Raw genomic sequence first — 114,809 nt, forward strand, 5'->3', positions numbered from 1 at the left:
CGAACGATGTCGTCCTCGCCGAGGTAGCTGCCGGACTGCACTTCGATCAGGTGCAGCGGCAGCTTGCCCGGATTCTCCAGGCGGTGCGTCATGCCGATCGGAATGTACGTGGACTCGTTCTCGGACAGCAGGGTGACGTTGTCGCCGCACGTGACGCGCGCCGTGCCCGACACGACGATCCAGTGCTCGGCGCGGTGGTGGTGCATCTGCAGCGACAGCTTTTCGCCCGGCTTGACGCAGATGCGCTTGACCTGGAAGCGCTCGCCCGCGTCGATGCCCTCGTAATAGCCCCACGGCCGGTATACCTTCGTGTGATACAGGTGTTCCGTGCGCTCGTTGCCCTTCAGGTGGTCGACGACGTTCTTGACGCGCTGCACCATGTCCTTGTGAGCGACGAGCACGGCGTCGTTCGTCTCCACGACGACGAGGTCCTTCACGCCCACGACGGCCACGATGCGGCTCTCGGCGCGCACGAGCGTGTTGCTCGTGCTGTCGAGGTAGACGTCGCCCCGCACCGCGTTGCCGTTGGCATCCTTGGCCTGCACGTCGGCCAGCGCCGACCACGAGCCGACGTCGCTCCAGCCGATGTCGGCCGCCACGACGACGCCGTCGCGCGTGTGTTCCATGACGGCGTAGTCGATCGAATCGGACGGGCTCGCGGCGAACGCGGCTTCGTTCAGGCGGCAGAAGTCCAGGTCGCTGTACGCCGCTTGCACGGCGGCGCCGGCGGCCTGGGCGATCGCCGGTGCGTGCTTGCCGATCTCGGCCAGGAAGCGGTCGGCGCGGAACATGAACATGCCGCTGTTCCAGTAGTAGCCGCCGTCGGCGACGAAGCCTTCGGCCGTGTTGCGGTCGGGCTTTTCGACGAAGCGCTCGAGCTTGTAGCAATCGTCGCAGGCCGGCAGCGGCTCGCCGCGGCGGATGTAGCCATAGCCCGTTTCCGGACCGCTCGGCACGATGCCGAACGTGGCCAGCGCGCCCTTCTCAACCTGGGCCGAGGCGCGCTCGACGGCGAGGCGGAACGCGTCGTTCTTTTCGATCACGTGGTCGGCCGGCAGCACGAGCATGACGGCGTCCGGATCCTGCGCGAGCAGGTATTGCGCGGCGGCCGCCACGGCCGGGGCCGTGTTGCGGCCCGCCGGCTCGAGCAGGATGCCGTGCGGCGTGACGCCGACGCCGCGCAGCTGCTCGGCCACGAGGAAGCGGTGCTCGTTGCCGCAGACGACCAGCGGCGCCATCAACCCAGGCCAGCCGCGGACCCGCAGCGCGGTTTCCTGCAGCATCGTCTTGTCCGTCACCAGCGGCAGCAACTGCTTGGGCATGACTGCCCGCGACAGCGGCCACAGGCGGGTACCGGCGCCGCCGGAGAGGATGACTGGATAGATTTTCATGCGTTGACTTTCTCGATTGTCTTGTCTGTATCTTCGGCTTGTTCTTTGCGCCGGCTGCGGCGGCGGTCGCGCGCGTTCAGCCATTCGGACGAGCCGTATTCGGACGAATGTTTCATCTCGCCGGCGCGGTCGATGCTGTAATCCTTGAACACGATCATTTCATGCAAGGCGACGTCGTTCAGCACGCGAGTGTACTCGAAAAGCACGCTGCGGACGATCTCGGCACCCTCGCAGATGTGGCTGCCGTGGCCGATCCACGTGGGGCCGATGATCGTCGCGCCGGCCTCGATCTTGACGCCGGAACCGATGTAGACGGGGCCCTTGATCGTCGTGCCCCGCCAGTCGATGCTCGTGTTCAAGCCGGTCCACAGGCCGGGCTCGATCTGGATGCCCGGCACGTCCATATGATTGACCTCACCCGTCAGCACGTTCTGCAGCACTTCCCAGTAATCGCTCACGCTGCCGATGTCCAGCCAGTTGAACGGCCGGCCCTGGGCATAGAACGGCATGCCCTTTTCGGCCAGCAGCGGGAACAGCTGGGAACCGATGTCGAACTCCACGCCCGACGGGATCAGGTCGATCACTTCCGGTTCGAAGAGGTAGATGCCCGTGCTGATGAAGTTCGACAGCGCGTCTTCCTGCTTCGGCTTTTCCTGGAACTGGGTGATGCGCCCGGTCTTGTCGGTCACGACGACGCCATAGCTCGACACCTTGTCCCACGGGACTTCCTTCGTGATGACGGACGCCATGGCCCCCTTGCGGCGATGTTCCGCCAGGGCCGCCTTGAGGTCGAGGTCGATCAGCGCGTCGCCGCACAGGACGATGGTCGTGTCGTCGAAGAAGCCGCCGAATTCCTGGATCTTCTTCATGCCGCCGGCCGAACCGATCGGCACCGCGACGACTTCGCCGTCTTCCTTCGTGTAGCCTTCGAAGGAATAGCCGATCTGGACGCCGAACTGCTCGCCCTCGCCGAAGTATTCCTCGATCTTTTCGTGCAGGTGGCTGACGTTCACCATGATTTCGGTCACGCCGTGCTTGCGCAGATGCTCGATCAGGTAGGCCATCACGGGCTTGCCCAGCACGGGGATCATCGGTTTCGGCAGGTCGTAGGTCAGCGGACGTACGCGCGTCCCTTTGCCTGCTGCAAGAATCATCGCTTTCATGGTTCGGTCCTCATACGTTTATTTTGGGGTCGTCTGGTAGCGCCAGGAGTCGGCGCACATTTGCGCGATGTCACGCTGTGCGCTCCATCCGAGTTCCTCGCGCGCCTTCGCCGGGTCGGCGTAGCACTTGGCGATGTCGCCGGGGCGGCGGTCCACGATCTGGTAAGGAATCGGCTTGCCGCAGGCTTTTTCGAAAGCGTGCACCATTTCCAGCACGCTGTTGCCGTTGCCGGTGCCGAGGTTGTACGTGTACAGGCCGGCGCCCTGCGCCAGCTTGTCCAGGGTCTTCACGTGGCCGATGGCCAGGTCGACGACGTGGATGTAGTCGCGCATGCCGGTGCCGTCCGGGGTCGGGTAGTCGCCGCCGTACACGGACAGTTTTTCGCGCTGGCCGTTGGCGACCTGGGCGATGTAGGGCACCAGGTTGTTGGGGATGCCGTTCGGCTCCTCGCCAATGAGGCCGCTTTCGTGGGCGCCGACCGGGTTGAAGTAGCGCAGCAGCGCGATGCGCCAGTCCGGCTCGGCCTTGAAGACGTCGCGCAGGATGTCTTCGATCATCAGCTTGCTGCGGCCATACGGATTGGTGGCCGACAGCGGAAAATCCTCCTTGATCGGCACCGAGGCCGGATCGCCGTACACCGTGGCCGATGACGAGAACACGACCGTCTTGCAGCCGAACTTGGCCATCGTCTCGAACAGCGCGACGCTGCCGTAGACGTTGTTGTCGTAGTAGCGCAGCGGCTGCGCCACCGATTCGCCGACCGCCTTCAGGCCGGCGAAGTGGATCACGGCATCGATCTTGTGCGCGGAAAACACGGCTTCCATGGCCGCGCGGTCGCGGATGTCGCCTTCGACGAACACGAACGGCTTGCCGGTGATCTTTTGCACGCGGTCCTGCACGGAACGCACGGCGTTGTACAGGTTGTCGTACACGACCACGTCATGGCCGGCGTTCTGCAGTTCCACGACCGTGTGCGAACCGATGTAACCCATGCCGCCAGTAACCAGAATTTTCATGAATGCTCTTCTTTCTCAAAAGATTGCTGCCGCCGTGACTCGGGTCCGGCGCGCATTATTGTTGCCGGCGCCAGCTCGATGCCGGCGCCATCCCTGTTTGGTGTTTTGGGGTACTGCTACCTCGGGGCGCTATCGAGCGCCCTTCAACTTCAACTCCTTGATGAACAGCCAGACGAAGGCCATGTCATCGATAAAATATCGCCGGAACATGCGGCGCGGCTCCTGCAGGAAACGGTAGAACCATTCCAGCCCGGACTTCTGCATCCAGAGCGGCGCGCGCTTGACGTGTCCGATCGCCACGTCGAAGGTCCCGCCCACGCCCATCGCGAACGGGACCTTCATCTCGGCCTGCCAGCGGCCGAGGAACTGCTCTTTTTTCGGCGAACTGATCGCCACGAACAACAAGTCGGGGCGCGCGGCGCGGATCTGTTCCACGACGTCCGCTTCTTCCGCCTCGCCCTTCCAGTAACCGTTGCGGTAGCCGGCCAGCACCAGGTTCGGATACCTGTGCCGGTACGTGGCCGCCACCTTGCTCACCACGTCCTCTTTGGCACCGAGCAGGAATACGCGCCAGCCTTTTTCGCCGGCGCGCCGCATCAGCGCCTCGAACAGGTCGCAGCCGGCGACCCGTTCCTTCAGCGGCCGGCCCAGCAGGCGCGACGCCCACACGACCGGCATGCCGTCCACGTTCACGAGCGCGCAGTCGTTGATGATCCGGCGCAGGTCCGGATCGCGGCTGGCCTTGACCAGCTTGTCGACGTTGACCACCACGTGTTGATGGGGCCGCCCGCTGTGGATGAAGCCCTCGACCGTCTGCAATGTCTCTTCCATCGTCAGGTTGTCGATGGAACACCCCATCAGCGTGATGCGCTCGTTCATGTGTCTACTCCATGAGTGTTACCCGCGGATTTCCTTCGTCAGGACGTCCACGATGCGTTCCGCCGCGCGGCCGTCCCACAGGTGCGGCCGGCGGCCCTGCTTGCCCTCGCCGCGCAGGATCTTGCGCGCCTCGAGCAGGATGGCGGCCGGATCCGTGCCGGCCAACACGTTCGACCCTTCGTCCACGGTGACGGGACGCTCCGTGTTCTCGCGGATCGTCACGCACGGCACGCCCAGCGCCGTCGTTTCTTCCTGCAGGCCGCCGCTGTCCGTCAGCACGACGGCCGCGTCCTTCCACAGGTTCAGGAACGCCATGTAGGCCTGCGGACCGGCCAGCGTGACGTTCGGGCCCAGGTCGATGCCGAATTTCTCGATGTTGGCGCGCGTGCGCGGATGCACGGGGAAGATCAGCGGCAGCTCCGCCGCGATCTCCTTCAGCGCGCCGGCGATGCGCGTGAACGTGGCCGCGTCGTCGACGTTGCTGGGACGGTGCAAGGTGACGACGCCGTAGCGCCGGCCGGCCGCCTGCTGCTGCGCCTTCCACGCGCTCGTCTCGAACGCGGACGTGTCGGCGTGCCCCAGCTTGTCGGCCTGGTACAGCACGTTGTCGACCATTACGTGGCCGACGTAGTGGATCGCGTCATCCTTCTTGCCTTCGCGGCGCAGGTGTTCGACGGCCGACGGTTCCGTGACGAAGAACCAGTCGGAGATGCTGTCCGTGACGAGGCGGTTGATTTCCTCGGGCATCGCCATGTCGAAGCTGCGCAGGCCGGCTTCCACGTGGGCGACGGGGATGTTCAGTTTCTTGGCGACGATCGAGCACGCGAGCGTGGAATTCACGTCGCCCACGACGAGCACGGCGTCCGGGCGCGTGGCGGTGCACAGTTCCTCGAAGCCGATCATGATCTTGGCCGTCTGCTGGGCGTGGCTGCCGCCGCCGGCGGCCATGAACACGTCCGGCTGCGGAATGCCGAGCTCTTCGAAGAACACGTCGTTCATCTCGCGGTCGTAGTGCTGGCCCGTGTGGATGATCTTGAACGCCGGCGCGTCCGGACGTGCCTGCAGCGCGCGCACGATCGGCGCGATCTTCATGAAATTGGGGCGGGCGCCTGCGACCAGATAGATGAGCATTTGAAACTATCCCTAATGTTTTATGGAAAAACGGTGTTAGAAAAACGTTATTGTAAACTTGCACTCGACCGGCACGGCGGACGATACAGTGCTGATCTTTAAAACATCGCACGGCTGCCTGCTTTCGTAGCTGCGCGAATACCAGCCGAGCGGCGGATTTTCATTGCCGCGCACCAGTTCCAGCTTGAGGTCCGCGCCGTGCGCCTGCATCTGCAGCGCGAAGCGCTTGCCGCGCACGTGCAGGCCGGCACTGTTCAGGCGGACGTCCAGGCCGGGCGCGAAATGCCAGAACAATTCGACCTGGTGGTGTTTCTTGGCCGCGATCTCGTCGCGCACGGTGAGCGTCGCGCCGGCGGCGTCGAACCGGACGCTGCGCATATGCCGCACGGGATCCGCCAGCCGCTCATAGCCGTCGTGCGAGCCGCGGAAATCGAATTCATGCGGCGACTGCGGCATGCGCTCGATGGTCGCCCGCGCCTTTTTCAGCCACATGAAGCGCCCGCCCGACACCGACTGGTCGAGCCCGTCGATGCGCACCGTGTTGTGCGCGGACGTGCCGCGGAAATAATCGCGCCACTTGTGTTCCTGCCAGTACGAATACGTGCCCGGGTCGACGAGGCATTCCTCGCCGCCGATGGACAGCGTGAGCGCCAGCGCGTCCGCGTGGCCGTGCGCGGCGATGCCGAGGTAGCCGAGCGGACCGCAATCGACCATGCCCTTGATTTCGTCGGCCTCGCCGAAATGCGAACCGAACAGCAGATAGCCGCCGTCCGGGAACGCCCAGCCCGTGTCCGACTCGTGCGGGGCCGCGTCAAGCCGCTTGCCGGGCAGCGCGTGCAGCAGCCAGCGCACGCCGGGGTGGCTCGGCTGCATGCGGCGCAGCACGGCGTCGCCCAGCGCCAGCAATTGCTCGGTGCGGTCGCTGCCGGGGGCATCGAGCCGGAACACGATGCCGTCGTCCGCGTCGCCCACCATCGGCACGTTGCCGGCCACGTCGCGCACGGAGCGGAGGAAACGCAGCGCGCGCAGCAACGCCGTCCAGTAACCGCGCGAGAACGGGTGATCGCAAGCCTGGCCCACGAGGCCCGCGACGAACAGGAATTCGCTTGAAAACACGTGGTAGGCGAACGCCTGCTCGCGGTTGACGCCGTCGCGCGAGAACTGGGCCTGCGCCTCGTGCTCCAGCTCGCGCCGCGCCTGTTCCAGCCACGCGCCCGACGTCTTCCAGCACGGCCAGATCGACGCCCCCACGTACAGCCCGGCCAGCTCGCCGATCAGGTGGTTGTTCGCGGACGAGTGGCGCGACAGGTGGCGCGCGATCGCGCTGCAATGGGCGTGGATCGCATCGAGCCAGTCGGCGCGCAGGCGCTGGCCTTCCTCGCCGGCGAACAGGCCGCTGCCCTCGCCGCCGACCAGCTGCCACACGAGGCCCCAGTTAATGAGGCGGATGCCCAGTTCCAGCGAGCTCGTCCAGTTGGGGCCGACGAGCGGCGGACACTGGTCGAGCCAGCTGCGCAACTGCGTCTGCAGCGCGTGCAGCCAGGCGACGTCGTTTGTCACGGCCCACGCCTGCGCGAGGCGCACGAGGTGCAGGTGGCGGTTCAGCTCCCACACGTGCTTGATGTCGCCGACCTGTTCGCGGTTCGTGATCGCGATGTCGCCCGCGTAGATGGCCGGCCCCATCACGCCGCTGTCCGGATCGCGGTTCCACACGGGCGGCATGCCGACGTCGAAGCGGCGGTTGGCGAACAGGACGACGTGGCCGGCGCAGATGCTGTCGGCGTCGGCCAGCAGCGCGTCCCGTTCCGCCTGCGCCAGCGTCGGGCTGCCCCGGACGTGGAACGTGCGGGCGCGCGGCAGCGGCGGCGCGGCGCGGGCGCGCAGGCGTTTCGCCACCCGCGTGACGGCCGCCTGCCGGATCCGGTAGCCGACCTCGGCCACGGACATGCAGCGCAAACGGTTGACCAGCCAGACCATCCCTGTCGCTTCGCTCATCGTCTTGTCCCCGCCAGTTCACGGTAGATCGCGGACAATTTCCCGCACACCACCTCGGTTGAGTATTGTTGTTCGATGGTTGCGCGCGCACGTTCCGCCAGCCGGTCGCGCAGGGCGGTATCGCCCAGGAGTCGTGCAAGCGCCCTGGCAAGCGCCTGTTCGTCGCGCGGCGGCACCAGGAGGCCATTGTCGCCGTCGCGCAGGGTTTCGGGAATGCCGCCGACGTGCGTCGCGACGACGGCCTTGCGCGCCGCCATCGCTTCGAGCATGGACATCGGCAGCCCTTCCGCGTGGGAAGGCAGGCAGAACACCGCCGCCTTGCGCAATTCGGCGTCGCGTTCGGCGGGACCGATCCAGCCGAGCAGCTCGATGCGCTCCGCGATGCCGAGCTCGGCCGCGCGGCGGCGCAAGTCCTGCGCATCGCCTTCGCCGCCGAACGCGAGGCGCAGCGGACTCGGCCCCCTCGTCTCGCGCACGACGCGCGCGCCCGCCTCGAGCAATTCGTGGATGCCCTTGGCCGCCTCCAGCCGGCCGAGGAACAACACCCGGCCGGGAATGGCGGCATCCTGCGCCGGCAGGTCCGGCAGCGGCACGGCATTCGGCACGACGGCCACGCGGGCGCGCGGCGCAAATGCGTGCACGAACTGGGCCCAGCCTTCGGACAGGGTGATCACGAGCGAGCTTGCCTCCAGCGTGTGGCGGATCCAGCGCCGCAGCAGGCCGCCCGCCTCCTCGGTGGCGAAGGTGCGAAACCCCCCGCCGTGCAGGTGAAAAATGGTCTTGCAGCCCGCCAGGCGGGCGATCAGGAGCACGAGCGACTTGCGCAGGAAGCTCGCGTGCGAGGCCGCGTGCACGTGGACGACGGCCGGACGCCCCCGCAAGCACGTGACGAGCGTCTGCCAGAACCCGGACAGCGCCCCGCGCGCCTTCACGAGCGGCGTGCCGTCGCGGTGGGTCGCGACATAGCGCACCGACTCGCGCTCGAACAATCCATGACGGCGCAACACGGAGACCACCGCCGCCACCCCGCCCCGGCCTTCGAGCGCGGTGCCGACCATCAGCACCCGTGGCGCCGGCGCCTTCACGCGTGTGCCCCTTCGGCGCTCGTCCCCATCTGTGCTGGTTGATCCAATGGTTGCGTCCTTATAAATAGGACAATATTTCGATAATACATCAACATGTTCCCGGCGTGCGCACGCTTCAACTGTCGATCGCGATGAATTCGAACTTGCCGTTCGGCCCGCGCGGAATCGCCGCCACCCGCTCGACGCGGACGTCCACGCCGGGCACGCGCAGCAGGAATTTGTCGATCAGCGCCCGTTCGTCCGCGTCCGAAAAGCCGTCGGCCGTCACGACGCGCAGCACGAATTCGCCGCCGCCGCGGTACAGCACCTGCCCTTCGACGAGATGCCGGTCGTGGCCCTGGAAGATGCGGTCCAGGCGCGCGATGATGCGGCCGTCCGGCAAGGTGACGATTTTTTCCTGGCGCCCGATCACGGCCTTGATCGTCGGGAACACCCGGCCGCACGGGCACGGCGTGCCGTCCGGAATCACGGTGTCGCCCGTGCGGTAGCGCACGAGCGGCATCGCGGCATTGTTCAGCGACGTGCCGACGAGCTCGCAGGCGTCGCCGTCCGCCTCGAGCAAGGCGACGCCGGAATAGTCCGTCAGCACGTGGTAACGGCCCTCCTCGCACGTGCCGATGGCGGCCACGCGCTCGGCCTGGCCGTACCAGTCGAACACGCGCACGCCGAACGCCTGCTCGACGGCCGCGCGCACGCCGGGCTCCAGCGTCTCGGACGACGTCATCACGCCGCGCAGGGCGCGTCCGCGATAGGTGCGGCCGGCCGCGTTCAGCCAGGCGGCCAGCGCCGCGATCGACGACGGGTACGCATGGATCACGACGGGATCGAAGCGCTCCAGTTCGGCTACGTAGCGGCCGATCGTGTCGTTCGACAGGTGGTACGAGGACATCATGAGCATATTGCCCACCCAGTCGCGGCACCAGTAGCGGCCGTCGGCCGGGTGGTCGGCGCAGACGATGTCGCCGCGGATCCACGCGCGCCGCTGGCCGTGGCGCCAGCCGATCCAGCGCAGCTGGCGGTAGACGAAGCCCTCCTCGCGCACGAGGTTGCCCAGCGACTGGACGATGGTCAGCGGGGAGCCCGACGTGCCGCTCGTCTTGATCGTCGTGCGGATCCACGAGCCGGGACCGCGCGGCCGCACGAGTTTTTCCGGATCGCGGCGCACGTCGGCCTTCGTGAGCATCGGACTGCCGGGAGCCAGGCGCGCAAGCGCCGTGCCGTCGCCGTCGAGCGGCACGCCGACCCGGCGGGCCCGCCGCGCGACGTAGGCGGCCAGCGCCTCGCGCGAGCGTTCGTTCGCGACCAGGCCCGGATACACGAAGCGCCGGCCCCAGACGTTGCGGACCAGGTCGCGCACGAGCGAACGCAGCGAGCACTTCAGCGAATAGGTCCACGTCGACATGCCTAGCGCGACTCCGTCAGGATTCTTTTATAAGTTTCTGCAACATTGTTGCCTAGAATATCATACGTGCGGTGGCTCGTTACGTACGGTGGCCCACGTAACGCGAACTCTGCCGCAAGCGCGCCGTCATTTAACAATTGCAGCACAGCATCGGCGAACGGCCCCGCCTCCATCGGCACGCACAGGCCGGCCCCGCTTTCCGCGATGACCAGTTTCTGGTCGGGAATATCGTTGGCGACACTGGGAATGCCGAGCGCCAGGTATTCGACGAGTTTCGTGGGCGACGACACGTCGAATAGGGTGCCGCGCGGAATCGGCGACAAGCCCACCTCGGCCCGCACCGCATAGCCGAGCGCCGTGCGCTGGGGCAGCCAGCCCGTCAGCAGCACGTGGTCGCCGAGGCCCCGTGCATCGATTTCGCGGCGCATCCACGCCATCTCGTCGTCGGACGGGGCGTCGCCGGCGATCACGAGCAAGACCTGCGGATCGCGCGCCCGCAGTTTCTCGGCCACGTCGAGCAGGAAGTCGGACCGGCGCGAGCGGGCGATGCGTCCCAGGTAGAGCACGACGCGGCGGCCGTCCAGCCGGGGGTCGGCCACGGGCTCCACGCCGGCGCGGTCGAACAGGCGGGCGTCGACGCCCATCGGCACCGCCGTCATCCGGGCGCGGTCGAAGCCTTTCGCGGCCAGCCAGTCGGCCATGGCGTCGCTCTGCACGAACACGTGGCGCGCGCCGGGCAGCACGATGCGGTAGATGGCCAGGCGCGACGCCCAGGCCCGCAGCGCGTGCCCCAGCCACTTGAGGCCGCGGCCGTGGCGCGCGATGTCGTCGCGCCGGACCTCGAAGCCTTCCACGATGGGGAACGACATCCAGTAGATGAACGGCACGCGCAGCAGCGCGGCCGCGGCGCGTCCCAGCACGCCGCTGGCGATCTTGTCGCGCACCTGGATGCAGTCGGGGCGGCCGTGGCGCAGCGCGCGCACGAGGCCCAGCAAGTCCCACAGGGGCGCGCACACGCTGGCGAAGCGGCTGCGCAGCGAGCCGACGACGTGCATGCCGCCGGCCGGCCACGGCGACGCGTCGCCGCTGCCGCCCTGCCCCACCAGTTCGGTGGCCACGCCGTGGCGCGGCATCTCGGTGCCGAACAGGGTGCGCACGTCGGCGCGGATGGGCGGCAACGGGTCGCGCACGACGAACAGGATGGAACGGGACGAGGACAGTCTGCGCATGGGTTCCTTGTCGTATGAACAACGCATGGAACCGATTCTAACTTACTCGGCAGCGCACACAATTGCGTGAATCTTAAGGCTCAGCCGGCGCGCAGGGCCTGCAGGCGCGGCACCAGGGCGGCGCTGGCCGCGCTGTCGATCTTGCGGCAGAAATGGGCGGTTGATGCGGCGATGCGCTCGAAGTCGCCCTCGTCCAGGATCTTCGGGTTGCGGGCGCCGTGCTCGGGCCACTGGACGTAGCGGAAGTTCTGGCCCAGCACCCGGCCGGAGAACGGCGAATTCATCACGAGCGTCTGGAAGAACATCTCGTCCGGACAGGCGCAGCGGCGAAAAAAACGCACGAGGCTCGGGTCGCGCGCGACGCGCGCGAGGATGTCACGCACGCACGCCTGCGACAGCGCCCACCACGACGAGCCGCCGTACGGCCGCATCCCGCCGGGCAGGCGGCGCGCGACGCCCACGGCGCGCATGGCGCGGTTGGCGACGCGGCAGGCCAGGCGCGCCAGCGGCGGACCTTCGCCGCGGTGGAAATACTGGTAGCGGAAACCGGCCGCCCACTCGCCCGGCCCGGCGCCGATGGCGACGGTGTCGAGCAGTTCGTGGCCGGCGTGCGCCGCCAGCGCTTCCTTGAGGCGCGCGTTCGACAGCAAGGGAAAATCCTGGGCGCTGAGGAAGATCACCTTGTCGAATTCCGGAACCTCGGCCACGATCTGTTCCAGCGAATTGAGCACGGCCTGCACCTGGCTGAACGTGCCCCAGTGGACGTCGACGCGGCGCTTCACCTGGCGCGCGAACGGGTGCACGGCGCGTGGCTCGAGCGCGCACTTGCGGTCGAGGTTCACGTAGACGAGAAAATCGTCGTCGCGCAGCTGTTCCACCAGCGCATTGAGCTGGTCCAGGTCCTTGTGGGCTTGGATCAGGAACACCTGTGTCGTCATCGTCGCGGGAAAAAAGAATTCCGCTGGCGCGGAAAAAAAACAAGTCCTCCGCGGGCGCGAGCCCGGGAGGACCTGGCGCCAGCGCGCCGAGTGTAGCACGGCGCGCGGCGATCTCCGGCGACGATACGCCGATCAGTTCAGGTTCACGGTTTGCGAACCGACGGTGAGGGTGCGCGTCGAGCCCGAGGTCGTGATCTTGGTGGCCGGACGCTTGCAGCCGACGTCCAGCAGGACGAGGAACTCCGCCACCGACTTGCCGTCGTTCTTGAGGTAGAACGCGCCGTGGTCTTCGGTCACGCCGGACTTGGGCGCCGGACCGGTCCACTTGGCGAACGGGGCGTTGCCGTTCAGGTCGCGCAGGCACACGGACTGGCCGCCGGCCGCGATCTTCACGCTGGACGGGCTTTCGACCGTCATGACCACCGGCGCGTGGATGTTCCACTCGTAGGTGTGCGCCACCACGGCTTGCAGCTTGTCGCGCACCACCATCGCGTTCTGGCTGTGCAGATACCAGATCTGGCGCTTGGCCATCGTCAGCTGGCCGCCATAGGACGGGGTCGCGTCGCCTTCGGCATAGTCGTAGGTCGACTGGGCCGAGAAGCCGGTGATGCGGCCGTCGTGCTGCAACTGCTCGCGGTAGCCGCTGACCACCTGGCCGATGCCGCCGTCGAACGTCACCGCGTTCTGCGACCGGGTCTGGTGATACCAGTCGGTCCACAGCGGCGAACCGTACCAGTCGTACCAGCCGGCCTTGACCAGCAGCGGCTGGCCGGCCACCGACAGCAGCAGGCCGTTCTGGTCGCCGTGGCTGTGGTTGAACGAGCCGTACGGGCTGGACTTGAAGAAGAACGACGTGCGTCCCGTCGAGCCGATGTCGCTATGGATCGCCACCCAGCCGGTGCTCGGGTAGTAGGCCGAATTCGACGGCGGGATCTTCAGCGTGGTGCCGGCCACCGGCATCGGATACGGCGCCTGCACGACGGACAGCGAATCCTCGATGCCCGGCAGGTTCGCCACGTACCAGGCGGCGCGCGGCGACACCATGCGGTTCGCGAACGCGCGGAACACGCGCGGATCCGGCTTGGTCTCGGAACCGTCGCCGAAGGCATGCACCTTGGCGCCCGGCGGCGTGAATTCGGTCGCGAAGTCGAGGAAGCCCAGGGTCCACGGCTTGGCGTACATGTTCACGCCGGTCGCCTGGACGATCGGATCCCACAGGGCCGTCATGTAGCCGGCCGCGTACTCGGCGTAGGCCGTGCCGTTGGCGTAGCCGCCTTCCGAACCCGACCACGGCGACGGCGTGTTCACGTAGGCACGGAACGTGAAGTCGAACCACGTCTGCGCTTCCGGGATGTCGCCCAGGGCCAGCGTCGAGATCAGCGCCATGTAGATCATCAGCGTGTTGCCGTGCGAGTCGAACGGGTACTGGTCCAGGCGGCCGTTGTCGCCCGAAATATAGCCGAACATCTCGGTCACGCGCGTCTTGGCGACGGCGAGCCACTTGGCCTTGCGGGTCGCATCCAGGTCGCCGGCCAGCAGGTCGGCACCCTTGAGCAGTTCCAGCGCGATCTGGCGCGTGGCCTGGTCCTGGTTGGCATAGCTGGTGGGACCGGACGGGTTCAGCGACGCCAGCTGGTCACCGCGCTTGATCGCTTCGTTCAGGAACATCGGATCCTTCTTCAGGCGCCACAGGAGAGCGGCCGCTTCCAGCTGGCGCGTCGATTCGTTGATGCGGTTGCGCACGTCGGTCTGCTGCGCCGCCATCTGCGCCGTCAGCGGCGCCGAGATCACGATGGGCCAGCGCGCGTCCGACAGGTCGGGCAGCGCGGTCATCTGCAGCTTGACTTCGTTGATCAGGCGGCTGACGTACGGATCCAGTTCGTTCTTCCTGGTCGTGCTCCAGGTCGAGTACGGGGTGAACGTCGGACCCAGCGAACGGGGACGCGCCTTGGCCAGGATGCGTGCACGCAAGGTGGCGTTGTCGGGCACTTCGAACGTGGTCGAGCGGCTCGTGATCGCGAAGGCACGCGGGCTCGACCAGTCGGTGGAACCGGCCGGACGCACGCGCCACGTGTAGTTGCCCAGAGCGAGGGCCTTGGTCGGCAGATACCAGTTGCGGTCGACCGTCGCCTTCACCGGCGTGCCGCCCACCGGGGTGATCTCGATTTCATAGCTGGCCGGGCCCGTCGAGTAACGCGCCCAGGCGAAACCCGGCGGGTTCTGCGCCTGCACGGCGCCGTTGGCTGGGCTGGGCTGGACGACGAGAGGATCGGTGGATTGGGCCCAGTCGGCGCGCGCGCTGAACGACACCAGCAGCGACGACAGTGCAGCAATGGCGACGATGCCCTTCCGATGAAATTTCATGTAATGCTCCGAGAAATATTAACTGGACGACCAGGGATTCAGTCCACGATGAAATGCCAGGCCCGATTTGCTTTGAAGCGCACGAAGAAACAAATGAGCGCTGTTCGATAGGAGAAATAGTACCGCAAATAAATTTATTTGCGGAAAAATCCCCTTAGAAATCAAAGATTTTTCGCGTGCACCCCACAAAATCCCGCGTCCCCATACCCCCTTATCAACAGTAATATTTCCAGGCAAATAAAAGCCGTTTTTTAACAGAAAAGACTATTTGAAAACTGTGCAAACAATTCGGCAAAGTTTATCGAATCGCCATCGTGATAATGGCTTCGACAACTTTGCCGATTAATTAATTCCAAACAAACATTACGATTGCATTACATGACGACGGGCCGCTCAATGCGCGGCCGCGGGCAGCCCCGCATGCGCCGCCTCGGCGCGCAGCGCGCGCATGCGCTTGAGGTAGCGCAGGCAATAGATGCCGAAGGCGAGCGGCGCCTGCTTCAGGTAGCGGCGGCGCACCTGGAACTCTTCCCGCCGCGCCTTGATCTTGTTGGCGGACGAGACGCTGCCCGCGTGGTCGCGGAACACGGTCAGCGGACGGTCGACGGTGGCCGGCCGCGCCACCCGGCCCAGCCGCAGCCACAGGTCGATGTCCATCGCGTACTTGAGCGTTTCGTCGAACATGCCCACGCGGCCGAACGCGCTCCTGCGGATGAAAACGGCCGGATGCGGCACGGACGCCCGCCCCGCGGCGAACGCGTGATAGCTGAACGGCACCAATCGGTACGGCGGAATCAGCTGGCCGTCCTTGAGGACCTGCACCGTGCCGAACACCCAGTCCACGCGCTCGCTCGCGAAGCGTGCGGCGACCGTCTCCAGCACGTCGTCGGCGGCGTAGTAATCGTCCGAATGCAGGTGCGCCACATATTCGCCCGTCGCGGCTTCGATGCCCTGGTTCATGGCGCGGCTGATGCCCCCGCCCACGTCGCGCAGCACGCGCTTGCGGCCCGGATAGGCGGCGATCATGTCCAGCGTGCCGTCGGTGGAACCGCCGTCGACGAAGATGTGCTCGACGTCCTGGCACGTCTGGCGTTGTACGGACGCGAGGGTGTCGGCCAGCGTCGCCGCGCTGTTCCAGGTGCAGGTGATGATCGAGAAGGTCGGTTTGTTCATCGTTCACTCGTGATAGAAGTCCAGGATCTGGGGAATGGCGTGGAACACGTCCATCGGGAAGGCATCCGGAAGCGGCACCGTCGCTGGCGCGCGGTCCAGGATGTGGGCCAGCCGCTCCACGAGCCGCGGCATGGTCTCGGCCAGTTGCAGCTGGCCGTCGTAATACTGGTAGGCCGCCAGTTCCGGCGTGCCGCCGCGCGCCAGCGCCACGCAGGGCTTGCCCAGGGCAAGGGCCTCCAGCACGGTCGTGGAACACGCTTCCTCGCACACCGAGGGCACGACCAGCACGTGGCTGCGCGCCGACATCCGGATCACCTCCTCGTACGGCTGCCAGCCGACGAAGCGCACCTGGGGGCCGGCGAAGCGCTGTTCGAGCTGGGCGCGCAGCGGTCCGTCGCCGACGATGGTCACCCTGGCATGCTGCGGCAGCCAGCCCTGGGCCTGGAGCAGGAATTCGCCGAAGCCCTTGCCCGCGTCGACGCGCCCCACCAGCAGGACCTCGCCCGCCTTCGCCTCGCCCGCCGCGGCTGCCTGCTCGCGCAGCAGCGGATAGCGGATGAAGTTGTGGATCACGCGTGCGCGCGACAGGTCGGCGTCGGGCACGGCGCGCAGGAAGGCGCGGCGCAGGAAGTCGGACACGAACACCGTCTTGTGGCGCGCGAAGGCCTCGGCCGCTTCCGACCGGTAGCGCCCCACCGCGAGGCCGGACACGGCGCGGCGCAGCGAATTGGGCGACGGATGGATGCAGGCCGCGCAATCGCGCACGTCGCGCGTGTCGCACACGTGCTCGTCCTTGAAGCGCAGGTGCGTGACGCACTCGCTGCCCTGGTCGTGCCGGGTCTGGACGAAGTTCACGGCGGACGGCACGTAGCGCCCCGCCATCGGCAGGTGGCCGTGGTAGTGCACGACGTCGTACCTGGCGGCCTCGCGCATCAGCGCGCGCGCCACGCGCCGCGCGAACACCGGACGCTTGACGGGGTTGAAGAAGCCGAGCTGGGATTCTTTCCAGCCGGGGCGCGCAAAGGCGAAGCCGGGCAGCAGCCGCCCGCGAAAACCGATGTCGTCGGCGCTGCCCGCATGGAAGCGGTCGCTGCGTCCCATGATGTCGACGTCGTGCCCCTGTTCGAGCAGGGCATTCGACAGCGTGACCACATGCTTGCCCAGGCCGCCGATCTGGCTGCCCGGCAAATCCTCCGAAACCATCAGGATTTTCAAACCGTTTTCCTCATCGACAACAAGCCTTTTACGCGCGACCAGGCCAGGTCCTTGTCATCCTTTTCGATCACGAACAGCGCGCCGTACGCGAACAGCAGCGCCATCGTCAGCAAGACCAGCAGCACGAGATCGAGCGGGCCGCCGTCGAGCAGGCGGTTGCCCGCTTGCGCGGCGAGCGCCACCACGCCCACCCCGAGCACGCTGGGCGAATACGACCGCTGCAGCAGGTCGCGCAGCTGCGCCGGCACCGTGCGCCCATGCACGGCCACGAGGAAGGCGCAGGTCAGCAGGACGGACGCGATCAGGTGCCCCCACGCCGCGCCCTCGATGCCCCAGCCGGCCACGCCCAGGTAGACGACCAGCAGCCCGAACGCGGCCCGCGCCAGCGCGAACGTGCCGGACAGGCGCGGATGGCCCATGCCGTCGTTCACGAGCGACGGCAGGCTCGTCAGCGAGTCGATGAATTGCGACAGGGCCATCACGGACAGCACGACCTGCCCCGCCCGCGCGAACTGCGGGTTCATCCAGTAATACAGGATCTGGTAGGAAAACACGGCGACGAGCACGAGCACGGAAGCGTTGATGAACACGACATACCGGCTGGCCTTGAGATAGAGCTGCTTCAGGCGCTCCAGCTCGCCGCGCGCCGCCAGCGCGCTCGCGGCCGGAAAGAAGACGCCGGACAGGCGGTACGTGAGGCTCAGGATGCGGTTCGCGAGCGTGGACGCGACGGTGAAGTACGCCAGGCCCGTCACGCCGACGAGCGCGCCGATGATCAGCTTGTCGGCATAGGCGTACGACAGGCTCGCGAAGCGGCTCAGGAAGGAGTACGCGGAAAATCCCAGCAGCTCGCGGCGGATCGTGGCGCCCGGCCGGCGGTAGCGCAGTGCCGGCAGCAGGTGGCGGATGCAGCGCCACAACACGGCGCAATTGATCGCGCTGGTGATTACGCGCAGCAGGATCACTTCGAACAACCCGTACCCCAGCATCAGCACGGCGACCGTCAGCAGCGGCACGCAGGTGCCGAACACCATTTCGATGCGGCTCGCGATGTCGTAGCGCATCAGCGATTGGGGCACGCTCTGCAGATAGCTTTGCAACTGGCCGACGAAAAAGCCGAGCGCCGCCAGCCTCAAGGTGGCGACCGCCTCGTGCTCGAGCGCGTGCGGCACGGAAAACACGCGCGTGACGAAAAAGTGCGCGCCGAAGAACAGGCCGAGTCCGCCGACGAGGCCCAGCAGCGCGTACACGGACAGGCCGAAGAACACCGTCTCGTCGATCCGTTCCTGGTCGCGGTGTGCATTGAATTCCGCGATGTATTTGACGGAGCCGGCCGTGACGTTGATGTCGATGACGGCGAAATAGCCGACGATCGCCGTCACGAGCGAATACACGCCGTAGCTGGCATCGCCCAGGCCCTTGACGACGAGCGGCACGGTGCCCAGCGCCACCAGCGCGGGGATCACGGCGCCGAGCAGGTTCGAGAAGGCATTGCGGACGAGGCTCAGGTTCATACGTGCGCCGGCACCAGGTTGACGTGGCGGCGCTTCGCGGCCGGGACCGGCTGCACGGCCGGCTGGTCGCGGAACGCGGCCATCGCCACGTAGGGCAGCGCCAGGCAGATCGCCAGCATCTGCGTCGTCCTCACCTGGGGGAACGGCGTGCCGACGAGCAAATCCGGCAACATGAAGGCGAGGCCCGCGGCACCGGCCGTCGCCAGACCCAGCAGTTCCGGCGGCAACGTGCGCAGCGCGCGCCGCGCGAAGCGGGTGAACACCCAGATCGTCCCGCCCAAGAGGATCAGGCCGGGCAGGCCCGCCTTGAGGGCGATGTGCAGCACGCCGCTGTGCAGGAACAGGCCGCCGTCCTGGCCGGTCTGCCACGAGATCTGCTGGTAGCCCGTATAGCGGCCCCACGACCCGATGCCCGTGAGCGGATGGGAAATGAAGTCGCCCAGCGCGAGTTTCAGTTCGAGCACGCGTTCGCTCTGGGCGCCGAAGCGGTGCGATTCCATGTCGTAGAACAGGCTGGACAGCCCCTTGCCCGCGCCCTTCGTGTGCCCCAGCCGGCGGATCGCCGCATACAGCAAGCCCGCGCCCATCACGGGGGCGCCGAGCGCCAGCATGTGGATGCGGCGCTGCAGCGGGAAGCGCATCATGATGATGAGGAAGGCCAGCACGAAGCCGATCCACGCGCTGCGGCGGTAGGACAGCACGATGCAGGCGGCCGTCGCGCACAAGGTGGCCCAGTCGATGGCCGTCCAGAACAGCGAGCGCTTGTTCTTGACGACCTGGAACAGGTTGACGGCGGCGATGGCGAACGCGATCGTGCACAGCATGCTGTCGTTGATGTCGAAGAACGTCAGCTTGATCTTGATGTCGTTCATGTTCGCATACACGTTGTTCGGGTCGCCGCCGAGGAAGGCCCAGCGCGCGAGGCCGAACATGGCGCGTCCGAGGCCCGCCAGCATGATGAAGCGCGACAGCTCGATCGCATGCTCGCGGATGCGGAACGACAGCAGCATCAGCGAGACGAGCGGCGCCATCCAGATGATGTTGGAAAACCCGGACGGCGCCAGCGCCTCCGCCAGCGTGACGTTGGAAAACAGCGCCACCGCCACGTGGCCGCCCAGCAGCAGGAACCAGGCGAGGAACCAGGGCCGCAGGTTGCACGGCGGCGCCGGATAGCGCTGGAAGCTGGCGGACACGCGCGCGCAGCACCAGGCGCCGGCCATGCACCACAGCAGCAGCGGAAAGAACAGCACGCCCGAACCGCGGCTGTACACGCCGGGCGTGGCGAACGCCGCCAGCGAACCGTAGCTCGTCGAGTTGCGGAAGAAGAACACGGCGATGTAGATGTAGGCGAGGAAGCGCGGCCACACCATCCCGACGCCCATCCCGACCACGGCCAGCACCGCCAGCAGCGCGACGACGACGAACGGAAGCGAGGTGTAGATATAGAAGAGAAAATTCTGCATTGGTTCGCTCGGTCAACTCTTGCCGGTGGCCGCGCCCAGCAGCCGCATGCGGCCCTTGGGCGACATGGCATCCAGCATCTGGTTCACGAAGCGCTCCTGCACGCGGTAGGCGTTGTGCTCGTCCGCTTCGATGGTCGACACGCGCACGAGCATGCCGTCGGGGATCTTGCCCGTCAGGCCGTACAGGAAGCGCTGGTATTTCTGGCCGAGGCCGGACATGACGGCCTTGTCTCCGATCGTCACCCAGTACGTGATCGGTTCGTTGCGGGCGTTCTGGCGCGCCACGAGGCGCTTGACGGGGACGTTGCCGTAATGGGTGGCGAGCTCGCCCTTCTCGTCATGGACCATGTCGAAGCCCTGCGCCACGTAGCACACTTCCGGCAGGTGCAGCTGCAACTGCTTGCTCTGGTCGCCGCCATAGGCGATCGACAGCATCACACGCTGGCCCGCGTCGTTGACGTAGGTGCGCGCCAGTGTCTGGTCGTACAGGGTGGCGATGAGTTCCTTCTGCGTCTCGTCGGGCGTCAGCGGCACGACGGTGTCGTCGACCGTCCAGTTGCCGAAGCGCTTGGGAATCATGGCATCCAGGTCGAACTTGTCCTGGACGGCCGCCACCTTCTCCTTCGGCGTGAGGGCACCCGTCAGCGCGGACGTGCCGGCCATCGTCGCGCCCAGGATCACGCTGGCGAGGAATTTCCGGTTCATGCCGCCTCCCTGCGCCGGATGGTCCATTGCAACGCGGAGTCGATCGACAGGATCAGCACGAGCGCCGTCACGAACAGGACCATGCCGGCAAAGCCGTGCAGGAAGCCCTGCCCCGCCGCGTCGCCGAAGTAATACGTGATCAGCGTCAGCACGACGACGCGGATCACGTTGGCGGAGAACGAGATCGGAACGATGAACAGGGCCAGGCCGATGTTGCGGAATGCCGAGGGATGGCGCATCAGGTTCAGGTAGAACAGGCCCAGCGCCTCCAGGGTCAGCAGGGTCTGCAGGCCGGCGCAGGCGTCGGCCACGAGCAGCTGGTACTGGCCGATCTGCAGGATCACGCCGGAGCGGCTGATCGGGTAGCCGAACGCGAACAGCAGGTGCTCGGTTCCCCATGACACGGCCATCTTCATCGGCATCGTCACGGCCGCCACGAATTCGCTGGGCAGCGGCACCATGAACAGCATGAAGAAGAACGGGAACCACAGCACCAGCAGCGCCCGCCCGCCGCGCTTGACGAGCAGCACGGCCGCCATGACGAGGATGATCGACAGGATTTCCAGCATCAGGATGTGCTGGGAACGCCCGAGCAGGTGGACGACGAGGCCGATGGCGAGGATGGGCCAGCCGGCCCAGCTCGAACGTGCGGGCGTCGTCGCCTCCAGCACCTCGGGCCATTTGCGGTAGATGAGCCACAGCGCCAGGCCGAAGATGATCGGCCCGTGGCCCTGCTCTTCGCCGATCCACGGGCCGGTGAACAGGTCGTAGAACGTGGGAACGAACAGGATGGCCAGGCCGAGGAAGACGGGCCACCATTCGGGCAGGACGGCGCGCAGCGCGCGCAAGTCCGGCGCGTGTTGCCGCATTCTGCCGGCGCGTACTCCGGTTTCCATGTCAGAACTCCATCACCACCGAGCCGAGGACTTCGCAGCCGGCGTCGACCAGTTGCTCGGCGGCGCGGCCGATGTGCGAAATGCGCGTGTAGTTCTTGCGCGTGACCAGCAGGGCGCCGCCGGCGCGGCTCGCCACGGCGACGGAATCCACGCCGACCTGGAACGGGGGCACGTCGTACAGCACGATGTCGTAGCGGCTCTCCAGCTGCGTGTTCAGGTTGCGAAAGCCTTCGCGGGCGAGCAGTTCCTGCGGGTTCGGCGGCAACGTGCCGGCCGGCATGATCGACAGGTCGACGAACGCGGGCACCCGCGCGATCACGTCGAGGTCGGCACGGCCGGCCAACAGGTCGGACAGGCCCTGGCGCGGCTTGAGCGCGAACGCGTCCTGCTGGCGCGGGGCGCGCAGGTTCGCGTCCACCAGCAGCGTCTGCTCGCCCAGCTGGGAGAACACGATCGCCAGGTTGGACGCGAACAGCGCGGCGCCGTCTTCCGGATCCACGCCGACGATGGCCAGCGCGCGCCGCCCGCGCGCGAACCAGCGCAGCATCAGCTGGCTGCGGATCGCGCGCAGCGATTCGACTTGCGGACAGAACGGATCGTAGGCCGCGAGCAGCTTCGGCGACAGGCCGGCCTGGCCTTTCTGCAGATAGGGATAGGAGAACTGGCGCGCCAGCACCTGCTGGATGTCGTCTTCGCTGACCAGGCCCAGGCGCACGGCCGCCTCGCCGAAGCGGATGCCGGTCTCCTTCTGCATGCGCAGCACGCGCTCGGCATCTTCCGGATTGAGCTTGCCCGAGTCGAGCAGCAGCGCGCCCATGCTCGTTTCCGCACTCTGACGTTCCAGCTCATGCGCGGCAGGCCGCGTGTTTAGGATCGGGGAGTTCATGTTGGAGTCCAAGAGTCAGTTAAGACGGAGCAGGCGACGCGGCGTCATCAAGGACCGTAGTGATCCCATCCTTCCGCGCGCCCGGCCATGGGGCAAATTCCATTCGATCGTGCCGAGCACCGGGATGCCCAGCATTTCCTTGACGTCGCTGGCCGAACGCACCGGCCGGTTCAGCAGTTCCAGCAGCAGGGCCAGGCCGACACCGAGGATCGTGCCGAGCAGGAACGCGACCAGGGTGTTGAGCAGCACGCGCGGTCCCGAAGGTTGGGTCGGCGGCACGGCCGGGTTCAGCACCGAGATGTCGGATTGCTCGGACTGGGCTTCGATGCGGGTCTGCGAGAAGCGCTGCGACGCGGCATCGAAGGCGCGCTGGGCGCTGTCGAGGTCTTTCAGCAGCACGCCCAGTTCGTCGCGTGCGCGGTTCATTTCCAGCACTTTCGCTTTTTGCTGGGCCACGGCTGCGCGCAGATCCGCTTCGCGCTGGCGCAGCACTTGGGCGTTCGCGCCCACGCTGCGCGACACGGTGCCGAGGGCGGCGTTCAGCTCGGCGCGCACCTTGTTGAGCTCGGCCTTGGCGGCCTGGTATTGCGGGTGGTTGCGGCCGTAGCGCTGGGCCGTGTCGGCGAACTTGCCTTCGGCCTGGGCCACGTTGGCGCGCATGGATTGGATCAGGGCGTTGTTGGCCACGTCGGGCGACGTCAGCGCCGAGCCGGCCGCGCCCTGCCGCGCCGTGCCTTCGATCGCGGCCGCCTGCGCGGCGACGAGCTGGGCCGACAAATCGTTCAGGCGCGCCAGTTCGACGTCCACGCGGTTGTTATCGAGGCTCACGATGCCCTTCTCCTGCTGATACTTGGACAGGCGGGCCTGCGCCGCTTCGAGGTTGTCGCGCAGCTGCTTGGTCTGCTCGTTGAAGTACGCGGCCGTCTTCTTGGCCGGATCGGTCTTGAGCTGCACGGAGATCTTCTGGTACTCGTCGGCGAACGCATTGGCCACCGCGGCCGCGAATTGCGGGTCGGCGCCCTTGAAGCTGATCTCGACGACGGACGATTCGCGCGACGGCACGATCTCGAGCTTCTTCAGCAGCAGGTCGGCTAGCCAGTCGCGCACGGAACCCTGGCCGTCGGTCGCATCCTTGAACTGCTCGATGACCGCCGGGCTATTAGCCAGATGCAATGCATCGACGACCCGCAGCGCCACGTTCTTGCTGCTGATGATGTCGATCTGCGTGGCCATATAACCCGGCAGCAATTGCCCGGGCATCGTCAGCCCCGTCAACGGATCCACGCCTTTGTAGTTCAACAGAACGGATGCCGTTGCCTTGTACGTCTTGGACTGGATCAGGCTGAACCCGAGGGCCAGCGCGACCGTGACCAGCAGGGTCGTCAGGATGATCTTCTTCCGTGCAAGCAAGATCAGCAGGAATTGATGGACGTTCATGATGAACCTTTAAAACGGAGTGGAACAAAAGACCAGGGCCGCCGCTACATCAGAACCACGATTCTTTGACCGTGATGACGTCGTCGGTCTGCACGAGGTCATCCGCCTTCGCATCGATCGTGTGCATCGTCCCGTTCGCATCGCGGCGCGTGATGCGCAGGCCGCGCTGCGTACCGCGCTGGGTCAGGCCGCCGCCGGCCGACAGGGCCTGCTGGACGGTCATCGCGCGCTCGAGGCGGAACGGCCCCGGACGCTGCACCTCGCCCGTGATGTAGGCACGCGGCGCACGCTCGACGAAGATGATGTCGCCACCGGCGACTTCGTAATCGCGGTTCATCTCGCCCTTGCGCACCATGTCGACGACGTCGATCGTTTCGCGCTTGGTGACCCCGTTGTGGGTGCGCACCAGGGTGACCATGTCGCCGCCTTCGGCACCGATGCCGCCCGCCAGGGCCAGCAGGTCGAGCACCTTGCGCGGACCGTCGACCGGATAGCGGCCCGGACGGTTGACCTGGCCCAGCACCGACACCTGCTGGCTGGCCAGCGTGGTGATCAGGAGGTTGACCTGGGCCTTCTTGAGATAACCGCCCTTCTCCAGCAGGTTGCCGATTTTCTTTTCCGCCTGTTGCGTCGTCAGGCCACCGACCTGCACTTCGCCCAGCAGCGGGAAGGTCATGGTGCCGCTCTCCGACACACGCGTTTCGGTCGCGAGGTCGGGGCTGCCGTAGACCGACGCCTTGACCACATCGCCCGGGCCCAGCAGGATTTCGGCGGCGCCCGTCATGCCGGCGCCGAATGTCAGGACTGCCGCGATCATCCAGTGTACGAATCGTTTCATGTTCACTCCTTCTTGTTCGTCAAGGTGGTTCGAATTACTTCAATCCGGCGACGCCGCGGTCGAGCGCTGCCTTGTCGGGTCCGGATGCGTTGTCGGCCGGTGCGGTGCCTTCGGGGACGGCGGCGGCCGGTGCGGCGGGGTCGGCGTTCGCCACCGCGCTGGACGGCGCCGCGCCGGCGGGCGAGGCCGGCGCGGACTTGGGATCGGGCACCATCGATTTGTTCAGGTAGACGATCTTCGCGTCCGCGCGCAGGCGCTTCAGCTCGGCCGCGGCCAATTCCTTGTTCTTGCGATTCATGAGGAATTGCTGGATCTGGTTCGACGCGACCGCCAGGTTCACCGGCGCGTCCTTGATGTCGGCGACGGTAATGAACATCGCGCGCGGTCCTTCCTTGACGACGAAGAGCTGCCCCTTGGGCATGCCCAGCAGCTTGGACGACAGTTGCGGCGGCACGTCGGCCGTCGAGCGCGTGACCTGGTTGCGGCCGTACTTGATCTTGTGCGCGTCCAGCCACACCGCGACTTCCTCCAGCGACTTGGCGTGGTCGGCCGCGCTGCGCAGCTCGGGCGTCAGGTCGTTGGCGGAAATCACGAGTTCGTTCATACTGAACTGCTTACGGTTGGAAAAGAATTCCGGATGCTTGTTGTAGTATTCCTCGACTTCCGCCGGCGTCGGTTTCGCCACGTTGCCGATGCGCTTTTGCAGATAGGCCTGAGCGATGATCAGCGCGCGGGCGCGGTCGATCGCCTGCATGACCTTCGGGTCGCGGTCGAGGTTTTCCTTCGCCGCCGCTTCCTCCAGCAACTGGCGATCGATCAAGACCTGCAGCAATTGTTTGCTGGCGGCATCCTGCTGGGCGGCCGACACGCCGGCGCGCTGCAATTCCTCGTTGAGCTGGAGCACCGTGACCTCTTCCCCGTTCACGCTCGCCAGCGCCTGGCCGGGTTTCTTGTCCTTCGCCTTGTCGCTGCACGCGCTCAAGGTTGCCGCAACCAGGATCAGCGCGGCGCACAGCACGCGCTTGGGAGTCGTAGGGGAAGATATCTTCATGATGGCAGCCACGTAGTTGTTGTTCAAGTTGGATTCCTTAGGGCACGTCGAAAAACCTACTGCGCGTTGCAGGTTTGGCGGGGGCGCCGAGCCTTGCGATGCTCGCTGTACTATTCGTACAGCTGCGCTTCTCAGCCAAACCTGCGGCCGCTCGCGACGGTTTTTCGAGGTTCCCCCTAGCCCGTTCATTCTGGGAGCCGCACGCTTCGGTATCTGTTCGTCAATTAACACTCTGCAGTATGGTTCCCTGTCGCGCGTCACGCGGCGGCCCGTTTTTCCTGATCCGCCATCAGGTCGACGAAGGCCGCGTACGCGCGCCGCAAGCCTTCCGGCAACGGCGTATGCGCCTGCCAGCCGAGGGATTTCAGCTTGGACACGTCGAGCAGCTTGCGCGGCGTGCCGTCGGGCTTGCTGGTGTCGAACGCGATGCGGCCGCGGTAGCCGACCGTTTCGCCGACGAGGCGCGCGAGCTCCGCGATCGTGACGTCCTCGCCCGTGCCGACGTTGATGTGCGAATGCATCGGATCCGTGTTTGCCGCATACGTGTCGTGGTCGAGGTTCATCACGTGGACGCTCGCCTCGGCCATGTCGTCCACGTACAGGAATTCGCGCATCGGCTTGCCGCTGCCCCAGATGACGACCTCGGGTGCGCCGCTCAGCTTGGCTTCGTGGAAGCGGCGCATCAGTGCCGGGATCACATGGCTGTTTTCCGGATGATAGTTGTCGCCAGGACCGTACAAATTCGTCGGCATCACGCTGCGGTAATCGGTGCCGTATTGCCGGTTATAGCTTTCGCACAGCTTGATGCCGGCGATCTTCGCCATCGCATACGGTTCGTTGGTCGGCTCCAGCATGCCGCTCATCAAGTACTCTTCCTTGATCGGCTGCTGGGCCAGGCGCGGATAGATGCACGACGAGCCGAGGAACAGCAATTTCTTCACGCCGCTCTGCCACGCTTCGTGCACGACGTTCGCCTGCACCATCATGTTGTCGTAGATGAACTCGGCCGGATACGTGTTGTTCGCATGGATGCCGCCGACCTTGGCCGCGGCCAGGTAGACCTGGTCGATGCGCTCGTCGCGGAAGAAGGCGCGAACCTGGGCCTGGTCGGTCAGTTCGAGTTCCGCGTGGCTGCGCGTGACGATGTTCGTGTGGCCTTGCGCGCGCAGCACGCGCACGATGGCCGAGCCGACCAGCCCGTGATGGCCGGCCACGTAGATGCGGGGTTGAGTATTCAACGTTCACTCCAATGAAATTGCAACGTTGTAGCCATGCGATGCCAGCAGCTTGAGGCGGCGCGCCGTCTCGAGGTCGTGCGCCACCATCTCCTGCACCATCGCGTCGAAAGAGGTCCGCGGCTCCCAGCCCAGCCGGCGGCGCGCCTTGCCCGGATCCCCGAGCAGCGTCTCGACTTCCGTCGGACGGAAGTATTGCGGGTCGACGGCGACGATCGGTTGGCCCACCACGACCCCGGGCGCCTTGTCGCCGTGGACGGCGGCGATCACGCCGCGTTCGTGCACGCCTTCGCCCTGCCACGCGATCTCGATGCCCAGCTCGCGCGCCGCCACTTCGACGAAGTGGCGCACGGAATACTGGCGCCCGGTCGCGATCACGTAATCCTCCGGCAGGTCCTGTTGCAGCATGAGCCATTGCATCTCGACATAGTCGCGCGCATGGCCCCAGTCGCGCAGCGCGTCGAGGTTGCCTAGGTACAGTTGCTGCTCCAAGCCTTGCGAGATATTGGCCAAACCGCGCGTGATCTTGCGCGTGACGAACGTTTCGCCGCGGCGCGGGGATTCGTGGTTGAACAGGATGCCGTTGCAGGCATACAGGCCATATGCTTCGCGGTAGTTGACCGTGATCCAGTAGGCGTACAGCTTGGCCACGGCATACGGGCTGCGCGGATAGAACGGCGTCGTCTCGCGCTGCGGCGTTTCCTGCACGAGGCCGTACAGTTCCGACGTCGACGCCTGGTAGAACCGCGTCGTCTTTTCCAGGCCGAGGAAACGGATCGCTTCCAGCAGGCGCAAGGTGCCGATGGCGTCGACGTCGGCCGTGTATTCCGGCGATTCGAACGACACGGCCACGTGGCTCATCGCGCCCAGGTTGTAGACTTCGTCGGGCCTGACCTCGCACATGATCCGGTTCAGGTTGGACGTGTCGGACAGGTCGCCGTAATGCAGGTGGAAGCGACTGTCTTCGACGTGCGGGTCCTGGTAGATGTGGTCGATCCGCTCCGTGTTGAAGAGCGAGGCGCGGCGCTTGATGCCGTGCACTTCGTAGCCCTTGGCCAGCAATAGTTCCGCGAGATAGGAACCGTCCTGTCCCGTCACACCCGTGATCAGCGCTTTTTTCATTGCCTGCTTCCCTGGCGAAATGTTATGCAAAGTCAATAAATAATTGCAATCTCATCAATTATTCTACGCAGCCCATCCGGCGCCGCAAGCGCCGATCCGTTTGAATCTGCCTCTTTAAGTCGAACCTAAGCGACCCCAAAGTGATCCCACTTAGCGGGCCCCATGGATCAGAACGCGTTCTCGCGCGTGAGCACCACTTTCACGGTCTTGAGCACGATCCACAGGTCCAGCCACAGCGACCAGTTGCGCAGGTAGTCGAGGTCGTACTGGATGCGCGCCTCCATCTTGTCCAGCGTGGCAGTTTCACCACGCAGGCCGTTGACCTGCGCCCAACCGGTGATCCCCGGTTTGACCTTATGCCGCAGCATGTATCCCTTGATCAGCTTGCGATATTGTTCGTTGTGCGCGACCGCGTGCGGACGCGGTCCGACGATGCTCATCCGGCCTTGCAGCACGTTAATGAACTGCGGCAATTCATCGAGCGACGTGCGGCGCAGGAAACGGCCGATGGGCGTCACGCGGTCGTCGTCCTTGCGGGCCTGCACGACGGTACCGCCGTTTTCCATCACCTTCATCGAGCGGAATTTGTAGACGATGATTTCCTCGCCATACAGGCCGTAGCGGCGCTGGCGGAAGATGACCGGGCCGCGCGAACTCATCCTGACGGCCACGGCGACCACCAGCATCAGCGGCGCCAGCAACAGCAGGATGAGGCAGGACAGCACGATGTCGGACGCGCGTTTGATCGTGCTGTTCAGGCCCATGAACGGCGTCTCGCAGATCGCGATGACGGGCATGCCGCCGACGTTGTCGAAGCGCGCCTGCATCAGGTCGAAGATGTAGACGTCGGGCAGGAAATAGACGGACGCCGTGGTGTCCTGCAACTCGTCGATGAGCTTGCGGATGCGCGGCTGCGCCGAGATCGGCTGGCTGATGAAGATCATCTTGATGCCGTGGCTGCGCACGTACTGCGCCAGCTCGCTCGTCTTGCCCAGCATCGGATGCGGCAGTTGGGCCGGGCGGCGGTCGCCGTCGCGGTCGTCGAAGAAGCCGCGCACCTGCATGAAGAGGTTCGGATGGCGATCGCAGACGCCGGCGAACTTGAGGCCGACGTCGTTGACGCCGACGACGACCACGGACCGCACTTCCTTGCTCGTGCCGGGCCGGTTGGCCACGCGCACGGCGATGTGGCTGCCCAGGAGAATCAGCGGCGTGGCGACGGCCCAGGCCAGCAGCACGCGCTCGTCGTAATAGTATTTGAGGCCGCTGGACGAACCGAGGAACATCAGCACGGCCAGCGTCACGCACCAGCCGAATACCGTGTCGCGCGCATACGCCCACATCCGGCCGCTGCGCCACGTGCGGTACGGGTCGACGTGCTGGTAGACGGCCGACGAAATGAAAAAGGCGAGAACCATCAACACCAGCAGGTAGCCCGAGAACGGCTCATGGAACAGCAGCGCAGACAGATACAGCGTGCCCATGATGATCAGCGGATCGAGTACGCGCTGGAAAAACGAGATCAGCGGTATGTCATTGACGGTCATAAATTCGATCAGAACTGCGCACTGGCCGACAGCGTCACGCTGTTCGACGTGAAGCTGCCGGTGCCGAGCACCACCGACCCGCTGCGCGCCTGGTGCGCAAGCCCGGCCGACACGTGCACGGTCGGGCGCGGCGACCACGTCGCGGACAGGCTGCTCGTGCGGATGGAGTCGCGGATGTCGCCCAGCCCGGCGAACGTCGCGCGGGCGTTGTAGTTGCGCCGTTCGTAGACGGCGTCGGCATTCACCTTGATCTTGGCCGTCGCATCCCATTGGGCGCCGATGCTGGCGCCCTTGTTCAGCGTATAGCTCACCACCGTGCTTTCCAGCGGCGCGAAATCGCGCCAGACGGCCGCGTTATAGGTCATCTTGCCGCGCGGCTGGTAGGTGGCCTTGATCTTGCCCGCCATGCCGCTCGTCCTGCCCGCGCCGAACGAGGGCTGGTCGCGCCGCGTGTAGCCGACGAGCGCGTCGAAGGTCGTCGAGCCCGTGGCCAGCCACAGCACCCGGGCCTTCAGCTCGTCCTGCGTGAAATTGTCGTTGAGAAGGAACGGGCCGACGGGGCGCGGATACGGATACGTGCCCTTCACCCGGCGCGCCACGAGGCCGACCGTGCTGCCGCTGCTGGGCAGGTAATCGAGCTCCAGCTCGCTCGCATCTTCCGTGCGGTTGTTGTAGCGCTGGGCGAACAGCGCGTAATCGTATTTGTCGCGCTGGAAGCCCGTGCGCACGCGCCAGGACGAGTGGAAACGCCACGCGCCTTCCGCGAACTGGGTGCGGCTGCGGCGCAGGTTGCGTTCGTTGCTCTGGAAATCGGTGTACGGCGCCAGCACCTGTTCGTAGGTCGTGCCGATCTTGCCTTCCAGGTGGTTGCCGAGTTGCCAGAACCACGTTGCCTGCAAGTCCTTGCCATCGTAATTGAGCTGTTTGAAGTGATTGAAATCGTACTTGGACAGCTTGGCCACGATGGAAATCCGTTGCCGGCTATAGGTGTTATCGAAGATTAATCCGCCCTCCCGCTGCCACCATGAATCGGCGCGGGTGCCGTCGAACGCGGGCTGGCCGTCCGGCACGCGCAGCAAGTTGTCGTCGTGGCCGTAGGCAACGCCAGCATACAGGTGGAGCGCATCGTTCGGGCCGGCGCCGGCCGGCAGCGAGAACAGGGAGCACAGCAACAGGGCAAGGGGGCGTACGCGGGAATTCAACATGGTTGTTTATCTTCTTGAAGTGTTAATTGCCGGACGACTTACCAGTAAGACCAGCTGCCGGTTCGAACCACCCACACACCCAGCAGGCCGTTGGTCACGGCATGCGCGAGGATCGGCGACCACAAGTTGCGGTGACGCATGTACAGCAGGCTGTAGGCCGCACCGGCCACGATCCCCGCAAGCCAGAGGTTATGTTCGAAGCCGAACAGCAGGACGGTAATGACGAAGCTTTTGGTACTCGGTTGAGAGGGCTCAACGGATTCGAAATCCGGGTCGTCGACCCATCGCATCAGGAAAGAACGCCAAAACAATTCCTCCATGATGGGCACGACGAGCGCGGCGCCCGCGATGCGGATCGCCACGAGCAACCAGGCGATGCGGCCGTCGACGCGCGGGTCGTAGCCGGCCGGCGCACCGACGACCATCCAGCCGGCGTCCAGGCTGATCCACAGAACGAACACGGCGACGCCCGCCGCCAGCGCGATCGCGGCGGTCGAAGGTGCCAAACGGAAACGGGAGAGTTCGTGATAGCGGCGCCAGAACAGCGCCAGCAACAAGGCCACGAGGGCGATCTTGGCGGGGTACAGCCAGCGCAGGGCGTCCGGCCGGACACCCAGGCGCTCGCTCACGTCGCCGATGACGATGAAGAGGAGATACGCGGCGAAGGGCAGGATGCGGATCCAGGCCGCGCGGTTGAACATGGGAGCGTCGGCGGGGATGGCTGCCGTGGCGGGCACGGCGTAGCGGTCGTCATGCTCAGTCATGTTTCTCCGTCAGCGGGCGCCTGGCCCGCGCTTTTCGATGCGCTAGCGCATGGACTACTCTCCCCGCGCGCGCGCTTCGAGGCGCTCCCAACGCTCCAGGGCGTCGAGCAGCGATTCCTCGATTTCCGCGAAACGCGCGTTCATGCGGCGCGCGTCGGCGGGATTGGTCTTGTAGAAGTCGGGCGCGTTCAGCTGTGCCGTGATCGCCGACTGCTCGTCTTCAAGGCTGGCGATGAGCTGAGGCAATTCCTCCAGCTCTCGCTGCTCCTTGTAACTCAACTTTACCTTCTTGCCGGATGCGTTCTGTGCGCTGGATGACATATCCGGCGCTTTCGCCGGCGCCGCCTTCTGTGCTACGGCCGGCGCCGCGGGCGCGGCCGCCGCGGTCGTCTTCACGCGCTCCCAATCGCTGTAGCCGCCGACGAATTCGCGCCACACGCCCTGCCCTTCGGACACGATGACTTGCGTGACGACGTTGTCGAGGAAGGTACGGTCGTGGCTGACGAGGAAGACGGTGCCCGTATAGTCCGTCAGCAATTCTTCCAGCAATTCCAGGGTGTCGATGTCGAGGTCGTTGGTGGGTTCGTCGAGCACGAGGCAGTTGGCGGGCTTGGCGAACAGGCGCGCCAGCAGCAGGCGGTTGCGCTCGCCGCCGGACAGCGATTTCACGGGCGAACGGGCGCGCTCGGGCGCGAACAGGAAGTCGCCCAGGTAGCTCATCACGTGCTTGCGCTGGCCGTTGATCTCGACCCAGTCGCTGCCCGGCGCAATGGTGTCGGCGAGCGACGCCTCTTCGTTCAGCTGCGCGCGCATCTGGTCGAAGTACGCCACGTTCAGGCGCGTGCCCAGCTTGACGTTGCCGCTGTCCACCGTTTCCTCGCCGAGGATGATCTTCAGCAGCGTCGTCTTGCCGGCGCCGTTCGGGCCGATCAGGCCGACCTTGTCGCCGCGCATGATCGTGCCCGTGAAATTCTTGACGATCACCTTCTCGCCATACGATTTGGAGATGTTGTCCAGTTCCGCGACGATCTTGCCGGAACGCTCGCCGGTGGCGACGTCGATGCGCACCTGGCCCTGCTGGTCGCGGCGCGCGGCGCGCTGCAGGCGCAAGTCTTCCAGGCGGCGCACGCGGCCTTCGTTGCGGGTGCGGCGCGCTTCCACGCCTTTGCGGATCCACACTTCTTCCTGAGCAAGAACCTTGTCGAACTTGGCGTTCTCGACTTCCTCGATCGCCAGCAGTTCGCGCTTGCGCTCCTGGTACTTGCTGAAATTGCCGGGGAACGACAGCAGGCGGCCGCGGTCCAGTTCGACGATGCGCGTGGCGACGTTGTCGAGGAAACGGCGGTCGTGGGTGATGAACAGCACGGAGCCGCGGAATTCGCGCAGCAGGCCTTCGAGCCACTGGATCGACGTGAAGTCCAGGTGGTTGGTCGGCTCGTCGAGCAGCAGCACGTCGGGGCTGAACACGAGCGCGACGGCCAGCGCCACGCGCTTCTGCATGCCGCCGGACAACGTCCCCATCTTCGCGTCGCCGGCCAGGCCCAGGCGGCCCAGGGTCGTCTCGACCTTGTTGCCGAGGTTCCAGGCATCCGTCGCATCGAGCTTGACCTGCAGATCGTGCATGCGCTCCATGACCGCGTCATCATTGCCTTGGCCAAATTGCCCGGTCAACGCTTCGTACTCGGCCAGCATCGCCTGCTGGTCGCCCATGCCGGTGGCCACCGCATCGAACACCGTCATGTCGGGATCGAACACGGGCTCCTGTTCGACGTAGGCGATCTTGACGTTCTGCTGCATCACGAGCAGGCCGTCGTCCAGTTTCGAGCGTCCGGAAATGATTTTCAGCAGCGACGACTTGCCGGTGCCGTTGCGGCCGATGAGTCCGACGCGCTCGCCGGCTTCCAGCGAGAAATCGGCATGGTCGAGCAGCGCGACGTGGCCGAAGGCCAGTTGCGCGGAAGTGAGGGAAATGACAGCCATGGTGTAAGCGGCCGCGACGCGCATCCGCGCGCGGACATCGATGAAAAGTGTGAGAAAGCAGGCATTGTACCGAAGGGGGACCCGGCCTGATGAATCGCCGCGTTGCGGATGGGGAATCGGTGGAATCGGCGGGAATGGTGTCGCCAGCAGGAATCGAACCTGCATCTAAGTCTTAGGAGGACCTTGTACTATCCATTGTACTATGGCGACACGCTGCGCTCGGCAGTCGACTATTCTACCTGACGGACGTGCCTCCCACAATCGCCTCGCGCACCGGGCTGCCCGCGGGCGTCAACTCAGGACCCAGTACAGGTTGTAGCGGTCGTGCGCGATGCGGTAGTACGGCACCAGCTCCCGCTTCGGGCCCGCTGCGTCCAGGTCGAACACGAGCCCGCGGTCGCGGCGCCGCACCACGGTCTCGATACCCGCACCATTCAGCTTCAGCGCAGGAACCTCGTACTTCTCGTGGATCTTCATCCCGTATCCATTTCCCGCGACGACATCGGAGCCGGGCGTGTAACCGTCCCGGCCAAGACGCCCCGCCAGCACGAGCGGGCCATACATGACCGCGACCACGCCCGGCGCGCCGGGCAAGGGCGCCGAATACACGTGCATCGGCATCTCGACCTCGAGCACGTCGCCGTCGCGCCAGGTGCGCCTGACCTCCACGTAGCGGGCGGCCTGGTCGCTCTCGGCCACGACGCGGCCGTTCAGCCGCACCGTCAGGCGCCGGCACCAGGCCGGGTGACGCAACCGGACCGCGAATTCCCTGGGCCGCGCCATCCCGAACGCCAGGCGCGCGCTACCCTCTTCCGGGAACCGCGTGGTCTGGCGCAGGCGCACGCCTTGCCCGGCCCAATGCAGCTCGGACGCGATGTACAGATTCACGAACAGGGCGTCGTTGCCGTGAAAATAGATGGCATTCCCGTGCTTCGCATGGTTCTCCATGCCCGTTCCGGTGCAACACCAGAACGATTGCTCCGGCATGCCATAGTGCTTGCGATAGCCGGGACGCGTAGGCTGGAAATAGGTCACCATGCCGCTGTCGGGGTCCTGCGAGCCGAGTATCCCGTTCAGCAGCGCGCGCTCGTAGTAGTCGGCGTAATGCGCCGACGGACTCTCGGCAAACAGCGCATGGGTCAGCCGCAGCATGTTGTAGGTGCCGCAGGTTTCCATCGTCAGGACCGAGCCCAGCCGTTCTTCCGTCTGCGGGACGGGAAAGAACTTCTCCTCGTCGCCATGCCCGCCGGTGGCATACGACCGCTGTTCCACCACGTTGGTCCAGAAGTAATGCGCAGCCTGCCGGTACGCCGTCCGTCCGGTGAGCCCATGCAGCCGCGCGAAGCCCACCACCTTCGGGATCTGGGTGTTGGCATGCAGGCCGTCCAGGATGTCGCGTCCTTCGGCCAGCGGGTCGAGCAGCGCGCGGTGGCTGAACCGTTCGGCCAGGCGCAGGTAGCGCGTCTCCCCGGTCAGCGCATGCAAGTCCGCCAGGACTTCATTCATGCCGCCGTGCTCGAGCTCGAGCATCTTCTGGAAGCGCACGTCGTCCAGCGGCCGTGCCGCCGCGTCGATCCAGTCGCCCATGCCCGTCAGGATGGGGAGTGCCTCGGCGTTGTTGGCATGCAGATGCGCGTCGCGCAATCCGGCCATGATCTTGTGTATCGTGTACCACGGCACGCCGGCGACCGGTTGCCCCGCCAGGCAATGGCGCAGTTGCGTCTCGCCGTCGGGAAATCCGCATACGAGGCGGCCGGGCGCCGCGTCGCGGCAGGCGCGCAGTTCGCTCACGACATAGTCCACCCGCGCGCGCATCGTCGCCTGCCCGGTTGCCGCCCACATCATGGAAGCCGCGCTCAGGAAGTGACCCAGCGTGTGGCCGGGACACAGATCCATCGATTCCCAGCCGCCATACACCGGCGCCCTGGGCGCCAGGCCGGCGTTGGCGCGGAAATTGTGCAGCAGGCGGTCGCAATTCAGCGATTCCAGGTAGCGCAGGTCGAGCTCCTGGGACTTGCGGAAAGGACCGTCGAGCAAGCGCACATCGGCGAGGGCGAAGGGCCGCACGGACTCATCCTTGTCCATTTCCCGGGCCGCCGCGGCGCGCCATCCCGCCAGCAGCGGCGCGGCCGCCAGCGACTGCACCAGGCGGCGCCGGCGCACGTCCGCGGGCAGCGTGTCGGCCGCGGTGTCGACGGGGTTCATGTTCTGGAATGTCATGTTGGATAGTAGGTTGTAGAGAAAGGGCGCCTGCATGGTCCAGCGTCCGCGGCCGGTCCCCTCATGCAGTGGCGATCACGACAGATTGTACTTCATAAATAAAAAACATCCGCATAAATCCGCTGCACGTCCGCGCAAACGCCACGCCGGGCGCGGGCGCGTCGCGTCATGGACGATCCGCTCATTCCCGGCTTATCGAAGCCTCAATTCTGACTTACACAGGACAATAAAATCCCGATGTTTTCGCCGGAAGAATTGAATGACCGCGACGTAGCTCTAGTTATCCCTCGCGGGTACTAATTCACCCTACCGATCAAAAGGGCGGGGCGGTGATTACGTCCAGTGGTGCCAGCTGTGCAAGCAATACCAAATGCTCGACAGCTTTAACCTTTTGCAAGTGCCCTAACGTAGATGTGCCACCTAAAGCCAATGCCGGGACGAACCCATACATTTCATCAGGCTTCAAACGGCCCAGCTTTTTTAATGCCGGAGTGAACAGGTCTGCAAAGTCGTTTGCCTGGCGGGAAAGTGCACCAAAAAACAGTCGCATGCCAAAATCCATTTTTTCGCCGACGAATCGTGATTCTCGAGGAATACAATAAGAGCCAGGCGCAAAAATGCTCAGAGAGTTACCCGTTTTTTCTCCCCAAAAATACAGCTCGCCAAAAGCACTCCGAGCGATAAGGTGATAGGCATCTTGCTCCATAAACGCAGTGTCACCAATCCATGCCTCCAGCACTGGATCATACTCTTGCGGGTCAACTGTCCAGAACAGCCCCTCAGCGTAGCCACACCACCCATGCTCTTCCCAGTAGCTCAACAATTGATCGGGTAGCTTTCCCCGGTATCGATCAATGCTTGAGGGCGGCACATAACGCCGGTCGATTGCTGGGCCGAACCCGCTCAAAAAACCAGCAAAGTCTTCATCCATTTTTTGATTTTCCTCTTATTTGCATCGTTCAAGTTTTGCATTCATTTTGACATTACGCATAGCCTCGGGGACTTGGTGCGCAGCCTTGTCCAACTCCGCTAAACGTTGCCCCTTATTCCACTGCGCACCGAGGCGCGAGTTAATATTACGATCCCCAAAGTCACTGATTTTATCCTTGCCCGCCACTACCATATCCGGGTTATGCAGTGCTGCTAGTGTCCTCATCTTTTCGGCAGCTATTTCGTTGGATTTTGCATCGGCTTCTGCCCAGGACATCCCTTTTTCGCGCAGATCACTAAAGGCACTTGCTTTTAAGGCATTTTGATACCCCACTCGGGCATTTCTCGCCACGCTGGGATCTCGGACCGATAGGCCATCATTAAATGCTTGACGTCCCTTGAGATACTCATCGACCGTCATGTTGTTAATCCCAGCCTCTTGGCCTGCGAGCTGGCGATCAAACTCCGGAAACTTCCCTTGGGGCAGGCCATTGGTTTTGAAGCACGGTACCTTTTTCTTGGGCATGCCTTTTGGACGCGGCGGCGCTTCCCTGGGCTCACGTCCCCGCTTCGGCGGCGACGGCGGTGGCGGTTCAGCGCCTACCCCACCACGTCGACGCGATTGAAGTGCTGGATGCTGGCGTAGCCTTGCTTCGTTTTCCTCAACCCACCTTGCCACCCTTGGCCCAAGACGTGGGCTTCGGCCAATTTCGTTCAGCAGCGTGGCCTTGTCGCCCTTTCCCTTGGTGAGCTAAGCCACCAGCGCCGCCAGAATGGCCGTGATCAAGATGACGTGACCTTGCGCAAAATCGAAAGCGGCCGCTGATGGATCGCCCCTCGAACCGACGCTGAGGCCATGCTGCGGGTCCTGGCGCAACGGCCCCCACGCTTCAACGAAACCTTTGTGGTAGTAGCCCAGCGACTCTGGAATCGCATCGGCCACCTCCTCGACCAAGGACTTCAAAACCCACCATCGCCAGCACCACCCCGCCCACATAGCTTCCGGCCGCGGCTCCGGCCGCCGCGCCTGGAAACGCGCCGACGCCGCCGAAGAACACCCCGCCGACCCCGCCAACAATCCCGCCAGCCGCCACGGAGCCGCCGTAGTACAGGGCCACGTCCTGGCAGGCCGACACAAGGATGTGCCAGATTGTCGACAGGTTGATACCGGAAAGTCGGTCGACCACCATGCGCTGCGCCATTGGACCCGAATCGTCCAGCGCCTTGCGCAGCCGGTTCACCCGCCCCATCTGTTCGCGCCCACAGTCGCCGCCGAAATGCGAGGATGAGCTGGCCCGCCGCCCCATGATGTCGTATTGCTGACCAGCGCCGGAATGGTAGCCACCCCATTTCAACTCGTCTTCCTTGCGTTGCAGATTGCTCCACACGCGCCACATATCGTTTATTCCATCATCGAATGCCTTAGATAAGAATTGCAACATCCTCATTCTTGCCTAAAAATGCAGCAGCCGTGCCGCTTCGGCCACTGCCATCGTCTGGCACGCCGAGATCGCCAGCGCCTCAAATAGCAGCGTGAAATGGCTGCCCGGCCGCGCCCACGGCACCGACACCCGTGTCGTCTTGCCGCAGGAACGGCATTTCACACGCGGCACCACGGCATGCGCCCACGCTCCATTCTGGAAGAAATCGAGGTGGCGCCAGTTGCGACGAACGCGACTGTGGATGCCTTGCGCTTTCGCTCCACAGACGGGGCTGTCCAAGGAGTCGGCCTTGCAGCCCACCTCGAAATCGATGCGCCGTGCCGTCCAAGTTGAAGTGGCTTACTTCCCACTGCGCTTGCAGTCCGTGCCAATACTTATTGCCAGCTCCCGATCTCGATGTCCTCGCCCCCAGCCCCGACGATACCGCCTGTTTGCCATGGCCGTCGCCACAGCCCGCTGCTGCGGCGGCCACGTCAAATTTTACCGAAAACGTCATTGGGCCAAGAATTGTAACGTCCCGTTTGACATACTGGACGCAATTGCAAACTGCATGTTATATTTCCCATTCCTCTATTTAACCATTGGGGTTCACACACCGCATCAAAATGGTGCATTCGCACCGATTCAACACCCGATATCCCGCCTGCGCCATTGATTCGCCAATTCGCGAAGCATCGCGCATCCTGACTGACAACCATCGTTCTTCCGCGAGATTCCCATGTCCACGAATACCCTCAAGTACGATTTGCCGGCCGGCATAGTTGTTTTCCTCGTTGCTTTGCCCTTGTGCCTCGGTATTGCGCTCGCTTCCGGCGCACCTTTATTTTCCGGTATTATTTCCGGCATTATCGGCGGCATCGTCGTCGGTATCGCCAGCGGTTCCCACACGAGCGTCAGCGGCCCCGCCGCCGGGCTGGCGGCCGTCGTGCTGGCCGCGATCACGAAACTCGGCGCATTCGAAATCCTGCTCGCGTCGATATTCATTGCCGGCATCCTGCAAATCATCATGGGCATCGCCCGCGCCGGTTTCATCGCCAATTACATTCCCTCGAATGTCATCAAGGGATTGCTGGCGGCGATCGGCATTCTGCTGATCCTGAAACAGATTCCCCATGCGATCGGTTATGACGCCAGTCGTGCCGACGAAACGTCGTTTATCCAGGCGAACGGGGAAAACACCTTTTCGGCCATTCTGCACGCCGTGAATTCCATTACACCGGGCGCATTGATCATCGCCCTCGTGTCGATGCTGATCCTGGTATATTGGGACAAGACCCCGCTGAAAAACGTGAAACTGCTCCCCGCCCCGCTGTTCGTCGTCGCGCTGGGTGTTTTGCTGCACCTGACCTTCAACCGGTTCTTTCCCGCGCTGAGCATCGCGCAGGCGCACCTCGTCGATATTCCGCCGGTCGACGTCGGCAATCTCCAGAATTACCTGAAATTCCCCGACCTCGCCCATTTCGCGAACCGCGACGTGTGGATCGTCGGCGTCACGATCGCCATCGTCGCGTCGCTGGAAACGCTGCTGAACGTCGAAGCGGTGGACAAGCTCGATCCGCACAAGCGCGAGACGCCGCCGAACCGGGAACTCGTCGCGCAGGGCGTCGGCAATATCTGCGCCGGCCTGCTGGGCGGGCTGCCGCTGACGTCCGTCATCGTGCGCAGTTCCGTCAACGTCCAGAACGACAACCGCACCAAGGCGTCCAGCATCTTCCACGGCCTGCTGCTGCTCGCCAGCGTGCTCGTGCTGGCGCCCGCGCTGAACCTGATCCCGCTGGCGGCGCTGGCCGCCATCCTCATCGTGACGGGCTACAAGCTGGCCAAGGTCTCGCTGTTCCGCGACATGTACAAGAAGGGGTGGTCGCAGTTCGTGCCGTTCGCCGTCACCGTGAGCGCCATCGTGCTGACGGACTTGTTGACGGGCGTGCTGATCGGCCTCGCGGCCAGCCTGTTCTACCTGATGCGCAGCAACTTCCGCAATCCGTTTTCGATGGAGCAGTATCGCCTGCACATAGGCGAAATCATCAAGATGGAATTGCCGAACCAGGTGTCGTTCCTGAACAAGGCGACGATCAAGACCGCGCTGTGGGACATCCCCGAGAACGCGAACGTGCTGATCGACGCGGCCAACACGCATTACATCGACAACGACGTGCTGGAAATCATCGACGACTACCGCGTCGTGGCGGCGGAGCGCAACGTGCGCCTGAACGTCATCGGCCTGCGCGACGAATACCGGCTGCAGGATCCGATCCAGTTCATGCCGGCGCTCGACAAGGACACGCAGAAAAAACTCCGTCCGGAAGACGTGCTGCACCTGCTGCGCGACGGCAACGAACGCTTCCGCACGGGCCGCACGACGAACAAATATTATCTGCACCAGGTCGAGGCGACGGCGGCGGGACAGCATCCGATGGCCGTCGTCGTCAACTGCATCGATTCGCGCACATCACCGGAAATCATCTTCGACGCCGGCCTGGGCGACCTGCTGACGGTGCGCATCGCGGGCAATGTGATCAGCCGCGAGATCATCGGCAGCCTGGAAATCGCCCACAAGCTGGGCGCCAAGCTGATCGTCGTGAAGGGGCACTCGAGCTGCGGCGCGATCGGCCTCGCGCTGCAGAACGAAGGGGCCCACAGCGTGGGCGCGATCACGGGCAAGATCCGCAAGGCGATCGACGATTGCCAGTGCGGCGCCCACCACGCGCCCGAGGGGCAGGCGCTGCTGGAGCAGGTTACCCGCCGCAACATCGAAAACTCGCTGCACGAGATCATGGCCGGCAGCGCCTTCCTGCGCGAGCGCATCGCGCGCGGCGAAATGGGCCTCGTCGGCGCCTATCACGACATCGCCACGCGGACCGTGCACTTCGGCGAGCTCGTCACGCCGGAGACGGCGGGCGACAGGACGGACCTGGCCGCTTGATGGCTGACGGGCGCATGGTGGGCACGCGCGGGAGCGTCAGGCGGTCTCGGTCCCCTGCTCGGCGGCGATGCCCTGGGTCAGCATGCCGCCGACCTTGTCCACGAGCGCATTCATGGCGAACGGCTTGGTGAGGATTTCCATCTGGGCGGGAAGCTTCTCGTTCTTCATCACGGTGCTTTCCGCATAGCCCGTCACCATCAGCACGGGCAGTTGCGGCCATTGCACGCGCACGTGGTCGGCCAGCTGGCGGCCGTTCATGCCGTTCGGCAAGCCCACGTCCGTCACGAGCATGTCCGGCCGCGCGTCGTGCAGCAGGCGCAGCGCCTGCGGGGCGTCGCAGGCGGCGAGCACTGTGTAGCCCTGCAGTTCCAGCACCTCGCTCATCACGGCGCGGATGTCGGATTCGTCGTCGACGACCATCACGACGCCCTTGCGGCTGCCCGCTTCCAGCGGCGGTTCGGCGTCGGCGGGCTCCGCCGGCGCGGTCTCCACGAGATGGCGCGGCAGCAGCAGGCGCACCTCCGTGCCCTGGCCCGCGCGCGATTCGATGCGCACGTTGCCGCCCGACTGGTGCGCGAAGCCGTACACCATCGACAGGCCCAGGCCCGTGCCCTGCCCCATCGGCTTGGTCGTGAAGAACGGGTCGAATGCGCGCGCCACCACGTCGGGCGCCATGCCGGCCCCGTTGTCGCGCACGCTCACCTGCACGTATTCGCCGGGACGCAGGTCGCCGTGGCGGCGCGCCTGGGCCGCGCTCAAGGTCACGTTTTCCGTCTCGATGACGAGCAGGCCGCCTTCCGGCATGGCGTCGCGCGCATTGTTCGCGAGATTCAGCAGGGCGGATTCGAGCTGGTTCGGATCGCACAAGGTCGTCCACAGCGCCGCCGCGAGACGCGTGCGCACGGCGATGGACGGGCCGGCCGCGCGCTCGATCAAGTCCGTCATCGACATCACGAGCGCGTTGACGCTGGTCGGCTTCGGGTCGAGCGCCTGGCGGCGCGAGAATGCCAGCAGGCGGTGCGTGAGCGCGGCCGCGCGCTGCGTCACGCCGAGGGCGGCGTCGATGCGCGTCAGCAGATCGCCCGTCTGGCCCATGCGCAGGCGCAGCTTCATCAGTTCCAGGTGGCCCGTCACGCCGGCCAGCATATTGTTGAAATCGTGCGCGAGGCCGCCCGTCAGCTGGCCCACCGCTTCCATCTTCTGCGACTGGCGCAGCGCTTCCTCGGCCTGGCGCAGCGCGTCGGCCTGGTGCTTTTCCGCCGTGATGTCGCGCGCGACGCCGTACAGCAGCTCGTCTTCCGGGGAGATCGTCCACGACACCCAGCGGTACGAGCCGTCCTTGTGCTGGATCCGCATTTCGTAGCCGACGAGCGGCGTGCCGCCGGCCAGCAGTTGCATCTTGTCCAGCACGTCGTCGCGGTCTTCCGGATACACCATGTCGATGAACGGGCGCGTGGTCGCCTCTTCCACGCTCCAGCCGAAGCTCGCGCTGAACGCCGGGTTCACGGTGAGGAAGCGCCCTGTGGCCAGCGACGCCGCGCACATCACGTCGGGCGAGATGCGCCACAGGCGTTCGCGGTCGCTCGCGTGCGACGCGACCTGGTGCGTCAATGCCTCGTTCAGGCGGCGCGGCGTCTCTTCCTTCTGGCGCAGTGCCGACAGTGCGCGCACCTTGCCCGTCGTCTCGACCACCGTGCACAGGATGCCGCCGACGGTGCCGTCGTCGTCGCGCACGGGGCTGTACGAGAACGTGAACCAGCTCTGCTCCGGATAGCCGTGGCGCTCCATCAGCACGGGCATGTCCTCGTGCCAGGTGGCCTCGCCGGCATAGGCTTTCATGGCGATCGGTCCGATGGTGTCCCACACTTCGGACCAGACGGCGCCCAGCGGCAGGCCCAGCGCGGGCTTGTCGCCGAGCAATGGCGTGTACGCGTCGTTAGGAAAACTGATCAGGTCGGCGCCCCAGCACAGCAACGTGGGGAACCGGGAATTCAGCGCCAGGCCCAGGGCCGTGCGCAGGGCGGCCGGCCAGTCCGCGATGGGGCCGAGCTTCGTCGCGCGCCAGTCGTGGCCGGCGATCCGCGCGGCCATCTGGCCGCCGCCGGTAAGGAAAGTCAGGCTGGGGGAAACCGTGGTCTTCATAGTCCTCGCTCATGCAATCCCTGGTCAAAGATCCGTACCGACAGTCTGTGCTGCCGTGCAAAAGGACACGTCGAAAAACCTGCTGCGCGTTGCAGGTTCGGCCTGCGATGCTCGCTGTACTTTCGTACAGCTGTGCTTCTCAGCCAAACCTGCGGCCGCTCGCGACGGTTTGTCGAGGCGTCCTAAAACCGACCATTTTAATGACAAGCTCATGACGGGCGGCGCGCGCTTGGCGCGGCCCGTTCGGGGCAAAAAAGACGTCCCGAGAAGTTGCCGTTCTGCCTGGGAGTGGGTGCATGCCGGCCACGGCAAAAGAGCAGTATGCCGGAATCCGCAGCCGTGCGGAGGGTGGATTTACAACATTTTCATGACAATTCTACGCGTTTTCCGGCAGGAAATTTACGTCGCGAGCTGCCGGGTGGCGTCCGTCTGGCGCATGACGGCCCGGTGCGCGGCCTCCAGTTCGCGCGCGAGTCCGGCGTCGTCCGGCGCCGAGCGCAAGGCTTCGAACCCCGCCGCGGCGCCGTGCAGGCCGAGCGTGCGGCAGCCCTCGCACAGGCGCGCGAGCTGGGCGCGCGCGGCGTCGACCTGGCGGGCCGCCAGCAGCGCGGCCAGGTCGGTGCCGGCGCTGACCAGCTGGCGCTGCAGGCCGCCGAGATACAGCAGCAGGCGCGTGGCGTCGATGCCGAGGCGGCGCAAGGTGGCCGCCGGCTGCTCGTCCGGCGTGCGCGTCAACGGCGCCAAGTGGGCGGCGACGCGCGCGCCGTCGAACGGCTTGACGATGTAGCCGGCCGCGCCCAGGCCCAGCGCCTGTTCCATCGTCGCGCCGTCGGCCGCGGACGAGACGAGGACGAACGGCAGGCCGGCAAAGCGGGCGTCGGCCTTCACCCGGGCCAGCAGCTCCATGCCGGACACGCGCGGCATGCGCAGGTCGCAGAACACGAGCGCGGGCTCGGCGCCGCCGTCCAGCTGGTTCCAGGCGTCCTGCCCGTCTTCCGCTTCCAGCACATCGAATACGCCGCTGGCCGTGCTGTCGATCATGTGCATCAGCATCATGCGCGACACCACGTCATCGTCGACTATCAATACCTTCATCCCTGCCCCACGTGTCGCAATTGTTAAATGGAAATTATACAGATATCCGGGGCGCGCACGATTCAGGCTGTTTCGGCTTCGAAGCGGGCCAGCAGATCCAGCAGGCGCGGCAGGGCGGCGCGCACGGCGTCGAGCTGGCCGGCGTCGGCCAGTCCCTCGAGTTCCGCGCACAGCTCGCGCAAACGCGTCTCGCCCAGGTAGCCGGCGCTGCCCTTCAGGCCGTGCAGGACGCGCCCGGCCGTGTCGTGGTCGCCCTGCGCCAGCGCGGTATCGAGTTCGACGCGGCGGCGCGGCAGGTCGGCCAGGAAGGCGCCGCGCAGCCGGTCTCGGAAATCGCCCGTGCGCCGGCCCGCGTTGTGCGCCGCCGCGGCCAGCGGCGCGGGGTCGGTCTGCACGTCGAACATGGCGTCCAGCTCGGCCGTCGACGGCGGGCGCGCGGCCGGCTCCGGCATCGGCGTGAGTTCGATGCCGCGCTGCAGCTGGCGCTCGATGGCGCGCGTGAGGTGGAAGTGCAGCTGGGCGTCGTCGATCGGCTTGGTGATGAAGGCATCCATGCCGCAGGCCAGGTAGCGCGTGCGGTCTTCGTCGCTGACGTTGGCCGTGAGCGCGACGATCATCAGGTGCTGGTCGAGCACGGGCGCCTCCAGCGGGCCGCCGGCGCGGATCAGGCGCGTGGCAGACGCGCCGTCCATCTCGGGCATGCGGCCGTCCATCAGGATCAGGTCGTAGCGCGTGCGCGCGCAGGCGGCGACGGCCAGCGCGCCGTTCTCGACGACGTCGACCTGGTGGCCCAGTTCTTCCAGCATCATGCGCACGATGATCTGGTTGGTCGGGTAGTCTTCCGCGCACAGCACGCGCAGGCGGTGCGTGTGCGGCGCGCGCGGGCGGTCGACGACGACCGGCGGCGCCACCCCGTCCGCCAGCGGCAGCACGAAGCTGAACGTGGAACCGACGCCCGGCGTGCTCGCCACGCCGATCGTGCCGCCCATCAGCTCGACGAGCTGGCGGCAGATCGCCAGGCCCAGGCCGGTGCCGCCGTAGCGGCGCGTCGTCGTCGCGTCGGCCTGCTCGAATTTCTGGAACAGGCGCGGCAAGGCTTCCGGCGCGATGCCGATGCCCGTGTCTTCCACCGAGAAGCGGATCATGTTGCGGCGCGCGCGGTCGTACTGGTCCTCGGGACGGCGCTCGACGCGCACGATGACGGACCCGCTGTCGGTGAACTTGAACGCGTTGCCGACGAGGTTCACGAGCACCTGGCGCAGGCGCGTCGGGTCGCCCACGACGAAGCGCGGCAGGTCAGGGCCGAGATGCACGGCGAAGCCCACGCTGTGCGCGCCCGCCTGTTCCTCGAACAAGGTGACCACGTGGCCGATGTTCTCGTCGAGGACGAAGTCGATGTTCTCGATGGTCAGCTTGCCCGCCTCGATCTTGGAAAAATCGAGCAGGTCGTTGATGATCGCCAGCAGCGACTGCGCATTGGCCTGGCCGCGCAGGATCTGCTCGCGCGTCGCTTCGCGCAGGGCCGAGTCGCGCAGCGCGAAGCCGAGCATGCCGATCACGCCGGCCAGCGGCGTGCGCATCTCGTGGCTCATATTGGCCAGGAATTCGGATTTCTGGCGCGTGGCGTCTTCCGCGCGCTGCTTGGCCTGGTACAGGCGCTCCTCGTTTTCGTGCAGGGCGTTGTTGGCGAGCGCCAGTTCGTTCGTGCGGCGCCGCACCTGGCGTTCCTGCTCGCGCAATTCCTCCGTCTGGCGTTCGAGCAGGCGGTTCTGCTGTTCGATCCGCTCCGTGCGCGCACTCACCTGCTGCTCCAGCATGGCCTTCTGGCGCCGCAGGACGTCCACGCGGATGCGGTAGGCGCCGTAGCCGCAGCCGATCACGACCAGCGCGCACAAGGTGCGGAACCACCACGTCTTCCAGTACGGCGGCAACACCGTCACTTCCAGCGTGGCGGCGGCGTCGCTCCAGACGCCGTCCTTGTTCGCCGCGCGCACCTGGAACGTGTAGTTGCCCGGATCGAGGTTCGTGTAGGTGGCGAAGCGCTTGCTGGCGTCGACGCCGATCCAGTCCTGGTCGAAGCCCACGAGGCGGTAGGCGAAGCGGTTGCGGCTGGGCGCGGCGAAGTGCAGCGCCGAGAACTCCAGCGAGAACACCGAATCCTGCGGCGTGAGCGTGATGCCGGACAGGCGCTCGATGGGCCCCGGCAGCATGCCCGGATGGACGTCCTGCCAGGGCAGGCCGAAGATCTGCAGGCCCGTGATGACGGCGCGCGGCGCGATCAGGTTGTCGTGCAGCGCGCGCGGATTGAACGCCGTGATGCCGTTGTTGCCGCCGAAGTAGAGCGTGCCGTCGGCCACGCGCAGCGCGGACGCGTCGAAATACGCGCCTTCGATCGTGCCGTCGGTCGCGTTGTAGTTGCGCCAGGCGCCGCTGGCCGGGTCGAGCCGGTGCAGGCCGCTGGAACTCGAGACCCAGATGAAGCCGTCGAGGTCTTCCTGCATCGCGGCCACGACGTCGTCCGCCATGCCGTCGCGCCTCGTGTAGCGCTGGAAGCGCGGGGTGCCGTCGGCGCCGATCACCATGCGGTTCAGGCCCACGGCCGTGCCGACCCACAGGTTGCCCTTGCGGTCTTCCAGCAGGTAGTGCACCTCGTCGTGGGACAGGCTGGTGGGATCGTCCGGATCGTGGCGGAAGTGGCGGAAGTTGCCGGTCGCGCGGTCGAGCAGGTCGAGGCCGTCGAACGTGCCGACCCAGAAGCGGCCTTCGCGGTCTTCCAGCATCGGGCGCACGATGTTGTCGGCCAGGCTCGCGCCCGCGGCCGGATCGTGCTGGTAGGTCCTCTGCTTGCCGTCGGGCGTGATGCGGTACAGGCCGCCGCGGGTCGCGGCCCACACCGTGCCGTCGCGCGTGACGTGCACGTTGCGCACGAAGTTGGCGTCGACGTCGTCCGCGGACAGCACGCGCCGCGTCAACTTCCCCGTCTTCGGGTCGAAGCGCGCCAGGCCGTTGCGCGTGCCGACCCACACGATGCCGTCGGGACCGACCGCCACCGACGTCGCCATCGCGTCGCCGGAAATCCCGGCCTCGACGGGGGCCAGGCGCCACGCCTGGTCGGCGCCCGTCATCGGGTCGAACAGGTGCAGGCCGCCGTTCGTCGCGAGCCACAGCTTGCCGGCGCCGTCGCAGGCGATGCCGCGCACCTTGTTGTCCTCGAGCGCGAGCGGCGTGTCGTCGCCGCGCACGATGCGCGCGAAGCCGCCGCTGCCCATGTCCGCGCGCGAGACGCCGCCGTACCACGTGCCCACCCAGAACGTGCCCACGCGGTCGCCGTACAGCGCCGTGACCTGGTTGTCGCCCAGGCTGTAGTTGTCGGTGATGCGGTGCGGATGGCGCTCGAACTTGCCCACCGCGGGCAGCCAGCGGTACAGGCCGCGGTCGTGCGAGCCGACCCAGACCTGGCGCTCGGCATCCTCGTACAGCACGCTGATCTCGCCGGGGGGCATGCCGTCGTCGCGGCCGAACGTGCGCACGTCGCCCTTCTGGCCCAGCGGCAGGCGTTCCAGGCCGCCCATGCTGCCGACCCACAGGCCCTGGCCGGCGTCGACCAGCAGCGCCTGCACGAAGTCGTACTTGCCGCCGCGCGGCGACGGGTGGTGGCGGAAATGCATCCGCTCCGGATCGAGGCTGTCCAGTCCCGCCGAGGTGCCGATCCACAGGCGGCCGTCGCGCGCGCGGGCGAGCGCCGTCAGCTTGTCCGAGGCGAGGCTGTCCGGCACGCCCGGCACGTGGTGCCAGGTGTCGAAGCGGCCGCTGGCGATGTCGAAATGCTGCAGGCCGTCGGCCGTCGCCAGCCACAGGCCGTCCTTGCCGTCGTCCAGGATCGCGCGGATGTGGCGGTTGCCGTTGCCCCGCTTGGCCGGTTCGTCCGGCAGGAAGTGGCTGAACGTGCCGGTGGTGGGCTCGTAGCGATCGAGGCCGCCGTCCGTGCCGATCCACAACCGGCCCTTGCGGTCGATGCACAGCACGCGCACCCAGTTGTTGGCGAGCGTCTTGGGGTCGCCCACGACGTTGCGGAAATTCGTGAAGCGGTAGCCGTCGTAGCGCGACAGGCCGGACTGCGTGCCGAACCACATGAAGCCGTCCGGGTCCTGGACGATGGACAGCACGGATTCCTGCGCCAGGCCGTCGTCCACCGACAGGTGTTCGAAGCGCAGCGTCGGCGCCGGCGCCGCGTGGGCGCTCCCGGACCACAGCAGCGACCACGCAAGCACCAGCGGCGCAAACAGGGCGAACAGGGCGGACAAGGTGATCGGCCGGCGTGTCATGCTTCGAAAAACTCCAGTACGTCGTGGCGCCGGGCATAGGTGTCGCGCTCGCCCAATGCCATCAGTTCGCGCGTGTAGCCGCCTTCGAACAGCAGGTAGGACGCGAGCGCGGCGCCGCGCGCCTCGATGGCGCCGATCCCGCCGAGCAGGGTCCGCACGGGCCCCGGCAGGTTGCCCGCGTGGCGCGCCGCGATGTCGTCCAGGCGTTCCGACGGCACGATCGCAAGCAGTTCGATGCGGCGCAGCGGCGTCTTGTCCAGCGCCTCTTCCGGCACCATGGCGAGCGTCGCGTTGACGCGCTGCAGGCGCTCGATGTCCATCGCGAGGCTGTCCAGGAAGATCGACGACAGCGCGTGGCCGGCGATCTGCGCCAGGCTCGGATAACGCACGCGCGCCGGCAGGTGGTTCACCGTTTCGTTCATGCGGCCCGCTCCCACCACGAGCACGCGGCACGCGCCCAGGTGGATCGCGGGCGCGATCGGCGCCAGCTGGCGCATCGAGCCGTCGCCGCAGAATTCCAGGTGGCCGTCCACGTACAACGGCACGGCCGGGAAGATGAACGGCAGCGCGCTCGACGCCAGCAGGTGGTCGACGCAGATCTGTCCCTGCAGCGCGACGCGCTGGTGCCGCTTCCACGGCGCGATCTCGCGTTCGCTCTGGTAGAACGTCACGTGCTGGCCGCCGCTGTACGACGACGCGGTGACGGCCAGCGCGTCCAGGCAGCCGTTGGCCAGCGCCGCGTCCAGGCGCGGCAGGTCGAGCATCCGGTGCAGCAGGCCGACGAGCGGCGTGTTGTCGAGCAGCGACGTCGGGGGCGACGCATGCCATTGGCGCAGCATCCAGCCGAACGACAGCAGCGACAGCCAGCGCGCGCCCGAGCGCAGCACGCCGAGCGAATCGGCGCGGTAGACCTGCGTGACGTCGATGCCCGCCCACACGTCCACGAGGTGGTCGACGGCATCGCCGAAGTCGTCCGCGCGGCAGGCCAGCGCCGTCGCGTTCAGGGCGCCGGCCGACGTGCCGCAGATGATGCCGAACGGATTGCGCGCAGCGGGCCAGCCCGCCTCCCCCAGGATGCGGGAGATTGCCTGCAACACCCCAGCCTGGTAAGCCGCGCGCGCGCCGCCTCCGCTGAGGACTAACCCCGTTTTACGTTCAATGTCCACACGGCAAGATTAACAAACTCTGCTCGTCTTGCGGTGAATAAATAGCTCTTCAACAAACACTTCGTTGTTTATGGGCCTCTACAAACAGTAGGGTGGGGTCATCGATGCCGGTGGCATCGATGACGTGCCCACCATTTGCCTGCGGTCCGCAAACGTTTGGTGGACGCGGGGAGCCCACCCTACTCGCCTTTGGCGATGCCTTCGCGGCGCGGGTCGGCGCCGCCGAACCACAGCGGGACGCCGTGGATGTCCATCCGCGCGATGCCCTGCAGGCCGGACGTCTGCGGGAACACGCGCACCTTGTGACCGCGCGCCTCCAGCGCCCGGATCTCGGACAGCGGGAAACGCCCCGCCTCCAGCTCCGTCGGGCCGTTGCGGCTGCCGAAATTGGGCAGGGAGATGGCCTGCTGCATGTCGAGTCCCCAGTCGAGCGTGCCGACCAGCACCTTCGCCACGTAGTTGATGATCAGCGGGCCGCCCGGCGAACCGACGGCTTCCACGAATTTGCCGGTCTTCTTGTCGAACACGATCGTCGGGCTCATCGCGCTGCGCGGACGCTTGCCCGCTTCGACCCGGTTGGCGATGGGGCCGTTGGCGTCGCGCGAATCGAACGAGAAGTCGGTGAGCTGGTTGTTGAGGATGAAGCCGTCGACCATCTGGCGCGAACCGAACGCGTCCTCGACGCTCGTCGTCATCGACAGGCCGGCGCCGTACGCGTCGACGGCGACGATGTGCGACGTCGAATGCGCCTCGATCGAATTGTCCATGCCCCAGTTCCACGCCGACTCGACGCCCGGCGGGTGGCCGGCCTGGGCCTTGCCCATCGAGCGCGGCCCGATCAGGCTGGCGCGCTGCTTCAGGTACGTCTTGTCCAGCAGCGCGGGGATGCCGCGGCCGGGCAGCGGGACGAAGTCGGTGTCGGCGGCGTAGCGGTCGCGGTCCGCGTACGCGAGGCGGCCCACTTCCGTGAACAGGTGGACGGCGTCCGTGCCGGGAATGTCATTGGTCGGCGCCAGCGCCGCCATGTTGCGCGTCTCGAACATGCCGAGCATCTGGGCGACGGCGATGCCACCCGACGACGGCGGCGGCATGCCGCACACGGTGTAGGCGCGGTAGTCGCTGCAGACCGGCTCGCGCAGCTTGGGCTGGTAGGCGGCGATGTCGGCGGCCGACAGCAGGCCCGGATTGGTGGGATGGCTCTTGACCTTCGCCTCGATGTCGCGCGCGATGTGGCCCGTATAAAACACCTCGGCGCCGCCGTCCGCGATTTCATGCAGGGTGCGCGCCAGCGCCGGATTCTTGAGGATGTGGCCGACGGGCCACGGCTTGCCGTCAGGCCCATAGAAATACGCGCGCGCCGTCGGGTCCTTGCGGATATACGCATCCTCGGCGAGCAGGCCGTGCAAGCGCGGGCTGACGGCGAAGCCCTGCTCGCACAGGCGCAGCGCCGGCTGGAACAGGGTCTTCCACGGCAGCTTGCCGTGCTGCCGGTGCGCCAGCGCGAGCATGCGCAACACGCCCGGCGCGCCCGTCGAGCGGCCGCCCACGATGCCTTCGCGGCGCGACATCGGCGTGCCGTCCGGGTGCTGGAACAGGTGCTCGTCCGCCTTCGACGGCGCGGTCTCGCGGCCGTCGTACGCCTGCACCTTCTTGCCGTCGTAATACATCAGGAACGCGCCGCCGCCGATGCCGGACGATTGCGGCTCCACGAGCGTGAGCACCAGTTGCGTGGCGATGCCCGCGTCGATCGCCGTGCCGCCCTGCTTGAGCATCTCGTAACCCGCCTCGACGGCCAGCGGATTGGCGGCCGCGACCATGTATTTGCGGGCGGTCCAGCCGGCCTTTTCCGTGTAGCCGCTGGCGGCCTCCGGGGCCTGCTGCAGGGAGGACGCGTCCTGGGCGAACGCGGCGACGGGATTCAGGGTGGCGGCAAACGCGCCACCCAGGGCAAGAGCGAGCAACTTCGATTTCATGCGATCTCCAGTTCAATACCTTGGAGCATCGTACCCGAAATTGCTCGACCGCTTAAGTTACGTACTTCGATTGCTTACTTCGGCTGCATGCGGATCGCGCCGTCCAGGCGGATCGTCTCGCCGTTCAGCATGACGTTTTCGATGATGGTCCTGGCCAGGTGCGCGTACTCGCTCGGCATGCCGAGGCGCGGCGGGAACGGCACCATCTTGCCCAGCGAATCGCGCACTTCCTGCGGCATGCCCATCAACATCGGCGTCTCGAAGATGCCCGGCGCGATCGTCATCACGCGGATGCCGCTGCGCGCCAGGTCGCGCGCCATCGGCAAGGTCATGCCGGCCACGCCCGCCTTCGACGCGCCGTACGCGGCCTGGCCGATCTGGCCGTCGAACGCGGCGACGGACGCCGTGTTGACGATGACGCCGCGCTCGCCGTGCTCCAGCGCGTCTTCCTTGCCCATCGCATCTGCGGCGAGGCGGCACATGTTGAAGGTGCCGACGAGGTTGATGTTGACGGCGCGCTGGAAGGCGTCCAGCGGATGCGGACCGTCCTTGCCGACCGTCTTGATGGCCGGAGCGACGCCGGCGCAGTTGACGAGGCCGCGCAGGCTGCCCAGTGCGCACGCCGCCGCCACGACGGCCTGGCCGTCCGCTTCCGACGTCACGTCGCACTTCACGAAACGGGCGGCGGCGCCCAGTTCGGCGGCCAGCGCCGCGCCGGCTTCCTGCTGCACGTCGGCCAGCACGACCTTGCCGCCCGCTTCCACGATGGTGCGCGCCGTGGCCGCGCCCAGGCCCGAGGCGCCGCCCGTCACGATGAACACATGATTCTGGATTTGCATCTGTCTCCCCTTCGCTAGTCTGTTCAGTCTGTTGGATATTGTCTTGCCGTTTACGTAAACGTCAATCAACGGATTCTAGCTGGATTTGGACGTGAGCACCATGTACACATCAAAAACACTGCACGGTGGCGCCGTTCCGGGTGCACACACGGCCGGTACTGCTGACGCCCGCATTGCCGCTGCCGTTGAACGTGTTGCCGGCCGCGTCCGTGCAAACGATGCCCTGGCAGGCGCGGAGGATGGTGGTGCTGGGCACCGTCGGCTGCGGCGCCGGCAGCGGCGGCGGGATCGGCACGGTGGCCGTCGCGGGCGGCGCCTCGCCGGCACGCAGCGGACGCGGCGCCATCGGCCCCTCGCCCTGCCACGCCTGGTGCCGGCGCGCGGCGCGGCGGCGCTGTTCCTGCAGCTGCCTGGCACGCTGCTCGTCGGTTAGTTGCGTTTCTGGCCGACTGGGCTGTCGTGGCGCGCTCTGGCGGGCCAATGTATCGGCCTCGTCGCGCACCTCGGCCGGGTCCTTGCGGACCGCATCGATGCCCTGCTGCCCGCGCGGATGCAGCACCGGCCCATAACTCAGCGTGGCGGCGGGCGGCGGGCGCGTCTGCGCGGTCTGGGCCATGCACGCGCCGGCGAGCATGATGCAGGCGGCCAGCGCGGCCCTGCTCAAGTGTCGTTGTCGTTTCATGATGTCACTCCTTGTCGTTCCATTATCGACCTTCGGCACGCCGGCGTGCATCGCGCACGCGTCAGGTGCGCGTCAGCTTGCTGCGCCACGCTGCTAAGCTGCCACCGAGCATGTTTTAGACAATAACGACACAGGAGACGACCCACCATGCAGACCATGCAGGAGCTATATCGCGCCAAGCGCGGCAGTGCCTTCGATGCCCTCAACCACGTGCGCGACGGCGACACGATCGTCGTGCCGACCGGCGTCGGCGAACCGCCCACCTTGCTGCAGGCGCTGTCGGAGGCATGCCGCAGCTTCAATGACGTCCAGGTGGCGCAGATCCTCGCCATGCGCAAATACGACTATTTCGCCCAGGAATGCCAGGCGCATGTGCGGCACGCCGCGCTATTCTTCGGCGGCGCGTCGCGCGCGGGCGGCCAGGGCGGCTGGTGCGACTTCATCCCGAACTATTTTTCCGAAATCCCATCGCTGATCGAACGGGGCCTGATGCCCGCCGACGTCGTGTTCGCGATGGCCTCGCCGATGAGCGCCTCCGGCCACTTCGCCCTCAGCCTCGGCACCGACTACACGATGGCGGCCGTGGCGAAGGCGCGCGCCGTCGTGCTGGAAGTGAATCCGCATGTCCCGTTCACGCACGGCCAATGCCACGTGCACATTTCCCAGGTCACGGCACTGGTCGAAAGCGACGACCCCATCCTGGAAGTGGGCCTGCCGCGCATCGGCCCCGTGCAGGAGGCGATCGGCCGTCTCGTCGCCGAGCACATCGAGGACGGCTCCACCCTGCAGATCGGCTACGGCGGCATCCCGGACGCCGTCGTCATGCAACTGACGGAAAAGCGCGACCTCGGCATCCACACGGAAATGATCGGCGACGGCATCCTGAAACTCGTGGAGGCCGGCGCCGTCACCAACCGCAGGAAGACGCTCATGCCGGGCAAGATGGTGGCGACGTTCGCGCTCGGCTCGCGCCGGCTGTACGACTTCATGCACCACAACCCGATGTTGGAAATGCACCCGTCGAATTTCACGAACGATCCGTATATCGCCGGCCAGAACGACAAACTCATCTCGATCAACGCCAGCCTGCAGGTCGACCTGCTCGGCCAATGCGGCAGCGAAAGCATCGGGCACCTGCCCTATTCCGGCACGGGCGGCCAGGTGGATTTCGTGCGCGCCGCAAACCGCTCGCGCGGCGGCAAGTCGTTCATCGTGCTGCCTTCGACGGCGAAGGACGGCACCGTCTCGCGCATCGTGCCGACCTTGGCTCCCGGCACGCACGCGACGACCAGCAAGAACGACGTCAACTACGTCGTCACGGAGTGGGGGATCGCCCAGTTGCGCGGCAAGTCGGCCAAGCAGCGCGCGCAGGCGCTGATAGCCATCGCGCATCCGGACTTCCGGCCCTGGCTGCGCGAGGAAGCGGACCGCATGTGCGTCTTTTGAATGAAAAACGGGACCCGCAGGTCCCGTTCGTGTGGCCGCTTCGATGTCGTCAGCCGCGGGGCTCGCTCACGGCGCCCCGTGCGTGCTCGGCGCCGAGCGCGCCGGCCACGCCGTAAACCAGCAGGGCGCGTCGCAGCTCGGCACGGTCGGCGCCGTCCGTATGCTGCTGGCCGTCCTCGCGGACGGCGTCGGTGGGATCGGGGCCACGGGCGTCGGGGTCGCCCATTCTTCCGAGATAGCTCGTCATGGTTTTCTCCATTTGGTTAGTAACTTGGCGCGGCTTGTTCAATAAACAAATCCACTAATGCCGCTACTGTACCGCAACGGAGGCGATCACGTCGCCATCTGTTTTGTTTTTACACCTATCTTCTTGCCGGGTGAAAATTTACTACACGTTTGCGCACGCCATGGCATCATGGCGCCCAAAGGGGGATAGCGATGACACGAGTTGACGAGATCGGGAATGGCGACCACGTGCGCGGCCCGGCGGACGCCGCGCTGACGGTGATCGAATACGCGGACTTCCAGTGCCCGTACAGCGCGCGCGCCCATCTCGCGCTGCGCGACCTGGACGGCCGCTTCGGCGGCATCCGCCTGGTCTACCGCCACCTGCCGCTGTCCCACCTGCACCCGCTGGCCGAACTGGCGGCCGAAGCGGCCGAAGCCGCCGCCAGCCAGGACCGGTTCTGGGAGATGCACGACGTGCTGTTCGAACGGCAGCGCCAGGTCGTCGACAAGCAGGACCTCGCCGTGCTGGCGGAGAGCCTGGAACTCGACATCGAACGCTTCCGCGCCGAGATCCTGGAACGCCGCCACCGCCCGCGCGTGCAGGCGGATGCCGCACGCGCCCACCACGACGGCGCCACCGGCACCCCGACCCTCTATATCAACGGCGTGCGCTACCGCGGCGATTCGGACCGGGCGTCGCTGGCGAGCGCCTTCAACGAGGCGCTCGGCGGCTGAGCCTGCACGCCGGCCGCATGCGCCGTCGCGGCCGGCTTCGCATACAGCGCCTGCGGTGCCGACACGGCCAGCCAGCCGCCCGCCGGCAGCAGCGGCACGAGCAGCAGCGCCACGATGTTGATGATCTTGATGAGCGGATTCACGGCCGGCCCCGCCGTGTCCTTGTACGGATCGCCCACCGTGTCGCCCGTGACGGCCGCCTTGTGCGCCTCGGAGCCCTTGCCGCCGTAGTGGTTGTCCTCGATGTACTTCTTGGCGTTGTCCCACGCGCCGCCGCCCGTCGTCATCGAGATCGCGACGAAGAGTCCGGTCACGATCGTCCCCATCAGCATGCCGCCCAGCGCCGCGGGCCCCAGCAGCATGCCGACGAGGATCGGCACGATCACGGGCAACAGCGACGGCAGCACCATCTCGCGGATGGCGGACGCGGTGAGCATGTCGACGGCCTTGTCGTATTCCGGCTTGCCGGTGCCCGCCATGATGCCGACGATGTCGCGGAACTGGCGCCGCACCTCGATCACGACGGCGCCCGCCGCCCGCCCCACCGCTTCCATCGCCAGCGCCCCGAACAGATAGGGCACGAGGCCGCCGATGAACAGGCCCACGATCACCATCGGGTTCGACAGGTCGAACGCCATGCGCGTGCCGTGCGCTTCCAGCGCGTGCGTGTAGTCGGCGAACAGCACGAGGGCGGCCAGGCCCGCCGAGCCGATCGCATAGCCCTTGGTGACGGCCTTCGTCGTGTTGCCGACGGCGTCCAGCGGATCGGTGACGGCGCGCACCTGGTCGGGCATGCCGCTCATCTCGGCGATGCCGCCGGCGTTGTCGGTGATCGGCCCGTACGCGTCCAGCGCGACGATGATGCCGGCCATCGACAGCATCGCGGTGGCCGCGATGGCGATGCCGTACAGGCCGCCCAGCTGGAACGCGACGAGGATCGCCGCGCACACGACGAGCACCGGATACGCCGTCGACTTCATGGACACGCCGAGCCCCGCGATGATGTTGGTGCCGTGGCCCGTCGTCGACGCTTCGGCGATGTGGCGCACGGGGCCGAATTCCGTGGCCGTGTAGTACTCGGTGATGTAGACCATCAGGCCCGTGAGCGCGATGCCGACCGTGGCGCAGCCCAGCATGCGCCAGCGCATGGCCGGGTCGGGCCACACGAGCCACGTGACGACGGCGAACCCGATCAGCGACAGCGCCGCCGACCACCACAGGCCCGTGTACAAGGCATACATGATCTTGTGCCCCGGATGGTTCTTCACGAGCGAGCAGCCGACGATGGACGCGATGATGGACACGCCGCCCAGCAGCAGCGGATACGCCGTGCCGGTGCCGCCCATGCCGGGCAACATCAGCGCGCCGAGGAGCATCGTCGCGACGAGCGTGACGACGTAGGTCTCGAACAGGTCGGCCGCCATGCCGGCGCAATCGCCGACGTTGTCGCCCACGTTGTCGGCGATGACGGCGGGATTGCGCGGATCGTCCTCGGGAATGCCGGCCTCGACCTTGCCGACGAGGTCGGCGCCGACGTCCGCGCCCTTCGTGAAGATGCCGCCGCCCAGGCGCGCGAAGATCGAGATCAGCGACGCGCCGAACGCCAGTCCCACGAGCGGCTGGATGACGTCATGGGGCGACAGCGCGGCGTCCGCGCGGAGGATGAGGAACCAGTAGAACAGCGCCACGCCCAGGAGGCCCAGGCCGACGACGAGCATCCCGGTGATCGCGCCGCCGCGGAAGGCGACGTGCAGCGCCTCGTCGAGCCCCTTGGCCGCCGCCTGCGCCGTGCGCACGTTGGCCCGCACCGACACGTTCATGCCGATGAAGCCGCACGCCCCGGACAGCAGCGCGCCGGCCAAAAAGCCGCCCGCTGTGGCGGGACCGAGCAGCAGGAAGATGGCGATCAGCAGGATGACGCCGACGATCGCGATGGTGCGGTACTGGCGCGCCAGGTAGGCCGACGCCCCCTGCTGGATGGCCAGCGAGATTTCCTGCATGCGGCCGTTGCCGGGATCCTGGCTCAGGACCCATCGTCGTGACCACAAGCCGTAGAATACCGCGATGACGCCGCACGCGACGGCGAAGATGAGCTGCGCGGATGCCATGTCGTCCCCCTCGTTCTTCGATCAAACCACCACAGTCGAAGGCCGTCACGCGATGTCCGCTGGAGCGGCCTGCCTTGCTGCATTCGCCGCACAAGGTGCGACAAAACTTTGATCTAAAAACCTGGACGGATGGCATTAGTCATCCGGAGCCAAAAAGAGCGGCTCGCGCCGCCCTGGAATGTTCAGCCTGCGAGTGCCGCGAAAGCGGCGTCCCGTACTTCCTCGACCGGGCCGACGCCCGAGATCTTGCGGTACTTGGGCGCACCCGGCAGGCCCGATTCCGCCCACTTGTTGTAGTAGCCGAGCAGGACTTCGGTCTGGTTGTGGTACACGGACAGGCGCTTCTTGACCGTTTCTTCCGTGTCGTCGTCGCGCTGGACCAGCGCCTCGCCCGTGACGTCGTCCTTGCCTTCGACTTTCGGCGGGTTGAACTTGACGTGGTACACGCGGCCGGAAGCCGGGTGGCTGCGGCGGCCGCTCATGCGTTCGACGATCAGCTCGTCGGGCACGTCGATTTCCAGCACGTAGTCGATCCTCACGCCGCTGTCCTTCATGGCGTCGGCCTGCGCGATGGTGCGCGGGAAGCCGTCGAACAGGTAGCCGTTGGCGCAATCCGCTTCCTTCAGGCGCTCCTTCACCAGGCCGATGATGATGTCGTCAGACACCAGCTGGCCAGCATCCATCACTTTTTTCGCAGCCAGGCCCAGCTCGGTGCCGGCCTTGATGGCCGCACGCAGCATGTCGCCGGTGGAAATCTGGGGGATGTTGTATTTTTCTTTGATGAAGTTTGCCTGGGTGCCTTTACCGGCGCCGGGGGCTCCTAACAGAATGAGACGCATGAAGGATTCCTAAAGGTATCTAATAATTTTTTTGTGCAGTTATCGTTGAGAACAGATAACTGCATGATGCATATCTAGCTACTGATACGAAACTTACCACAAAAGCAGCATTCCACGCCACTGAAGGCCGGCGATCTCTCAGCCGTTTGACCTGGCGCAAGCAGACTGAAGAGTAGTTTCCAAAAGGATCAAGACATGTAGAAAAGCCGCACCCGCTCCAGGTCGGCCGGCGTGTCGACGCCCGCATGGGGCGCCTCGGCCGTCACGTGCACGGCGATGGGCACGCCGTGCCACAGCACGCGCAGTTGTTCCAGCGCTTCGATGGATTCCAGCGGCGACGGCGCCAAGCGCGGATAGCGCTGCAGGAAAGCATTGCTGTACGCGTACAGGCCGATGTGGCGCAGCGGCACGTAGCCGGCCGGCAGTTGCTCGCGGCTGGCGGCGAAGCCGTCGCGGTGCCACGGGATCGTGGCGCGCGAGAAGTACAGCGCGCGCCCGAGCTTGTCCAGCACGACTTTCACGACGTTCGGATTGAAGGCATCGTCCACGCTCGAGAGCGGATGGGCGCACGTGGCCATCGGCACGTCGGGGGCGATGCGGGCGGCGCAGGCGGCCAGCAGCGCGGGGTCGATCAGCGGTTCGTCGCCCTGCAGGTTGACGACGACGGCATCCGGCGCGAGGCCCAGCGCGTGCGCCACTTCCGCGATGCGGTCGGTGCCGGATGGATGGTCGGCGCGCGTCATGCAGGCCTCCACGCCGTGCGCCGCGCAGGCGGCCGCGATGTCGGCGTGGTCGGTGGCGACGATGATGCGCGCCGCGCCCGATTGCTGCGCGCGCTCCGCCACGCGCACGACCATCGGCTTGCCGCCCAGGTCCGCGAGCGGCTTGTTCGGCAGGCGGGTCGAGGCCAGGCGGGCCGGGATGATGACGACGAAGCTCACGGGAATCGCCAACCCGTCACAAGACCGGCTCGACCTTGCGGGCTTCTTCGGCCCACATGATCGGGATGCCGTCGCGGATCGGATACGCGAGGCGGTCCGGGCGGCAGATCAATTCCTGCGCTTTCTTGTCATATTCGAGCGGTCCCTTGCACAGGGGGCAGACCAGGATATCAAGCAGTCGGGCGTCCACGACATTTCTCCACGATTTGGGCAGCCAGCGCGGCATCGATCTGCGCGCCGACCGGCACGACCCACACGCGCGGGTCGTTGCTGATTGTTTCAAGTTGCCGACATTTTACTGCATCCTTCTCCGTCACCAGGATGACGTCCGCGTCGACGCCCCGGAACGGGTCGTCCAGGAAGTCGTGGTGGTCGGGCAGCGGCAGCTCGGCGACCGTGAGGCCGGCGGCCCGCAGCATCGCGAAGAAGCGGCCCGGATTGCCGATGCCGGCCGCCGCCAGCACGCGCTTGCCGCGCAAGTCCGACAGCGGCACGCGCGCCGTCGCGTCCATCAGGCGCTCGGCGTGGTCGCCCGCGAGCCGCATCTGCCACGGCCGCCCGCCCACCGCCGCGGCCAGCGCCGGCGTGACCTCGGGCGCGTTGACGACGGTGAAATCGCGCCGGCGCGACGGCGCCTCGCGCAGCGGGCCGGCCGGCAAGGTCCAGCCGTTGCCGGTGCCGCGCCCGTCGAACAGGACGACTTCGACGTCGCGCGCCAGGGCGTAGTGCTGCAGGCCGTCGTCGGCGATCAGCACGTCGACGTCGGGATGCCGCGCCAGCAGATACCGCCCCGCCTCGGCGCGCCGGCGGCCGACGACGACGGGGCAAGCGGCCCGGCCCGCGATCAGCAGGGGCTCGTCGCCGACGTCCTGCGCGCGCGCCGCGGGCAGCACTTCGCGCGGGGCCTGTTCCGCCCCGCCGTGGCCGCGCGAGATCACGCCCGGGCGCATGCCGGCCGCGCGCAGGTGCTGCGCCAGCCAGATCGTCAACGGCGTCTTGCCGGTCCCGCCGATGAAAATATTGCCGACGACGATGACGGGCACGGGCAGCCGTTCCGATGTCAGCACGCCGGCGCGGAACAGGGCCACGCGCAGCGCGGCCAGCAGGCGGAACAGCAGGGACAGCGGCCACAGGGCCACGGCCAGCGGCCCGCGCCGGAGCCAGGCGCGGGTCAGTAGGGATTCGAGGGAGGATGCCATGGAAAAGTCGCCCCCGCCTGCGCGCGGGCGACGCACAGGTTTTACTTCTGGCCGCCCGTCTGCGCCGCGAACGTCAGCTTGTCGTAGCCGGCCATGCGCGCCGCTTCCAGCACGTTGATCACCATCTGGTGCATCGCAAACTGGTCGGCGTTGACGATGATGACCGGATCTTTCACGGGCGTGGCCAGCGGCTGGCCGTCCGGTCCGATGCTGGCCGCGCGCCTGAGGTCGTCGGCGAGGCTGGCCACGCCGTGGAATGCGACAGGCACATTGTTCACCGTGTAGTTACCCTTGGCGTCGACCGTGACGTTGATCTCGAACGGCCTGTCGACGGCTTTCTCGGCATCGGCCGTCGGCAGCGTGATCTGTAGTTCGGTGAACTTGCTGTACGTGGTCGTCACCATGAGGAAGATCAACACGACCAGCAGCACGTCGATGAACGGGATCAGGTTGATCTCCGGATCCTCGCGTTTGCGGCCGCGGCGGAAGTCCATCATTTGCGGGCACCGTGGACGACGTCGACGAATTTCACGGCCTGCAGCTCCATGTCCATGATGAAGCTGTCGACCAGTGCGCGGAAATGGCGGTAGAACACGAGGGCCGGCATGGCGATCGCCAGGCCGAAGCCCGTGTTGTACAGCGCCACGGAAATGCCGTGTGCCAGCTGGGCCGGGTTCGTGCCGCTGGCGTTCTGGGCGCCGAAGATCTCGATCATGCCCACGACCGTGCCGAACAGTCCCATCAGCGGGGCCAGCGAGGCGATGGTGCCGAGCGTCGTCAGGAAGCGCTCGAGCACGTGGGCCACGCCCCGGCCGGCTTCCTCGATCGATTCCTTCATCACGTCGCGCGGCGCGTCGACGTTGCGCAGCGCGGCCGCCAGCACGGTGCCGAGGGGAGAATTCGTCTGCAGCTTGTCGATGATGTCCGGCGTGACTTTACCGCTGCGATAGACCTGGATCACTTCATCGAGCAGCTGGCGCGGCAGGATTTTTTCGCGGCGCAAATAGATCAGACGCTCGATGATCAAGGCCAGGGCAATGATCGAGGCGATCAGCAACAGCCAGATGGGCCAGCCGGCGGCTTGGAGAATGGCGAGCAAATGGGACTCCCGAATGAGTAAAAACGACGTGACAAGCTAGTTGCGCAATGTAACGTGTTGCCCCGTTTGCGGCAAGTAGAGTTCTGCACACATTCTGTGGATAAAATTGTGCGCAAGGCGGACCGGAGGCGCTAAGTGCCTTGATTCTTAAGGGATATTTTTCCGTGCATAAAAACGCGGCACGGCACCTCGGGGCAGCCTCTGTGGCGATGCACGCCCCATTCGTTTTCAGAGCAGGTAGCCGGCTAGGTAGAACGCGATGGTGGAAACGACTGCGACGCCGGAAAGCACAGCCCACTCGCGCAGCGACAGGCGTTTCCATCCCACCGCGTTCAGTAGCCCGAACAGAAGCGCGGGGCCAAATAGGGTCGCAGAGAGTTGCACGTACGTCGCCAGGCTCGTAGGGCAGTGCTCCAGGTCGGAACAATCGTTGGTCGGCACATGACTGGGAATCGGCCAGTTCAAACGGCTAAACACGTAAAGACAAAGCCACGAAAGCATCAGCCCGAAGACGATTCCGGAAAAACCCGCAGCCAAACGCTTCACTTAACCTCCCAGAACAGGATTTGACGGGATTTACCCAGATCGGAGTAAAAGTTGTCTTGCCCACCTCGAAGCCGGTCAAAGATGTTCGGCACATGGTTAATTCCCAGCCTGAACCGCAAGAAGGACTCGACTGAAGGCGTGAGAGTGTTCTTGTTCCATAAGTCGATATGGTCGCCACTGAGACGGCTTGTGGCCTCACCTGGCCGGTGCCAGTATCCATGAAAAAAAACAATTCCAGTTCGCCCAGCGAGCAAGCCCTTCCAATTTTCCCCCGTCACTTCCTCCGGTTGGGTTGGCAGACCACAAAACGGCTGCAAGGCCAGCCACTTCGCCAACTCTTGCGCACGAACAGCAACAGGCTTGCCCTCTATCAACATTCGATCGGGTCCACGGTACGACTTCATTGCAACGCCGACTTTATGCAGTGTCAAGCTGACTCGGATGGCACATTGATTTTCAAAACCAAATGGAATCTTGCCTGACTTTGGATCACGGTAAGGGTCGCCGGTCACGTAGTTTTCCCAAAGATCGGAAAATTGCACCGCAGGAACGTCAATCTTGCACACCGAGTCCTTGACCGTGTTTGTTCTCACCTTGGCGTGTTGTACAAGCGTTTTGGTCATGCTGCCATCCCTCCCATCCTCGCAAGAGCTTCGTCTCCCCAATAAACGACGTATTCATCTTCGCCGCCGGTATCAATACGCGGCAACAATCCATCAGTTTCGGTACGCCCTGAGAACGTGCGCCCGTCCAATGTCTCGACGTAGTAGGGAACGCCGTGAATGGGCGGCGAGACAAGTTGCGCCCTTTCGTCGTACGTATCCCGCGATGGCTCGGGTGACTTGACCGGTGCCCACTCTCCATCGGCAGTAAGAAGATGCTTTTCCGCGATCTCTGCGCCACTCTCATTGCCGACGCCATCAATGTCATTAAGGGTGGAATAACACGGGCATCCACTGCTTGACTTCATGCCGTGAATCACCCGCGGACGGCCGTTGGCCAGCATCGAGCGCATGAATCCCTCAGCTATCACACAACCCTTGCGACACGAGATGCGCGCGCCTTGAAAGGCATAAGCCCGTCCCCGGCCAATACATGTCTGGTCGCCCTCGGCCACCGTACCACCACAAGCTGTTTGGTCACCCTCACGAATCCATCCGATGATCTTCATGCATGATCTCCCATCTGTGGTTTGCAGCCGCGATGCGCGACTCAACGTCGAGGATTTCGGCCGTCGTGGGCGATTATCCTGCACATGACACGAGGACTTGATAAAAGAACATTGATTCTAGTCTATCAACCATCGAGTGATGAATATGTCAGAAGAGCAATTTTTGCACACATTCTGTGGATAAAATTGTGCGCAAGGCGGACCGGAGGCGCTAAGTGCCTTGATTCTTAAGGGATATTTTTCCGTGCATAAAAACGCGGCACGGCAAGGCACGGCACGGGCAACGTCCCCGACCGGAAACCTCGCGATGAGCGAGGACGGGCTGGCGCTGTAGTTGCCCACAATTTCTGTGGATAAATTTGTGAGAAATCAGCTTTCCAAACGGTAAGTATTTGATTTTACTCACGGAAATTTTCGAGTCCAAAAAATAGGCAGGATTGCGCGCGACTACACCGCCGGCCGCCCCTGCCCTTCTGCACATTTTTTGTGGACAAAATTGTGCGCAAACGCACAAACCTTACCCTAAGCGGTTGATTTGCAAGGAAAAGGTTGACCCGCCCATTTTTTGAGCACCCGGGCTTGTCCCGCCCCGACATTCCGCAGAGCGGGACTTTTCACACAAACTGTGGAAAAGATTGTGTGCAAGCGCATCGTTCGCATCCCAACTGTTTGATTTCACTCAGGATTCATCTTCAAGCCCAATTTTTGAGCAGGTCCGTCCCGTGCCCAGCGCCGCCCGGGAGCGACGACGTATTCCCGACCGCACGGCGGCTGGGTTATAGTCGCGTCCTCCGAAAAGGCATCGGGCGCCGGTTCGGGCCATGCCGGTCTTCTTCACAAATTTTGTGGAAAAGATTGTGAGCAAGGCCTTTGTTCCGACACAAAGTGTTTGAATTTAAACGGAATTCTTGCCGTGCAGATTTTTTAAGCAGGACGCTTCACGTGCCCCGGGCGGCCGCTCACCTGGGCTGGACATTCAACTGTTCACATAAACTGTGGAAAACGATGTGTGCAAGGGCCGGAACAGCGGCCTAAGTGTTTGATTGCTCAAGAAAAATATATGCACGCTGAATTCGGAGGCAGTGCCGGGTTGGCCACTTTCGCACACATTCTGTGGATAAGATTGTGGCCAAGTACTCGAAGATGTACTCAAGCCATTGATCCATAAGACAATTTGCTTGCTGCATCGAAATCAGGCAGCAAGGTTTTACGTTAAAAATCAGGCGTTTACAAAAACTATTTGTCGTTTTACTGCAGATGCGCCAGTGACTGCGCATAACCATGTTTTTGTGGACAGTTCAACCCAGCTTATCCCTATGTTCCCTACCGAAGACGCCGATCCGGCCTATGCCGCCCCGCCCGTACTGACCGTCACGGCCCTCAACCAGCAGGTCGCGCGCCTGTTGGAACGCACGTTTCCCCTCGTCTGGATCGGCGGCGAGATTTCGAATTTCACGCGGGCCGCGTCCGGGCACTGGTATTTCACGCTGAAGGACGACGCGGCCCAGGTGCGGGCCGTCATGTTCCGCGGCCGCGCCCAGTACGCCGGCTTCACGCCGCGCGAGGGCGACAAGGTCGAGGTGCGCGCCCTCGTCACGCTATACGGCGCGCGGGGCGATTACCAGATCAACGTCGAGGCGATCCGCCGGGCCGGCGTGGGCGCGCTGTACGAAGCCTTCATGCGCCTCAAGGAGAAGCTGGGCGCCGAAGGCCTGTTCGACGAAGCCCGCAAGCGGCCGCTGCCCCTGTTCGCGCGCACGGTCGGCATCGTCACCAGCCCGCAGGCGGCCGCGCTGCGCGACGTGTTGACCGCGCTCAAGCGGCGCGTGCCGCACGTGCGCGTCGTGCTGTACCCGGCGCCCGTGCAAGGCCAGCTGGCTGCGCAAAAGATCGCCGAAGCCATTGCCGTCGCCTCGCACCGGCGCGAAGTGGACGTGCTGGTCGTCTGTCGCGGCGGCGGCTCGATCGAGGATTTGTGGAGCTTCAACGAGGAAGCCGTCGCGCGCGCGATCGCCGCGTGCAGCATGCCCGTGATCTCGGGCGTCGGTCACGAGACGGACTTCACCATCGCCGACTTCGCCGCCGACCTGCGCGCCGCCACGCCGACGGCCGCCGCCGAGCTGGCCGCGACGGCGCGTGCCGACTGGCTGGCGTCGCTGCAGGCGGACGCCGGCGAACTGCGCCGGGCAATGGGCCGCGTCCTGTCCGACGCCAGCCAGGGCCTGGACAGCCTGTCGCGCCGCCTGCTCAGCCCATCCAGCCAGATCGCCCATCAGCGCCTGAAACTTCTCGGCATGGCCAGCAGTCTCACGCATGCGGTGCGGCTGCCGGTGAACCGCCACGGCGTGCTGCTGGCGCAATTGCAGCAACGGTGGGCCCGCCATCGGCCGGACTGGAGCGGACTGCGCACGCGGCTGGAATCCGACCGGCGCCACCTGACGGCGAGCGTAGTCAGCCAATTGCGCGCGCGGCGCGAAGCGCTGAACGCCTTGGCCGCGCAGCTCGAACTGCTGAACCCGCAGCGCACGCTGGAGCGCGGCTATGCGATCGTCAGCAACGCGAAGGGAAAGATTTTGCACGCGCCGGGGCAGATCAAGCCGCGCGACGTATTGCGCATCCGGCTGGCGGAAGGCAGCGCGGAAGTCAGCGTGGCCGGCGTGCAGGATTTACTGGAATGACAACATGATGATTTCGCAAAGCCATATCTGCAACGTTTACGCATCCGGTTTAGAATAAGCGCCCGAATTGATGTACCGCAGAGACTTTTTGAAATAGTCTCCCGTCAACTTACCAAGGAACAAGACATGGAACATACCCTGCCCCCACTGCCGTACGCGAAGGATGCCCTGCAGCCGCACATCTCGGCCGAGACGCTGGAATACCACTACGGCAAGCACCATCAGGCCTACGTCACGAACCTGAACAACCTGATCAAGGGCACCGAGTTCGAAAACCTGTCGCTGGAAGACATCATCAAGAAATCGCAGGGCGGCGTTTTCAATAACTCGGCCCAGGTGTGGAACCACACCTTCTTCTGGAACTGCATGACCCCGAACGGCGGCGGCGCGCCGAGCGGCGCGGTCGCGGATGCGATCAACGCCAAGTGGGGCTCGTTCGACAAGTTCAAGGAAGAGTTCCAGAAATCGGCCGTCGGCAACTTCGGTTCGGGCTGGACCTGGCTGGTCAAGAAGACGGACGGCACCGTCGACATCGTCAACACGTCGAACGCCGCCACTCCGCTGACCACCGAGAACAAGCCGCTGCTGACCTGCGACGTGTGGGAACACGCCTACTACATCGACTACCGCAATGCCCGTCCGAAATTCGTCGAGGCATGGTGGAACGTCGTCAACTGGGACTTCGTGAACAAGAACTTCGCGTAATCCGCGGTTCGCCGTTTCGGCCTGATCGGGTCCGCAGCGGCCCGATCATGCACGCACAGCCCGCCTCGGCGGGCTGTGGCCGTTTACTCACTTGCTCGCTCACCTGCTCGCCTGGCTGAGCTGTTGCCGCTGCTGCGGCGTCAGTACGCCGTCGACCTGTTTCTGTGCGTCGAGCATGTTCTCGAACATCTGGCGGTGGACTTTTTCGGCCGCCGCGTAGGCGTTGCGGGCCGCCTGCTCATCGAATTTTCCGTCGCGGTAGAACGCCGCGGACTGCATGGTGTCGTGCATCCGGTCCATCAGCGCAAACTGTTTTTCCCGCAGATTCCGGTGGATGGCGTAGATCTTGTCGCTCTGTGCCTTCGTCAGGTCGAGGTTGCCGTATCCCCCGCCCATCATGCCCGGCCCCCAGCCGCCCATGCCCCAGCCTCCCATGCCCCAGCCGCCCATCATGGCGCCGTGATTCCAGCCCCTCGCGGACGCCGCGCCTTTCCGCTCCGGTGCGGAACTTTGACGGGCGGATGCCGGGGCTTGCCACCACAGTGACGACAAGAGGAGCGCCGCGAGCGACACTGCCGTGAAATGTTTTTTCATGATGGCCTCGCTATTGTTCTGTCAATGAAAAGTAGATTGCGAAACGCCGGAATGGTTCACCCCCGCCGGCGGCGAAGGCCGGCGCGCCGCGCCGCGCAAACAATCTATTGAAATATAGATCGTCAAAACATATAATGTGTTCGAGTAGATTTTATTCCAGGGAGGCCACGCGGTGGCGCACGATCAAGACAAGTTCGATTTACAGGAGATGCAGGCGGCGGCCGCCCGCGCCTGCTCGCTGCTGAAGACGCTCGGCAACGCCGACCGCCTGCTGTTGCTGTGCCAGCTGACGCAAGGCGAGTTCTGCGTGAGCGAGCTCGAGTCGACGCTGGGCATCCAGCAACCCACGCTGTCCCAGCAACTGGGGGTGCTGCGCGAAGAAAAACTGGTGAGCACGCGGCGCGAAGGCAAGCAGATCTATTACAGCCTGGCCAGCAAGGAAGCCACGGCGGTGATGCAGGTCCTGTATCAACTCTATTGCGTCAAGCAACCGGGAGAAAACGATGGCAATTGATTGGGCTCACTTCACCCCTTGGGCGTCGCTCGTGGGCGGCCTGCTGATCGGGCTTTCCGCCGCCGCCTTCGTGCTGTTCAACGGCCGGATCGCCGGCATCAGCGGCATCCTCGGCGGATTGCTGCGGCCAGCGCGCGGCGACGTGGCCTGGCGCGCCGCGTTCCTGGCCGGCCTGGTCGCGGCCCCGCTCGCCTACGCGCTGTTCGCGCCGTTGCCCGGCGTGCGCATCGACGCCGGCGCAAGGACGCTCGTCGCGGCGGGCCTGCTGGTGGGGCTCGGCACCCGGTACGGCTCGGGATGCACCAGCGGCCACGGCGTCTGCGGACTGTCGCGCCTGTCGCCGCGCTCCCTGGCCGCCACGGCCGCGTTCATGCTGGCCGGCTTCGTCACCGTATTCGTGCTGCGGCACATCATCGTTTGAGGAGAACGCAATGCACATCGTCATGGCAGCCATCGTCGGCCTGGTCTTCGGCATCGGCCTCATCGTCTCCGGGATGACGAATCCCGCCAAGGTGCAGGGCTTCCTCGACCTGGCGGGCAATTGGGACCCCTCGCTGGCCTTCGTCATGGGCGGCGCGATCCTGGTCGGCCTGTTCGCCTTCCGTGCCGCCGGCAAGCGCAAACGCTCGCTGCTGGGCGACGCCATGTGCCTGCCCACCGCCACCCGCATCGACCGGCGCCTGGTGCTGGGCAGCCTGGCGTTCGGCGCCGGCTGGGGACTGGCCGGATTCTGCCCCGGCCCCGCCCTCGCCTCCCTCGCGACCGGCGGCGGCAAGGCCATTGTCTTCACCGGCGCCATGCTGGCCGGGATGGTCGTCTTCGAAGTGCTGGAACGCGCCCGCGCCGCGGTGCGGCGGCCGGCCTGAACGGAGAAGCGTCATGTTGACATCGCTCGCACTCGGCCTCGCCGTCGGCCTGATCCTCGCGCTCACGGGGGCCGGCGGCGGCATCCTCGCGGTACCGCTGCTCATGTTCGGCACCCATATCGGCGTCGCCCAGGCCGGGCCGATCGGCCTGATGGCGGTCGGCATGGCGGCAGCCCTCGGCGCCTTCCTCGGATTGCGCATCGGCGTCGTGCGCTACCGCGCCGCCCTCCTCGTCGCCGTGACCGGGATGCTGTTTTCCCCGGCCGGGCTGTGGCTGGCCCACCGGATCGACAACCGCTGGCTCAGCGTGCTGTTCGCCGCGACCCTGCTGTACGTGGCCTTCAACACGTTCCGCAAGGCGCGCGGCGCCCAGGCCTGCGCGCCGGAGGCCGGTCCGCGGCCCCCCGTCTGCGTGCGCGGCGCCGACACCGGCCGCTTCATCTGGACGCGCCCCTGCGCCCGGGCGCTCACGCTGTCCGGCTCCATCGCGGGCCTGCTGTCCGGCCTGCTGGGCGTCGGCGGCGGCTTCGTGATGGTCCCCGCGCTGCGGCGCTACACGGACCTGGCGATGCAGTCCGCGGTGGCCACGTCGCTGGCCGTGATCGCGCTGATCTCGGCGTCCGGCGTCGTGGCGAGCGCCGCGAGCGGCACGCTCGCCTGGGGCATCGCCCTGCCCTTTTCGGCCGGCGCGCTGGCGGGCATGCTCGGCGGGCGGACGCTGTCGAACCGCCTGTCCAGCGCCCATCTGAACCGGGCGTTTGCCTCGGTATCCGTCGTGGTGGCCCTCGGCATGATCGCCAAGGCCCTTGTCTAAGCACTGCTTTCGTCCCAGGAGCCGGAGATGAACATTCACCCCATTCAATTGTTCGACGCCGAATCGTCGACCTTCACCTATATCCTGAGCGCACCCGGCAGTCGCGACGCGGTCATCATCGATCCCGTCGACCGGAACCTCGAACGCGACCTGCGCCACCTCGAGCGGCTCGGGCTGAAACTGGCCTACGTGCTCGAGACGCACGCCCACGCCGACCACGTCACGTCGGCGGGCAAGCTGCGCGAGCTGACGGGCGCGCAGGCGGCGGTGCCGAGCGGCTGCGGCATCGCGCCGGCCGAGGTGCAGCTCGCCGACGGCGACGTCCTCGCGTTCGGCGACGGGGAAACGATCGCGGTCCTGCATACGCCGGGCCACACGGCGGGCAGCATGAGCTATGTCTGGCGCGGCAACGTGTTCACCGGCGACACGCTGCTGATCGACGGCTGCGGCCGCACCGATTTCCAGAGCGGCAGCGCCGACGCGTTGTACGACAGCGTGACCAGTAAACTGTTCGCCCTGCCCGACGCCACCCTGATGTGGCCCGGCCACGATTACAAGGGCCAGTCGGTGTCGACGATCGGCTGGGAAAAGCGCCACAACAGCCGCCTGGCGCAGCGCTCCCGCGAAGATTTCGTCAAGCTGATGGGCGAGCTGAACCTGCCCAAACCGCGGCTGATCGACGTGGCCGTGCCGTCGAACCAGAACCTGGGCCTGCCGCACGGCGCCTGATCCGGTCAGCCGTACGGCGTGTACTCGAAACCGTTGTGCATCACGCCCACGAGCGCCGCCTGGTTTTCCGGGCTCTCGCTGAAACTCACGAGCACGTCGGCCGTGGTCAGCACGTGCTGGTCGAGCAGCTTGGTCCAGTAATCCGCGCCCTCCTGGTCCGGCGCCCGGTGCAGGACGTTGGCGTAGAACTTGTCCACGATGTCGGCATTGGTCGGATTGTCGCCGTACAGGTCCTTGAATTCGGCGGACTGGACGAAGCCGTTGGCCACGTCGCGCAGCGCCGCGCCGTGGTCCAGCACCCCCATCCAATACCCTTCGCCGCCCTTGTCGGGCGCGCGGTCGAACGCGGCCTGGAAGAGACGGAAGGCCTGGCCGCCGTGGCCGTCGACGTCGAACGCGATGGCCTTGTCGGCGAACTGCAGGCGCTGCACGTTCTTCAGCAGGTCGGTGCCCTCGGCGCCCGTCTTGTCCGCGACCGTGAAACCGGTGGCGGTCTTCGTGACCGTGTAGTTCGCCGCGGCCCCGTGGTAGAGCGCCGTGTTGGCGCCCGCGCCGCCGTCGAGCGTGTCGTTGCCCGCGCCACCGTCGAGCGTGTCGTTGCCGGGGCCGCCGGTCAAGGTGTCGTTGCCGGCCATCCCGTGCAGGACGCTGCCCTTCGCGTTCGCGGTCAGCACGTCGTTGCCGTCGCCGCCGTAGGCGTTCAGGATCGTCGTCCCCGGCGCGATCGTCAGGTTCGCGCCGCCGATCACGGACGGCGCCGCGCCGGAGAGATCGATGCGGTCGTCGCTGCCGAGCGCACTGGCGTTGATGGTGTCGATGCCACCGTCCGGGTCGCTCAGGATGCCGCGCGACGGGTCGGCGGCGACCATCTGCGCGTACTGCGCCGTGTAGATGAAGGTGTGGTCCGGCGTCGGCTGGTGGCCGATAATGTCGATGCTCCAGTCATCCAGCGTCCCGGTGTTGCCGGTCGCAAGGTCGATCACGGCCAGCTGCCAGCGGCCGTGCGCGCTCTCGCCCCAGTCGAGCACCGTGTCGAACGTGAAGTGGATGTCGTGCTGAGTCGAACCGACGGCGCTGAGCGCGCCCTGCGACGGGCGGTACATCAGGTAGCTGATCGTGCCGTTCGGCGAAGTCAGGGCGATTTCCAGGTCGCCGATGACGGGATGCGTGATGTTGACCGTGACGTCGACGCGCTCGACGACGACGTTGCTGTCGATGTCGATCGAACTGTACTCGAACTTGCCGGTATTGTCGGGAATCGCCTCGTTGACGGTCTTCGACGCGACCACGTCCACGACATTGGCGGACGTGCGCGGCGTGCCTTCCCACGTCGCGGCAAGGCGCACGGCCCCGAGGGCATCGACCTCGCCGAAGCCGGTCGCCTGCACGGCGTCGTCGTATTGCAGGCCGCCGCCGTTCCAGTCATGGGCGCCGTTGGTCGCCCAGCCGGACGGGGATCCGACCTGGTGCGCGGTGTAGGCGAGGATCTGCTGGACGTCGCGGTAGCCCAGGTGCGGATTGACTTCGAGCATGAGCGCGACGATGCCGCTGACGATGGGCGCGGAAAACGACGTGCCGTCGACGAAGGCGTAATTGCTGGGGCTGACCCCGGCGGTGCCGGCGCGGTCGGTGGTCATGATGCTGGCGAAGTCGCCGTCGCCGGCCCCGCCCGGCGCGGCCACGAGGATCGACGCGCCCGTCGTGCTGAAGTAGGACGACGCGCCGCTGTAGTCGACGGCGCCCACCGTGATGATGTACCTGCTGTTCTGGAAATTGTGCAGGTTCGTGTCGTCGCCGTAGTCGTAGCTGTTGCCTGCCGACTGCACGACGACCGTGCCCAGGCCGTCGCGTCCGGTCGCGGCCAGGTCGCGCAGCGCGGCGAAGACGGGCGCGAACTGGGCATCGTTCGCATTGTCGTAGAAGGCCCAGTTCGTATCGGCTTGCAGCAGGTTGCCGAAGCCCCAGGAGTTGTTCAGCACGTCCATGCCCGCCGCGTAATGGAAGGCGTTGACGATCTCCGTCATGTACTGGGACGAAATCGTGTCCGACGTGTACAGCGACACGAGCTGCGCATCGTAGGCGACGCCGACGATGCCCTTGCCGTCCCTGGCGGCGCCGATCACGCCGGCAACCTCGGTGCCGTGGTTGTCGCTCGCCCGGACCGGCGTCCCGCCCGCCTGCATCGACAAGGCGACCCGGCCCAGGCCGGCGGCGTCGTTCGCCGTCAGGTCCGGATTGGACGCGTCGATGCCCTGGTCGAACACGGCGATCTTCACGCCTTTTCCGGTCGCATGGCCCCACGCGGACAGGGCCTGGGTCGTGAACAGATACCACTGGCCCTTGAACAATTCATCGGTCGGCAGATTGGCGCCGGCGGGCATGTCGTCGTCGAGGATCATGCCCCAGGCGCTGACCGTACCCGAATCGCCGTTCGTACCCACGGGGACCAAGGTGGGCCGCGGGACCGTGGCGCCCAGCGCGTGGCTGAGCTGAATCCCGAACGCCCGGCTCGGTTCGAAATTCTTGTTACCGATCACCGGAACGGTAAAGGTCGCCGTCGTCGTACCGGGCAAGAAGGTCAGCGTTTCGTCCTGCGGCTGGTAATCGACGCCGGGCACCGCCGTTTCGCCGTTCGTGGCGACCTGCACCGAAACGGTATACGGAACGGCGTGCGACATCACGACCGTAAACGTCATGTCCCGCGTGCCGGCGTTGCCTTCGACAATGGTTTGCGAGGCAACGGTCAGGCTCGGCATCGTGATGTCGCTCGTGACGATGCTTCCGTCGGCGCCCACGGTCATCAGCTTCTGAAAGACGTACGAATTGTCGGTGACGTAGCCGTCGTCCGTGCCAGGCGTCTTCCCGGTGTATTCGGCGGCGACGAGGGTTACGAAATAGGTGCCCGGCGGCGGCAGGCTTTTCAGGGGGACGGTCGCGGAAATATCCTGGAAATAATGATTCGGGTCGAGCCTGCCGCTTGAGGCGTTGCTGAAGCGGTCGACCGCGACCTCATACCCGGTATTCGCCGCGTCCGGATTCCACGGCGCCGCGGTCAGCCAGAGTTCCAGCCTGACCGTGCCGGACATGGCGTCGCCGACATTCTTGACCTCGTCGGCCGTCAGTGTGACCCCGGTGATCGTACCGTCCGCTCCCTTGACGAATTGAAAGCCGTATTTGCCCTGAATTTCGATATTTGCGCTCATGCCCGCCCTGACGTCGGCCTGCCGCGATAAGCGACGCAAACCGTAGTGAAAGTTTATTGAACGTTGGCAATATTATCAGAATTTTGTTACCTAGGCTCAATATTTTCCACCAGGCATCATTGCGATTTCTACCGAGCGAGATTTGTCGCGAAACTGTACGAATTTGTCATGCTTACCCATCGAACATGCGCGAATGTTTCCCGGTCTTATAAAATGCCGGGTCAAGGAGAACATCATGTATCGCGTACTGTTGGTGGAAGACGATCCGCGCCTCGCGGAACTGGTGACGGAATACCTGTCCAGCTATGAATTCGCGGTCGACCTCGTGACGCGGGGCGACGCCGCGCTGGACCACTTCAAGACGGCCGCGCCGGACATCGTCGTGCTCGACCTCATGCTGCCCGGCATGGACGGCATGGTCGTGTGCCGCCAGATCCGCGACGTGTCCGACGTGCCGATCCTGATCCTCACGGCGCGCGAAGACACCTACGACGAGGTGTCGGGCCTGGAGCAAGGCGCGGACGACTTCGTCAACAAGCCCGTGCAGCCGCGCGTGCTGCTGGCGCGCCTGCGCGCCCTGCTGCGCCGCACGCAGACGAAGACGGCGACCGATTCCCGCGTGCTCGAGTTCGGCGCGCTGCGCATCATGACGAGCGACCGCAGCGTGACGTGGCGCGGCCAGCCGTGCATCCTCAGCAATACCGAATACAAGCTGCTGCTCGTGCTGGCCGAGGCGGCCGGGCGCGTGCTGTCGCGCGACGAGCTGCTCAAGAAAATGCGCGGCATCGAATTCGACGGCCTCGACCGCAGCATCGACAACTGCATCTCCAAGCTGCGCCGCAAGTTCGACGACAACCTGTCGGAAAAGATCAAGACCGTGTGGGGTGAAGGTTATCTGTTCTCGCCGTCGGCCTGGAATTGACGTTCAGCGTCCGCCGGACACGTCGATGAACGTGCCCGTCGCATACGACGCCTCGTCGGACAGCAGCCACAGCACGGCGGCCGCGACTTCCTCCGCCGTGCCGCCGCGCGCCATCGGCACGGACGCCTGCAGGCGCCGGATGCGGCCCGGCTCGCCGCCGCTGGCGTGCATGTCCGTGTCGATCAGGCCCGGCCGCACGCCGTTCACGCGGATGCCCTCGCCCGCCACTTCCTTGGCCAGGCCGATCGTCAGCGCATCCACCGCGGCCTTCGACGCCGCATAGTCCACGTATTCGTTGGCCGACCCGAGCACGGCGGCGCGCGACGACACGTTCACGATGGCGCCGCCGCGCCCGCCCCGCCGGGTCGACATGCGCCGCACGGCTTCGCGCGCGCACAGGAAGCTGCCCGTGACGTTGGTCGCGAGGATGCGCTCGATGCGGGCGGCGTCCATGTCTTCCACGCGCGTCTGGCGCGCGAGGATGCCGGCATTGTTGACGAGGGCGTCGAGCCGGCCGCGGCGCGCGTCGATCGCCGCGAACAGGCGCAGGACGGCCGCCTCGTCCGCCACGTCGGCCGCGACGGCGAAGGCGCGGCCGCCGGCGGCCTCGATGGCGCGCACGACGCCGGCGGCCGCGTCCGCGTTGTCGCGGTAATTCACGCAGACCGTGTAGCCGCGCCGCGCGGCCAGCAACGCGCAGGCGGCGCCGATGCCGCGGCTGGCGCCCGTGACGAGGAGGGTCTTGTTGTCCTGCATGGGCTTATTCGAAGATGGGCACGATCGCCAGCGGCGCGTCGTAGGTGACGACCCGGGCCCGTTCCGGGCTCGTGCCGAAGCGCCAGGTCACGATGGGGAAGCCTTCGTCGGGGTCGCCCGCGAAGGCGGCGCCGGACGTCAACGGCAGCGCCTGCTCGCCGCCGTCCGCGCGGCGCAGGCGGGCGCCGGCCGAGTCCTTTTTCGGGAACACGAAGCGCACGCCCGCGCACTGGCGCGCGCGCTGCGACGCGTCGACATAGCGCACGAAGCCGAGCGCCTGGGCGCAGGCCGTGCGCAAGGTCGCGGCGTCGTATTCGCCGTCGGCGCGCGGCGCAATGGTCACTTGCGGGCGCAGCACGAACGGCATGCCCTTGCGGTTCAGCATGAGGACCGCGTTCTCGTCATAGGCCGCCTTCTGCAGCGGGAACACGGTGCGGCCGAGGGCGTCCAGCGGCAGGTTCAGCTGGGTCGTCTTGCCCGTCAACGTGAGCTGGGCGCCCTCGCCCAGGCCCGCATGGTCGCGCGACTGCACCTGCAGGTGGCTCTGCAGCAGGTTCTTCGGCCCGCCGTATTTCTCGAACTGGACCATGGCCCGGTACGCGTCCCGGTAGCTCACCCATTCGCCCGCCTGCGCGTGCGCGACGGCCGGCGCGGCCCCGAGCAGCGTGGCGAAGACGGCGATGAGTGGGCGGGATGCGCGCATCGTCAGAACCGGTAGGCGATGGCGGTCGAGACCGTCAAGTTGGTGGGCCGCTCGACGATCGGGCTGTGTGCGGCGCTGCCCAGCAGGCGCCGGGCCTGCAGGTCGGACGTCAGCATCCACGAGGGCGACCAGGTCCAGTTCCAGCGCACGCCGACGTGCGCATCCTCCAGGCCGCCGCCGGGCTGGTAATACGAAAACCGGCTGCACGACACCTCCGCCAGCGTGACGCCGAAATACGTGCGGTTGTAGTTGCGGTTCACGACCGTGACGCCGCCCGACAGCGACACGTGGTGCCGCGCGCCCAGGTCGAGGGCGAGGCGTTGCACGCCCAGGTCCAGGCGGGCGCCGTCGTGGTCGTTGCCGGCGCCGTACAGCACGCTGCTCGTCACGCGCCATTGCGGCGTCAGGTAATAATTCGCGAACACGCCGCCCGAGAGGCGCGCGCCGATCTTGTCCATGCCGTCCAGGTCGGTGCCGCGCAGGTCGTGCCTCACGAGCGGTTCGGGGACCGGGCCGATCAGGGTCGAGCCCACGCTGCCCACGCCGTCGGCGGATTGTCCGGTTCCCGTCCGGTCGCGCCCCGGCTGCACGGCCAGCAGCGGGCCGTATTCGAACGTCGGATCGTCCGACAGATGCATGCCTGCGCTCATGCCGGAAATAAACACGCCGTTGCTCCATTGCACCTGGAGCACCGGCAACGCCGAACCCTTGCGGCTTCCCGCCCCCTCCCAGCGCGGCGCCGACTGCACACCCAGGCCGACGTACATGTCGCGGCTACCATCGGGCATGGGGTTGGTCGCCGGCGTCTGGGCCCACGTCGTGCCGCAGGCCGCGCAGAGCGAGAGGAAGAGAAGCTTGTTCATGTTCAGGGGTGGAAGATTCGGGAAGACAACATTCTACGGCTTTGTCTTCCGTCCTCCCATATCCTTTCTACCGTGTCGCCTGCCTGGTCGCCACTTCCGCCGCGAATTCCACCGGCAGGTCGCTGCGCGGGATCGCGACGAGGTGGGCGGGCGTCGTCACGTGCATCGCGCAGACGATGTCCGGTCCGGGCACGGTCCGCAGTTCGTGCACGATGAGCTTGTCTGCGGTGCGCGCGACGCCGTCGATGGACGTCGTGTAGCAGCTGTTGGCGCCGCTCCCCATGAACACGCCGACGACCATGTCCGTCGCGAAGTCGACGGCCGGCAACGCGCGATCCGGCGCGTGTTCTTTCCACAGGCGGGCCCACGCGGCCGCATCCTTGACGACGACCGTGCGCGCCTCGTGGATGGCCGACATGCTCGTCGCGTCCGCCGTCCGGAACGGGACGTCCGCGGCGGCCGCCGTGGCGACGTCGACGTCCGCATCCGTGCGGTCGACGGCCACGACCTGCATCGGATGGGTCACGACGGACAGGCAGGGTCCCTGCGCCGACGTGTCGCGCTCGGCGACCTCGACGTTCAGCTTGCTGGCGCCGGCCGCCACGCGGGCGACGGCGATGCCGTGGCAGCTGTCGGGGACCTCGCCCGCGAACACGGCGACGAGCATCTTGCGCGTGAAATCGACTTTCGGCTGCGCGGGCGCCGGGGTGCGGACGGCCGCGTGGCGGCGCCACAGCGTGTCCCATGCGGCCTGGTCGCGGACGACGGCGTTCTCGCGCACCGTCACGCCCGACAGGTCGTCGCGCGCCACCGTTTCGTACGCGACGGTCGTGCCGGCCGGCGGCAGGAAGGCGAGTTGCTCGACCTTGTGGTCGCCCCCCAGGCCCAGGTCGGGCCGGTCGGCATTCTTGACGATGGTGTCGAACAGCGCGCGGGCACTCTCGTCCTGGCACATCGTTTTCGGTCCCGCGATCGAGTCGGCGTACGAGCACAGCCGGGTCTCCGGCTTGCTGCCGAACAGCACTTGCTCGAAGGACGCGTCGGCGCAGCGGCCGGCATGGTCCCAGAACACTTGCTTGCCGTCGATGACGAACAGGCGATTCTTCGTTTCGCTGCAGCCCGACGTGCGCGCCATCTCGATGAAAGGCGCCGTCGCCAGGCCGGACGGGTTCGGCTCGCCGACGGCGATCCCCGGGGTGGCTTGCTGGTCGTGCATCGTGCTTCCCCCGCCGCAGGCGGACAAGACCGCCCCGGCCGCAAGGGCGGCCAGCAGCGGCATCACGCGTCCCAATATACGCATTCTTCCTCTCTCCAGAATTATGATGGCGCCGTGTGCCCGGCACGCATCCCAAACAAAAAAAGGCCCGCCTGATCTCGCGCACCATGCGGGCCAAACGGAAAACCGGTGATTGGAATCGTACCGGTGCGCCCGGAGAACTTCATCCGCGGACTGTCGGGCATTTGTCTGCAATTTGTAAATAATGGTTTTACAGACCATTGCTCCTATACAATTTCGATATGTGCAAGACAAAAACCGCCCCGGACAGCTGCCACGCGCGGAGGATGATGGCGTGAATCGCCTGTTCTTCCGCTTCTTCGTACTCGTGATGTTGTCGATCACGGCCGCGACGTTCGTGATCTATTTCGTCTTCGCCCGCCTGTTCGGCGATCCGCTCGACGATATCGCGCGGCGCCAGGCGTCGGCCCAGATCTTCCTGCTCGAACAATACGTCGACCGCGCCCCGGCCGACGAGTGGCTGGCGCGCCTGAACAAGGTGCGCGAAGTGTCCGAAGTCCATTTCGACCTGATCCCGCTGGACCAGGCGCGCGCCGCCCTGCCCGACCGCCAGCACGCGGCGCTGGAGCGGGGCGAGATCGTGCTGGATCCGCAGCACAAGGCGTTCTTCCGGCGCGTCGACCTCAAGGGCGAGCGCTACATCGGCAGCGACGAGGACGTCATCCGGGCCGACAACCTGCCGATCGACCTCGGCCAGGCCCTCGCGATGGAAGTGGTGCGCTACGTCGTCGTGGCGCTGGCGCTGCTCGTGCCCATCGCGCTATGGTCGCGGTCGCACTGGCAGGCGTTGCAGACGCTGTCGCGCGTGGCGGACGAATTCGGGGCCGGACAGTTGTCGGCACGGGCGCACCTGAAGCCGGCCGACGCCGTCTATCCGCTGGCCGCACGCATCAATGCGATGGCCGAGCGCATCCAGGGCCTGCTGGAGGCCCAGAAGAACCTGCTGCATTCCGTCTCGCACGAATTGCGCACGCCAATCGCGCGGCTGGAATTCGCGCTGGAACTGCTGCATGCGCGCGCGCCCGATCCCGCGCTCGCCAAGCGCATCGCGGCGATGGAAGGCGATGTGGCCGAGTTGAATGAACTCGTCAACGAGCTGCTGTCGATGAGCAAGCTGGACAATGCCCAGGGGCCGCAGCGCGCGCTGTTCGAACTGGAACCCTTGCTGCGCGAATGCACGGACGGCCTGCATCCGCGTCCGCAGCGCCTGCACGTGGAGCTGGGCGAGCGGCTGGGCAGCGTCGACGGCGACCGGCGCCTGCTGGGCCGCGCCATCGGCAACCTGCTCCGGAACGCACAGAAATACGCGGCGCACGAGGTGGCGCTGCGCGTGCGCCGCGAGGATGCGCGCATCGAGATCGCCATCGAGGACGACGGCCCCGGCATCCCCGAGGAGGAACGGGAACGCATCTTCGAGCCGTTCTACCGCCTCGACCGCAGCCGCGACCGCGCCACCGGCGGCTTCGGCCTCGGCCTGTCGATCGCGCACAAGGCGATTGCGCTGCACGGCGGCCAGCTGAGGGTCGAACAGTCGGCGCTGGGCGGCGCGCGCTTCGTGATCAGCATGCCGGACGGCGTGTTGCCGTCCTGAGCGTCCTGATGCCGGTCTAGCGGCGGGGTGCGACCGGCTCCGGGGCTTCCGGCTTCACGTGGCGCATCCCGTACCACAGGTGCTGCCACCAGTGCTCGCGCGAATGCACGGTCAACAGGCATTGGCGGTCGATCTCGCCCTTGAAGACGGGATCTTCGCACTGTTTGGTCATCAGCGCGTTGCGCTGGTTTTCCGCATTGACCAGCGCAATGGCGAGCCAGAAGACGAGGCCCGCGAGCACGACCACGAGGCACCAGGCCACGTGGTTCCAGTTGCTCGAGTCGAACAGGTGCTCCTCGTCCGGCGCGGACTTGTCATAAATCTTCAGGATCTTGCCTTCGACATCACTCATTGCGCTGATTCTCTACCTTGCTTATTTCGACTTGGCCGCCTTCGCGACCAGCGCGTCCATCACCTGCAGCGTGGCCTGGAACAGGACCGGCTCGCTGCTGCTCTTGATCGAATTGTAGACGATCGAAGGCGCCGTCTGGTACTTGCCGTCGACGATGATGGTCGGCACGCCGTCGACCTTGTAGTCGGCCGCGATCTGCGGCAGGCGGTGCAGCTTGGTGATCACGCCGAACGAACTCCACACGTTCTGGAACTTGTTGCGGTCGATGCCGTTCTTGGCCACCCAGTCGAGGATCGCGGCGTCCGTATTCAAACGCAGGTGGTCGACGTGCCAGGCCTTGAACACCTTGGGCTGGAATTCCTCGGCCTTGCCCATCGCTTCCAGCGTCAGGTACAGGTGCGCTTCCGGATCGTTGGGGCCGGAGAACGGCAGGTGGATGCGCTTGAACTGGATATTGCCGCCCTGCTTCTTGACCCACTGCTCGAGCTGCGGTTCGAACGCGTTGCAGTGCGGGCAGTGGTACATGAAGAACTCGATCACCTCGACCTTCTTGCCCGTCGTCTGCACCGGCTGCGGCTGGGCGAGCGTCACGTATTCGACGCCGTTCTTGGGATCGGTCGGCGAAGCGAAAGCGGTGCTCGCGGCGAGCACGGTAGCGAGCAGGGCGAAACGCAGGGAACGCATAGTCTTCCTTCTAGATTGGTTAAGCGAACGTCCGCGAGATTACCACTTTTTCTCCCCCCGGCCTTGGCCCTCCCTTATTTATTGCATTTGGTTACCATCGTAACCAACACCGAAATTCGGGGTCAGAGCATGACTTCGGGGTCAGAGCACATTTCCGGGCACAGACCTGCAAGCAATGAAAGCCGCATTTGCCGCAGCCGCCGATGCCGGACCTGAGGAATGCAGTCCGGGCTGGCGCATAAAACGCGACCAGTCCGCACGAGCCGAAAATCGCTCTGACCCCGAATTCACGACAAAAAATGCTCTGACCCCGAATTTTTAGAAGTCGTAGCGGGCCGACAGTTTCAGCTGGCGCCCGTCGCTCGGGTAGATGCCGGACTTGCAGCCGAACGCGTTGCTGAAGTAGCGGCGGTCCGCCAGGTTCAGGCCCGTCGCGGCGACTTCCCACGGGCCCAGCTTGATGGCGTAGCGCGCGTCGAGCGTCGTGTACGACGGGATGCGCGCGGCGCAGCCGTTGCTGAAATCGCTGCCGTAGCGCTGGCTGTCGACCCATTGCGCGCCCACGTCGGCCGATTGGCCGTTGCCCGGCACCCAGGCCAGGCGCGCGGTCACGACGTTCTTCGGCACCAGCACCAGTTCGCGGCCGCCGTTCGGGCCGTCCGTGAAGCGGGCCAGCACGTGCTGCGCGTGCGCGGATGCGCGCCAGCCGGCGGCCAGCAGCGCCTCGGCGTCGATCTCGAAGCCCTTGCGCTCCGTCGGGTCCAGGTTCGTGTTCGCGCCCCAGCCGCCGTTCGCGGTCGGGTCGAAGAATATCTCGTTGTGCAAGCGGTGACGGAACAGGCGCGCCGTCAGCGTGCGGCTGTCGTCGCCCGGCGCGTGCCGCAAGGTCGTGCCGAATTCCAGGTCGTGCGACGTCTGCGCCTTCAGGATGTCGACGCTGGAACGGTAGCCGTTCTCGTCGACATTCGCCACGCGGTAGCTTTGCCCCGTCTTGGCATACACCTCGACGAGCGGATGGACGCGGTAGCTGGCCTGCGCTTCCCACGCGTTCTGCGACTGCGAGCGGTCTTCCGGCGCGACGCCGCCCAGGACATCCACGACCTCCTTGTCGAAGTTCTCGTGACGCGCACCGAGGGCGATGCGGCCGTCGTGCGCCGGATCGAAGCGCAACTCGTCGCGCACGTACACGGCTTGCGACGACTGGCTCGCGTCGGCGTTCGAGTACGGCGCCGTCGTCTTGCGCTTCCAGCGCGTGACGTCCAGGCCGCCCACCAGTTCGTTGAGCATGCCGCCCACGTTGGCGAGCCAGCGCGCGCGCGGCGAGAACTGGTCCTGGCGGCCGTCGTACGCATTGGTCGAGCCGAAGGACAGATAATTCGAGCGCAGATTGCGTTCGCGATGCGACAGGTCCGCGGCCAGGTCGACGGCGCCCAGGCGGTATTCGGCGAAGGCGTTCGCGCGGTCCGTGTTCAGCGAACCGAAGTCGTTCGGCGTCGAGGCCACGCGCGGGTCGGCCTCGAACTGCGCCAGCGTCACCGCGCCGGGCAGGCGCGTCTCCTGGCGCGCGCTCTCGAGGTGGATGCCTGCACGGCCGCCCGTGAAGCGCGTCTGCAGATTAAGGGACGCGGTCGTCTGGTCGAAGCCGCTGTTGCGGCGATAGTTCTGGCTGCCCTGGCGCGCCACGGCGATGTCGGCGCTCACGCTGCCCGCCGTCTGCGACAGCGACGCGCGCACGTCGTGCTCGTGGAACGAACCGCCTTCCGCAAACACGGAACCGTGCGTGCCGCCCGCGACCGCGCGGCGCGTGGTGATCTGGATGACGCCGCCGGTCGCGCCTTCGCCATACAGCACGCTGGCGCCGCCGCGGGTGATCTCGATGCGCTCGACGGTGTCAATCGGGATCGTCGACAGCACGGTATTCGCCAGCTCGTTCTCGTTCAGGCGCACGCCGTCGACCATGATCACCATGTTCTGCGCGCTGTTGGTGCCGAAGCCGCGCAGGTCGAGCGCGAAGTCGGGCGACGAGTCCAGGCTCTGGCGGCCGAACACGCCGCCGATCTTGCGGATCGCGCCGTTCACGTCGTTGACGCCCGCCCGGCGGATGTCGTCCTGGGTGATGACGGTGGCGCCGATCGGGCGCAGGCTCGCCACGCTGGGGAAACGGGAACCGGTGATGACGACGGTGGACGGGATGTCGTCCTGGGCGCACGCGGCGCCGGCGAACAGGGACAGGGATACGGCGCAGGCCAGCGCGATCGGCTTGACGGCCGGCGCGCCGCGGGTGGAGGCGGCAGAATACATTGGATGTTCAATCGTAGAGTTGGCCGGCAAGCGTCCCCGCACGCCGGCGTACATAAAAAGCGCGGCGCGACGCCGGCTTCCCCTGTCTGGCCGGTCTCCGGGCTCCAAGACGGACCGTCCCACCTTCCTATGCGAGCACAGTGGTTGTCGGGGCGGCCTGTCGCCGATGCGGCGACGCTTGTTTACCGTTGCGGGGGCAGCACACGTTGGCGTACCGCCGGAGGCGGCGCCGCTTCGTGTTTCCCGTTTAACTGCATGCGCAGACGCGCATGCGGGCACCAAACCCCGGGATTATAACCTTGCCAAGGCGGTGCCGCGCCAAATATAGTGAACGCACGAACCAGATCAAGGTCCCGCATGCATCCGCATTTCACTGTCATGGCCGTCGCCCTGCTGCTGGCGGGGACGGTGCGCGCCGCGCCGGCGTCCGACGGCATCGCCCTCGCCGCGCCCGATGCCGCCGCCGTGCGCGTGCCCAGCAGCCCGGATGCCTGGGGCGGCCAGCGCACGGGCCGCGAGCCGACCTTGTCGGACCGCGTCGTCCGCTACGACATCGCGGCGACGCTCGATCCGCACAAGCACACGGTCGCCGGCCGCGAACGCCTCACGTGGCGCAACCGCAGCAAGGTCGCCGTCCGGAGCGTCTACCTGCACCTGTACATGAACGCGTTCGAGAGCGCGGGCAGCACGTTCTTCACGGAGCGGCGCGCGCGCGACGGCTCGCCGCGCGCCGGCACCGACATCAAGGACGCATGGGGCCACATCGACCTGCGCCGCGTCGCGCAAGCCGGGGCGACCGTGCCGTGGACCTTCGTCCATCCCGACGACGGCCCGGCGACGGACCACACGGTCGTGCGCTTCGACCTGCCGCAGGCCGTGGCGCCGGGCGCATCGACCACGCTCGACATCGACTTCGTCACGCAGCTGCCGCGAGTCGTCGCGCGCACCGGATATTTCGGCACGTTCCACCTCGTCGCCCAGTGGTTCCCCAAGATCGGCGTGCTCGAACTGCCGGGCGAGCGCGGAGCGCTGGCGCCGCGCTGGAACGTGCACGAGTTCCACATGAATTCCGAGTTCTATGCGGACTTCGGCAGCTACGACGTCAAGCTCACCGTCCCGCGCGGCTACACCGTGGGCGCGACGGGTGAGCCGCAGGGCGCCCCCGCCGACAAGGACGGCATGCGCACCTGGCACTTCGCGCAGGACGACGTCCACGACTTCGCCTGGACGGCCGACAGCCAAACCGCGCGGCCGCTCGTCGGCACCTGGTCCGGCCCGGGCAGCCCGCCCGTGACGGTGACCGTGCTGTACCCGCCCGAATTCGCCGCCAGCGCGGCGCCCGCGCTGAAGGCGGCGAAGGCGGCGCTGACCTATTTTTCGAACACGCTGGGACCCTACCCGTACAAGACGGTCACCATCGTGATCCCGCCCTACAACGCGGCGGAAGCGGGCGGCATGGAATACCCGACGTTCTTCACGATCGATGCCTATGCAACCGTCGAACCGCGCACGACGAGCCAGTTCGCGCTGGACTTCGTCACGATCCACGAATTCGGCCACGGCTATTTCTACGGCATGCTCGCATCGAACGAATTCGAGGAACCGATGCTGGACGAGGGCCTCGACGAATATTGGGACAACCGCATGATGCGCGACGAGGGCCGGCTGGCGTTCATCTCGACGCCGCTGCTGCGCCGGCTCGGCTTCGCGCCCGGCTACCCCACGTTCGACGCCGAGCGCACGGCCACGCCGCGCATCGACCCGGCCGACCCGCCCGGCGCCAATGCGTGGCACCGCCTGCAGGACATCGGCCCCGTCTACACGCGCACCGCGACCTTGATGCGCGACCTGGAAGCGCGCATCGGCCGCGCGCCGATGGAGCGCGCGTTCAAGGAATACTACCGGCGCTGGAAGTTCCGCCACCCGAGCATCGCCGACCTGCGCGAAACGCTGGCCGACGTGACGGGCCAGCGCGCCGTCATCGACGACGTCTTCGCGCGCCAGGTCTACGCGGCCGAGCCCATCGACGACCGCATCGCGGATCTGACCAGCACCGAACAACTGCCCCTCCCCGGCCTGCACGACAGGCGGGCCGACGTCGGCAAGCGCATCGACGACGCCCGCGCGCAATGGCGCAGGACGCATCCGCACGCACCGGACGGCGTCGGCCCCTACCCGTACCGCACCGAGGTGACGGTCCGCCGCCTGGGCGCGCCGGTCCCGCAGACGCTCCTCGTAAAATTCGCCGACGGCAGCAGCGCGACCGCGCATTGGGACGCCGACGAACGCTGGCACAAGTTCGTGTGGACGAAGCCCGCACGGGCCGTGTCGGCCGAACTGGATCCTCAGCGCCTGCACTACCTCGACGTCAGCAAGCTCGATGACAGCCGCACGCTCGAACCGGATGCGCGCGCGTCGCGCCGCTGGGGCCTGGAGTTCGCGGCCGTCGTCGAATACCTGCTGTCCCTGATCGCGACCTTATGACGACCGAACCGACCCTGATCTCTCCTGCCCCATCCACGCACGACGCGGGCGCGTCCCGCCCCGGCGGCGTGGGCGCGGCGCTGCATGCGGCGCGGGGGGCGCTGCAATGGTGGCTGCTGCTGTGGTGGGCGCTGCTCCTGCTGCTGCCGACCGTCGTCGCCGCGCTGCCGGTGTGGCGGCTGCTGTCCGCCGGCCTCGATCATTCCGTGTACGCGGCCCGCCTCGCCGAGCGCCTCGACATGATCGCGTTCGCCGACCTCGTGGGCGCCGCGCGCGAGCACGATGCATCTGCGCTGAGCGCGGGCGGCCTCGTCGCGACGGCGCTGACGTTGCTGCTGTCGCCGCTGTTGTCCGGCATGGCCGTCGCCGCCGCGCGCGCACCGCAGCCCCTCGGCATGGGCGCCCTGCTGGCCGTCGGCGCGCAGGCGTATCCGCGGCTCGCGCGCATGCTCGTGTGGGCCGCCGTCCCGCTGGGCGGCGCCGTGGTGCTGGGCGCGGGCGCGTACCGGCTGGCGGGCGAGGCGGCCGAGACGGCGCTGCTGCAGGCCGACGCCGAGCGCGCCGCGCACCTGGCGCTGCTGGCCACGACCGTGCTGCTCCTGCTGGCCCACGCGACGGTCGACGTCGGCCGCGCCGTGCTGGCCGCCGACCGCCGCCGCACGTCCGCCGTCGCGGCGTGGCTGCACGGCTGCGACCTCCTGATGCGGCGGCCGCTGGCGCTGCTGGGCGCGTATCTCGCGGTCACGGCCATCGGGCTCGCGCTGGCCGCCCTGCTCGCGTTCGCGCGCACGCGCGTGCCGGCGCTCGGGCCGGCCGGCACGATTGCCGCCGTCGCGCTGGCCCAGCTCGTCGTGCTCGTGCTCGGGTGGATGCGCGGCGCGCGCTTGTTCGCACTGGCGGCGCTCGTGCGCTGACCCGCTCCCACGCGGCCGGCGCGGATCGGCTACCATGCACGTTCCATTCCGAACCGTCCGAAGGAGCCGCCATGCCGACCCGCCTGCCCACTTATTTCGTCTCGCACGGAGGCGGCCCGTGGCCGTGGATGAAGGACCAGTACGGCGCCGCCTATGCCGAGCTGGAAGCGTCGCTCGTCGACGTCAGGCGCCAGATCGGCGTACGTCCACAAGCCGTGCTCGTCGTGACGAGCCACTGGGAGACCGAAGGCTTCAGCGTATCGTCGAGCGCGGCCCCGGGCATGATCTACGACTACGGCGGCTTCCCGCCGCACACCTATCAAATCCGCTATCCGGCGCCGGGCGAGGCGCGGCTGGCGGTGCGCGTCGCGCAACTGCTGAACGACGCCGGCCAACCCGCACGGCTCGACCCCGAACGGGGCCTCGACCACGGCACGTTCTCGATGCTGGCGCCGATCTATCCCGAGGCCGACGTCCCGGTCGTGCAGCTGTCGATCCGCCGCGATTACGACCCCGCCGCCCACCTGGCCGCCGGCCGCGCGCTGGCGCCGCTGCGCGACGAGGGTGTGCTGATCCTCGGCAGCGGCCTGTCGTTCCACAACCTGCGCCAGTTCGGCCCCGGCGGCGCGCTGGCATCGAACGCGTTCGACACGTGGCTGCAGCACGTGCTGCTCGAACTGGCGCCGGCCGACCGCGAACAGGCCCTGATGCATTGGAGCGAGGCGCCGTACGCGCGCATGGCGCATCCGAGAGAGGATCACCTCGTGCCGCTGTGGGTGGCGCTCGGCGCGGCCGAGCAGGAGCCGGCCGCGTGCGTCTACCACGAGGAGAATTTTTTCGGGGCGTTGACGGTGTCGAGTTTCAGGTTCGGTGCGGCGGCCGCGGATTGACGGTGACCAAGCTCTTCAGATTTGTCCGGCATGACAATGCTCTCTTGAGTTCAACAGGATCTTGGAGAGAGCAAAATGGCAATCGACGTGTACCTTCAGATCGACGGCATCAAGGGTGAATCCCAGGACGACAAACATAAAGACTGGATCGAGTTGACCGGCGTGCACTGGGGTATCCACCAGCCGCGCAGCGCCACGGCGTCGACCGCCGGCGGCCATACCGCCGAGCGGGTCGAGATGTCGGATATTTCATTTTCCAAGCTGGCCGACCTGTCCAGCCCGATCCTTGCCCAGACTTGCGCGATGGGTAAGACGATCCCCAAAGCCAGGCTCGAGTTTTTCCGTGCGGATGGCAATGGCGAGCGGGTGAAGTATTTCGAAGTCGAACTGGAGAACGTCCTCATCGGCATGGTCAAGCCGCATATGGGTGGGGACCAGTCCTTCCTCACCGAGAACGTCAACCTGAAGTATTCGAAGATCAAGTGGAAATACACCCAGCAGAAGATCGGTGGGGGCGGCGGGGGCAACACGGCGGGCGGCTGGGACCTGGCGATGAACAAGGTCGCGTGAGGTTGCCATGGCGGTCGACATCGACAAATTCGTGGCGTATCTGGGTAAGCAAGCGTTCAGGGGCGGCCACGGAAAAGGGAAATGCGGCGAATATGTCAGGAAAGCCCTGCAAGCCGGCGGCGCGCATTTCAACGAATTCAAGCCGCCGCATTATGGAAAGGAATATGGATTGACATTGGAACGGCTCGGCTTTCACGAAATCACGGTGAATGATCCTGACCACTTCCCGTTCATCCGCGGCGATGTGATGGTCATGCAGCCCCACAAAGGCGGCAAACAAGCGGGCCATGTTGCCGGATATGACGGTAAATACTGGATATCGGATTTCTACCAGCGTGATTTTTGGGCAGGCCCCGATTACCGCAATCAAAAACCGAGGGCAAAATATGCCGTTTACCGCTATTAGTAGAATCGCTGCTATCGCCCTGTTCGCAATCAGTACAACAGCAGGAGCTGCGGTGAGCAACAAGCCGCCGCGTTTTCTGACGGTTCCCGTTCTGGGTCTGCGCTTGCCGCTCGAAGGGATCAACCTCGAACCGTTCCCCGAGGACATACGGGTAAAGTGCGGCCAGCTTGAGGATGAATTCGCCACAAGCAGCGTGTGGATCCTTGGGCGTGCAAAGGACGCCGCGAGCACGTATTACGTCCTGACAGGCTATTCCAAACGGCTGAACAAGGATCCCGACCAGAAACTTTATGAATATTGGGATAACGGCGCCGTCTATACCGTCACAGGCACCAAATGCGGTGGCGACGATGCGGAGGAGACTTTCGACGTACGCGACCCGAACGCCGACAACGACGGCAACGTACCGATTCCCATGCTGAAAGCGCTTGCGGTCGATTTTGCAGCCAGGACCGTAAAAGCGTTCGGCGGCCCCGATCGGCTGCGCGCCGAAATCAAGGCCCAGCGCATCGACTTCAATCGGCTTTCGCCGGAACTGCAGGAGGCGTTCAAGCCGTACTTCGAACCTGCGAAGTAGACAGGCGCCGTGACGAATCTGAACGGTGACCTTTGATCAAACCGCCGCGGATCAGGTGCCGCCTCAGGTGCCGCCTCAGGTGCCGCCTCAGGTACCGCGCTTCCCGCGCGCCGCCTCTTCCGCCTTGCGCGCCGCCTTCTCGGCCGCGATGCGCGCCTTCTCTTCCATCTCGATGCGGTGGCGCTCCAGGGCCTCGGCGCGGGTCTGCGGGGTTTCCAGGCTGATGCGGCCCAGCGCGCCCTGGCGGTAGTCCTGCAGCAGCACGTGCGCCGCCTTTTCGTAGTCGTAGTCGCCACCGCGCACGCGGAACGCGCGGCGCTGGGCGACGCCCTCGATGACGCCGAAGCCGTCCAGGCCGTCCGTCTTGACGCCGTAGCGCTCCGTCAGCAACTGCGGGTAGCGCTGCAGCAGCAGGCCGCCGAGGAATTCCGCGACTTCTTCCTCGATCACGGCGTTCGTGCCGATCGCGTGGCTGGCCGCCAGCATCAGGCCGTCGCTTTCCATCTCGATCTTGGGCCACAGCATGCCGGGAGTGTCGACCAGCACCGTGAACTTGTCCAGGTAAAGCTTTTGCTGGGACTTCGTGACGGCCGGCTCGTCGCCCACCTTGGCCACGCGCTTCTTGAGCAGCGCGTTCATCAACGTGGACTTGCCCACGTTCGGGATGCCCATGATCATGATGCGCAGCGGCTTCGTCGGCACGCCGCGGTGCGGCGCCAGCGCCTTGCACAGGTCCGGGATCCTGGCGACGTCGGACGGCTTCTTGGTCGTCATCGGGTAGGCCGTGACGCCGTCCTGGGCGTCATACCAGGCGGCCCATGCGGCCGTGGCGGCCGGGTCCGCGAGGTCGGTCTTGTTCAGCACCTTGAGGCAGGGACGGTTGCGGAACTTGCGCAACTCCTCGACCATCGGGTTGCTGCTCGCCTGCGGCAGGCGGGCGTCCAGGACCTCGATAACCACATCGGTGTTTTCCATCTGTTCCGCAGCCTGCTTGCGGGCGGCGGCCATGTGGCCCGGGAACCATTGAATCGACATGCTTAACCTTCAATATTTTGCGTGCAACCCTCTATTTTACGCTAGTCGCAAGATATTGACGGCGCCGTCTATCGCGTTGCCGGCATGCATTCGCTCGGCGGCGGCGGCGACGTCGGGTCGAACGCGGCCAGGCGGGCGCGCGCTTCCCTGAGGTCCTTGCCGAATTCGGTCAGGTAGCGCGACCGTTCCTCGCTCTGCCATTCGGCATCCGAAAAACTTTTCGGCGAGTGCGCCGCGGCCGTCAGGACCTTGCCCTGCAGGCGCGGCACCAGCGCCCGGTCGGGGTCGGTGTTTTCTTTGAGCAAATAGCCGTCGACGTCGCGCAGCGTGAGGGGCAGCGGCGGCGACTGGTCGCGCAGCAGCTTGCCGAACACGGTCAGCCTGACGTCGTTGGGGCCGGGCCCCAGCACGTCGTTGAAGGTCAGCAGCGCGACGGGATGGCCGCGGGCGTCGTCGACGCGGCCGTTGATGATGTAGCGGCCCGGCATGCGCACCTCGAGCGGCAGGTGGAATACGAGCGAGCCCTCCTCGACGGCTTCGCGCGGCGCGCCCGCCCACACGGCCGGCAGCTCGGGCGTATAGATGACGTCGAACTGGACGACGCCGCTCTTGCCGCCCACGTTGTAGCGGACTTCGGTGCGGATGGTGCCGTTGAACGAGGCGAGACCCGTCTGCGCGGGCGCCAGCACGCCGGCGAAGGCGCCGTCGTTGGGCACCGGATCGGCGCCCGTGCCATCGTCGACGAACGGGATGCTCACTTGCGGCGTCTGGCGCGCGCCGCGATACGTGATGCCTTGCGCCAGCGCGCGCGTGATCACGAGCGGCAGCGTCTTGCCCTCCGCGTCGACGGCGCGCAGCGAAAACGCCACCGCCTCTCCGGACGCCATGTACACCCGCGACTGCGACGTCTGCAGTTGCACGCGGCCCTCGCTGCCGCCGCCGTCCAGGCGCATCGGGTTCATCGAGGCGACGGGATCGTTCGGGCGGTTCTGGTCGGGATTGTCCGTCATCGGGCGCGAGCCGGCCGGATACTGGGTGGATGCGCGATAGCTGCAATAGGTGTGGTCGGCCAGTTGCACATTCTCGACCAGCTGGCGGCGCCGGCTCGCGCGGTCGTCCGGCAGCGGCAGGCCCTCGGCCTGGACCTGGCCGAAAAACTGCGGCCCGCGCGGCGCCGGCGCCCGCGCGGCCGCGGCGACCGGTGCTGCGCCGTCGTGGTCCATGGCGCTCCACGCGAGCACGACCAGGACCACGACGGCGGCCGACGCCAGCACCAACCGGCGCAGGCGCGGCCGCGGCGGCCCGGACGGGTGGCGCGGCGGCTTGTCGTTACCGTGTCGGCTAGAGGGCACTGTTCACCATTGCACTGCGGACGACGGACACGATGCCCTGCCAATTACCGTTCGTGTAATGGTTGTAGGCTTCGCCGTCGTCGCGGAAGGAGACGGAATGATAGCTCCACTTCGCCCTGCCGCCCTCGTTGGCGGCCGTGCCGAGCGTCAGGTCGTTGCAGAACCAGTCGCTGGGGTTGCAGTACGAGCCGCCGGAACTGCCGGACACGCCGCCCGAGCTGTGGTAGGCGACGGCCTCGTCGTCCTGGCCCGGCAGGATGCCGGAATAGAGCGTGCCCTTGGCGCCCGCGTACATGTAGAACCAGATGCCGCGCGTGTCGTTATGGTTGTACATGGCGCGCGCCGTCGTCGTCTTGAGGTCTTGCGTCAGCGGGTCGGAGACGGCCCACGAGCCGTAGTCGGCCAGCTCGGAGCCGCCGGCGGCGCCGGATGCGGTACGCACCCATTTGATGTTCCAGCCGGTCTGCGACGAGCCGTCGCTGTTGCCGCATACGCCCGACGAGTTCGGCGCCGCGTTCTTCTTCATGCGCGTCGAGCCACCATAGTTGGCGAGCGTATAGCCCAGCATCAGGTCGCCCGCGCTGTGGGTCGCGATATAGCACCAGTTGCTGCCGGTGCAGAAGCAATCGAGGGCGTCGCGGATGTGGTAACTCTGCGATGAAATGCTGTTGTAGCCGTCCCAGTTGACGGCCTTCTTGTTGACGCCCGCCGCCGTGGAGGACGGGCCCCAGTACGTGAAGCTGTTGTAGTCGCCGATCGTGCCGCCGCCCGTGCGGCCGTTGATCCACAGCGTGTAGTTCGTCGCCGATGCCAGCCCCGTGATTCCGAGCAGGCACAGCGCAATCAGCCAGCGCATCAGTGTCATCTCCTCTCCTCCATTCTCGTCGTTGGATGGTGTCGCCGTGGCTTACGGCCGAGTCGACTGTAGAGAGGGTTCCCATGGCTGTCAATTGCCGTGCGAGCCAGATGGATGGCTCGTGATTCCACACTTATCCGATCCGGATGAAGCCATCCGTCAGCGGGCGTTCGCGGCGACGGCGGCGCGCATGACGGCGACGATGCCGCCCCAATGCCCGTCCGTGTAGTGATGGTAGTTTTCGCCGTCGTCGCGGAACGCGACCCAGTGGTTCGCCCACTTGGCGCGGCCGCCGCCGTTCGGCCCCGGTCCCAGGGTCAGTTGGTGGCAGAACCAGTCGTGCGGATTGCAATACGACCCGCCCGACGAGCCCGACACGGCGCCCGCGCTGTGATAGGCCTCGACGCCGTCGTCCTGGCCCGGCAGCAGGACCGACGTCAGGCCGCCGTCGGCGCCGGCGTACATCCAGAACCAGATGCCGCGCGTGGCGTTGTGGTTGTACATCGCGCGCGCGGTGGCGACGCGCAGATCCTGCACGAGGGGTTCCGACGTGACCCAGGAGCCGATGCCCGCCAGTTCGGAACCGCCGCCCGAACCGGCCGCCGACGCGATCCACTTGATGTTCCAGCCTGTCTGCCCCGTCCCGTCCTTGTTGCCGCAGACGCCGGCCGCGTCCGGCGCCGCGTTTTTCTTCAGGCGCGTCGAGCCGCCGTAGTTGGCCAAGGTGTAGCCGATGATGAGGTCGCCCGCGCTGTGCGTTGCGATGTAGCACCAGTTGGCCCCCGTGCAGAAGCAGTCGAGCGCGTCGCGGATGCGGCCGCTCTGGGACGCGATGCTGCTGCGGCCGTCCCAGTTGACGGCCTTTTTGTTGACGCCCGCGTCCATCGTGGCCGGGCCCCAGTAGGAAAAATCGGCGTAGTTGCCGACCGCGCCACCGCCCGTGCGGCCGTTGATCCACAAGGTGTAATTGGTCGCCGAGGCGAGGCCGGCAAACGCCAGCAGGCACAGGCCCAGGAACAAACGCAGCGTTCTCATCATCCCTCCACTCATCCATATCGTGGAGATTAGATACGGCCGCGTTGCGCGAGTTCGCGCGATCAGTCGAGTTCCGCGAGCGCCTTGATGTGGGCCACGACACTGCGCCCCAGCGCCGACAGCGCATAGCCGCCTTCGAGGCAGCTGACGATGCGGCCGCCCGCATAGCGCCGCGCGATGTCGGCGACCTGGTGCGTGATCCACGCGTAGTCCGCCTCGACGAGCGCCATGTTCCCCATGTCGTCTTCCTTGTGGGCGTCGAAGCCGGCCGAGATGAAGAGCATCTGCGGGCGGAACGCGTGCAGCGCGGGCAGCCATTGCTCGGCGACGAGCTTGCGCACGACGTCGCCCCCGCTGTACGCCGGGACCGGCACGTTGACGGTCGTCGCGGTGATCGGTTCCGGTTCCGTGTACGGGTAGAACGGATGCTGGAAGAAGCTGGCCATCAGCACGCGCGGATCGTCGCGGAACGACTCCGCCGTGCCGTTGCCGTGGTGGACGTCGAAGTCGATGATGGCGACGCGTTCCAATCCATGCACGTCGAGCGCGCGGCGCGCGGCGATGGCGACGTTGTTGAACAGGCAGAAGCCCATCGGCGTGGTCGGCAGCGCGTGGTGGCCCGGCGGGCGGATGGCGCAGAAGGCGTTGTCGACGGTGCCGGCGATGACGGCGTCCGTCGCGGCCACGGCGGCGCCGGCGGCGCGCAGGGCGGCGCGGTAGCTGTCCTTGCACAGCAGCGTGTCGCCGTCGAGCGGATAGTAGTCGCCGGCCGCGGCCGGCAGGTTGTCGCGCACGAGGTCGAGGGCGCCTCGCGTGTGGTTGCGCAGGATGTCGGCCTCGTCGGCCAGCGGCGCGCTCACGTGCTCGACGAGGCCGTCCAGGCGCGCGAGAATCATCTGGTCCTCGATGGCGCGCAGGCGCGCGGGGGCTTCGGGATGCCAGCTGCCCATCTCGTGCAGGGAACAGTCCGGGTGGCTGTAAATGGCTGTGCTCATGATTCGTGTCGCGTGATGCTCATCCGTAGCGCGTGCCCGCCCGTTCTCGCATAGAATCGGTGGAAGGCATGTTGACGCAGGCATATCAAGATTGCTAACAGCGCTAATCTACCACGCCCGCGCCACCCGCCGCCCCTGAACGACGACCGGAAGCCACCCATGTTCAACAAATTGCACGCGAGCGCACGCCAGGTCAGCCAGATCGTGGTCGGCAAGGACCAGCAGGTCCGCCTCGCGCTGACCTGCCTGCTGGCCGGCGGCCACCTGCTCATCGACGACGTGCCCGGCGTCGGCAAGACCACGCTCGCCCACGCGCTCGCGCTGTCGCTGGGCCTCAAGTTCAACCGCGTCCAGTTCACCAGCGACCTGCTGCCGGCCGACGTCGCCGGCATCTCCGTCTACGAGCGCGAAAAGAACGGTTTCGTGTTCCACCCGGGCCCCATCTTCACGCAGGTGCTGCTCGCGGACGAGATCAACCGCGCCACGCCGAAAACGCAATCGGGCCTGCTGGAGGCGATGGAAGAGCGGCAAGTCACGGCCGACGGCGTCACCCGCGCGCTGCCGGAACCGTTCTTCGTGATCGCGACGCAGAATCCCGCGCACCAGGTCGGCACGTTCCCCCTGCCGGAATCCCAGCTCGACCGCTTCCTGATGTGCTTGTCGCTCGGCTATCCGGACGCCGCCGCCGAACGCGCCCTGCTGATGGGCGAGGACCGGCGCGCGATGCTGAAGACGATCGTCCCCGTGATGCGTCCGGAGGAGTTGATGGATGCCCAGCGCTCGCTGCGGGCCATCCACGCCTCGGACAAACTCGTCGACTACCTGCAGGCGCTCGCGCAGGCGTCGCGCTCCGGCAAGCTGTTCGCGGAGGGACTGTCGCCGCGGGCCACGCTGGCCCTGCTGCAGGCGGCGCGCGCGTGGGCCGCGCTGGAAGGCCGCGACCACGTGATCCCGGAAGACGTGCAGGCGCTGCTCGTGCCCGTGTGCGCGCACCGCCTGCGGCCGCTGCGGTCCGCGCAGGGCGTGGCGATGGCCAGCCGCGACCTCGTGCTGCAGCTGCAGAAGTCGGTCCCCCTCTGACATGCCGGACGCCGCAGGCACAATGGCGCAGGCACGCGGCTGGCCGCAGCGCTGGCTCGATCGCAAGCGCGCCACGTGGCGGGCGCGGACGACGGCGCGCGACGGAGGCAGCGTGCTGCTGAGCCAGCGGCGCGTGTACATCCTGCCCACGCGCGCCGGCCTTGGCTTTTGCGGGCTGCTGCTCGTGCTGCTGGTCGGTTCCATCAACTACAACCTCGGCCTCGGCTTCGGCCTGACGTTCGTCGCCGGCGCGTGCGCCATCGTCGACATGGTGCAGACGACGCGCAACCTGGCCGGCCTCGTGCTCAGCCCGGGCCGCGCGCCCGACGTGTTCGCGGGCGAGGACGCGCCGTTCGAGCTGCGCGTCGAGAATTCCACGCGCCTGGCCCGCTACGCCGTCTGGATCGATTTCGAGCACGTGCCCGAGCCGCGCCAGGCCATCGACGTGACGGCCGGCGGCAGCACGACACTCGTGCTGCGCGCGCCGACGCGCACGCGCGGGTGGATGCGCCCGCCGCGCGTGCGCCTGTCCACCCGCTTCCCGCTCGGCCTGTTCCGCGCGTGGAGCTGGTGGCAGCCGGACAGCCGTGCCCTCGTCTATCCGTTTCCCGAACAGGACGCGCCGCCGCTGCCGATGCTGGGCCGCCCCAGCCCCGACGGCGCGGGCAGCACGGGCAGCGACGATTTCGCGGGCGTGCGCAGTTACCAGCCCGGCGACCCGCTGCGCCACCTCGCATGGCGCCAGATCGCCCGCCTCGACCCGGAACTGGGCGGCCAACTCGTCACCAAGCATTTCGAAGGCGGCACGGTCGACGAGCTCGTGCTCGACTTCGACGCGCTGCCGCCCCGGCTCGACGAAGAACTGCGCCTCGCGCGCATGACCCGCTGGGTGCTGGAAGCGGAGCAGCGCGCCCTGCCCTACGCGTTCCGCCTCGGCCGCGTGCGCTACGATGCCGCCCTCGGCGCCGCGCACCAGGCGGCCTGCCTGCGCGCGCTGGCGCTGTACGGCGTGCCGGGAGAGGCCGCGTGAGAGCGCCGCGCTTCAAAGCTCCGCTGTCACGCGACAAGCAGGACACCCTGCTTCTGATCGCCAGCAGCCTGCTCGTGCTGGGCCCGCACGCGGCCCACCTGCCCCTGTGGGTGAGCCTGCTGTGCGGCGCGACGCTCGCGTGGCGCGCGGGCGTCACGCTCATGGGCCGGCGCATGCCGCCGAACCTCGTCCTCGTGCCGATCGCGGCGGCGGCGATGTTCGGCGTGCTGCACAGCTATCACACCTTGCTGGGACGCGACGCGGGCGTCGCCATGCTCGTCCTGCTCGTCGCCTTCAAGATGCTGGAAATGCATGCGCGGCGCGACCTGTTCGTCGTCATCTTCCTCTGCTACTTCCTCGTCCTCACCAATTTCTTTTATTCGCAGACGATGCCGACGGCGCTGCTGATGCTGGCGTCGCTCGTGGCCCTGCTCGCGACGCAGCTGTCGTTCCAGCTGACGGGGGCTGTGCCGCCGCTGCGCACGCGCGTGTGGATGGGCGCGAAGGTGCTCGGTCTGGCGCTGCCGCTGGCGGGCGCGGCGTTCGTGCTGTTCCCGCGCATCGAAGGCCCGCTGTGGGGGATGCCGGACGATGCCCACGGCGCCCACACGGGCCTGTCGGACACGATGGCGCCCGGCCAGATGTCGAACCTGGCGCAGTCGGAAGACGTCGCATTCCGCGTGAAATTCGATGGCGCGCCGCCGCCGCAGCCGCAGCTGTACTGGCGCGGCCCCGTGCTGGGCAGCTACGACGGCCGCGTATGGACCCGCGTGCGGCCGGCGCGCCACGCGCGTCCGCAGCCGCTGGCGCTGGCCGTGGGCGGCACGCCGGTGGGCTACCATGTCACGCTGGAGGCGTCGAACACGCGCTGGCTGTTCGCCCTCGAGATGCCGCGCGCGCTGCCCGTCGTGCCGGGCCAGGACGTGACGCTGTCCGGCGAGCTCGAATTCCGGACGCTGGCCCCGATCACGGAACGCGTACGCTACGACCTCGTCTCGTACGTGCACTACAACCTGCAGCCGGAGGCCACGCCCGTCGACGGCCGGTGGCTGATGCTGCCCTACGGCGTCGATCCGCAGGCGCGTGCCGAAGGCCAGGCGCTCGCAAGCGAACCCGATCCGGCGCGGCGCGTGGCGGCCGTGCTGCGCGAGTTCGCGCAGGGCGGCTTCGTCTACACGCTGCAGCCGCCGCTGCTGCCGGGGAAGGATGCCGTCGACGACTTCCTGTACGGCACCCGCGCCGGCTTTTGCGAGCACTACGCGGGCGCCTTCGTGTTCCTGATGCGCGCGGCCGGCGTGCCGGCGCGCGTCGTCACGGGCTACCAGGGCGGCGACCTGAATCCCCTCGACGGCTATCTCACCGTGCGCCAGTCCGACGCGCACGCGTGGGCCGAGGTCTGGCTGCCGCACCGTGGCTGGGTGCGCGTCGACCCGACGGCCGCCGTGGCGCCGGAAAGAGTCCAGCACGGCCTGGCGCGCGCCCTGCCGGCGCCGGCGCCGTTCGGGCTCGAAGGCCTGGGCCGGCTGCTGCAGCCCGATCCGAATTCGCTGCTGGGCCGCATCCGTTATGCGATCGGCGCCGTCAACAACGGCTGGAACCAGTGGGTGCTGAATTACACGCCGCAACGCCAGCAGCGACTCATGCAACGTTTGCAAGAAGGATTGTCCCATTGGCAAAGCCTGGCGCTGATCGGCATGCTCTGTCTCGTGTTGTTCCTGGTTAGAAAATTCTCACAGCGGCGGAAAGTGGACCCCATCGATGCGCTATACTCGGTCCTGTGCCAGCGCCTCGGCCAGCTCGGCCTGCCGCGTGCGCCGGACGAAGGGCCGACCGCGTACGCCGGCCGGATCGCCGCCCAGGACGTCGCCGCCGGCCTGGCCCGCGACACACGCGCGGCCGCGACGGAATTCCTGCGCCGCTACAGTGCTTACCGCTACGGACCGCAGAGTCCGGGCACCGGCCTCATTGCCACCCTGAGAGATTTGCTGTCCCGAGTTCGATGAAATCCTTCGTTCCATTGCTGCTTGCCCTGGCCGTCGGCGCCGGGGGAGCGGCCGATGCGGCCGCCGCATCCTCGCTGCACCATTCCCATGCCGCCGCCAAGGCCGCGAAAAAAACCGGCAAGAAGGTCAAGGCCGCGAAAGTCGCCGCCCGCGTCCGCCCCGCCATCGACTACGACGGCGAAGCCGTCAATTTCGACGAGTGGCAAGCCGTGCGCGATTTCGAAGACGATATGGTCACCCGCGACGGTTTCGACCGCGCGCAGATCGACGCCGTGATCCAGCGCGCGCGCTTCGTCGATTCCGCCGTCCAGCTCGTGAAACCGGCCCCGCCGGGCAAGCCCAAGAACTGGCGCGCCTACAGCGACCGCTTCATCGAGCCGATCCGCATCAATGCCGGCCTGCGCTTCTGGAACGAGAACGCGGACGCCCTCGCGCGCGCGGAGGCGACGTATGGCGTGCCGGCCGAGATCATCGTCGGCATCCTCGGCGTGGAAACGATTTATGGACGCGACACGGGGCGCTTCCGCGTCGTCGACGTGCTGACGACGCTCGCCTTCGCCTACCCGGAAACGCCCAACCGCGCGGACCGCATGGCATTCTTCCGCAGCGAACTGGAAAACACGCTGCTGCTGGCACGCAAGGAAAACATCGACCCGTTCTCACTGCTGGGCTCGTTCGCGGGCGCCGTCGGCATGCCGCAATTCATGCCGGGCAATATTCTCAAGTATGGCGTGGACTTCGACGGCGACGGCATCGTCGACCTCCGCGGCTCGGCGGCGGATGCGATCGGCAGCGTGGCGAACTTCCTCGTCCAGCACGGCTGGGATCGCACGAACACGGGCCCTGCCGTCTTCCCGGCCGACGTCGCCCCCAGCCTCGCCTGGCAGCCGCTGCTGGGCGGCCTGGAAGCCCGCTACGAGCCGGCGCAGCTGGACGGCGCCGGCGTCGCGACCCACAGCGCGCTGCCGGATGGCCGGCTGTACGGCCTCGTCGATTTGCAGAACGGCGGGGACCCGACGGAGTATTGGGTCGCAAATGCTAATTTTTTTGCTATTACCAAATACAATCGCAGTTATTTCTATGCCATGTCGGTGGTGGAACTGGGCCGGGCGGTACGTCTGGCAAGGGGCATTTAGGTGCTTTGAACCAACGACTTTGTATCAATTTGTAACACCATTGTCATAAATACTGCTGAGTTCATGCAGTCGTGACAACATCATACTCCCCCGGAGTACCGCAGTTTCCACCAGACAGTTCTCCTAGGAAACTGCGGTATTCACCGATACCCCCTCTCAAGTTGTCATTCCACCACTCAATTCCGAAGCGTGCGGCGGCGCATCGTTAATTGCTTTACACTTAATTTTAAGTAAAAAACAATTATGTTCTTGGTGAGTTTGTGAGAGAATTGCATTGCGGCTATTGTTGCGATGGGACAACGAACTCAATGACAGCCACTGATCTTTATTGCTCTTGAGTACTAAATTAGAAATTAGTTGTATAATTTAGTAGAAACTTTCATATCCTTAAGGACCTGGAAGTTTGCCGCGAGCTCTGACAAACCCCTCATAGGAATAGTGACATCATGACGAACCAAGTCGGTATCGATATGAACAGCGATTCGGAAAACGACGAACTGCTGCAATACAACCCCAATCGCCTGCTCGACACGCTGATCGAGAACCTGCGCCTGAAAAACGACGCAGCGCTGTCGCGCGCCCTGGAAGTCGCGCCGCCGGTGATCTCGAAAATCCGCCACCATCGCCTGCCCGTCGGCGCTTCGCTGCTGATCCGCATGCACGAAGTCTCGGACCTGTCGATCCGCGACCTGCGCTACCTGATGGGCGACCGCCGCGCCAAGTTCCGCATCAGCGACAAGCAGTTCAAGCCGAAGGACAAGGACGCAGGCACGGGCGCCGAGCAATGATGCGATGCACCGGACCGGACGGCGGCCAAGGACGCCGCCGCACCGTCCAATAGCCGGCCTGCCGAGACATCGGACAGCCGGGACAGGGATGCCCTCCGCGTCATTCGCGGGATGGGAGACCCAGCGCCGAAACCCCGCGCCGGGCAATATAAGAAATGAAATCAGGCGGGAAACACACCCGTCGACAAATAACGATCACCGCGGTCGCAGACGATGAACACGATCGTCGCATTCTCGACCGTCTGCGAAATGCGCAAGGCGATTTCGCAGGCGCCGGCCGCGGAAATACCGCAGAAAATACCCTCTTCGGCCGCCAGCCGGCGCGCCATCTGTTCGGCCGCCGCCTGCGACACGCTCTCGACCTGGTCGATGCGCGCCTTGTCGAAGATCTTCGGCATGTACGCTTCCGGCCATTTGCGGATGCCCGGAATCGACGAGCCGTCTTCCGGCTGGGCGCCGATGATGCGGACGCCTTCGTTCTGTTCCTTGAGATAGCGCGACACGCCCATGATCGTGCCCGTGGTGCCCATCGCACTCACGAAGTGGGTGACGCGGCCGTCCGTATCGCGCCAGATTTCCGGGCCCGTGGTCTCGTAGTGGGCGCGCGGATTGTCCTGGTTGCCGAACTGGTCGAGGATGATGCCCTGGCCGTCCCGCTGCATCTGCTCGGCCAGGTCGCGCGCGTATTCCATGCCGCCCGTCTTCGGCGTCAGGATGATCCGGGCGCCGTACGCGGCCATGCTCTGGCGGCGCTCGACCGACAGGTTGTCCGGCATGACCAGCACCATCTTGTAGCCGCGGATCGCGGCCGCCATCGACAGCGCGATGCCCGTGTTGCCGCTCGTCGCCTCGATCAGCGTGTCGCCGGGCTTGATCTGGCCGCGCGCCTCGGCCCCGCGCAGCATCGACATCGCCGCCCGGTCCTTCACGGAACCCGCCGGGTTGTTGCCTTCGAGCTTGCCGAGGATGATGTTGTTGCGGGCCGCCGCTTCCGGCCCGGGGATGCGCACCAGCTGCACCAGCGGTGTATTGCCGATCGTGTCTTCGATGGTCTTGTATGCCATTGCCTACTCTTTGCGAACGCGAAAGTGCCATTCTAATCCGAGTTGGCGCACCGCGTGCGGGCGGGGTCAGGCCGGCCGCGAATCGACCGTCCCACCAAACAAAAACCCCGCTTGCGGCGGGGTTCGGGGTGGCGCACGGTCCGTCAGGCCATCAGGTCATCAGGTGGCCGATTTGGCGGCGTCGTGCTTGGCGTCCGGCTTGGCGCTGGCCTTCGCCGGCTTGGCCATTTTCTCGGCCTTCCCGGTCGGCGCGGCGGCCATCGGCGCGCCGTCCTTCGACTGCCCGTTGACCTGCAGGCCGGCCTTCGACAGCTGGGCGGCGCGCTTGTCGGCGACGCCTTTCACGCGCTTCTGGAAGTCGCTCCAGTCCTTGAACGGACCCGCCTTGGTACGCGCGTCGATGATTGCCTTCGACATGGCCGGGCCAACGCCCTTGACCGAATCCAGCGCGGCGGCGTCGGCCTTGTTGACGTCCACCTGGGCGAACGCAAAGCCCATCGACGCCACCAGCGTGGCGACTGCAAGCATCAGCTTCTTGATCATCTCGTTTTCTCCATGTTCATTGGCTTGGATAGCGGCCGGAAGTGGCCGCCTGTAGCCATAACGGATAGCGGTCGAGATGGGTTGACGGCGCGATTTGCGTCGTCTCAATCACGCGTGGCCGTCATCCTTGCGCCGCTGCGCGAACAATTCGTCGCGGGTGACGGTCGCCGTGCCCAGCTTGCCGACGACGATGCCGCCCGCCCGGTTCGCCGTCGCCAGCGCTTCCGGCAGCGAGACGCCGGCCCCCAGCATGGCGGCCATCGTCGCGATGACGGTGTCGCCGGCGCCGGAAACGTCGAACACTTCGCGCGCGTCCGCGTGGACGTGCAGGACCTCGTCCGCCGTGTACAGGCTCATGCCCTCTTCCGAGCGCGTCAGCAGCAGCGCTTCCAGGCCCAGGTCCGCGCGCAGCTTCTGGGCCTTTTCCGTCAACTGCTCTTCCGTCTTCCAGCTGCCGACGATGCGCTTGAGTTCCGACTTGTTCGGCGTGAGCATCGTGGCGCCCGCGTACGGCGTGAAATCGTCGCCCTTCGGGTCGACCATGACGGTCTTGCCGGCCGCGCGCGCGGCGCGGATCATTTCCGCCACGTCGACCAGGCTGCCCTTGTTGTAGTCGGACAGGACGATCACGTCGTAGTCCGGCAGCAGCGCCTTGTATTGCGTGAGCTTGTCGCGCAGGACCGTTTCCGTCGGCGCGTCCTCGAAGTCGATGCGCACCATTTGCTGCTGGCGGCCGATCACGCGCAGCTTGATGATCGTGGAGATCGCCGCGTCGCGCTTCAGGTAGCTGTGGATGCTCGATTCGCGCAGGATGCGTTCGACGTGGTCGCCCGCCTCGTCGGCGCCGACGACGCCCAGCAGGCCGCAATGCGTGCCCAGGGCCGCCGCGTTGCGCGCGACGTTGGCGGCGCCGCCCAGGCGCTCCTCGCGGCGCTCGATGCGCACGACGGGCACCGGCGCTTCCGGCGAAATGCGCGAGACGTCGCCGAACCAGTAGCGGTCGAGCATGACGTCGCCCACGACGAGCAGGCGCACGGCTTCCAGTTGCGGCGCCTCGGCCTGGCGGTAGCTGTCGGTCGGCAGCAGGCGGCTGGGAATCGTACCGGTCATGCGCGCCTCACTTGCCTGTCAGGACGGAGCGGCCGATGCCGTGGTATTCGATGCCCAGGCCCGTCATCAGCGGCGGCTCGAACAGGTTGCGGCCGTCGATGATCACGGGCTGCTTCAGGCGCGCCTTGATCTGTTCGAAGTCGGGGCTGCGGAACGCCTTCCATTCGGTAACGATCACCAGCGCTTCGGCGCCGGTCAGCGTGTCCATCGGCGCGGTCTTGAAGTCGACGCGGGCCAGTTGGGCTTCGCCCAGGTCCAGCGCGAGCACGCGCTTCGCCTCGTCCATCGCGACGGGATCGTGCACGGCCACGGTGGCACCCCGCTCGATCAGTTCCTGGATCAGCACGCGCGACGGCGCTTCGCGCATGTCGTCCGTGTTCGGCTTGAACGCGAGGCCCCAGACGGCGAATTTCATGCCCGTCAGGTCCGCGCCGAAGCGCTGCACGACCTTGCGGCCCAGCACCTGCTTCTGGCGGTCGTTGACGGCTTCCACGGCGCGCAGGATGAGGAGTTCCTGGTCGTACTGGCGCGCGGTGCGCTCCAGCGCCTGCACATCTTTCGGGAAGCACGAGCCGCCGTAGCCGGCGCCGGCGTACAGGAAGCTGTGGCCGATGCGCGGGTCGGAGCCGATGCCGTGGCGGACGGCTTCGATGTCGGCGCCCACCTGGTCGGCCAGGTTCGCCAGTTCGTTCATGAACGAGATGCGGGTCGCCAGCATCGCGTTCGCCGCGTACTTCGTGAACTCGGCCGAGCGCACGTCCATCCAGTAGACGCGCTCGTGGTTGCGGTTGAACGGCGCGTACAGGAGCTTCATGAGGTCGCGCGCGCGCTGGCCCGCGGGGCTGTCGTCGTGGCCGATGACGATGCGATCCGGACGCATGAAGTCCTCGACGGCGGCGCCTTCCTTCAGGAATTCCGGGTTCGACACGACGGCGAATTCCATGCTTTCCTCGCCGCGCGCGCGCAGTTCCTCGCGCAAGGCCGCGGCGACGCGGTCGGCCGTGCCGACGGGCACCGTGGACTTGTCGACGATGACCTTGTAGCCGTCCATGTGGCGGCCGATGTTGCGGGCGGCGGCCAGCACGTACTGCAGGTCGGCGGAACCGTCTTCGTCCGGCGGGGTGCCGACGGCGATGAACTGCAGCTGGCCATGCGCGACGCTGGCGGCGACGTCGGTCGAGAACTGCAGGCGGCCGGCCGCGCGGTTGCGCGCGACGACTTCTTCCAGGCCCGGCTCGTGGATGGGAATGCCGCCGTTGTTCAGCAGGTCGATCTTGCGTTGGTCGACGTCGAGGCAAAAGACGTCGTTGCCGAGTTCCGCCAGGCAGGCGCCGGTCACGAGGCCGACGTAGCCGGTGCCGATAATCGTAATCTTCATGGTTCGCTTTAGCTTAGTTCATCACGTTCAGTTCTTCGGTGCGGCGCGGCGGATAAGTCTCCCACTTGCTGCACCCCGGGCATTGCCAGTAATACTGGCGCGCCTTGAAACCACAATGGCTGCACTGGTAACGCGCGAGCTTTTGCGTGTATCCGTGCACCAGGTTCTTCACCATCGACAGCTCTTCCCAGACGTTCGCGGGCGCGTCCATCAGGCGCGCTTCCAGCAGTTTGTCGAGACCGAGCAGCGTGGGATTGCGGCGCAGCTCTTCCACCACCAGCTGTTTGGCAGCCTCCACGCCGTTGAGTTCAATGACGGCCTTGAAGACCACCTCGATCAGATCAATCGACGACGCTTCTTCGAGATAGGAGCGCAGCAGGTTCACCCCTTCCTGTGGGCGGCCGACCTTGCGGTAGCCGTCCATCAGCCGCGTGGCGACGAGTGCCGCGTGCGGGACGCTCTGCTGCTCGACGCGGCGCCAGGTCTTGAGCGCGCCTTCGATATCGCCCTCGGCCACGAGCGCGTCGCCGTACAGCATCGTCGCGCGCACGCTCTTGCGGTCGGTCTGCAGGGCCTTGTCCAGCAGCGCCTTCGCTTCGTCCGACTGCATGTGCACGAGGGCGTCCTGCGCCAGTTCGCAATAGAACTGGGCGATCTCCTTGTGGTACGCGCCGGCGCCGGACTCCATCAGGCCTTCGGCGGCGGCGATCGCGCGGCGCCACTCCTTTTCGCGCTGGAAGATCTCCAGCAGCGCGCGGCGCGCCTGCACGCCGTACTGCGTGTCGACGAGCAGGTTGAAGGTTTCCTCGGCGCGGTCCAACAGGCCCGCCTTCAGGTAGTCCATGCCCAATTCGTATTGCGCGTGCACTTGCTGCTCGATCGGCAGGTCGGGACGCGACAGCAGGTTCTGGTGGACGCGGATGGCGCGCTCCGTCTCGCCGCGGCGGCGGAACAGGTTACCGAGCGCGAAATGCATGTCGGCCGTTTCCGGGTCGAGCTTGACGATCTCGATGAACGCGTCGATGGCCTTGTCCGGCTGCTCGTTGAGGAGGAAATTCAGTCCCTTGAAATAGCCGCGCGGGAGGCTGCGCGATTCGGAGACGAGTTGCTTGATGTCGACGCGGGCGGCGATCCACCCGAGGGCAAAAAAGACGGGGATGCCGAGCAGCCACCAGATTTCAAATTCCATATGTTGTTCTTATTGATGATCTTGTATTACGTTCAGCCGGGCTACGTCAGCCGGGCGCCGTCAGCCGCGCGGCGTGACGCCATCCGGCGGCGGCGCGCTGGCGGCGGTGCCGGCCGCGCTTTGCAGGGCCTGGATCGTGTGCTTGTGCTGCGAGCTTTCGCGCCGGTGCCGGAACACGGTCGGCGTCACGGCCAGGATGCCGAGGAAGGCGCCGGCGACGAAAAACGCCAGCAGCATCAACACCAGCGGCCCCCGCACCTCGTAGTTCAGGAAGAAATGCAGGTCGACCTGGTGCGTGTTCTTCAGGGCGAAGCTGAAGAACAGGACGAACAGCAGACATCCGACGATGGTGGAGACGAGTTTCATCAGCAGGTCCCGAGTGGTAAGACGGCAAAGGCGCAGTGTCGCATATTTGAAACGATATTCCTAGGACGGCCACCCCGGCCGTTGTGCCCATGCGGCGTGATTATACGTGGGTTGCCCGACCGGCATCAGCCAAGCAACGCCCCGTTACATCTTCAAAATTCGGGGTCAGAGCACATTAGGTCGTGAATTCGGGGTCAGAGCACTTTTTCGCGCATGAGCTTTAAAGCAAGTTTTCGCACTGGCCGATGCGGACCGGCCCGCGTCGAACGGTCAACATCGCATGAAACCGGGTTGTTGCTGCGCCCGGCCAATTGATCCGAAATTTGCTTTGACCCCGAATTTATGCTCTGACCCCGAATTTATGCTTTGACCCCGAATTTATGCTCTGACCCCGAATTTCGAATTTACGAAAAAAAACGGCGTCCTTGCGGACGCCGTTTCGTGAGTCTGTCGCAGACGAATCAGTCTTCGATGATCGGTTGCCCCACCATCGCGTCGACCCGTTCGCGCAACTGCTTGCCCGGTTTGAAGTGGGGCACCCGTTTTTCGGGCACCATCACCTTGTCGCCGGACTTCGGGTTGCGGCCGATGCGGGGCGGCCGGCTGTTCAGGGCAAAGCTGCCGAAACCGCGGATCTCGATGCGCTGGCCGCTCGCGAGCGCGCCGGTCATCGCATCGAGGATGGTCTTGACGGCAAACTCGGCGTCTTTTGCCACCAGCTGAGAATAACGCTCGGCCAGGCGGTTGATCAGCTCGGACTTGGTCATCTGCTTAGCTTCCGAAAAGGATTAGCCTTTACTCAGTTCTTATTATCGAACTTGGCCTTCAGCAACGCGCCCAGCGACGTGGTGCCGGTTGCTGCGCTGTTGTCCGAAGCCAGCTTCTGCATGGCTTCCTGGGTGTCGGCGTTGTCCTTGGCCTTGATCGACAGCTGGATGCTGCGTGCCTTGCGGTCGATGTTGATGACCAGGGCCTCGACCTTGTCGCCCACTTTCAGGTGGGTGCCGGCATCTTCCACGCGGTCGCGCGAGATTTCCGAAGCGCGCAGGTAGCCTTCGACTTCGTCGTTCAGCTGGATCACGGCGCCTTTCGGCTCGACCGACTTCACGGTGCCGGTGACCAGGGTGCCCTTGTCGTTCAGCGAAGCGAAGTTGTTGAACGGGTCGCCTTCCAGCTGCTTGACGCCCAGCGAGACACGCTCGCGCTCGACGTCGATCGCCAGCACGACGGCTTCCAGTTCGTCGCCCTTCTTGAACTTGCGCACGGCTTCTTCGCCGGCTTCCGTCCACGACAGGTCGGACAGGTGCACCAGGCCGTCGATGTTGCCCGGCAGGCCGATGAACACGCCGAAGTCGGTGATCGACTTGATCAGGCCCTTGACCTTGTCGCCCTTCTTGTGGGTCATGCCGAAGTCGTCCCACGGATTCGCCTTGCACTGCTTCATGCCCAGCGAGATACGACGACGCTCTTCGTCGATTTCCAGGACCATGACTTCGACTTCGTCGCCCAGCTGGACAACCTTGTTCGGAGCCACGTTCTTGTTGGTCCAGTCCATCTCGGACACGTGCACCAGGCCTTCGATGCCCTGCTCGACTTCCACGAACGCACCGTAGTCGGTCAGGTTCGTGACCTTGCCGAACAGGCGGGTGCCTTGCGGGTAGCGACGCGACAGGCCGGTCCACGGATCGTCGCCCAGTTGCTTGACGCCCAGCGAGACGCGGTTCTTTTCCTGATCGTACTTGAGGACCTTGGCGGTGATCTCTTGGCCAACCGACAGCACTTCCGACGGGTGACGCACACGACGCCATGCCAGGTCGGTGATGTGCAGCAGGCCGTCGATGCCGCCCAGGTCGACGAACGCACCGTAGTCGGTGATGTTCTTGACGACGCCGGTGACGACGGTGCCTTCCTTCAGCGTTTCCATCAGCTTCGCACGCTCTTCGCCCATCGATGCTTCGATGACGGCGCGACGCGACAGCACGACGTTGTTACGCTTGCGGTCCAGCTTGATGACCTTGAATTCCAGGGTCTTGCCTTCGAACGGGGTCGTGTCCTTGACCGGACGGGTGTCGACCAGCGAACCCGGCAGGAATGCGCGGATGCCGTTGGTCAGGACGGTCAGGCCGCCCTTCACTTTGCCGTTCACGGTACCGGTGACGATCTCGCCCGATTCCATTGCTTTTTCCAGAGCCAGCCACGATGCCAGGCGCTTGGCCTTGTCGCGCGACAGGATGGTATCGCCGAAACCGTTTTCCAGCGATTCGATGGCCACGGAAACGAAGTCACCCACGTTGACTTCCAGTTCGCCCTGGTCATTCTTGAATTCTTCGATGGGGATGAAAGCTTCCGACTTCAGGCCGGCGTTGACGATCACGAAGTTGTGATCCAGGCGCACGACTTCGGCGGAGATGACTTCGCCCGAACGCATGTCTTGACGGGCCAGCGACTCTTCGAAGAGTGCTGCGAAGCTTTCCATACCGGTATCTTGATTTGCTGCAGTAGCCATAAGTTTTGAGATGTTAGCCAGCAGACCGGCCATATGCGATCTGAACTGGGTCAAGTTGAACCACACCCGCGGCAACACGCCCCGGGCACCAAAAAACGCCGCTCGCACGGCGCCAACACAGTCCCCACGACGTCGGGGAGAAATTCTTGTTCAGGAGTGCGCGTACCAGGCCAGCACCTGTTCGACGGCTTTGTCGGCCGTCATCTGCGACGTGTCGAGGATGTGCGCCCCCTCTGCCGGCACCAGCGGCGCCACGGCGCGCTGGGTGTCGCGCGCGTCGCGGGCCTGCAAATCCGCCAGCAGATCGTCCATATTAGCAGAAAATCCTTTGTCAATCAATTGCTTATACCGACGTTGCGCACGTGCCTCAACGCTTGCTGTCAAGAACACTTTCAGCTGTGCGCCGGGAAAGATCACGGTGCCCATATCGCGGCCATCGGCCACCAGGCCGGGCGTCTCGCGAAAGCTCAGTTGCAAGCCGTACAACGCCTGGCGCACGGCCGGCAGCGCGGCGATCTTCGATGCGGTATTGCCGACATCCTCGGCGCGGATGGCGTTGCCCACCTCTTCCGTCCCGAGATAGATGTGGCCGCCGTTGAAGCGGACGTTCAGGTGTTCGGCCACCTTGGCCAGCGCGTGCTCGTCGCGCATGTCGGTCCCGCGGCGCAGCGCGGACAGCGCGGTGAGGCGGTACAGCGCGCCGGAATCCAGCAGGTGGAAGCCCAGGCGGTCGGCGACCTTTTGGGCCACCGTGCCCTTGCCCGAGGCGGTCGGGCCGTCAATCGTAATGACGGGAATATTCGTGTTCGGCATGTAGGTGTGTGATGTCAGGATTACCCCGTCAGGATAAAGTGTCCTGGGCGATTCCGGAAAACGTTTCGAAATAATCCGGGAACGTCTTGGCTACGCACTTCGGATCGTTGATGCGCATGGCGTTCCCGCGCCGCGCCGCGCCATCGAGCGAGGCGAGCGAGAAGCACATCGCCATCCGGTGATCGTCGTAGGTGTCGATGGTGGCCGGCGACAGCGTCTCCGGCGGCGTCACGCGGATATAGTCCGGGCCCTCTTCCACCGTCGCGCCGACCTTGCGCAGCTCCGTCGCCATCGCGGCCAGGCGGTCCGTTTCCTTCACGCGCCAGCTGGCGATGTTGCGCAGGGTGCTCGTGCCGTCCGCGTACAGCGCGGCGACGGCGATCGTCATCGCGGCGTCCGGGATGTGGTTGAAGTCCGCGTCGATGGCTTTCAACACGCCGTTCGACTTGGCCTCGATCCAGTTGTCGCCCTTGGTGATCGTGGCGCCCATCAACTCGAGCGCATCGGCGAAGCGCACGTCGCCCTGGATCGACTCCTTGCCCACGCCTTCCACGCGCACCGGACCGCCGGCGATGGCGCCCGCGGCCAGGAAGTACGACGCCGACGACGCATCGCCCTCGACGTGGATGCTGCCCGGGCTGCGGTACGTCTGGCCCGGCTGCACGGTGAACGACGCCCAGCCGTCCTGGCCGACCGTCACGCCGAAGCGGCGCATCAGGTTCAGGGTGATCTCGATGTACGGCTTGGAAATCAGCTCGCCCACGACCTCGATCGTCACCGGCTGCGTCTGCGCCATCAACGGCGCGGCCATCAGCAGCGCGGTGAGGAACTGGCTCGACACGTTGCCGCGCACGGCGATGCGGTCCGGCTGCACGTGCCCCTTGCGGATGTGCAGCGGCGGATAGCCCGGATTGCCCGTGTATTCGATGCTGGCGCCGACGGCGTTCAGCGCGTCGACCAGGTCGCCGATCGGACGCTCGTGCATGCGCTCGACGCCGTGCAGCGTGTAGTCGCCGCCGATCACGGCCAGCGCCGCCGTCAGCGGACGGATCGCGGTGCCCGCATTCCCCATGAACAGGTCGGCCTGGCCGACGGGCAGCTTGCCGGCGGCGCCGTGCACGACGTGCGTGCGGTCGTCGATCTGCTCCCACTGGATGCCCAGCTTGCGCAGGGCGTCCAGCATGACGGACGTGTCGTCCGATGCGAGCAGGTCGTGGATGGTCGTCGTGCCTTCGGACAGCGCGGCCAGCAGCAAGGTGCGGTTGGAGATACTCTTCGACCCCGGCAGGCGTACGGTGCCCTGCACGCGCATCACGGGTTCGAGGTCGATGTGCTGGGGATAGATTTTAGCTTGTGTCATTTTCCAGATTCCTGATCGGGGGCCGGCGGCTTTTCCGCGGTTTCGATCGCTTCGATCCACGCACGGCGGGCGCGCTGGGCGTTGGCGTAGGTCGCCTCCAGCGCGGCCCCGTCGCCGGCGGCGAGCCGCGCGCGAAGGTGAGTCAATTGGGCCAGATACGCATCGAGTTCGCCGAGCAGCGCGTCGCGGTTCGCGAGGCTGATGTCGCGCCACATTTCCGGCGACGAGCCCGCGATGCGGGTGAAATCGCGGAAGCCGCTGGCGGCGTACTGGAACAGCAAATCCGCGTGCGGCTTGGCGGCGATGTCGTCGACGAGCGCGTACGCGAGCAGGTGCGGCAGGTGGCTGACGGCCGCGAACACCTTGTCGTGTTCCTGCGGCGTGAGCATGTGGATGACGGCGCCGCACGTGCGCCACGCGGCCGCCACTTTGTCGATGGCGTCCGGCGCGTTTTCCGGCAGCGGCGCCAGCACGGTTTTCTTGCCGCGGTACAGGTCGGGGATCGCCGCGTCCGGGCCGTTCGATTCGCGCCCGGCGATCGGGTGGCCCGGCACGAACTGCTTGACGCGGTCGCCCAGCGCCGCGCGCGCGGCCGCCACGACGTCGGACTTGGTGCTGCCCGCGTCCGTGACGATCGTCTGCGGCTCCAGGTACGGCAGGAGCGACGCGAGAATGGGGCCGGTCTGCGCGACCGGGGCCGCCAGCAGCACGAGGTCCGCGCCGCGCAGCGCCTCCTGCGGCGAGGCGGCCGCCTCGTCGATGATCCCGAGCTCACGCGCGCGCGCCAGCGCCTGCGCGGACCGCCCGAGGCCCACGACGCGATCCACGGCACCGGCCGCCTTCAGCCCCAGCGCGAACGAGCCGCCGATCAGGCCGACGCCGACGATGACGACTTTCGTAAACATCAGGCGAGCGCGCGCTTGAGCGCTTCGACGAAGCGGGCATTCTCTTCCGGCAGGCCGATCGAAATGCGCAGCCATTGCGGCAAGCCGTACGCGCCGACCGGGCGCACGATCACGCCCTGCTTCAGCAGCGCCAGGTTCACGCGCGCGCCGGCGCCGTCGTCGTCGCCCACTTTCACGAGCACGAAGTTGCCGTACGACGGGACGTATTCCAGGCCCAGTTCTTCGAACGCCGCCGTCAGCTGCTTGTAGCCGGCGCGGTTGTTCTCGAAACCCTTCTGCAGGAAGGCCTTGTCGTTCAGCGCCGCGATGGCGGCGGCCTGCGCGAGCGAGTTCACGTTGAACGGTTGGCGGATACGGTTCATCAGGTCCGTCACGGCCGGCTGGGCGATGGCGAAACCGACGCGCAGGCCCGCCAGGCCATACGCTTTGGAGAACGTGCGCGAGACGATCAGGTTCGGGTATTTACGGACCCACTGCGTCGATTCGAACTGGTCCTTCGGTTCCAGGTATTCGTTGTAGGCCTCGTCCAGCACGACAACGACGGACGCCGGCACCTTGGCCAGGAACGCTTCGATTTCGGCAGCCGGGATGAACGTGCCGGTCGGATTGTTCGGGTTGGCGATGTAGACGAGGCGCGTGTCGGCATCGATCGCGGCCGCCATCGCATCGAGGTCGTGGCCATGATTCTTGGCCGAAACGACGATGCCGCGCGCGCCGACGCCCTGCGTGGCCAGCGCGTACACGGCGAACGAGTACTGCGCGTAGACGACGGCCTGGTCCTTCTGCACGAACGCGTGCGCGGCGATTTCCAGGATATCGTTGGAGCCGTTGCCGAGCGTGATCCAGTCGGCCGGCACGTCGTAGCGCTTGGCCAGCGCGGCCTTCAGCTCGAAGCCGTTGGCGTCCGGGTAGCGGCCGAGTTCCGCGGCCGCGGCGGCCATCGCGGCCTTGGCCGATTCCGGCACGCCGAACGGGTTTTCGTTGGAGGCCAGCTTGACGATATTGGCTTCATCGAGGCCGAACTCGCGGGCGACTTCGGAAATGGGTTTGCCGGCCTGGTAGGGGGCGATGGCACGGACGTAGTCTGGACCGAATTGCGACATGGGATTCTCTTGGCTTTGGTGAGGATGGTTCAGAGGCCGACGGGATACGATCCCAATACCTTGAAGAAGGCGGCGTTGTCCTTGAGTTCTTCGAGCGCGCGGCCGACGGCGGCATCGGCGATGTGGCCCTCGACGTCGACATAGAAGTAGTACTCCCACGTGCCGATGCGCGCGGGACGCGACTCGAAGCGCGTCATCGACACGCCGTGCTTCGCGAGCGGCGCGAGCAGGCTGTAGACGGCGCCGGCCTTGTTCGGCACCGCCAGCACGATCGACGTGCGATCCTTGCCGGACGGGCCCGTGGCCTGGCTGCCGATGATCAGGAAACGGGTGCGGTTGTGCGGATCGTCCTGGATGTGCGCCTGCACCACGCCCAGCTTGTACTGTTCGCCGGCCATCTCGCTGGCGATCGCGGCGACGGTCGGGTCCTGGCTCGCCAGCACCGCGGCTTCCGCGTTCGACGCGACGGCGCGCCGTTCGATGCCCGGATGGTGCAGGTTGAGCCACACCTGGCACTGGGCCAGCGCCTGCGAATGGGCGCACACGACCTTCACGCCTTCCATCGTGCCCGTCTTCGTCATGAGGCTGTGGTGCACGGGGATCGACACTTCGCCGCTGATGATGGTCGTCGTCGCGAGCATCAGGTCGAGCGTGCGGTTGATGGCGCCCTCGGACGAATTCTCGACGGGGACAACGCCGTAGTCAGCCGTGCCGGCCTCGGTGGCGCGGAACACTTCATCGATCGACACGCAGGGCAGGCCTTCGACGGCGCTGCCGAAATGCTGGAACGCGGCCTCCTGGGTGAACGTGCCGGTCGGGCCGAGGTAGGCGACCGTCACGCGTTTTTCCAGCGCGCGGCAGGACGACATGATCTCGCGGAAGATGGTCTGCACGTCCTGGTTCTTCAGCGGACCGGGATTGCGCTCGGCCACGCTGCGCAGCACCTGCGCTTCGCGCTCGGGGCGGAACACGGGGGCGTTCGTCTCGGCCTTGACGTGGCCGACTTCCTGCGCGACCTTGCCGCGGCGCGAAAGGAGTTCGAGGATTTGCGCGTCGATCGCATCGATCTGTTCGCGCAGGGGTTTCAGTTTGTCTGTCATTGTCTGCTCATTGGGTGCGGTTCACGGCCCGAAAAAACGGAATGGCTGCCGTAGGGTGGGCACCCCGTGCCCACCTTTGCTCGGCAGCATGGTGGGCGCGGAGCGCCCACCCTACGGTCCGGTCAAGGGCACAACCGGGTGCGCATCAGCGCCCCGCGAACTCGTTCAAATAATCGACCAGGGCTTGCACGCCCTCGATCGGCATCGCGTTGTAGATCGATGCCCGCATACCGCCGACGGACTTGTGGCCCTTCAGTTGCAGCAGGCCGCGCGCTTTGGCGCCGGCCAGGAATTGTTCGTTCAACGACTCATCGCGCAGGTAGAACGGTACGTTCATGCGCGAGCGATATTCGGGCGCCACACGATTCTGGTAAAAATCGTCGGCGTCCAGCGCCGCGTACAGCAGGCGCGCTTTTTCGATGTTGCAGCGTTCCATCTCGGCCACGCCGCCCAGTTTTTTCAGGTGCGCGAACACGAGGCCCGCGATATAGATCGCATACGTCGGCGGCGTGTTCAGCATCGAGTCGGCGTCGGCCACGGCGCGCCAGTTGAACACGCCGGGGCAGATCGGCAGCGCGTAGTCGAGCAGGTCGTCGCGCACGATGGTGATCGTCAGGCCCGCCGGGCCGATGTTCTTTTGCGCGCCGGCGAAGATCACGCCGTATTTCGACACGTCGATGGTGCGCGACAGGATGTGCGACGACATGTCGACGACGAGCGGCGTGTCGCCCTGCACGGTGGGCACGTAGCCGATCTCGACGCCGTCGATGGTCTCGTTGGTGCACACGTGCAGGTAGGCGGCGTCGGCGCTCAGCTTCCACGTTTCCTGCGGCGGCACGGTGGTGAAGCGGCTCGCCTCGCCGGATGCGGCAACGTTCACGTTCGCATAGCGCCGCGCTTCCTTGAGCGACTTGCCCGACCACGAACCGGTGTGGACGAAGTCGATCGTGGCCGGCTGGGGTTTGCGGCCCACCA

At 66.0% G+C, this 114,809-nt stretch carries 101 protein-coding genes, 1 tRNA gene, 1 pseudogene and 1 riboswitch (1 of these 104 running past the window's edge); of the genes and pseudogenes, 23 read left to right on the forward strand and 80 right to left on the reverse strand.

Annotation, left to right across the window (positions count from 1 at the left end; translation table 11 throughout):
* The 34 genes and pseudogenes from ISF28_RS16570 to ISF28_RS31220 form a co-directional block, all read right to left on the reverse strand.
* A partial coding sequence (locus tag ISF28_RS16570) for a mannose-1-phosphate guanylyltransferase/mannose-6-phosphate isomerase (protein WP_198118285.1) occupies positions 1-1,391 on the reverse strand: 1,391 nt, incomplete at its 3' end.
* Positions 1,388-2,554 (reverse strand): nucleotidyltransferase family protein, encoded by a 1,167-nt coding sequence (locus ISF28_RS16575; protein WP_198118286.1) that lies wholly within the window; start codon positions 2,552-2,554, stop codon positions 1,388-1,390. The genes ISF28_RS16575 and ISF28_RS16570, both read right to left, overlap by 4 nt.
* Before the next feature lie 18 nt (positions 2,555-2,572).
* Complete coding sequence (galE, locus tag ISF28_RS16580; RefSeq protein WP_198118287.1) at positions 2,573-3,571, reverse strand: UDP-glucose 4-epimerase GalE; 999 nt, start codon at positions 3,569-3,571, stop codon at positions 2,573-2,575.
* A gap of 129 nt (positions 3,572-3,700) precedes the next feature.
* On the reverse strand, positions 3,701-4,450 hold the full coding sequence (locus tag ISF28_RS16585) for a WecB/TagA/CpsF family glycosyltransferase (protein ID WP_198118288.1): 750 nt from the start codon (positions 4,448-4,450) through the stop codon (positions 3,701-3,703).
* A gap of 18 nt (positions 4,451-4,468) precedes the next feature.
* Positions 4,469-5,581: a non-hydrolyzing UDP-N-acetylglucosamine 2-epimerase gene (wecB, locus tag ISF28_RS16590; RefSeq protein ID WP_198118289.1), complete on the reverse strand. Its 1,113-nt coding sequence runs from the start codon at positions 5,579-5,581 to the stop codon at positions 4,469-4,471.
* 36 nt (positions 5,582-5,617) lie between these two features.
* Entirely contained in the window at positions 5,618-7,576 is a 1,959-nt protein-coding gene (locus tag ISF28_RS16595; protein ID WP_229519147.1) for a heparinase II/III family protein, read from the reverse strand.
* Positions 7,573-8,661, reverse strand: coding sequence for a glycosyltransferase family 4 protein (locus ISF28_RS16600; RefSeq protein ID WP_370663451.1), 1,089 nt, complete (start codon positions 8,659-8,661; stop codon positions 7,573-7,575). Before ISF28_RS16600 ends, ISF28_RS16595 begins: the two co-directional genes overlap by 4 nt.
* A gap of 115 nt (positions 8,662-8,776) precedes the next feature.
* Positions 8,777-10,063: a phenylacetate--CoA ligase family protein gene (locus tag ISF28_RS16605; protein ID WP_198118290.1), complete on the reverse strand. Its 1,287-nt coding sequence runs from the start codon at positions 10,061-10,063 to the stop codon at positions 8,777-8,779.
* Between the two features lie 2 nt (positions 10,064-10,065).
* Positions 10,066-11,292, reverse strand: a complete 1,227-nt coding sequence (locus tag ISF28_RS16610) for a glycosyltransferase (RefSeq protein WP_198118291.1) — start codon at positions 11,290-11,292, stop codon at positions 10,066-10,068.
* 80 nt (positions 11,293-11,372) lie between these two features.
* Positions 11,373-12,218 carry a beta-1,6-N-acetylglucosaminyltransferase gene (locus tag ISF28_RS16615; protein ID WP_370663452.1) on the reverse strand — a complete coding sequence of 282 codons (846 nt, stop codon included), beginning with the start codon at positions 12,216-12,218 and terminating at the stop codon, positions 11,373-11,375.
* 144 nt (positions 12,219-12,362) lie between these two features.
* A complete protein-coding gene (locus tag ISF28_RS16620; RefSeq protein WP_198118293.1) occupies positions 12,363-14,594 on the reverse strand; it encodes a heparinase II/III domain-containing protein in 2,232 nt (743 codons plus the stop codon).
* 393 nt (positions 14,595-14,987) lie between these two features.
* Positions 14,988-15,767 carry a glycosyltransferase family 2 protein gene (locus tag ISF28_RS16625; RefSeq protein WP_198118294.1) on the reverse strand — a complete coding sequence of 260 codons (780 nt, stop codon included), beginning with the start codon at positions 15,765-15,767 and terminating at the stop codon, positions 14,988-14,990.
* 3 nt (positions 15,768-15,770) lie between these two features.
* Complete coding sequence (locus ISF28_RS16630; protein ID WP_229519148.1) at positions 15,771-16,982, reverse strand: glycosyltransferase family 4 protein; 1,212 nt, start codon at positions 16,980-16,982, stop codon at positions 15,771-15,773.
* Entirely contained in the window at positions 16,979-18,496 is a 1,518-nt protein-coding gene (locus tag ISF28_RS16635; RefSeq protein ID WP_198118295.1) for an oligosaccharide flippase family protein, read from the reverse strand. The genes ISF28_RS16630 and ISF28_RS16635 overlap by 4 nt, the downstream gene beginning before the upstream one ends.
* Positions 18,493-19,959 (reverse strand): O-antigen ligase family protein, encoded by a 1,467-nt coding sequence (locus ISF28_RS16640; protein ID WP_198118296.1) that lies wholly within the window; start codon positions 19,957-19,959, stop codon positions 18,493-18,495. The genes ISF28_RS16635 and ISF28_RS16640 overlap by 4 nt, the downstream gene beginning before the upstream one ends.
* Positions 19,960-19,971: 12 nt before the next feature.
* Complete coding sequence (gene epsI / locus ISF28_RS16645) at positions 19,972-20,664, reverse strand: exosortase-associated protein EpsI, B-type (RefSeq protein WP_198118297.1); 693 nt, start codon at positions 20,662-20,664, stop codon at positions 19,972-19,974.
* On the reverse strand, positions 20,661-21,560 hold the full coding sequence (xrtB, locus tag ISF28_RS16650) for an exosortase B (RefSeq protein ID WP_198118298.1): 900 nt from the start codon (positions 21,558-21,560) through the stop codon (positions 20,661-20,663). Before xrtB ends, epsI begins: the two co-directional genes overlap by 4 nt.
* Before the next feature lies 1 nt (position 21,561).
* The gene (gene epsG, locus ISF28_RS16655; protein WP_198118299.1) at positions 21,562-22,446 is read right to left on the reverse strand and encodes a chain length determinant protein tyrosine kinase EpsG; all 885 of its coding nucleotides are present in this window, start codon (positions 22,444-22,446) and stop codon (positions 21,562-21,564) included.
* Between the two features lie 15 nt (positions 22,447-22,461).
* Positions 22,462-23,883 (reverse strand): chain length determinant protein EpsF, encoded by a 1,422-nt coding sequence (gene epsF / locus ISF28_RS16660; RefSeq protein WP_198118300.1) that lies wholly within the window; start codon positions 23,881-23,883, stop codon positions 22,462-22,464.
* Between the two features lie 49 nt (positions 23,884-23,932).
* Positions 23,933-24,721 (reverse strand): polysaccharide export protein EpsE, encoded by a 789-nt coding sequence (gene epsE / locus ISF28_RS16665; protein WP_198118301.1) that lies wholly within the window; start codon positions 24,719-24,721, stop codon positions 23,933-23,935.
* A gap of 34 nt (positions 24,722-24,755) precedes the next feature.
* Entirely contained in the window at positions 24,756-25,799 is a 1,044-nt protein-coding gene (locus ISF28_RS16670) for an EpsD family peptidyl-prolyl cis-trans isomerase (RefSeq protein WP_307727451.1), read from the reverse strand.
* A 230-nt stretch (positions 25,800-26,029) separates the two neighbouring features.
* A complete protein-coding gene (gene fcl / locus ISF28_RS16675) occupies positions 26,030-27,010 on the reverse strand; it encodes a GDP-L-fucose synthase (protein ID WP_198118302.1) in 981 nt (326 codons plus the stop codon).
* A gap of 3 nt (positions 27,011-27,013) precedes the next feature.
* A complete protein-coding gene (gene gmd, locus ISF28_RS16680; RefSeq protein ID WP_198118303.1) occupies positions 27,014-28,129 on the reverse strand; it encodes a GDP-mannose 4,6-dehydratase in 1,116 nt (371 codons plus the stop codon).
* A 167-nt stretch (positions 28,130-28,296) separates the two neighbouring features.
* Positions 28,297-29,676, reverse strand: coding sequence for an undecaprenyl-phosphate glucose phosphotransferase (locus ISF28_RS16685; RefSeq protein WP_198118304.1), 1,380 nt, complete (start codon positions 29,674-29,676; stop codon positions 28,297-28,299).
* Positions 29,677-29,684: 8 nt separating this feature from the next.
* On the reverse strand, positions 29,685-30,881 hold the full coding sequence (epsL, locus tag ISF28_RS16690) for an XrtB/PEP-CTERM-associated polysaccharide biosynthesis outer membrane protein EpsL (RefSeq protein WP_198118305.1): 1,197 nt from the start codon (positions 30,879-30,881) through the stop codon (positions 29,685-29,687).
* A 38-nt stretch (positions 30,882-30,919) separates the two neighbouring features.
* Positions 30,920-31,645, reverse strand: a complete 726-nt coding sequence (locus ISF28_RS16695) for a CAAX prenyl protease-related protein (protein WP_198118306.1) — start codon at positions 31,643-31,645, stop codon at positions 30,920-30,922.
* A gap of 54 nt (positions 31,646-31,699) precedes the next feature.
* Positions 31,700-33,625 carry an ATP-binding cassette domain-containing protein gene (locus ISF28_RS16700; RefSeq protein WP_198118307.1) on the reverse strand — a complete coding sequence of 642 codons (1,926 nt, stop codon included), beginning with the start codon at positions 33,623-33,625 and terminating at the stop codon, positions 31,700-31,702.
* 135 nt (positions 33,626-33,760) lie between these two features.
* Positions 33,761-33,835: transfer RNA gene (locus tag ISF28_RS16705), tRNA-Arg, on the reverse strand.
* Positions 33,836-33,916: 81 nt separating this feature from the next.
* On the reverse strand, positions 33,917-35,845 hold the full coding sequence (locus tag ISF28_RS16710; RefSeq protein ID WP_198118308.1) for a glycoside hydrolase family 127 protein: 1,929 nt from the start codon (positions 35,843-35,845) through the stop codon (positions 33,917-33,919).
* A 313-nt stretch (positions 35,846-36,158) separates the two neighbouring features.
* On the reverse strand, positions 36,159-36,776 hold the full coding sequence (locus tag ISF28_RS16715; RefSeq protein WP_198118309.1) for a GAD-like domain-containing protein: 618 nt from the start codon (positions 36,774-36,776) through the stop codon (positions 36,159-36,161).
* Positions 36,777-36,791: 15 nt separating this feature from the next.
* The gene (locus ISF28_RS16720; protein ID WP_198118310.1) at positions 36,792-37,301 is read right to left on the reverse strand and encodes a polymorphic toxin type 15 domain-containing protein; all 510 of its coding nucleotides are present in this window, start codon (positions 37,299-37,301) and stop codon (positions 36,792-36,794) included.
* Positions 37,302-37,526: 225 nt separating this feature from the next.
* The gene (locus ISF28_RS31215) at positions 37,527-37,772 is read right to left on the reverse strand and encodes a DUF6861 domain-containing protein (RefSeq protein WP_370663453.1); all 246 of its coding nucleotides are present in this window, start codon (positions 37,770-37,772) and stop codon (positions 37,527-37,529) included.
* A complete protein-coding gene (locus ISF28_RS16725) occupies positions 37,666-38,217 on the reverse strand; it encodes a DUF6861 domain-containing protein (RefSeq protein WP_198118311.1) in 552 nt (183 codons plus the stop codon). Before ISF28_RS16725 ends, ISF28_RS31215 begins: the two co-directional genes overlap by 107 nt.
* Before the next feature lie 21 nt (positions 38,218-38,238).
* Positions 38,239-38,629: pseudogene (locus ISF28_RS31220) on the reverse strand (transposase family protein); the annotation flags it as partial.
* Between the two features lie 306 nt (positions 38,630-38,935).
* Between ISF28_RS31220 and ISF28_RS16735 the strand changes: the two are divergent.
* Positions 38,936-41,140 carry a bifunctional SulP family inorganic anion transporter/carbonic anhydrase gene (locus tag ISF28_RS16735; protein ID WP_198118313.1) on the forward strand — a complete coding sequence of 735 codons (2,205 nt, stop codon included), beginning with the start codon at positions 38,936-38,938 and terminating at the stop codon, positions 41,138-41,140.
* Positions 41,141-41,176: 36 nt separating this feature from the next.
* On the opposite strand, the gene ISF28_RS16740 is transcribed toward ISF28_RS16735, so the two are convergent.
* The 7 genes from ISF28_RS16740 to ISF28_RS16770 form a co-directional block, all read right to left on the reverse strand.
* Complete coding sequence (locus tag ISF28_RS16740; protein WP_229519149.1) at positions 41,177-43,282, reverse strand: hybrid sensor histidine kinase/response regulator; 2,106 nt, start codon at positions 43,280-43,282, stop codon at positions 41,177-41,179.
* 399 nt (positions 43,283-43,681) lie between these two features.
* Positions 43,682-44,377: a response regulator transcription factor gene (locus tag ISF28_RS16745; RefSeq protein WP_198118314.1), complete on the reverse strand. Its 696-nt coding sequence runs from the start codon at positions 44,375-44,377 to the stop codon at positions 43,682-43,684.
* Positions 44,378-44,439: 62 nt separating this feature from the next.
* The gene (locus ISF28_RS16750) at positions 44,440-48,702 is read right to left on the reverse strand and encodes a hybrid sensor histidine kinase/response regulator (RefSeq protein ID WP_198118315.1); all 4,263 of its coding nucleotides are present in this window, start codon (positions 48,700-48,702) and stop codon (positions 44,440-44,442) included.
* Complete coding sequence (locus ISF28_RS16755; RefSeq protein ID WP_198118316.1) at positions 48,699-49,868, reverse strand: patatin-like phospholipase family protein; 1,170 nt, start codon at positions 49,866-49,868, stop codon at positions 48,699-48,701. The genes ISF28_RS16750 and ISF28_RS16755 overlap by 4 nt, the downstream gene beginning before the upstream one ends.
* A gap of 179 nt (positions 49,869-50,047) precedes the next feature.
* On the reverse strand, positions 50,048-51,841 hold the full coding sequence (locus ISF28_RS16760) for a gamma-glutamyltransferase family protein (protein WP_198118317.1): 1,794 nt from the start codon (positions 51,839-51,841) through the stop codon (positions 50,048-50,050).
* Positions 51,842-51,915: 74 nt separating this feature from the next.
* Positions 51,916-52,680 (reverse strand): 3-hydroxyacyl-CoA dehydrogenase, encoded by a 765-nt coding sequence (locus ISF28_RS16765; RefSeq protein WP_198118318.1) that lies wholly within the window; start codon positions 52,678-52,680, stop codon positions 51,916-51,918.
* Between the two features lie 109 nt (positions 52,681-52,789).
* On the reverse strand, positions 52,790-53,362 hold the full coding sequence (locus tag ISF28_RS16770) for a hypothetical protein (RefSeq protein ID WP_198118319.1): 573 nt from the start codon (positions 53,360-53,362) through the stop codon (positions 52,790-52,792).
* A 156-nt stretch (positions 53,363-53,518) separates the two neighbouring features.
* Here ISF28_RS16770 and ISF28_RS16775 point away from each other — a divergent pair, with 156 nt between their 5' ends.
* Positions 53,519-54,808, forward strand: coding sequence for an acetyl-CoA hydrolase/transferase family protein (locus ISF28_RS16775; protein ID WP_198118463.1), 1,290 nt, complete (start codon positions 53,519-53,521; stop codon positions 54,806-54,808).
* A gap of 49 nt (positions 54,809-54,857) precedes the next feature.
* Here the strand turns inward: ISF28_RS16775 and ISF28_RS16780 are convergent, their stop codons facing one another.
* Positions 54,858-55,055, reverse strand: coding sequence for a hypothetical protein (locus tag ISF28_RS16780; RefSeq protein WP_198118320.1), 198 nt, complete (start codon positions 55,053-55,055; stop codon positions 54,858-54,860).
* Positions 55,056-55,246: 191 nt separating this feature from the next.
* Between ISF28_RS16780 and ISF28_RS16785 the strand changes: the two genes are divergently transcribed.
* Complete coding sequence (locus tag ISF28_RS16785; RefSeq protein WP_198118321.1) at positions 55,247-55,771, forward strand: DsbA family protein; 525 nt, start codon at positions 55,247-55,249, stop codon at positions 55,769-55,771.
* Here the strand turns inward: ISF28_RS16785 and ISF28_RS16790 are convergent.
* From ISF28_RS16790 to ISF28_RS16835, 10 genes are all read right to left on the reverse strand, one after another.
* Positions 55,708-57,879, reverse strand: coding sequence for a sodium-translocating pyrophosphatase (locus ISF28_RS16790; protein WP_198118322.1), 2,172 nt, complete (start codon positions 57,877-57,879; stop codon positions 55,708-55,710). The two genes, ISF28_RS16785 and ISF28_RS16790, sit on opposite strands and share 64 nt — an antisense overlap.
* Before the next feature lie 182 nt (positions 57,880-58,061).
* A complete protein-coding gene (gene adk / locus ISF28_RS16795; RefSeq protein WP_198118323.1) occupies positions 58,062-58,718 on the reverse strand; it encodes an adenylate kinase in 657 nt (218 codons plus the stop codon).
* A 188-nt stretch (positions 58,719-58,906) separates the two neighbouring features.
* Entirely contained in the window at positions 58,907-59,659 is a 753-nt protein-coding gene (kdsB, locus tag ISF28_RS16800; RefSeq protein WP_198118324.1) for a 3-deoxy-manno-octulosonate cytidylyltransferase, read from the reverse strand.
* 16 nt (positions 59,660-59,675) lie between these two features.
* The gene (locus ISF28_RS16805; protein WP_198118325.1) at positions 59,676-59,849 is read right to left on the reverse strand and encodes a Trm112 family protein; all 174 of its coding nucleotides are present in this window, start codon (positions 59,847-59,849) and stop codon (positions 59,676-59,678) included.
* On the reverse strand, positions 59,830-60,858 hold the full coding sequence (gene lpxK / locus ISF28_RS16810; protein WP_198118326.1) for a tetraacyldisaccharide 4'-kinase: 1,029 nt from the start codon (positions 60,856-60,858) through the stop codon (positions 59,830-59,832). Before lpxK ends, ISF28_RS16805 begins: the two co-directional genes overlap by 20 nt.
* Positions 60,859-60,899: 41 nt before the next feature.
* Positions 60,900-61,352, reverse strand: a complete 453-nt coding sequence (locus ISF28_RS16815) for an ExbD/TolR family protein (protein ID WP_198118464.1) — start codon at positions 61,350-61,352, stop codon at positions 60,900-60,902.
* Positions 61,352-61,957 carry a MotA/TolQ/ExbB proton channel family protein gene (locus ISF28_RS16820; RefSeq protein ID WP_198118327.1) on the reverse strand — a complete coding sequence of 202 codons (606 nt, stop codon included), beginning with the start codon at positions 61,955-61,957 and terminating at the stop codon, positions 61,352-61,354. The genes ISF28_RS16815 and ISF28_RS16820 overlap by 1 nt, the downstream gene beginning before the upstream one ends.
* A gap of 228 nt (positions 61,958-62,185) precedes the next feature.
* Complete coding sequence (locus ISF28_RS16825; RefSeq protein WP_198118328.1) at positions 62,186-62,503, reverse strand: hypothetical protein; 318 nt, start codon at positions 62,501-62,503, stop codon at positions 62,186-62,188.
* Entirely contained in the window at positions 62,500-63,126 is a 627-nt protein-coding gene (locus ISF28_RS16830; RefSeq protein WP_198118329.1) for a T6SS effector amidase Tae4 family protein, read from the reverse strand. Before ISF28_RS16830 ends, ISF28_RS16825 begins: the two co-directional genes overlap by 4 nt.
* Positions 63,123-63,674 (reverse strand): PAAR domain-containing protein, encoded by a 552-nt coding sequence (locus ISF28_RS16835; RefSeq protein ID WP_198118330.1) that lies wholly within the window; start codon positions 63,672-63,674, stop codon positions 63,123-63,125. The genes ISF28_RS16830 and ISF28_RS16835 overlap by 4 nt, the downstream gene beginning before the upstream one ends.
* 1,316 nt (positions 63,675-64,990) lie before the next feature.
* Between ISF28_RS16835 and xseA the strand changes: the two genes are divergently transcribed.
* Both xseA and sodB read left to right on the forward strand, forming a co-directional pair.
* The gene (gene xseA, locus ISF28_RS16840) at positions 64,991-66,352 is read left to right on the forward strand and encodes an exodeoxyribonuclease VII large subunit (RefSeq protein ID WP_198118331.1); all 1,362 of its coding nucleotides are present in this window, start codon (positions 64,991-64,993) and stop codon (positions 66,350-66,352) included.
* 126 nt (positions 66,353-66,478) lie between these two features.
* Positions 66,479-67,057 (forward strand): superoxide dismutase, encoded by a 579-nt coding sequence (sodB, locus tag ISF28_RS16845; protein ID WP_198118332.1) that lies wholly within the window; start codon positions 66,479-66,481, stop codon positions 67,055-67,057.
* A gap of 99 nt (positions 67,058-67,156) precedes the next feature.
* Here the strand turns inward: sodB and ISF28_RS16850 are convergent, their stop codons facing one another.
* On the reverse strand, positions 67,157-67,651 hold the full coding sequence (locus ISF28_RS16850) for a Spy/CpxP family protein refolding chaperone (RefSeq protein WP_198118333.1): 495 nt from the start codon (positions 67,649-67,651) through the stop codon (positions 67,157-67,159).
* A 208-nt stretch (positions 67,652-67,859) separates the two neighbouring features.
* On the opposite strand from ISF28_RS16850, the gene ISF28_RS16855 reads away from it, so the two are divergent.
* The 5 genes from ISF28_RS16855 to ISF28_RS16875 are packed head-to-tail and all read left to right on the forward strand — an operon-like array spanning position 67,860 to position 70,574.
* Positions 67,860-68,165 carry an ArsR/SmtB family transcription factor gene (locus ISF28_RS16855; RefSeq protein ID WP_198118465.1) on the forward strand — a complete coding sequence of 102 codons (306 nt, stop codon included), beginning with the start codon at positions 67,860-67,862 and terminating at the stop codon, positions 68,163-68,165.
* Positions 68,155-68,586, forward strand: coding sequence for a YeeE/YedE family protein (locus ISF28_RS16860; RefSeq protein WP_198118334.1), 432 nt, complete (start codon positions 68,155-68,157; stop codon positions 68,584-68,586). The genes ISF28_RS16855 and ISF28_RS16860 overlap by 11 nt, the downstream gene beginning before the upstream one ends.
* Before the next feature lie 10 nt (positions 68,587-68,596).
* Positions 68,597-69,031 (forward strand): YeeE/YedE family protein, encoded by a 435-nt coding sequence (locus tag ISF28_RS16865; RefSeq protein WP_198118335.1) that lies wholly within the window; start codon positions 68,597-68,599, stop codon positions 69,029-69,031.
* A gap of 13 nt (positions 69,032-69,044) precedes the next feature.
* Positions 69,045-69,845 carry a sulfite exporter TauE/SafE family protein gene (locus ISF28_RS16870; RefSeq protein ID WP_198118336.1) on the forward strand — a complete coding sequence of 267 codons (801 nt, stop codon included), beginning with the start codon at positions 69,045-69,047 and terminating at the stop codon, positions 69,843-69,845.
* A gap of 27 nt (positions 69,846-69,872) precedes the next feature.
* Positions 69,873-70,574 carry an MBL fold metallo-hydrolase gene (locus ISF28_RS16875; protein ID WP_229519152.1) on the forward strand — a complete coding sequence of 234 codons (702 nt, stop codon included), beginning with the start codon at positions 69,873-69,875 and terminating at the stop codon, positions 70,572-70,574.
* Between the two features lie 5 nt (positions 70,575-70,579).
* Here the strand turns inward: ISF28_RS16875 and ISF28_RS30920 are convergent, their stop codons facing one another.
* Positions 70,580-73,777, reverse strand: a complete 3,198-nt coding sequence (locus ISF28_RS30920) for a S8 family serine peptidase (protein ID WP_198118337.1) — start codon at positions 73,775-73,777, stop codon at positions 70,580-70,582.
* Positions 73,778-74,012: 235 nt separating this feature from the next.
* Here ISF28_RS30920 and ISF28_RS16885 point away from each other — a divergent pair, with 235 nt between their 5' ends.
* Positions 74,013-74,699, forward strand: a complete 687-nt coding sequence (locus ISF28_RS16885; RefSeq protein WP_198118338.1) for a response regulator — start codon at positions 74,013-74,015, stop codon at positions 74,697-74,699.
* A gap of 3 nt (positions 74,700-74,702) precedes the next feature.
* Here ISF28_RS16885 and ISF28_RS16890 read toward each other — a convergent pair whose 3' ends face one another.
* From ISF28_RS16890 to ISF28_RS16905, 4 genes are all read right to left on the reverse strand, one after another.
* Entirely contained in the window at positions 74,703-75,455 is a 753-nt protein-coding gene (locus ISF28_RS16890; RefSeq protein ID WP_198118339.1) for an SDR family oxidoreductase, read from the reverse strand.
* A 4-nt stretch (positions 75,456-75,459) separates the two neighbouring features.
* Positions 75,460-76,158: a hypothetical protein gene (locus tag ISF28_RS16895; RefSeq protein ID WP_198118340.1), complete on the reverse strand. Its 699-nt coding sequence runs from the start codon at positions 76,156-76,158 to the stop codon at positions 75,460-75,462.
* Positions 76,159-76,160: 2 nt separating this feature from the next.
* Entirely contained in the window at positions 76,161-77,021 is an 861-nt protein-coding gene (locus ISF28_RS16900; RefSeq protein WP_198118341.1) for a MipA/OmpV family protein, read from the reverse strand.
* A 67-nt stretch (positions 77,022-77,088) separates the two neighbouring features.
* Positions 77,089-78,321 (reverse strand): hypothetical protein, encoded by a 1,233-nt coding sequence (locus tag ISF28_RS16905; protein ID WP_198118342.1) that lies wholly within the window; start codon positions 78,319-78,321, stop codon positions 77,089-77,091.
* 271 nt (positions 78,322-78,592) lie between these two features.
* On the opposite strand from ISF28_RS16905, the gene ISF28_RS16910 reads away from it, so the two are divergent.
* Positions 78,593-79,909 (forward strand): ATP-binding protein, encoded by a 1,317-nt coding sequence (locus ISF28_RS16910; RefSeq protein WP_198118343.1) that lies wholly within the window; start codon positions 78,593-78,595, stop codon positions 79,907-79,909.
* 16 nt (positions 79,910-79,925) lie between these two features.
* On the opposite strand, the gene ISF28_RS16915 is transcribed toward ISF28_RS16910, so the two are convergent.
* From ISF28_RS16915 to ISF28_RS16925, 3 genes are all read right to left on the reverse strand, one after another.
* Positions 79,926-80,261 (reverse strand): hypothetical protein, encoded by a 336-nt coding sequence (locus tag ISF28_RS16915; protein ID WP_198118344.1) that lies wholly within the window; start codon positions 80,259-80,261, stop codon positions 79,926-79,928.
* A gap of 21 nt (positions 80,262-80,282) precedes the next feature.
* Entirely contained in the window at positions 80,283-80,945 is a 663-nt protein-coding gene (locus ISF28_RS16920; RefSeq protein ID WP_198118345.1) for a thiol:disulfide interchange protein DsbA/DsbL, read from the reverse strand.
* A 318-nt stretch (positions 80,946-81,263) separates the two neighbouring features.
* Entirely contained in the window at positions 81,264-83,246 is a 1,983-nt protein-coding gene (locus ISF28_RS16925) for a TonB-dependent receptor (protein ID WP_198118346.1), read from the reverse strand.
* 71 nt (positions 83,247-83,317) lie between these two features.
* Positions 83,318-83,544: riboswitch (cobalamin riboswitch) on the reverse strand.
* A 59-nt stretch (positions 83,545-83,603) separates the two neighbouring features.
* On the opposite strand from ISF28_RS16925, the gene ISF28_RS16930 reads away from it, so the two are divergent.
* From ISF28_RS16930 to ISF28_RS16955, 6 genes are all read left to right on the forward strand, one after another.
* A complete protein-coding gene (locus ISF28_RS16930) occupies positions 83,604-85,730 on the forward strand; it encodes a M1 family metallopeptidase (protein ID WP_198118347.1) in 2,127 nt (708 codons plus the stop codon).
* Positions 85,727-86,644 (forward strand): hypothetical protein, encoded by a 918-nt coding sequence (locus ISF28_RS16935; RefSeq protein ID WP_198118348.1) that lies wholly within the window; start codon positions 85,727-85,729, stop codon positions 86,642-86,644. Before ISF28_RS16930 ends, ISF28_RS16935 begins: the two co-directional genes overlap by 4 nt.
* Positions 86,645-86,715: 71 nt before the next feature.
* A complete protein-coding gene (locus ISF28_RS16940) occupies positions 86,716-87,534 on the forward strand; it encodes a DODA-type extradiol aromatic ring-opening family dioxygenase (RefSeq protein WP_198118349.1) in 819 nt (272 codons plus the stop codon).
* Between the two features lie 75 nt (positions 87,535-87,609).
* Complete coding sequence (locus ISF28_RS16945; RefSeq protein WP_198118350.1) at positions 87,610-88,104, forward strand: Hcp family type VI secretion system effector; 495 nt, start codon at positions 87,610-87,612, stop codon at positions 88,102-88,104.
* 7 nt (positions 88,105-88,111) lie between these two features.
* A complete protein-coding gene (locus ISF28_RS16950; RefSeq protein WP_198118351.1) occupies positions 88,112-88,510 on the forward strand; it encodes a hypothetical protein in 399 nt (132 codons plus the stop codon).
* Positions 88,511-88,562: 52 nt separating this feature from the next.
* Complete coding sequence (locus tag ISF28_RS16955; protein ID WP_198118352.1) at positions 88,563-89,087, forward strand: hypothetical protein; 525 nt, start codon at positions 88,563-88,565, stop codon at positions 89,085-89,087.
* Positions 89,088-89,174: 87 nt separating this feature from the next.
* On the opposite strand, the gene ylqF is transcribed toward ISF28_RS16955, so the two are convergent.
* The 5 genes from ylqF to ISF28_RS16980 form a co-directional block, all read right to left on the reverse strand.
* Positions 89,175-90,122, reverse strand: a complete 948-nt coding sequence (gene ylqF / locus ISF28_RS16960; protein ID WP_198118353.1) for a ribosome biogenesis GTPase YlqF — start codon at positions 90,120-90,122, stop codon at positions 89,175-89,177.
* 68 nt (positions 90,123-90,190) lie between these two features.
* Positions 90,191-91,474, reverse strand: a complete 1,284-nt coding sequence (locus ISF28_RS16965; protein ID WP_198118354.1) for a choice-of-anchor X domain-containing protein — start codon at positions 91,472-91,474, stop codon at positions 90,191-90,193.
* Complete coding sequence (locus tag ISF28_RS16970; protein WP_229519154.1) at positions 91,464-92,330, reverse strand: hypothetical protein; 867 nt, start codon at positions 92,328-92,330, stop codon at positions 91,464-91,466. Before ISF28_RS16970 ends, ISF28_RS16965 begins: the two co-directional genes overlap by 11 nt.
* 159 nt (positions 92,331-92,489) lie before the next feature.
* Positions 92,490-93,365 (reverse strand): hypothetical protein, encoded by an 876-nt coding sequence (locus ISF28_RS16975; protein WP_229519155.1) that lies wholly within the window; start codon positions 93,363-93,365, stop codon positions 92,490-92,492.
* Between the two features lie 62 nt (positions 93,366-93,427).
* Positions 93,428-94,360 (reverse strand): histone deacetylase family protein, encoded by a 933-nt coding sequence (locus ISF28_RS16980; RefSeq protein WP_198118357.1) that lies wholly within the window; start codon positions 94,358-94,360, stop codon positions 93,428-93,430.
* A gap of 159 nt (positions 94,361-94,519) precedes the next feature.
* Here ISF28_RS16980 and ISF28_RS16985 point away from each other — a divergent pair, with 159 nt between their 5' ends.
* The 5 genes from ISF28_RS16985 to ISF28_RS17005 all read left to right on the forward strand — a co-directional run bounded on the left by ISF28_RS16985 (position 94,520) and on the right by ISF28_RS17005 (position 100,397).
* On the forward strand, positions 94,520-95,440 hold the full coding sequence (locus tag ISF28_RS16985) for an AAA family ATPase (RefSeq protein WP_198118358.1): 921 nt from the start codon (positions 94,520-94,522) through the stop codon (positions 95,438-95,440).
* Positions 95,441-95,462: 22 nt separating this feature from the next.
* The gene (locus tag ISF28_RS16990) at positions 95,463-96,470 is read left to right on the forward strand and encodes a DUF58 domain-containing protein (protein ID WP_198118359.1); all 1,008 of its coding nucleotides are present in this window, start codon (positions 95,463-95,465) and stop codon (positions 96,468-96,470) included.
* Positions 96,467-98,473, forward strand: a complete 2,007-nt coding sequence (locus tag ISF28_RS16995; RefSeq protein WP_198118360.1) for a transglutaminase TgpA family protein — start codon at positions 96,467-96,469, stop codon at positions 98,471-98,473. The genes ISF28_RS16990 and ISF28_RS16995 overlap by 4 nt, the downstream gene beginning before the upstream one ends.
* Positions 98,470-99,609 (forward strand): lytic murein transglycosylase B, encoded by a 1,140-nt coding sequence (mltB, locus tag ISF28_RS17000; protein ID WP_198118361.1) that lies wholly within the window; start codon positions 98,470-98,472, stop codon positions 99,607-99,609. Before ISF28_RS16995 ends, mltB begins: the two co-directional genes overlap by 4 nt.
* A gap of 446 nt (positions 99,610-100,055) precedes the next feature.
* The gene (locus ISF28_RS17005; RefSeq protein ID WP_198118362.1) at positions 100,056-100,397 is read left to right on the forward strand and encodes a hypothetical protein; all 342 of its coding nucleotides are present in this window, start codon (positions 100,056-100,058) and stop codon (positions 100,395-100,397) included.
* A 161-nt stretch (positions 100,398-100,558) separates the two neighbouring features.
* Here the strand turns inward: ISF28_RS17005 and cysM are convergent, their stop codons facing one another.
* The 14 genes from cysM to serC form a co-directional block, all read right to left on the reverse strand.
* On the reverse strand, positions 100,559-101,461 hold the full coding sequence (gene cysM / locus ISF28_RS17010; RefSeq protein WP_198118363.1) for a cysteine synthase CysM: 903 nt from the start codon (positions 101,459-101,461) through the stop codon (positions 100,559-100,561).
* Positions 101,462-101,620: 159 nt separating this feature from the next.
* Complete coding sequence (locus ISF28_RS17015; protein WP_198118364.1) at positions 101,621-102,004, reverse strand: ComEA family DNA-binding protein; 384 nt, start codon at positions 102,002-102,004, stop codon at positions 101,621-101,623.
* Positions 102,005-102,112: 108 nt separating this feature from the next.
* Positions 102,113-103,114, reverse strand: a complete 1,002-nt coding sequence (rfaE1, locus tag ISF28_RS17020) for a D-glycero-beta-D-manno-heptose-7-phosphate kinase (RefSeq protein ID WP_198118365.1) — start codon at positions 103,112-103,114, stop codon at positions 102,113-102,115.
* Positions 103,115-103,121: 7 nt separating this feature from the next.
* Positions 103,122-104,492 (reverse strand): UDP-glucose dehydrogenase family protein, encoded by a 1,371-nt coding sequence (locus ISF28_RS17025; protein ID WP_198118366.1) that lies wholly within the window; start codon positions 104,490-104,492, stop codon positions 103,122-103,124.
* A 13-nt stretch (positions 104,493-104,505) separates the two neighbouring features.
* Positions 104,506-105,681 carry a lipopolysaccharide assembly protein LapB gene (lapB, locus tag ISF28_RS17030; RefSeq protein WP_198118367.1) on the reverse strand — a complete coding sequence of 392 codons (1,176 nt, stop codon included), beginning with the start codon at positions 105,679-105,681 and terminating at the stop codon, positions 104,506-104,508.
* A gap of 60 nt (positions 105,682-105,741) precedes the next feature.
* On the reverse strand, positions 105,742-106,047 hold the full coding sequence (locus ISF28_RS17035) for a LapA family protein (protein ID WP_198118368.1): 306 nt from the start codon (positions 106,045-106,047) through the stop codon (positions 105,742-105,744).
* 461 nt (positions 106,048-106,508) lie between these two features.
* Entirely contained in the window at positions 106,509-106,814 is a 306-nt protein-coding gene (locus ISF28_RS17040; RefSeq protein ID WP_056450593.1) for an integration host factor subunit beta, read from the reverse strand.
* A 32-nt stretch (positions 106,815-106,846) separates the two neighbouring features.
* On the reverse strand, positions 106,847-108,553 hold the full coding sequence (gene rpsA, locus ISF28_RS17045) for a 30S ribosomal protein S1 (RefSeq protein WP_198118369.1): 1,707 nt from the start codon (positions 108,551-108,553) through the stop codon (positions 106,847-106,849).
* A gap of 150 nt (positions 108,554-108,703) precedes the next feature.
* Complete coding sequence (cmk, locus tag ISF28_RS17050; protein WP_198118370.1) at positions 108,704-109,366, reverse strand: (d)CMP kinase; 663 nt, start codon at positions 109,364-109,366, stop codon at positions 108,704-108,706.
* Between the two features lie 28 nt (positions 109,367-109,394).
* Positions 109,395-110,726 (reverse strand): 3-phosphoshikimate 1-carboxyvinyltransferase, encoded by a 1,332-nt coding sequence (gene aroA, locus ISF28_RS17055; protein ID WP_198118371.1) that lies wholly within the window; start codon positions 110,724-110,726, stop codon positions 109,395-109,397.
* Positions 110,723-111,631, reverse strand: coding sequence for a prephenate dehydrogenase (locus ISF28_RS17060; protein WP_198118372.1), 909 nt, complete (start codon positions 111,629-111,631; stop codon positions 110,723-110,725). Before ISF28_RS17060 ends, aroA begins: the two co-directional genes overlap by 4 nt.
* Positions 111,631-112,734 (reverse strand): histidinol-phosphate transaminase, encoded by a 1,104-nt coding sequence (gene hisC / locus ISF28_RS17065; protein ID WP_198118373.1) that lies wholly within the window; start codon positions 112,732-112,734, stop codon positions 111,631-111,633. The genes ISF28_RS17060 and hisC overlap by 1 nt, the downstream gene beginning before the upstream one ends.
* A gap of 29 nt (positions 112,735-112,763) precedes the next feature.
* A complete protein-coding gene (gene pheA / locus ISF28_RS17070) occupies positions 112,764-113,834 on the reverse strand; it encodes a prephenate dehydratase (protein WP_198118374.1) in 1,071 nt (356 codons plus the stop codon).
* Positions 113,835-113,979: 145 nt separating this feature from the next.
* On the reverse strand, positions 113,980-114,809 hold the 3' portion of the coding sequence (gene serC, locus ISF28_RS17075) for a 3-phosphoserine/phosphohydroxythreonine transaminase (protein WP_198118375.1). The gene runs 277 nt beyond the window's last position; only the last 830 of its 1,107 coding nucleotides appear in the window; the start codon falls outside the window, past its right edge; the stop codon is at positions 113,980-113,982.

Source organism: Massilia rhizosphaerae (assembly GCF_016093545.1).
GTDB classification, from domain to species: domain Bacteria; phylum Pseudomonadota; class Gammaproteobacteria; order Burkholderiales; family Burkholderiaceae_D; genus Telluria; species Telluria rhizosphaerae.

What these genes read in the sequence shown, in the direction of transcription:
- ISF28_RS16575 (WP_198118286.1), bottom strand. Translation starts at nt 2,554, where the DNA reads ATGAAAGCGATGATTCTTGCAGCAGGCAAAGGGACGCGCGTACGTCCG.
- galE (WP_198118287.1), bottom strand. Translation starts at nt 3,571, where the DNA reads ATGAAAATTCTGGTTACTGGCGGCATGGGTTACATCGGTTCGCACACG.
- ISF28_RS16585 (WP_198118288.1), bottom strand. Translation starts at nt 4,450, where the DNA reads ATGAACGAGCGCATCACGCTGATGGGGTGTTCCATCGACAACCTGACG.
- wecB (WP_198118289.1), bottom strand. Translation starts at nt 5,581, where the DNA reads ATGCTCATCTATCTGGTCGCAGGCGCCCGCCCCAATTTCATGAAGATC.
- ISF28_RS16595 (WP_229519147.1), bottom strand. Translation starts at nt 7,576, where the DNA reads ATGAGCGAAGCGACAGGGATGGTCTGGCTGGTCAACCGTTTGCGCTGC.
- ISF28_RS16605 (WP_198118290.1), bottom strand. Translation starts at nt 10,063, where the DNA reads ATGTCGACGTGGACCTATTCGCTGAAGTGCTCGCTGCGTTCGCTCGTG.
- ISF28_RS16610 (WP_198118291.1), bottom strand. Translation starts at nt 11,292, where the DNA reads ATGCGCAGACTGTCCTCGTCCCGTTCCATCCTGTTCGTCGTGCGCGAC.
- ISF28_RS16620 (WP_198118293.1), bottom strand. Translation starts at nt 14,594, where the DNA reads ATGAAATTTCATCGGAAGGGCATCGTCGCCATTGCTGCACTGTCGTCG.
- ISF28_RS16625 (WP_198118294.1), bottom strand. Translation starts at nt 15,767, where the DNA reads ATGAACAAACCGACCTTCTCGATCATCACCTGCACCTGGAACAGCGCG.
- ISF28_RS16635 (WP_198118295.1), bottom strand. Translation starts at nt 18,496, where the DNA reads ATGAACCTGAGCCTCGTCCGCAATGCCTTCTCGAACCTGCTCGGCGCC.
- ISF28_RS16640 (WP_198118296.1), bottom strand. Translation starts at nt 19,959, where the DNA reads ATGCAGAATTTTCTCTTCTATATCTACACCTCGCTTCCGTTCGTCGTC.
- epsI (WP_198118297.1), bottom strand. Translation starts at nt 20,664, where the DNA reads ATGAACCGGAAATTCCTCGCCAGCGTGATCCTGGGCGCGACGATGGCC.
- xrtB (WP_198118298.1), bottom strand. Translation starts at nt 21,560, where the DNA reads ATGGAAACCGGAGTACGCGCCGGCAGAATGCGGCAACACGCGCCGGAC.
- epsG (WP_198118299.1), bottom strand. Translation starts at nt 22,446, where the DNA reads ATGAACTCCCCGATCCTAAACACGCGGCCTGCCGCGCATGAGCTGGAA.
- epsF (WP_198118300.1), bottom strand. Translation starts at nt 23,883, where the DNA reads ATGAACGTCCATCAATTCCTGCTGATCTTGCTTGCACGGAAGAAGATC.
- epsE (WP_198118301.1), bottom strand. Translation starts at nt 24,721, where the DNA reads ATGAAACGATTCGTACACTGGATGATCGCGGCAGTCCTGACATTCGGC.
- gmd (WP_198118303.1), bottom strand. Translation starts at nt 28,129, where the DNA reads ATGAAAAAAGCGCTGATCACGGGTGTGACGGGACAGGACGGTTCCTAT.
- ISF28_RS16685 (WP_198118304.1), bottom strand. Translation starts at nt 29,676, where the DNA reads ATGACCGTCAATGACATACCGCTGATCTCGTTTTTCCAGCGCGTACTC.
- epsL (WP_198118305.1), bottom strand. Translation starts at nt 30,881, where the DNA reads ATGTTGAATTCCCGCGTACGCCCCCTTGCCCTGTTGCTGTGCTCCCTG.
- ISF28_RS16695 (WP_198118306.1), bottom strand. Translation starts at nt 31,645, where the DNA reads ATGACTGAGCATGACGACCGCTACGCCGTGCCCGCCACGGCAGCCATC.
- ISF28_RS16700 (WP_198118307.1), bottom strand. Translation starts at nt 33,625, where the DNA reads ATGGCTGTCATTTCCCTCACTTCCGCGCAACTGGCCTTCGGCCACGTC.
- ISF28_RS16710 (WP_198118308.1), bottom strand. Translation starts at nt 35,845, where the DNA reads ATGACATTCCAGAACATGAACCCCGTCGACACCGCGGCCGACACGCTG.
- ISF28_RS16715 (WP_198118309.1), bottom strand. Translation starts at nt 36,776, where the DNA reads ATGGATGAAGACTTTGCTGGTTTTTTGAGCGGGTTCGGCCCAGCAATC.
- ISF28_RS16720 (WP_198118310.1), bottom strand. Translation starts at nt 37,301, where the DNA reads ATGCCCAAGAAAAAGGTACCGTGCTTCAAAACCAATGGCCTGCCCCAA.
- ISF28_RS31215 (WP_370663453.1), bottom strand. Translation starts at nt 37,772, where the DNA reads ATGTGGGCGGGGTGGTGCTGGCGATGGTGGGTTTTGAAGTCCTTGGTC.
- ISF28_RS16725 (WP_198118311.1), bottom strand. Translation starts at nt 38,217, where the DNA reads ATGTTGCAATTCTTATCTAAGGCATTCGATGATGGAATAAACGATATG.
- ISF28_RS16735 (WP_198118313.1), top strand. Translation starts at nt 38,936, where the DNA reads ATGTCCACGAATACCCTCAAGTACGATTTGCCGGCCGGCATAGTTGTT.
- ISF28_RS16740 (WP_229519149.1), bottom strand. Translation starts at nt 43,282, where the DNA reads ATGAAGACCACGGTTTCCCCCAGCCTGACTTTCCTTACCGGCGGCGGC.
- ISF28_RS16745 (WP_198118314.1), bottom strand. Translation starts at nt 44,377, where the DNA reads ATGAAGGTATTGATAGTCGACGATGACGTGGTGTCGCGCATGATGCTG.
- ISF28_RS16750 (WP_198118315.1), bottom strand. Translation starts at nt 48,702, where the DNA reads ATGACACGCCGGCCGATCACCTTGTCCGCCCTGTTCGCCCTGTTTGCG.
- ISF28_RS16760 (WP_198118317.1), bottom strand. Translation starts at nt 51,841, where the DNA reads ATGAAATCGAAGTTGCTCGCTCTTGCCCTGGGTGGCGCGTTTGCCGCC.
- ISF28_RS16765 (WP_198118318.1), bottom strand. Translation starts at nt 52,680, where the DNA reads ATGCAAATCCAGAATCATGTGTTCATCGTGACGGGCGGCGCCTCGGGC.
- ISF28_RS16770 (WP_198118319.1), bottom strand. Translation starts at nt 53,362, where the DNA reads ATGAAACGACAACGACACTTGAGCAGGGCCGCGCTGGCCGCCTGCATC.
- ISF28_RS16775 (WP_198118463.1), top strand. Translation starts at nt 53,519, where the DNA reads ATGCAGGAGCTATATCGCGCCAAGCGCGGCAGTGCCTTCGATGCCCTC.
- ISF28_RS16780 (WP_198118320.1), bottom strand. Translation starts at nt 55,055, where the DNA reads ATGACGAGCTATCTCGGAAGAATGGGCGACCCCGACGCCCGTGGCCCC.
- ISF28_RS16785 (WP_198118321.1), top strand. Translation starts at nt 55,247, where the DNA reads ATGACACGAGTTGACGAGATCGGGAATGGCGACCACGTGCGCGGCCCG.
- ISF28_RS16790 (WP_198118322.1), bottom strand. Translation starts at nt 57,879, where the DNA reads ATGGCATCCGCGCAGCTCATCTTCGCCGTCGCGTGCGGCGTCATCGCG.
- adk (WP_198118323.1), bottom strand. Translation starts at nt 58,718, where the DNA reads ATGCGTCTCATTCTGTTAGGAGCCCCCGGCGCCGGTAAAGGCACCCAG.
- lpxK (WP_198118326.1), bottom strand. Translation starts at nt 60,858, where the DNA reads ATGGCATCCTCCCTCGAATCCCTACTGACCCGCGCCTGGCTCCGGCGC.
- ISF28_RS16815 (WP_198118464.1), bottom strand. Translation starts at nt 61,352, where the DNA reads ATGGACTTCCGCCGCGGCCGCAAACGCGAGGATCCGGAGATCAACCTG.
- ISF28_RS16830 (WP_198118329.1), bottom strand. Translation starts at nt 63,126, where the DNA reads ATGACCAAAACGCTTGTACAACACGCCAAGGTGAGAACAAACACGGTC.
- ISF28_RS16835 (WP_198118330.1), bottom strand. Translation starts at nt 63,674, where the DNA reads ATGAAGATCATCGGATGGATTCGTGAGGGTGACCAAACAGCTTGTGGT.
- xseA (WP_198118331.1), top strand. Translation starts at nt 64,991, where the DNA reads ATGTTCCCTACCGAAGACGCCGATCCGGCCTATGCCGCCCCGCCCGTA.
- sodB (WP_198118332.1), top strand. Translation starts at nt 66,479, where the DNA reads ATGGAACATACCCTGCCCCCACTGCCGTACGCGAAGGATGCCCTGCAG.
- ISF28_RS16850 (WP_198118333.1), bottom strand. Translation starts at nt 67,651, where the DNA reads ATGAAAAAACATTTCACGGCAGTGTCGCTCGCGGCGCTCCTCTTGTCG.
- ISF28_RS16855 (WP_198118465.1), top strand. Translation starts at nt 67,860, where the DNA reads ATGCAGGCGGCGGCCGCCCGCGCCTGCTCGCTGCTGAAGACGCTCGGC.
- ISF28_RS16860 (WP_198118334.1), top strand. Translation starts at nt 68,155, where the DNA reads ATGGCAATTGATTGGGCTCACTTCACCCCTTGGGCGTCGCTCGTGGGC.
- ISF28_RS16865 (WP_198118335.1), top strand. Translation starts at nt 68,597, where the DNA reads ATGCACATCGTCATGGCAGCCATCGTCGGCCTGGTCTTCGGCATCGGC.
- ISF28_RS16870 (WP_198118336.1), top strand. Translation starts at nt 69,045, where the DNA reads ATGTTGACATCGCTCGCACTCGGCCTCGCCGTCGGCCTGATCCTCGCG.
- ISF28_RS16875 (WP_229519152.1), top strand. Translation starts at nt 69,873, where the DNA reads ATGAACATTCACCCCATTCAATTGTTCGACGCCGAATCGTCGACCTTC.
- ISF28_RS30920 (WP_198118337.1), bottom strand. Translation starts at nt 73,777, where the DNA reads ATGAGCGCAAATATCGAAATTCAGGGCAAATACGGCTTTCAATTCGTC.
- ISF28_RS16885 (WP_198118338.1), top strand. Translation starts at nt 74,013, where the DNA reads ATGTATCGCGTACTGTTGGTGGAAGACGATCCGCGCCTCGCGGAACTG.
- ISF28_RS16890 (WP_198118339.1), bottom strand. Translation starts at nt 75,455, where the DNA reads ATGCAGGACAACAAGACCCTCCTCGTCACGGGCGCCAGCCGCGGCATC.
- ISF28_RS16895 (WP_198118340.1), bottom strand. Translation starts at nt 76,158, where the DNA reads ATGCGCGCATCCCGCCCACTCATCGCCGTCTTCGCCACGCTGCTCGGG.
- ISF28_RS16900 (WP_198118341.1), bottom strand. Translation starts at nt 77,021, where the DNA reads ATGAACAAGCTTCTCTTCCTCTCGCTCTGCGCGGCCTGCGGCACGACG.
- ISF28_RS16905 (WP_198118342.1), bottom strand. Translation starts at nt 78,321, where the DNA reads ATGCGTATATTGGGACGCGTGATGCCGCTGCTGGCCGCCCTTGCGGCC.
- ISF28_RS16915 (WP_198118344.1), bottom strand. Translation starts at nt 80,261, where the DNA reads ATGAGTGATGTCGAAGGCAAGATCCTGAAGATTTATGACAAGTCCGCG.
- ISF28_RS16920 (WP_198118345.1), bottom strand. Translation starts at nt 80,945, where the DNA reads ATGCGTTCCCTGCGTTTCGCCCTGCTCGCTACCGTGCTCGCCGCGAGC.
- ISF28_RS16925 (WP_198118346.1), bottom strand. Translation starts at nt 83,246, where the DNA reads ATGTATTCTGCCGCCTCCACCCGCGGCGCGCCGGCCGTCAAGCCGATC.
- ISF28_RS16930 (WP_198118347.1), top strand. Translation starts at nt 83,604, where the DNA reads ATGCATCCGCATTTCACTGTCATGGCCGTCGCCCTGCTGCTGGCGGGG.
- ISF28_RS16935 (WP_198118348.1), top strand. Translation starts at nt 85,727, where the DNA reads ATGACGACCGAACCGACCCTGATCTCTCCTGCCCCATCCACGCACGAC.
- ISF28_RS16940 (WP_198118349.1), top strand. Translation starts at nt 86,716, where the DNA reads ATGCCGACCCGCCTGCCCACTTATTTCGTCTCGCACGGAGGCGGCCCG.
- ISF28_RS16945 (WP_198118350.1), top strand. Translation starts at nt 87,610, where the DNA reads ATGGCAATCGACGTGTACCTTCAGATCGACGGCATCAAGGGTGAATCC.
- ISF28_RS16950 (WP_198118351.1), top strand. Translation starts at nt 88,112, where the DNA reads ATGGCGGTCGACATCGACAAATTCGTGGCGTATCTGGGTAAGCAAGCG.
- ylqF (WP_198118353.1), bottom strand. Translation starts at nt 90,122, where the DNA reads ATGTCGATTCAATGGTTCCCGGGCCACATGGCCGCCGCCCGCAAGCAG.
- ISF28_RS16970 (WP_229519154.1), bottom strand. Translation starts at nt 92,330, where the DNA reads ATGCGCTGGCTGATTGCGCTGTGCCTGCTCGGAATCACGGGGCTGGCA.
- ISF28_RS16975 (WP_229519155.1), bottom strand. Translation starts at nt 93,365, where the DNA reads ATGAGAACGCTGCGTTTGTTCCTGGGCCTGTGCCTGCTGGCGTTTGCC.
- ISF28_RS16980 (WP_198118357.1), bottom strand. Translation starts at nt 94,360, where the DNA reads ATGAGCACAGCCATTTACAGCCACCCGGACTGTTCCCTGCACGAGATG.
- ISF28_RS16985 (WP_198118358.1), top strand. Translation starts at nt 94,520, where the DNA reads ATGTTCAACAAATTGCACGCGAGCGCACGCCAGGTCAGCCAGATCGTG.
- ISF28_RS16990 (WP_198118359.1), top strand. Translation starts at nt 95,463, where the DNA reads ATGGCGCAGGCACGCGGCTGGCCGCAGCGCTGGCTCGATCGCAAGCGC.
- mltB (WP_198118361.1), top strand. Translation starts at nt 98,470, where the DNA reads ATGAAATCCTTCGTTCCATTGCTGCTTGCCCTGGCCGTCGGCGCCGGG.
- ISF28_RS17005 (WP_198118362.1), top strand. Translation starts at nt 100,056, where the DNA reads ATGACGAACCAAGTCGGTATCGATATGAACAGCGATTCGGAAAACGAC.
- cysM (WP_198118363.1), bottom strand. Translation starts at nt 101,461, where the DNA reads ATGGCATACAAGACCATCGAAGACACGATCGGCAATACACCGCTGGTG.
- ISF28_RS17015 (WP_198118364.1), bottom strand. Translation starts at nt 102,004, where the DNA reads ATGATCAAGAAGCTGATGCTTGCAGTCGCCACGCTGGTGGCGTCGATG.
- rfaE1 (WP_198118365.1), bottom strand. Translation starts at nt 103,114, where the DNA reads ATGACCGGTACGATTCCCAGCCGCCTGCTGCCGACCGACAGCTACCGC.
- ISF28_RS17025 (WP_198118366.1), bottom strand. Translation starts at nt 104,492, where the DNA reads ATGAAGATTACGATTATCGGCACCGGCTACGTCGGCCTCGTGACCGGC.
- lapB (WP_198118367.1), bottom strand. Translation starts at nt 105,681, where the DNA reads ATGGAATTTGAAATCTGGTGGCTGCTCGGCATCCCCGTCTTTTTTGCC.
- ISF28_RS17035 (WP_198118368.1), bottom strand. Translation starts at nt 106,047, where the DNA reads ATGAAACTCGTCTCCACCATCGTCGGATGTCTGCTGTTCGTCCTGTTC.
- ISF28_RS17040 (WP_056450593.1), bottom strand. Translation starts at nt 106,814, where the DNA reads ATGACCAAGTCCGAGCTGATCAACCGCCTGGCCGAGCGTTATTCTCAG.
- rpsA (WP_198118369.1), bottom strand. Translation starts at nt 108,553, where the DNA reads ATGGCTACTGCAGCAAATCAAGATACCGGTATGGAAAGCTTCGCAGCA.
- cmk (WP_198118370.1), bottom strand. Translation starts at nt 109,366, where the DNA reads ATGCCGAACACGAATATTCCCGTCATTACGATTGACGGCCCGACCGCC.
- aroA (WP_198118371.1), bottom strand. Translation starts at nt 110,726, where the DNA reads ATGACACAAGCTAAAATCTATCCCCAGCACATCGACCTCGAACCCGTG.
- ISF28_RS17060 (WP_198118372.1), bottom strand. Translation starts at nt 111,631, where the DNA reads ATGTTTACGAAAGTCGTCATCGTCGGCGTCGGCCTGATCGGCGGCTCG.
- hisC (WP_198118373.1), bottom strand. Translation starts at nt 112,734, where the DNA reads ATGTCGCAATTCGGTCCAGACTACGTCCGTGCCATCGCCCCCTACCAG.
- pheA (WP_198118374.1), bottom strand. Translation starts at nt 113,834, where the DNA reads ATGACAGACAAACTGAAACCCCTGCGCGAACAGATCGATGCGATCGAC.